General features: G+C 67.1%; 103 protein-coding genes, 4 tRNA genes and 2 pseudogenes. 47 read left to right on the top strand and 62 right to left on the bottom strand.

Going from position 1 to position 97,917, the window contains the following annotated elements; genetic code table 11:
* Nucleotides 1-972: 972 nt before the first annotated feature.
* Nucleotides 973-1,584, top strand: coding sequence for a TetR/AcrR family transcriptional regulator (locus BST15_RS08575; protein ID WP_234708188.1), 612 nt, complete (start codon nt 973-975; stop codon nt 1,582-1,584).
* A gap of 21 nt (nt 1,585-1,605) precedes the next feature.
* Here BST15_RS08575 and BST15_RS08570 read toward each other — a convergent pair whose 3' ends face one another.
* The 13 genes and pseudogenes from BST15_RS08570 to BST15_RS08510 all read right to left on the bottom strand — a co-directional run bounded on the left by BST15_RS08570 (nt 1,606) and on the right by BST15_RS08510 (nt 14,587).
* The gene (locus BST15_RS08570; protein WP_046187968.1) at nt 1,606-2,361 is read right to left on the bottom strand and encodes a YebC/PmpR family DNA-binding transcriptional regulator; all 756 of its coding nucleotides are present in this window, start codon (nt 2,359-2,361) and stop codon (nt 1,606-1,608) included.
* 61 nt (nt 2,362-2,422) lie between these two features.
* Nucleotides 2,423-3,775, bottom strand: a complete 1,353-nt coding sequence (locus BST15_RS08565; protein ID WP_046187967.1) for an ABC1 kinase family protein — start codon at nt 3,773-3,775, stop codon at nt 2,423-2,425.
* Nucleotides 3,776-3,842: 67 nt separating this feature from the next.
* The gene (pdxT, locus tag BST15_RS08560; RefSeq protein ID WP_046187966.1) at nt 3,843-4,439 is read right to left on the bottom strand and encodes a pyridoxal 5'-phosphate synthase glutaminase subunit PdxT; all 597 of its coding nucleotides are present in this window, start codon (nt 4,437-4,439) and stop codon (nt 3,843-3,845) included.
* Nucleotides 4,436-5,281, bottom strand: coding sequence for an acyl-CoA thioesterase II (tesB, locus tag BST15_RS08555; RefSeq protein ID WP_046187965.1), 846 nt, complete (start codon nt 5,279-5,281; stop codon nt 4,436-4,438). The genes pdxT and tesB overlap by 4 nt, the downstream gene beginning before the upstream one ends.
* Before the next feature lie 7 nt (nt 5,282-5,288).
* Nucleotides 5,289-6,206, bottom strand: a complete 918-nt coding sequence (gene pdxS, locus BST15_RS08550) for a pyridoxal 5'-phosphate synthase lyase subunit PdxS (protein ID WP_082104021.1) — start codon at nt 6,204-6,206, stop codon at nt 5,289-5,291.
* Nucleotides 6,207-6,389: 183 nt separating this feature from the next.
* A complete protein-coding gene (locus tag BST15_RS08545; RefSeq protein ID WP_046187963.1) occupies nt 6,390-7,403 on the bottom strand; it encodes an alcohol dehydrogenase catalytic domain-containing protein in 1,014 nt (337 codons plus the stop codon).
* A 62-nt stretch (nt 7,404-7,465) separates the two neighbouring features.
* Nucleotides 7,466-8,522, bottom strand: a pseudogene (locus tag BST15_RS08540) (NUDIX hydrolase).
* Nucleotides 8,522-9,646, bottom strand: coding sequence for a glycosyltransferase family 4 protein (locus tag BST15_RS08535; RefSeq protein WP_046187962.1), 1,125 nt, complete (start codon nt 9,644-9,646; stop codon nt 8,522-8,524). Before BST15_RS08535 ends, BST15_RS08540 begins: the two are co-directional and overlap by 1 nt.
* The gene (locus tag BST15_RS08530; protein ID WP_409366510.1) at nt 9,646-10,581 is read right to left on the bottom strand and encodes a phosphatidylinositol mannoside acyltransferase; all 936 of its coding nucleotides are present in this window, start codon (nt 10,579-10,581) and stop codon (nt 9,646-9,648) included. Before BST15_RS08530 ends, BST15_RS08535 begins: the two co-directional genes overlap by 1 nt.
* A 5-nt stretch (nt 10,582-10,586) precedes the next feature.
* The gene (gene pgsA, locus BST15_RS08525; RefSeq protein WP_046187960.1) at nt 10,587-11,252 is read right to left on the bottom strand and encodes a phosphatidylinositol phosphate synthase; all 666 of its coding nucleotides are present in this window, start codon (nt 11,250-11,252) and stop codon (nt 10,587-10,589) included.
* A complete protein-coding gene (locus BST15_RS08520; RefSeq protein WP_046187988.1) occupies nt 11,249-11,791 on the bottom strand; it encodes an ATP adenylyltransferase in 543 nt (180 codons plus the stop codon). Before BST15_RS08520 ends, pgsA begins: the two co-directional genes overlap by 4 nt.
* A gap of 32 nt (nt 11,792-11,823) precedes the next feature.
* Complete coding sequence (gene thrS / locus BST15_RS08515; RefSeq protein ID WP_046187959.1) at nt 11,824-13,890, bottom strand: threonine--tRNA ligase; 2,067 nt, start codon at nt 13,888-13,890, stop codon at nt 11,824-11,826.
* An 82-nt stretch (nt 13,891-13,972) separates the two neighbouring features.
* Entirely contained in the window at nt 13,973-14,587 is a 615-nt protein-coding gene (locus BST15_RS08510) for a PaaI family thioesterase (RefSeq protein ID WP_046187958.1), read from the bottom strand.
* A gap of 64 nt (nt 14,588-14,651) precedes the next feature.
* Here BST15_RS08510 and BST15_RS08505 point away from each other — a divergent pair, with 64 nt between their 5' ends.
* Nucleotides 14,652-15,155: a DUF1990 domain-containing protein gene (locus tag BST15_RS08505; RefSeq protein ID WP_046187957.1), complete on the top strand. Its 504-nt coding sequence runs from the start codon at nt 14,652-14,654 to the stop codon at nt 15,153-15,155.
* 1 nt (nt 15,156) lies between these two features.
* On the opposite strand, the gene BST15_RS08500 is transcribed toward BST15_RS08505, so the two are convergent.
* From BST15_RS08500 to fdxA, 4 genes are all read right to left on the bottom strand, one after another.
* A complete protein-coding gene (locus BST15_RS08500) occupies nt 15,157-16,047 on the bottom strand; it encodes an NAD(P)H-dependent flavin oxidoreductase (RefSeq protein WP_083070896.1) in 891 nt (296 codons plus the stop codon).
* 65 nt (nt 16,048-16,112) lie between these two features.
* Nucleotides 16,113-16,451 carry a cupin domain-containing protein gene (locus tag BST15_RS08495; RefSeq protein WP_046187955.1) on the bottom strand — a complete coding sequence of 113 codons (339 nt, stop codon included), beginning with the start codon at nt 16,449-16,451 and terminating at the stop codon, nt 16,113-16,115.
* A gap of 38 nt (nt 16,452-16,489) precedes the next feature.
* Nucleotides 16,490-17,224, bottom strand: coding sequence for a helix-turn-helix transcriptional regulator (locus tag BST15_RS08490; protein ID WP_046187954.1), 735 nt, complete (start codon nt 17,222-17,224; stop codon nt 16,490-16,492).
* Complete coding sequence (fdxA, locus tag BST15_RS08485) at nt 17,221-17,565, bottom strand: ferredoxin (RefSeq protein ID WP_046187953.1); 345 nt, start codon at nt 17,563-17,565, stop codon at nt 17,221-17,223. Before fdxA ends, BST15_RS08490 begins: the two co-directional genes overlap by 4 nt.
* Nucleotides 17,566-17,796: 231 nt before the next feature.
* On the opposite strand from fdxA, the gene BST15_RS08480 reads away from it, so the two are divergent.
* A complete protein-coding gene (locus tag BST15_RS08480) occupies nt 17,797-18,603 on the top strand; it encodes an enoyl-CoA hydratase/isomerase family protein (protein WP_046187987.1) in 807 nt (268 codons plus the stop codon).
* Nucleotides 18,604-18,620: 17 nt separating this feature from the next.
* Here the strand turns inward: BST15_RS08480 and BST15_RS08475 are convergent, their stop codons facing one another.
* Complete coding sequence (locus BST15_RS08475) at nt 18,621-20,288, bottom strand: acyl-CoA synthetase (RefSeq protein WP_046187952.1); 1,668 nt, start codon at nt 20,286-20,288, stop codon at nt 18,621-18,623.
* Between the two features lie 124 nt (nt 20,289-20,412).
* Here BST15_RS08475 and BST15_RS08470 point away from each other — a divergent pair, with 124 nt between their 5' ends.
* Both BST15_RS08470 and BST15_RS08465 read left to right on the top strand, forming a co-directional pair.
* Nucleotides 20,413-21,069 (top strand): DedA family protein, encoded by a 657-nt coding sequence (locus tag BST15_RS08470; RefSeq protein ID WP_046187951.1) that lies wholly within the window; start codon nt 20,413-20,415, stop codon nt 21,067-21,069.
* Nucleotides 21,070-21,185: 116 nt separating this feature from the next.
* Nucleotides 21,186-21,806 (top strand): hypothetical protein, encoded by a 621-nt coding sequence (locus BST15_RS08465; protein ID WP_046187950.1) that lies wholly within the window; start codon nt 21,186-21,188, stop codon nt 21,804-21,806.
* 25 nt (nt 21,807-21,831) lie between these two features.
* Here the strand turns inward: BST15_RS08465 and BST15_RS08460 are convergent, their stop codons facing one another.
* The 4 genes from BST15_RS08460 to BST15_RS08445 form a co-directional block, all read right to left on the bottom strand.
* On the bottom strand, nt 21,832-23,343 hold the full coding sequence (locus tag BST15_RS08460; protein WP_046187949.1) for a carotenoid oxygenase family protein: 1,512 nt from the start codon (nt 23,341-23,343) through the stop codon (nt 21,832-21,834).
* Nucleotides 23,344-23,480: 137 nt separating this feature from the next.
* Complete coding sequence (locus BST15_RS08455) at nt 23,481-25,562, bottom strand: helix-turn-helix transcriptional regulator (RefSeq protein ID WP_052751353.1); 2,082 nt, start codon at nt 25,560-25,562, stop codon at nt 23,481-23,483.
* A 35-nt stretch (nt 25,563-25,597) separates the two neighbouring features.
* The gene (locus tag BST15_RS08450) at nt 25,598-26,137 is read right to left on the bottom strand and encodes an ATP-binding protein (RefSeq protein WP_131701168.1); all 540 of its coding nucleotides are present in this window, start codon (nt 26,135-26,137) and stop codon (nt 25,598-25,600) included.
* Between the two features lie 81 nt (nt 26,138-26,218).
* Nucleotides 26,219-26,290, bottom strand: a tRNA-Val gene (locus BST15_RS08445).
* 158 nt (nt 26,291-26,448) lie between these two features.
* Here BST15_RS08445 and BST15_RS08440 point away from each other — a divergent pair.
* The 3 genes from BST15_RS08440 (at nt 26,449) to BST15_RS08430 (ending at nt 26,714) form a co-directional block, all read left to right on the top strand.
* Nucleotides 26,449-26,521, top strand: a tRNA-Gly gene (locus tag BST15_RS08440).
* A gap of 30 nt (nt 26,522-26,551) precedes the next feature.
* Nucleotides 26,552-26,622: transfer RNA gene (locus BST15_RS08435), tRNA-Cys, on the top strand.
* A 17-nt stretch (nt 26,623-26,639) separates the two neighbouring features.
* A tRNA-Val gene (locus BST15_RS08430) sits at nt 26,640-26,714 on the top strand.
* A 61-nt stretch (nt 26,715-26,775) separates the two neighbouring features.
* Here BST15_RS08430 and BST15_RS08425 read toward each other — a convergent pair.
* A complete protein-coding gene (locus tag BST15_RS08425) occupies nt 26,776-27,057 on the bottom strand; it encodes a hypothetical protein (protein ID WP_046187948.1) in 282 nt (93 codons plus the stop codon).
* 164 nt (nt 27,058-27,221) lie between these two features.
* Between BST15_RS08425 and BST15_RS08420 the strand changes: the two genes are divergently transcribed.
* On the top strand, nt 27,222-27,968 hold the full coding sequence (locus BST15_RS08420; protein WP_046187947.1) for a Clp protease N-terminal domain-containing protein: 747 nt from the start codon (nt 27,222-27,224) through the stop codon (nt 27,966-27,968).
* Between the two features lie 97 nt (nt 27,969-28,065).
* Nucleotides 28,066-28,602 (top strand): hypothetical protein, encoded by a 537-nt coding sequence (locus BST15_RS08415; RefSeq protein ID WP_046187946.1) that lies wholly within the window; start codon nt 28,066-28,068, stop codon nt 28,600-28,602.
* A gap of 43 nt (nt 28,603-28,645) precedes the next feature.
* Here BST15_RS08415 and zapE read toward each other — a convergent pair whose 3' ends face one another.
* A complete protein-coding gene (gene zapE / locus BST15_RS08410) occupies nt 28,646-29,725 on the bottom strand; it encodes a cell division protein ZapE (RefSeq protein WP_046187945.1) in 1,080 nt (359 codons plus the stop codon).
* Between zapE and BST15_RS08405 the strand changes: the two genes are divergently transcribed.
* The 4 genes from BST15_RS08405 to msrB all read left to right on the top strand — a co-directional run bounded on the left by BST15_RS08405 (nt 29,724) and on the right by msrB (nt 33,851).
* On the top strand, nt 29,724-30,506 hold the full coding sequence (locus BST15_RS08405) for a pyrimidine reductase family protein (protein ID WP_046187944.1): 783 nt from the start codon (nt 29,724-29,726) through the stop codon (nt 30,504-30,506). The genes zapE and BST15_RS08405 overlap by 2 nt on opposite strands.
* Nucleotides 30,507-30,516: 10 nt before the next feature.
* Nucleotides 30,517-32,103, top strand: a complete 1,587-nt coding sequence (locus tag BST15_RS08400) for an alpha/beta hydrolase (protein ID WP_083070894.1) — start codon at nt 30,517-30,519, stop codon at nt 32,101-32,103.
* A gap of 69 nt (nt 32,104-32,172) precedes the next feature.
* Nucleotides 32,173-33,447 (top strand): arabinofuranan 3-O-arabinosyltransferase, encoded by a 1,275-nt coding sequence (gene aftC, locus BST15_RS08395; RefSeq protein ID WP_046187985.1) that lies wholly within the window; start codon nt 32,173-32,175, stop codon nt 33,445-33,447.
* Nucleotides 33,444-33,851, top strand: coding sequence for a peptide-methionine (R)-S-oxide reductase MsrB (gene msrB / locus BST15_RS08390; protein ID WP_046187943.1), 408 nt, complete (start codon nt 33,444-33,446; stop codon nt 33,849-33,851). The genes aftC and msrB overlap by 4 nt, the downstream gene beginning before the upstream one ends.
* A gap of 98 nt (nt 33,852-33,949) precedes the next feature.
* On the opposite strand, the gene hemQ is transcribed toward msrB, so the two are convergent.
* The 3 genes from hemQ to hemE are packed head-to-tail and all read right to left on the bottom strand — an operon-like array spanning nt 33,950 to nt 37,105.
* Complete coding sequence (gene hemQ, locus BST15_RS08385) at nt 33,950-34,651, bottom strand: hydrogen peroxide-dependent heme synthase (RefSeq protein WP_046187942.1); 702 nt, start codon at nt 34,649-34,651, stop codon at nt 33,950-33,952.
* Between the two features lie 34 nt (nt 34,652-34,685).
* Nucleotides 34,686-36,050 (bottom strand): protoporphyrinogen oxidase, encoded by a 1,365-nt coding sequence (locus BST15_RS08380; protein ID WP_046187984.1) that lies wholly within the window; start codon nt 36,048-36,050, stop codon nt 34,686-34,688.
* Nucleotides 36,044-37,105 (bottom strand): uroporphyrinogen decarboxylase, encoded by a 1,062-nt coding sequence (gene hemE, locus BST15_RS08375; protein ID WP_046187941.1) that lies wholly within the window; start codon nt 37,103-37,105, stop codon nt 36,044-36,046. The genes BST15_RS08380 and hemE overlap by 7 nt, the downstream gene beginning before the upstream one ends.
* A gap of 231 nt (nt 37,106-37,336) precedes the next feature.
* Here hemE and BST15_RS08370 point away from each other — a divergent pair, with 231 nt between their 5' ends.
* The 3 genes from BST15_RS08370 (at nt 37,337) to BST15_RS08360 (ending at nt 39,745) form a co-directional block, all read left to right on the top strand.
* Nucleotides 37,337-37,918, top strand: a complete 582-nt coding sequence (locus BST15_RS08370; protein ID WP_046187940.1) for a DUF3000 domain-containing protein — start codon at nt 37,337-37,339, stop codon at nt 37,916-37,918.
* Between the two features lies 1 nt (nt 37,919).
* Complete coding sequence (locus BST15_RS08365; protein WP_046187939.1) at nt 37,920-39,170, top strand: HRDC domain-containing protein; 1,251 nt, start codon at nt 37,920-37,922, stop codon at nt 39,168-39,170.
* A gap of 158 nt (nt 39,171-39,328) precedes the next feature.
* Complete coding sequence (locus BST15_RS08360; RefSeq protein ID WP_046187983.1) at nt 39,329-39,745, top strand: PACE efflux transporter; 417 nt, start codon at nt 39,329-39,331, stop codon at nt 39,743-39,745.
* Here BST15_RS08360 and dxs read toward each other — a convergent pair.
* On the bottom strand, nt 39,742-41,655 hold the full coding sequence (gene dxs, locus BST15_RS08355; RefSeq protein ID WP_046187938.1) for a 1-deoxy-D-xylulose-5-phosphate synthase: 1,914 nt from the start codon (nt 41,653-41,655) through the stop codon (nt 39,742-39,744). The two genes, BST15_RS08360 and dxs, sit on opposite strands and share 4 nt — an antisense overlap.
* Nucleotides 41,656-41,702: 47 nt before the next feature.
* On the opposite strand from dxs, the gene BST15_RS08350 reads away from it, so the two are divergent.
* Together BST15_RS08350 and BST15_RS08345 are read left to right on the top strand one after the other, a co-directional pair.
* Nucleotides 41,703-42,146, top strand: coding sequence for a CBS domain-containing protein (locus BST15_RS08350; protein ID WP_046187937.1), 444 nt, complete (start codon nt 41,703-41,705; stop codon nt 42,144-42,146).
* A gap of 8 nt (nt 42,147-42,154) precedes the next feature.
* On the top strand, nt 42,155-43,444 hold the full coding sequence (locus BST15_RS08345; RefSeq protein ID WP_046187936.1) for an ArsB/NhaD family transporter: 1,290 nt from the start codon (nt 42,155-42,157) through the stop codon (nt 43,442-43,444).
* A gap of 12 nt (nt 43,445-43,456) precedes the next feature.
* On the opposite strand, the gene BST15_RS08340 is transcribed toward BST15_RS08345, so the two are convergent.
* Together BST15_RS08340 and BST15_RS08335 are read right to left on the bottom strand one after the other, a co-directional pair.
* Nucleotides 43,457-44,635 carry a class I SAM-dependent RNA methyltransferase gene (locus tag BST15_RS08340; RefSeq protein ID WP_234708187.1) on the bottom strand — a complete coding sequence of 393 codons (1,179 nt, stop codon included), beginning with the start codon at nt 44,633-44,635 and terminating at the stop codon, nt 43,457-43,459.
* A 4-nt stretch (nt 44,636-44,639) separates the two neighbouring features.
* Complete coding sequence (locus BST15_RS08335; RefSeq protein ID WP_046187934.1) at nt 44,640-46,631, bottom strand: APC family permease; 1,992 nt, start codon at nt 46,629-46,631, stop codon at nt 44,640-44,642.
* Nucleotides 46,632-46,734: 103 nt separating this feature from the next.
* Between BST15_RS08335 and BST15_RS08330 the strand changes: the two genes are divergently transcribed.
* A complete protein-coding gene (locus BST15_RS08330) occupies nt 46,735-47,406 on the top strand; it encodes a potassium channel family protein (RefSeq protein WP_188108939.1) in 672 nt (223 codons plus the stop codon).
* Nucleotides 47,403-48,065 (top strand): potassium channel family protein, encoded by a 663-nt coding sequence (locus tag BST15_RS08325; protein ID WP_046187932.1) that lies wholly within the window; start codon nt 47,403-47,405, stop codon nt 48,063-48,065. The genes BST15_RS08330 and BST15_RS08325 overlap by 4 nt, the downstream gene beginning before the upstream one ends.
* On the opposite strand, the gene BST15_RS08320 is transcribed toward BST15_RS08325, so the two are convergent.
* Together BST15_RS08320 and BST15_RS08315 are read right to left on the bottom strand one after the other, a co-directional pair.
* Nucleotides 48,051-48,725: a DUF3159 domain-containing protein gene (locus tag BST15_RS08320; protein ID WP_046187931.1), complete on the bottom strand. Its 675-nt coding sequence runs from the start codon at nt 48,723-48,725 to the stop codon at nt 48,051-48,053. The two genes, BST15_RS08325 and BST15_RS08320, sit on opposite strands and share 15 nt — an antisense overlap.
* 28 nt (nt 48,726-48,753) lie before the next feature.
* Nucleotides 48,754-49,125, bottom strand: a complete 372-nt coding sequence (locus tag BST15_RS08315) for an OB-fold nucleic acid binding domain-containing protein (RefSeq protein ID WP_046187930.1) — start codon at nt 49,123-49,125, stop codon at nt 48,754-48,756.
* Between the two features lie 110 nt (nt 49,126-49,235).
* Between BST15_RS08315 and BST15_RS08310 the strand changes: the two genes are divergently transcribed.
* A complete protein-coding gene (locus tag BST15_RS08310) occupies nt 49,236-49,937 on the top strand; it encodes an alpha/beta fold hydrolase (protein ID WP_046187929.1) in 702 nt (233 codons plus the stop codon).
* 296 nt (nt 49,938-50,233) lie between these two features.
* Here BST15_RS08310 and BST15_RS08305 read toward each other — a convergent pair whose 3' ends face one another.
* Together BST15_RS08305 and dut are read right to left on the bottom strand one after the other, a co-directional pair.
* Nucleotides 50,234-51,061 carry a DUF3710 domain-containing protein gene (locus tag BST15_RS08305; protein ID WP_046187928.1) on the bottom strand — a complete coding sequence of 276 codons (828 nt, stop codon included), beginning with the start codon at nt 51,059-51,061 and terminating at the stop codon, nt 50,234-50,236.
* A gap of 36 nt (nt 51,062-51,097) precedes the next feature.
* Nucleotides 51,098-51,562, bottom strand: coding sequence for a dUTP diphosphatase (dut, locus tag BST15_RS08300; protein ID WP_046187927.1), 465 nt, complete (start codon nt 51,560-51,562; stop codon nt 51,098-51,100).
* A 25-nt stretch (nt 51,563-51,587) separates the two neighbouring features.
* On the opposite strand from dut, the gene BST15_RS08295 reads away from it, so the two are divergent.
* A complete protein-coding gene (locus tag BST15_RS08295) occupies nt 51,588-52,073 on the top strand; it encodes a DUF3093 domain-containing protein (RefSeq protein WP_046187926.1) in 486 nt (161 codons plus the stop codon).
* 19 nt (nt 52,074-52,092) lie between these two features.
* On the opposite strand, the gene BST15_RS08290 is transcribed toward BST15_RS08295, so the two are convergent.
* Nucleotides 52,093-52,395, bottom strand: a complete 303-nt coding sequence (locus tag BST15_RS08290; protein ID WP_013829371.1) for a DUF4193 domain-containing protein — start codon at nt 52,393-52,395, stop codon at nt 52,093-52,095.
* 179 nt (nt 52,396-52,574) lie between these two features.
* Here BST15_RS08290 and cei point away from each other — a divergent pair, with 179 nt between their 5' ends.
* The 5 genes from cei to BST15_RS08265 all read left to right on the top strand — a co-directional run bounded on the left by cei (nt 52,575) and on the right by BST15_RS08265 (nt 57,182).
* A complete protein-coding gene (cei, locus tag BST15_RS08285) occupies nt 52,575-53,225 on the top strand; it encodes an envelope integrity protein Cei (protein ID WP_046187925.1) in 651 nt (216 codons plus the stop codon).
* Nucleotides 53,226-53,251: 26 nt separating this feature from the next.
* Nucleotides 53,252-54,061 (top strand): polyphosphate--glucose phosphotransferase, encoded by an 810-nt coding sequence (ppgK, locus tag BST15_RS08280; RefSeq protein WP_046187924.1) that lies wholly within the window; start codon nt 53,252-53,254, stop codon nt 54,059-54,061.
* A 186-nt stretch (nt 54,062-54,247) separates the two neighbouring features.
* Nucleotides 54,248-55,762, top strand: a complete 1,515-nt coding sequence (locus tag BST15_RS08275; protein ID WP_046187923.1) for an RNA polymerase sigma factor — start codon at nt 54,248-54,250, stop codon at nt 55,760-55,762.
* An 11-nt stretch (nt 55,763-55,773) separates the two neighbouring features.
* Nucleotides 55,774-56,856 carry a methyltransferase gene (locus BST15_RS08270; protein WP_046187922.1) on the top strand — a complete coding sequence of 361 codons (1,083 nt, stop codon included), beginning with the start codon at nt 55,774-55,776 and terminating at the stop codon, nt 56,854-56,856.
* Nucleotides 56,857-56,894: 38 nt separating this feature from the next.
* Complete coding sequence (locus BST15_RS08265; RefSeq protein WP_046187921.1) at nt 56,895-57,182, top strand: hypothetical protein; 288 nt, start codon at nt 56,895-56,897, stop codon at nt 57,180-57,182.
* Here BST15_RS08265 and BST15_RS08260 read toward each other — a convergent pair.
* Nucleotides 57,133-57,486: a DUF952 domain-containing protein gene (locus tag BST15_RS08260; protein WP_052751351.1), complete on the bottom strand. Its 354-nt coding sequence runs from the start codon at nt 57,484-57,486 to the stop codon at nt 57,133-57,135. The genes BST15_RS08265 and BST15_RS08260 overlap by 50 nt on opposite strands.
* A gap of 119 nt (nt 57,487-57,605) precedes the next feature.
* Between BST15_RS08260 and BST15_RS08255 the strand changes: the two genes are divergently transcribed.
* Together BST15_RS08255 and BST15_RS08250 are read left to right on the top strand one after the other, a co-directional pair.
* Nucleotides 57,606-57,800, top strand: a complete 195-nt coding sequence (locus tag BST15_RS08255; RefSeq protein WP_046187920.1) for a DUF7455 domain-containing protein — start codon at nt 57,606-57,608, stop codon at nt 57,798-57,800.
* 75 nt (nt 57,801-57,875) lie between these two features.
* A complete protein-coding gene (locus BST15_RS08250; RefSeq protein WP_046187919.1) occupies nt 57,876-58,823 on the top strand; it encodes a YihY/virulence factor BrkB family protein in 948 nt (315 codons plus the stop codon).
* Here the strand turns inward: BST15_RS08250 and BST15_RS08245 are convergent.
* Nucleotides 58,810-59,055 carry a DUF3039 domain-containing protein gene (locus tag BST15_RS08245; RefSeq protein WP_046187981.1) on the bottom strand — a complete coding sequence of 82 codons (246 nt, stop codon included), beginning with the start codon at nt 59,053-59,055 and terminating at the stop codon, nt 58,810-58,812. The genes BST15_RS08250 and BST15_RS08245 overlap by 14 nt on opposite strands.
* 60 nt (nt 59,056-59,115) lie before the next feature.
* Between BST15_RS08245 and BST15_RS08240 the strand changes: the two genes are divergently transcribed.
* The 3 genes from BST15_RS08240 to BST15_RS08230 all read left to right on the top strand — a co-directional run bounded on the left by BST15_RS08240 (nt 59,116) and on the right by BST15_RS08230 (nt 61,472).
* Complete coding sequence (locus BST15_RS08240) at nt 59,116-59,550, top strand: DUF3099 domain-containing protein (protein ID WP_082104019.1); 435 nt, start codon at nt 59,116-59,118, stop codon at nt 59,548-59,550.
* Nucleotides 59,551-59,679: 129 nt separating this feature from the next.
* Nucleotides 59,680-60,645: a sigma-70 family RNA polymerase sigma factor gene (locus tag BST15_RS08235; RefSeq protein WP_046187917.1), complete on the top strand. Its 966-nt coding sequence runs from the start codon at nt 59,680-59,682 to the stop codon at nt 60,643-60,645.
* 134 nt (nt 60,646-60,779) lie between these two features.
* Nucleotides 60,780-61,472 carry an iron-dependent transcriptional repressor DtxR gene (locus tag BST15_RS08230; protein WP_046187916.1) on the top strand — a complete coding sequence of 231 codons (693 nt, stop codon included), beginning with the start codon at nt 60,780-60,782 and terminating at the stop codon, nt 61,470-61,472.
* 10 nt (nt 61,473-61,482) lie between these two features.
* Here BST15_RS08230 and BST15_RS08225 read toward each other — a convergent pair whose 3' ends face one another.
* The 3 genes from BST15_RS08225 to BST15_RS08215 form a co-directional block, all read right to left on the bottom strand.
* Nucleotides 61,483-62,544 (bottom strand): DUF4192 domain-containing protein, encoded by a 1,062-nt coding sequence (locus BST15_RS08225; RefSeq protein ID WP_046187980.1) that lies wholly within the window; start codon nt 62,542-62,544, stop codon nt 61,483-61,485.
* Between the two features lie 105 nt (nt 62,545-62,649).
* Nucleotides 62,650-64,413: an MOSC and FAD-binding oxidoreductase domain-containing protein gene (locus tag BST15_RS08220; RefSeq protein WP_046187915.1), complete on the bottom strand. Its 1,764-nt coding sequence runs from the start codon at nt 64,411-64,413 to the stop codon at nt 62,650-62,652.
* Between the two features lie 79 nt (nt 64,414-64,492).
* Nucleotides 64,493-65,128, bottom strand: a complete 636-nt coding sequence (locus BST15_RS08215; protein ID WP_046187914.1) for a pyridoxamine 5'-phosphate oxidase family protein — start codon at nt 65,126-65,128, stop codon at nt 64,493-64,495.
* 186 nt (nt 65,129-65,314) lie between these two features.
* Here BST15_RS08215 and sthA point away from each other — a divergent pair, with 186 nt between their 5' ends.
* From sthA to BST15_RS08200, 4 genes and pseudogenes are all read left to right on the top strand, one after another.
* The gene (gene sthA / locus BST15_RS08210) at nt 65,315-66,727 is read left to right on the top strand and encodes a Si-specific NAD(P)(+) transhydrogenase (RefSeq protein ID WP_046187913.1); all 1,413 of its coding nucleotides are present in this window, start codon (nt 65,315-65,317) and stop codon (nt 66,725-66,727) included.
* Nucleotides 66,728-66,902: 175 nt separating this feature from the next.
* A pseudogene (locus tag BST15_RS21255) lies at nt 66,903-67,070 on the top strand (PAC2 family protein); the annotation flags it as partial.
* Between the two features lie 80 nt (nt 67,071-67,150).
* A protein-coding gene (locus BST15_RS08205; RefSeq protein ID WP_109370681.1) for an IS3 family transposase occupies nt 67,151-68,289 on the top strand; the annotation gives its coding sequence in 2 pieces (ribosomal slippage) (nt 67,151-67,421 and nt 67,421-68,289; 1,140 coding nt in all).
* Nucleotides 68,181-69,131 (top strand): PAC2 family protein, encoded by a 951-nt coding sequence (locus BST15_RS08200; RefSeq protein WP_083070895.1) that lies wholly within the window; start codon nt 68,181-68,183, stop codon nt 69,129-69,131. The genes BST15_RS08205 and BST15_RS08200 overlap by 109 nt, the downstream gene beginning before the upstream one ends.
* 19 nt (nt 69,132-69,150) lie before the next feature.
* Here BST15_RS08200 and BST15_RS08195 read toward each other — a convergent pair whose 3' ends face one another.
* The 3 genes from BST15_RS08195 to BST15_RS08185 all read right to left on the bottom strand — a co-directional run bounded on the left by BST15_RS08195 (nt 69,151) and on the right by BST15_RS08185 (nt 70,783).
* Nucleotides 69,151-69,636 carry a peroxynitrite isomerase gene (locus BST15_RS08195; RefSeq protein WP_046187910.1) on the bottom strand — a complete coding sequence of 162 codons (486 nt, stop codon included), beginning with the start codon at nt 69,634-69,636 and terminating at the stop codon, nt 69,151-69,153.
* Nucleotides 69,637-69,672: 36 nt separating this feature from the next.
* Nucleotides 69,673-70,137, bottom strand: a complete 465-nt coding sequence (gene nrdR / locus BST15_RS08190; protein ID WP_046187909.1) for a transcriptional regulator NrdR — start codon at nt 70,135-70,137, stop codon at nt 69,673-69,675.
* Nucleotides 70,138-70,282: 145 nt separating this feature from the next.
* Complete coding sequence (locus BST15_RS08185) at nt 70,283-70,783, bottom strand: LysM peptidoglycan-binding domain-containing protein (RefSeq protein ID WP_046187908.1); 501 nt, start codon at nt 70,781-70,783, stop codon at nt 70,283-70,285.
* A 213-nt stretch (nt 70,784-70,996) separates the two neighbouring features.
* Between BST15_RS08185 and lexA the strand changes: the two genes are divergently transcribed.
* Nucleotides 70,997-71,683 carry a transcriptional repressor LexA gene (gene lexA / locus BST15_RS08180; RefSeq protein ID WP_046187907.1) on the top strand — a complete coding sequence of 229 codons (687 nt, stop codon included), beginning with the start codon at nt 70,997-70,999 and terminating at the stop codon, nt 71,681-71,683.
* Nucleotides 71,684-71,714: 31 nt separating this feature from the next.
* Here lexA and BST15_RS08175 read toward each other — a convergent pair whose 3' ends face one another.
* From BST15_RS08175 to BST15_RS08135, 9 genes are all read right to left on the bottom strand, one after another.
* The gene (locus BST15_RS08175; RefSeq protein ID WP_234708186.1) at nt 71,715-73,679 is read right to left on the bottom strand and encodes an LGFP repeat-containing protein; all 1,965 of its coding nucleotides are present in this window, start codon (nt 73,677-73,679) and stop codon (nt 71,715-71,717) included.
* A 229-nt stretch (nt 73,680-73,908) separates the two neighbouring features.
* Complete coding sequence (locus BST15_RS08170) at nt 73,909-75,069, bottom strand: acyl-CoA dehydrogenase family protein (RefSeq protein ID WP_046187905.1); 1,161 nt, start codon at nt 75,067-75,069, stop codon at nt 73,909-73,911.
* A gap of 81 nt (nt 75,070-75,150) precedes the next feature.
* Nucleotides 75,151-76,503 carry a DEAD/DEAH box helicase gene (locus tag BST15_RS08165; protein WP_046187904.1) on the bottom strand — a complete coding sequence of 451 codons (1,353 nt, stop codon included), beginning with the start codon at nt 76,501-76,503 and terminating at the stop codon, nt 75,151-75,153.
* Nucleotides 76,504-76,718: 215 nt separating this feature from the next.
* On the bottom strand, nt 76,719-78,140 hold the full coding sequence (gene hflX / locus BST15_RS08160; protein ID WP_046187978.1) for a GTPase HflX: 1,422 nt from the start codon (nt 78,138-78,140) through the stop codon (nt 76,719-76,721).
* The gene (dapF, locus tag BST15_RS08155) at nt 78,137-79,015 is read right to left on the bottom strand and encodes a diaminopimelate epimerase (RefSeq protein WP_046187903.1); all 879 of its coding nucleotides are present in this window, start codon (nt 79,013-79,015) and stop codon (nt 78,137-78,139) included. The genes hflX and dapF overlap by 4 nt, the downstream gene beginning before the upstream one ends.
* A gap of 4 nt (nt 79,016-79,019) precedes the next feature.
* Nucleotides 79,020-79,925: a tRNA (adenosine(37)-N6)-dimethylallyltransferase MiaA gene (miaA, locus tag BST15_RS08150; protein WP_046187902.1), complete on the bottom strand. Its 906-nt coding sequence runs from the start codon at nt 79,923-79,925 to the stop codon at nt 79,020-79,022.
* Nucleotides 79,922-80,593 (bottom strand): class III extradiol ring-cleavage dioxygenase family protein, encoded by a 672-nt coding sequence (locus BST15_RS08145; RefSeq protein ID WP_046187901.1) that lies wholly within the window; start codon nt 80,591-80,593, stop codon nt 79,922-79,924. The genes miaA and BST15_RS08145 overlap by 4 nt, the downstream gene beginning before the upstream one ends.
* Nucleotides 80,594-80,603: 10 nt before the next feature.
* Nucleotides 80,604-81,521, bottom strand: a complete 918-nt coding sequence (locus tag BST15_RS08140; protein ID WP_046187900.1) for a DMT family transporter — start codon at nt 81,519-81,521, stop codon at nt 80,604-80,606.
* 76 nt (nt 81,522-81,597) lie between these two features.
* The gene (locus BST15_RS08135) at nt 81,598-82,482 is read right to left on the bottom strand and encodes a DMT family transporter (protein ID WP_046187977.1); all 885 of its coding nucleotides are present in this window, start codon (nt 82,480-82,482) and stop codon (nt 81,598-81,600) included.
* 251 nt (nt 82,483-82,733) lie between these two features.
* On the opposite strand from BST15_RS08135, the gene BST15_RS08130 reads away from it, so the two are divergent.
* Nucleotides 82,734-84,065, top strand: a complete 1,332-nt coding sequence (locus tag BST15_RS08130) for a DUF349 domain-containing protein (protein WP_082104020.1) — start codon at nt 82,734-82,736, stop codon at nt 84,063-84,065.
* Nucleotides 84,066-84,080: 15 nt separating this feature from the next.
* Here the strand turns inward: BST15_RS08130 and BST15_RS08125 are convergent, their stop codons facing one another.
* Together BST15_RS08125 and miaB are read right to left on the bottom strand one after the other, a co-directional pair.
* Complete coding sequence (locus tag BST15_RS08125; RefSeq protein ID WP_046187899.1) at nt 84,081-84,677, bottom strand: Rv2732c family membrane protein; 597 nt, start codon at nt 84,675-84,677, stop codon at nt 84,081-84,083.
* Nucleotides 84,674-86,113, bottom strand: coding sequence for a tRNA (N6-isopentenyl adenosine(37)-C2)-methylthiotransferase MiaB (miaB, locus tag BST15_RS08120; RefSeq protein WP_046187975.1), 1,440 nt, complete (start codon nt 86,111-86,113; stop codon nt 84,674-84,676). Before miaB ends, BST15_RS08125 begins: the two co-directional genes overlap by 4 nt.
* Before the next feature lie 146 nt (nt 86,114-86,259).
* Here miaB and BST15_RS08115 point away from each other — a divergent pair, with 146 nt between their 5' ends.
* The 5 genes from BST15_RS08115 to BST15_RS08095 all read left to right on the top strand — a co-directional run bounded on the left by BST15_RS08115 (nt 86,260) and on the right by BST15_RS08095 (nt 89,658).
* The gene (locus tag BST15_RS08115) at nt 86,260-86,988 is read left to right on the top strand and encodes an amino acid ABC transporter ATP-binding protein (protein WP_165757108.1); all 729 of its coding nucleotides are present in this window, start codon (nt 86,260-86,262) and stop codon (nt 86,986-86,988) included.
* Nucleotides 86,988-87,809 (top strand): glutamate ABC transporter substrate-binding protein, encoded by an 822-nt coding sequence (locus tag BST15_RS08110; RefSeq protein WP_046187897.1) that lies wholly within the window; start codon nt 86,988-86,990, stop codon nt 87,807-87,809. Before BST15_RS08115 ends, BST15_RS08110 begins: the two co-directional genes overlap by 1 nt.
* Nucleotides 87,806-88,483 carry an amino acid ABC transporter permease gene (locus BST15_RS08105; RefSeq protein ID WP_046187896.1) on the top strand — a complete coding sequence of 226 codons (678 nt, stop codon included), beginning with the start codon at nt 87,806-87,808 and terminating at the stop codon, nt 88,481-88,483. Before BST15_RS08110 ends, BST15_RS08105 begins: the two co-directional genes overlap by 4 nt.
* A gap of 68 nt (nt 88,484-88,551) precedes the next feature.
* Nucleotides 88,552-89,364, top strand: coding sequence for an amino acid ABC transporter permease (locus BST15_RS08100; protein ID WP_046187974.1), 813 nt, complete (start codon nt 88,552-88,554; stop codon nt 89,362-89,364).
* 63 nt (nt 89,365-89,427) lie between these two features.
* A complete protein-coding gene (locus BST15_RS08095; protein WP_046187895.1) occupies nt 89,428-89,658 on the top strand; it encodes an Rv1893 family protein in 231 nt (76 codons plus the stop codon).
* A 9-nt stretch (nt 89,659-89,667) separates the two neighbouring features.
* Here the strand turns inward: BST15_RS08095 and recX are convergent, their stop codons facing one another.
* The 3 genes from recX to BST15_RS08080 all read right to left on the bottom strand — a co-directional run bounded on the left by recX (nt 89,668) and on the right by BST15_RS08080 (nt 92,651).
* Complete coding sequence (recX, locus tag BST15_RS08090) at nt 89,668-90,204, bottom strand: recombination regulator RecX (RefSeq protein WP_046187894.1); 537 nt, start codon at nt 90,202-90,204, stop codon at nt 89,668-89,670.
* Nucleotides 90,173-91,225: a recombinase RecA gene (recA, locus tag BST15_RS08085; RefSeq protein ID WP_174549742.1), complete on the bottom strand. Its 1,053-nt coding sequence runs from the start codon at nt 91,223-91,225 to the stop codon at nt 90,173-90,175. The genes recX and recA overlap by 32 nt, the downstream gene beginning before the upstream one ends.
* 199 nt (nt 91,226-91,424) lie before the next feature.
* On the bottom strand, nt 91,425-92,651 hold the full coding sequence (locus BST15_RS08080; RefSeq protein ID WP_046187892.1) for an oxygenase MpaB family protein: 1,227 nt from the start codon (nt 92,649-92,651) through the stop codon (nt 91,425-91,427).
* 71 nt (nt 92,652-92,722) lie between these two features.
* On the opposite strand from BST15_RS08080, the gene BST15_RS08075 reads away from it, so the two are divergent.
* A complete protein-coding gene (locus BST15_RS08075) occupies nt 92,723-93,373 on the top strand; it encodes a TetR/AcrR family transcriptional regulator (RefSeq protein WP_046187891.1) in 651 nt (216 codons plus the stop codon).
* Here the strand turns inward: BST15_RS08075 and BST15_RS08070 are convergent.
* Complete coding sequence (locus BST15_RS08070) at nt 93,364-93,558, bottom strand: DUF3046 domain-containing protein (RefSeq protein ID WP_046187890.1); 195 nt, start codon at nt 93,556-93,558, stop codon at nt 93,364-93,366. The genes BST15_RS08075 and BST15_RS08070 overlap by 10 nt on opposite strands.
* Before the next feature lie 9 nt (nt 93,559-93,567).
* A complete protein-coding gene (locus tag BST15_RS08065; protein ID WP_046295129.1) occupies nt 93,568-94,740 on the bottom strand; it encodes a glycosyltransferase in 1,173 nt (390 codons plus the stop codon).
* Nucleotides 94,741-94,782: 42 nt separating this feature from the next.
* Between BST15_RS08065 and BST15_RS08060 the strand changes: the two genes are divergently transcribed.
* Together BST15_RS08060 and BST15_RS08055 are read left to right on the top strand one after the other, a co-directional pair.
* Complete coding sequence (locus tag BST15_RS08060) at nt 94,783-95,229, top strand: limonene-1,2-epoxide hydrolase family protein (RefSeq protein ID WP_046191512.1); 447 nt, start codon at nt 94,783-94,785, stop codon at nt 95,227-95,229.
* Nucleotides 95,230-95,239: 10 nt separating this feature from the next.
* Nucleotides 95,240-95,662 carry a DUF5313 domain-containing protein gene (locus tag BST15_RS08055; protein ID WP_046191510.1) on the top strand — a complete coding sequence of 141 codons (423 nt, stop codon included), beginning with the start codon at nt 95,240-95,242 and terminating at the stop codon, nt 95,660-95,662.
* Here the strand turns inward: BST15_RS08055 and pspM are convergent.
* From pspM to clgR, 3 genes are all read right to left on the bottom strand, one after another.
* Nucleotides 95,659-96,495: a phage shock envelope stress response protein PspM gene (gene pspM / locus BST15_RS08050; protein WP_083070893.1), complete on the bottom strand. Its 837-nt coding sequence runs from the start codon at nt 96,493-96,495 to the stop codon at nt 95,659-95,661. The two genes, BST15_RS08055 and pspM, sit on opposite strands and share 4 nt — an antisense overlap.
* Before the next feature lie 4 nt (nt 96,496-96,499).
* Entirely contained in the window at nt 96,500-97,324 is an 825-nt protein-coding gene (gene pspA, locus BST15_RS08045) for a phage shock protein PspA (protein WP_046191533.1), read from the bottom strand.
* A gap of 105 nt (nt 97,325-97,429) precedes the next feature.
* On the bottom strand, nt 97,430-97,771 hold the full coding sequence (clgR, locus tag BST15_RS08040; RefSeq protein WP_046191532.1) for a transcriptional regulator ClgR: 342 nt from the start codon (nt 97,769-97,771) through the stop codon (nt 97,430-97,432).
* Nucleotides 97,772-97,917 lie beyond the last annotated feature (146 nt).

Raw genomic sequence — 97,917 nt, 5'->3', positions numbered from 1 at the left:
AACAACGCCGAATGCACCTCCGGCGGCAACCCCATAAACGCAGGCGCAGTCACACCAACCACCCCAACGCGGATTTGCGGTGAAGCCCTGCGGGAGGCAGGCAGCTGGCGGTCAGCCCCTTGGGGAAGACGGATAGCGGCATGTCCAATCTCCTTCCGAACCGGGAATCACAGCCTCGGGTGACTTCCACCTGGGAGTCATGGCACCACCAGACCTAGACGCTGTCGACCTCCTAGGCGAAAGTCCTCCATGCCGGACATCGGCCGATGCAATCGTAAGAATGCGGACGCTGCACTGAATAGTTTTGTGCGCCAGATCATCTAGTCCACATACCTGCCACCGACCTACCGGAGGAGCATCATGGGCTGACTTTCAATCATCCAAAACCGAAAGCTACACCGGCACTGGGAAATCGAAACTGCTCGCCGGGTTCTCGCGGCATTCAACCCGTCAAGCGCACGGATCTTCACGAGAAGAGACAGAGTGCAGAGATTAGGGGAATGATCTCCACTTGCATTGCACAACAACGCAATAGATCCACACAAGTTCATCGGGCAAAGGTCGACCAGCGGTGTCTGCATCGGTCGACGAGGAGTCGCCATCTGCGGGCAGGCGAATACGCACCGGTTGCCGGATCTGACCAGGAACCAAGAACAAGAACATCGGTCGAGCGGTTGTGGCGGGCGATCAGTCCGGCACCGTCCATGACGACATCCTCGACATGGACGTCGGCTCGGCGCCGCGGCCGGTGTCAGGATCGTGCGAAGTAGCGGCAACAACATCGGCTTCGCGCGTTGAGCCGTCGGGACCGCGGTCCCGAACAGCCCCACGCGTCGCGGCCCGCTGTAGGCCTCGGAGACGCCATGGTGACCTCCATGAATCGGCGGATCGGCGTCGACCCCTTTGCTCCCGCTACGACCCGCGCAGCTTAGTCAATCGACTACCCCGATGTAGTGCGGCTAGCGTAGTCACGTGGCTAACAAGAAGGCAACAGATGCCCACAGCGACGAGGGCGCGACGTCGGCGCGCGAGGCGACCATTGCCGCGGTGCTGACACACGCGGCCGAACTGTTTGCCGAACGCGGGCCGGCGGCCACCTCGATCCGTGACATCGGCACCAGATCGGGAGTCAACCACGGTCTGCTGTTCCGATACCTTGGCACGAAAGATCAACTGGTCAAGGCGGTCTTGAATCATCTCGCCGATGACGTGGCCGCGGCTGCGCGAGCCGGTGCCCCAGTGACCGTGATCGCGGCTAAGACGGAGCTGCAGTTGCGCGTGGTTGCCCGGGCCACTCTCGACGGCTTTGCGGTCGGCCGACTGCAGGACCGATTCCCCATCGCCGCAAATCTCATCAGTCAAGCCCTGTCCAGCCACGAAGATGAGCGCACCGGACGAATGTCTGCCGCGAATGTCATTGCACTACAACTGGCTTGGCAGTTGTTCGAACCGCTGCTCCGAGCGGCAACCGGGACTGAGGACATCCCGTCGGACGAACTTCAGGAACGCCTCAACACGGAAATCGGCCGGATGCTCAGAGCCGATCCCCGAGAGCTGTATCAGATTGCATTCCCGGTGAACTAAAAGACGTGCGGCCGAGACCGCTTACTCGGCTTCCAGGGCGGCCAAGACCTCGTCGGACATGTCGACGTTGGTCCATACGTTCTGAACATCATCGTTGTCTTCAAGGGCCTCGACCAGCTTGATCACCTTGCGAGCACCCTCGACATCAACGGCCACACTCACCGACGCCACAAAGCTGGCCTCGGCCGAGTCGTAGTCGATACCGGCTTCCACCAGTGCCGAACGTACCGCTACCAGGTCACCCGGCTCCGAAATCACTTCGAAGCTCTCGCCCAGGTCGTTGACGTCCTCGGCACCGGCGTCCAACACCGCCGCCAAGACGTCGTCCTCGGTCAGATCATTCTTGTCCAAGGTGACTGTCCCCTTGCGGCTGAACAGATAGGCCACCGACCCCGGATCGGCCATCGTCCCGCCGTTACGGGTCATCGCGACCCGTACCTCGCTGGCTGCGCGGTTGCGGTTGTCGGTCAGACACTCGATCAGCACCGCGACGCCGTTGGGTCCGTATCCCTCGTAGGTGATGGTCTGGTAATCGGCGCCACCGGCCTCTTCACCAGCACCGCGCTTTCGCGCCCGCTCGATGTTGTCGTTGGGGACCGAACTCTTCTTGGCCTTCTGAATCGCGTCATACAACGTCGGATTGCCCGACGGATCGCCGCCGCCAACGCGTGCTGCAACCTCGATGTTCTTGATCAAGCGCGCAAAATTCTTCCCACGACGCGCGTCAATGACGGCCTTCTTGTGCTTCGTGGTAGCCCACTTGGAATGGCCGCTCATGCGATTGCCTACCTCACTGTTGCGTCAGAACTTTGCGCGACGAGTCTACGTGTCAGCCCGGTCAGCGCGCCGGGGGCTGCCCCGGCGGGAAGAAGCCGGGCGCCCATCGCTCGATCAGCGCGGCGTAGTCGACGTGCGCGTCCAACTGCACCGCGACCCCCAACAGGCCGCCCAGCGTGCGCAGCAACATGACATAACCAGCCGGGAGGGTCATCTGGCGGGCCATCCGGAATCGGTCGCCGAAGCCTTCGGCCAACGGATCGGTGGTCACCAGCGCGGACTTCTGGAACCACTTTCGGGTGAAGTGGAACTCCCCCGAGCGCAGCGGGTCGATGTAGGGCCACAGCGGCTGGATGTATTCGACCAGCTGCTCGGCCGTCAGGTCGTAGTCGTCCGGCATGAATCCGAGCTGCTTGAGCAGGCGGATCGATTCTTCCCACTGTTCGTCACGCGCCCAGCACAGCAGTTCGGCGAACCCGGGGGGGATGCCCTCGGGATGTTCGGCCACCGCACCGAAATCGATGACGCCCAGCCGGCCGTCGGGCAACAGCATGAAGTTGCCCGGGTGCGGGTCGGCATGGACCATCCCGACGCGCGCCGGTGAGCTCAGGGTGAATTCCAGTAGCAATGCGCAGGCGGAGTCTCGCTCCTCTTTGGTGCCGCTGCTGATGATGGCCGACAGTCGCCGGCCCTCGATCCACTCCGAGACGATCACCTTGGGCGCGCTGGCGATCACGGCCGGAACGAAGAACTTGGGGTCGTCGGCGTAGGCCTTGGCGAAGGCCCGCTGATTGTCGGCTTCCTGGCGGTATTCGAGTTCGGCTTCGAGGGTGTCGTTGATCTCCGAGACAAGCCGGTCCACGTCAGCGCCGGGCACCACTTGCTTGGCTATCCAGTTGAACCGCTGAATCAGTTTGAGGTCGGCGCGCAGCGCCTCGTCGGCGCCGGGGTATTGGATCTTGACCGCGACGTCCCGACCGTCCTTCCAGACGGCGCGGTGCACCTGCCCGATGCTCGCCGAGGCGGCGGGGGTGTCATCGAAGGAGGCGAAGCGCTCACGCCACTTGGTGCCCAGCTGGGCGTCGAGCACCCGGTGCACCTTGGCGGCAGGTAAGGGTGGGGCCTCACTCTGCAGCTTGACCAAGGCCTCGCGGAATGGTTCGGCGAACTGCGGTGGAATCGCCGCTTCCATCACCGAAAGGGCCTGCCCGACCTTCATCGCGCCGCCCTTGAGCTCGCCGAGCACTTTGAACATCTCATCGGCGGCCTTCTCCAGGAGTTCGGCGCTGACCTCGTCCTTGGACTTGCCGGTCATCCTTTTGCCCACACCCAGCGCTGCGCGACCTGCGACTCCGGCCGGGAGGCTCGCCAGCTTTACTGCGCGGCGGAATCCGCCCCGCGCGAGATCTGCCATGCCGACATCATGCCTGGCCCATGGCGGCGACGGTATTCCCGGTCGGCCGAATGGCGGCCAGCGCTGGTCAGGCCTGCCCCGCAACGATGTCGACGAAAAGGCGGTGTATCCGGCGATCGCCGGTCACCTCCGGATGAAATGAGGTGGCCAGTACGCGGCCCTGACGCACTGCCACGGGATGCCCGGCGGCCTGCGCCAGCACCTGGACGTTGGGACCGATCCGTTCCACCCAGGGCGCGCGGATGAACACCGCGTGCACGGGCTCGTCCAGACCTTCGAAGTCGATATCGCCTTCGAAGGAATCGACCTGCCGCCCGAAGGCGTTGCGCCGCACAGCCATATCGATTCCGCCGAGCGCAGTGGCCGCACGTCCCCGCGCACCGGCATCCAGGATCTCGCTGGCCAACAGGATCATCCCCGCGCACGATCCATAGGCCGGCATTCCGTCAGCCAGCCGATCCCGCAGCGGCTCGGTGAGCTCCAGCTCGCGCAGCAGAAGACTGATCGTGGTCGACTCCCCTCCGGGAATCAGGAGCGCGTCCACAGCGTCGAGTTCGCTGCGGCGGCGCACCGGAATCGGATCCGCGCCGACAGCGCTCAACGCGGCCAGGTGTTCGCGGACGTCGCCCTGCAGGGCGAGCACACCGATCTGAGGTGCGCTCACTGGGCGTTCGGCTGATATCCGGACGGGAAGCGGGTCAGCCCTTCCTGCATGACGGCGGCCACCATGTCCCCGGACCGGTTGTAGATCTTGCCCTGGGTCAGTGCCCGCCCCGCCCCCGCCGACGGAGAGGACTGGTCGTAGAGCAGCCATTCATCGGCCCGGAAGGGCCGCATGAACCACATCGCATGGTCCAACGACGCCACTTGGAGGTGATCCCGCACCTCCGGGTGAATGGCCCACGAGGTACCCAGCAGGGTCAGGTCACTCATGTAGGCGAGCGCGCAGATATGCAGCACCTGATCATCGGGCAGCGGATCGCGGTGGCGGAACCAGACCTGCTGCTCGGCCACCTTGCCGGGCCTGTTCGGCAGCTGCTCACGCGGGACCCGGCGCAGATCCCATTCGGCGAAGGCCTTCAGGCCCTCGTCATCGAAGGCCTTCATCGCGCTGATGTCCGGCAGGTCCCCGGGTTCGGGCGCACCGGCCATCACATCCTGATGCGCTATGCCACGCTGCTCGGTCTGGAACGAGGCCGACATATTGAAGATGGTCTCGCCGTGCTGGACGGCGTTGACCCGCCGGGTGCAGAACGAACCCCCGTCACGCACCCGCTCCACCAGAAACACCGTGGGAGCCCTGGCGTCCCCGGGACGCAGGAAATAGCCGTGCAACGAGTGGACGCGGTAGCGCGGCTCCACGGTGCGTACCGCCGACACCAGCGCCTGACCGGCAACGTGGCCACCGAAGGTGCGCTGGGTCTCCGCGGAGTTCGGGCTGAACACGCTCCCGCGATAGATGTTGACCTCCAGTTGCTCGAGGTCAAGGATCTCTTCGATCGCCACGAGTGGGTTACCAGCCGCGTTCGGCGAGCCGGTGCGGCGCAGCGATGTCCTCCACGTTGATGCCGACCATCGCCTCACCCAGACCACGTGAGACGCGGGCCAGCACATCGGGGTCGTCATAGAAGGTGGTGGCCTTGACAATGGCGGCCGCACGGGCTGCCGGGTCACCGGACTTGAAGATGCCCGAGCCGACGAACACGCCCTCGGCGCCGAGCTGCATCATCATCGCCGCATCCGCAGGGGTGGCGATACCACCGGCGGTGAACAGCGTCACCGGCAGCTTCCCGGCCCTCGCCACTTCGGCAACCAGATCATAGGGCGCCTGTAGTTCCTTTGCGGCAACGAACAATTCGTCCTCGGAAAGCGACGTGAGCCGGCGGATCTCACCACCGATCGACCGCATATGCGTGGTGGCGTTGGAGACGTCGCCGGTGCCGGCTTCGCCCTTGGAGCGGATCATGGCCGCCCCCTCGGTGATCCGGCGTAACGCCTCGCCCAGGTTGGTAGCCCCGCACACGAACGGCACGGTGTACTTCCATTTGTCGATGTGGTGGGTGTAGTCGGCCGGGGTCAGCACCTCGGACTCGTCGATGTAGTCCACCCCGAGGCTCTGCAGAATCTGCGCCTCGACGAAGTGTCCGATACGCACCTTGGCCATCACCGGGATGGTGACCGCGGCGATGATCCCCTCGATCATGTCCGGGTCACTCATTCGTGAAACGCCGCCCTGGGCACGAATGTCGGCGGGCACCCGCTCCAGCGCCATCACCGCCACGGCACCGGCAGCTTCAGCGATGCGGGCCTGATCCGGGGTGACGACGTCCATGATGACGCCGCCCTTGAGCATCTCGGCCATGCCGCGCTTTACTCGCGCAGTACCCGTTTGTCCATCGGGTGCCGAACCGTTCTGCGCCGCGCTGTCCACTGAATGCTTCTCCTTGCTGGCCACTGATACCCGATCAGTGTAGTGGGCCGCCGCCAGCCGTTTTCCGGCTCGTTGCCCGCGCGCGTTCCAGCAAGGGTCCACCGGCGAGAACCCGGCCCTCGATGCGGCCGACACACCGGCCTGCAGACAGCTACGGGCCAGCTCAGGGTCGTCGGCGGTCGCTCACATCGTCAGGACCATTCGGTAGTGCGCCCGCCCCTCCACCATGGCGGCGTAGGCCTGGGCGGCCTCGGCCAACGGTCGTTCTTCGATCCGCGCCCGAACGCCCGACAGCACCGCAAAGCGCATGGTCTCCTCGATATCGCGGGCAGTGCCCGAGGGATGGCCGGTGACGCTCAGTCCGGGGCTGATCAACTGCATGGGCGTGATCGGCAGTGGGTCGGCGGTGACACCGATGATCACCAGCTCCCCCCGCGGCGACAACCCGTCGAGGGTGTCGGCCATGGCCCGCGAGTTAGCGGCGGTGGCCAACACCACCGATGCTCCCCCGAGCGCGGCCATCGCCTGCGCGACGTCCGTGGCGGTCGAGTCGATGTAGTGGTGGGCACCGAGCGCGCGAGCGTCAGCCTCCTTGGCGGCCCCGCGTGCGATCGAGATGGTCTCGAATCCCATGGCCCGGGCGAACTGGACGCCCAGATGACCCAAACCGCCGAGGCCGAGCACTGCGACCCGGTCTCCCGGGCGCGCCTTGGTGGACCGCAGCGCGTGGTAGGTGGTGACCCCGGCGCAGCCCATGGGTGCGGCCTCGACGAACGACAGTTCGTCAGGGATTCGGGCCAGCGCGCTGGCGGGAACGGTGACCGACTCGGCGTAGCCACCGGGGTAGTGCAGGCTGGGAACCTGAGCGTTGACGCAGTGGATGAAATCGCCCTTGCGGCAAGGAATGCAGTGGTTGCAGTTGCCTCCGAACCAACCCACGGCGACGCGCTCGCCCACCTGCCAGTCAGTTACTCCAGAGCCCAGCTCGACTACGGTTCCGGCGATTTCGTGGCCCAGCGTCACCGGCCAGGTCATTCCTGGAAAGCCACCGTGGACGAAGGCGTGGTCGGTGCCGCAGACGCCGCAGGCGGCCACCTCGATACGGACCTGGCCCGGGCCCGGCCGGGCAGTGTCGACGTCGACCAGCGCCAGCGGGGCATCGACGGCAGCTACCTGAACAGCGCGGTGTGAGGGCATGGGGGCTCCCTTGGTGACGAGGATGATTCGCCCGAAGACGTGTTCAGCCTAGGCCGCCTGGCTCAGGAAATCCGGCGAAGAGCCACTTCGTATCCCGGGCCGCGTTCCGCCGCGCGGGCCGCTTCGGCCAGGCGCTCACCCAGCTGCAACGGATACACCGTCTCACCCGCGGCAGCCAACGCGACGATCGCTGCGGTATCGCACCATCGATGGCCCTGCAGGTAACGACGTTCGAGGCTGGTCCGGCCGCGATCAGACGGCTCAAACCGTTCAGTGCGGTGGGTGAAGAAGAACTCCCGGCTCTCCACGCGCTCGCCGTTGAACGCGAACACCGCGTCGCGGCGCCAGATCGGCCCCACGAGCTGATGGGCGCCAACGCTCAGTCCGGTCTCCTCCACCAGCTCCCGGGCCGCCGTATCGGCGAGGGACTCCTCGGACTGGACCTGTCCACCGACGGTGAACCACCAGCGCGGGGCCGGATCCGACGCGTCATCGGGCAGTGCCGGATCGCGACCGCGCAGCAGCAGCACCGATCCGGCCTGATCGAGGAGTACTACCCGCGCCGATACGCGGGGGGCGACGATGCCGGCCTCATCGATCATCACGTGGAGTCATGCCCGCGCGCTCGACGATCTCGAAATAGGTGGGCATCGGGGCGGTTCCACCCAAGTGCAGGGCTCGAACCAGTGGACGCTCGCGCAGCGCCACGGTGTCACGCACGGCGTCGTTGTGGAATCGGCGCGCCAACAGCACCCGGGCCTCGGCGTCGGCCAGCTCGGCGACCATCACGTGAGGCAGCGCTCCGGGATCGACCAGCGCCAGCTCCGCCGACAGCGTGTTCTCGGCAGCCTCCCGCGCGTCGCGCGGTGCCCGCTCTGCCGCGTCGGCCAGGCTCGCGAGTTGCCTTCCTGCCGCCGCGTCCCCGTAGGCGTCGATCGCGACGGCGCGGGCCACCACCGCTCGGCGGGCCAGCGCCCCGTCCAACGCCTGCCACGACAGATCGCAGCGCACATGCAGCCGGTTGAGCCGGTTGGCGGTCTGATAGGCCCAGGCCCCGGCGACTGCCAGAACCACCACCCCGATCAGTACCAAGACGGTCGCCATGATGGTCATCTCCATCAGTCGCCCACCGTCACCTTGCTGCCGACGCCGGCCACGGTCTCGTAGACCCGAATGATCTGGTCTGCCACCACGGGCCAGTCGAACCGGCGTACCGCCTCGGAACCGGCCGCCACGTAGGAGGCCCGCAGCGCGTCGTCATCGAGTAGGTCGATCAGGGCGGCTGCCAGCGCGTCGTGATCGCCGACCGGTACCAGCCGGCCGGCCGTCCCGTCACTGAGCACCCGGCGAAAGGCGTCCAAGTCGCTGGCAACCACCGCGGTGCCGGCGGCCATCGCCTCGGCCAACACGATCCCGAAACTCTCTCCACCGGTGTTAGGCGCGCAGTACACGTCGGCACTGCGCAGCGCCGAGGCCTTCTCTGCATCGTCGACCTGTCCGAGAAAACGAAGGTGGCTTGCCAATTCTCCTGCACTGCTGCGCAGTTCGTCCTCATCTCCTCGGCCAACGATCAGCACCTCAACGTCGCTGTGTCGTTCGACGAGCGCGGGAAGCGCTCCCAGAAGCACCGCCATCCCCTTGCGGGATTCGTCGTAGCGGCCCAGAAAAAGCACCGTGCGCCCCTGACGCGGATAACCCGGCAGGGGCGGCGCGGTGGCGAACGCGGCCACATCGACACCGTTGGGAATCTCCACCGCGTCGGATCCCAGGGCCTCCATCTGCCAGCGCCGGGCCAGGTCCGAGACAGCGATTCGGCCGATGATCTTCTCGTGCATGGGCCGCAAGAGGCCCTGAACCACGCTCAGCGTCAGCGACTTGGTGGTCGAGGTGTGAAAAGTTGCCACGATCGGGCCCTCGGCCACGTTCAGCGCCAGCATGGACAGGCTGGGCGCGTTCGGCTCGTGCAGGTGCAGCACGTCAAAGTCGCCCTCCATGACCCACCTTTTGACCTTGCGGTGCGCAGCCGGGCTGAACTGCAGCCGGGCAACCGAGCCGTTGTAGGGGATCGCGACAGACTTGCCCGCCGACACGACATAGTCGGGCAGCTTGACATCCGGTGAGGCAGGCGCCAGCACGCTGACCTCATGCCCGCGGGCGCGCAGCACCTCCGCCAACTGCAACACGTGGGCCTGCACCCCGCCCGGTACGTCGAACGAGTAGGGGCAGACCACGCCGATTCGCATCAGGTCTCCCCCAAGCGCGCCCGTCGCGATTCGGGAAGGTCGGCAATCCACTGCGGCTGCATCATGTGCCAGTCCTGCGGGTACGCCGCGATATTCTTCGCGAACTTGTCGGCCAGCGCCTGGGTGATCACCCCGACATCCCCGCTGCTGCAGTCCAGCGGAGCACCGAGGTCGACTCCCCAGCCTGGGCCGTCGAACCAGCAGAATGCCGGGAGCAGTGCTGCGCCGGTCTCGAGAGCGAGCCTGGCAGGGCCGGCCGGCAGCCGGGTGGGCTCGCCGAAGAAGTCGACCGTCACCCCGTTTCGGCTCAGGTCGCGGTCGGCCATCAGACATACCAATCCGTTGCCCGACAGCCTCTCGACGAGGATCTCGAACGGCGGTCGAGCCCCACCCGAGGTGGGCAGCACCTCGAAGCCGAGGCTCTCCCGGAAGGCGAGGAACCGCCGGTAGAGCGACTCAGGTTTGAGCCGCTCGGCGACGGTGGTGAATCCGCCGTGGGTCTGGGCCATCCATACCCCGGCCATGTCCCAGTTGCCACTGTGCGGCAACGCCAGCACCACCCCGCGGCCGGCCGCCAGCGCCGCGGTCACGTTGTCGCGTCCCCGCACCGAGTCGTGCAGCTGCGCCGCCAGTGCCGCGTGGTCCATGGTGGGCAGCCGGAATGCTTCCCGCCAATACCGGGCATAGGACGCCAGCGAAGCCCGCATCAACTCCGGCGACACGTCCTGCGGATCCACACCCACAACGCGCGCCAGGTTCTTGCGCAGTTGCTCGGGGCCGCCGCCGCGAGCCGCGTACAGGGCGCCCGCGTCGAAGGCGCCCCGGGCGAAGAACTCCGGCATCGCACGCACCAGCATCCAGCCCGCCGCGTAACCGGCGTCGGTAGCCCACGCGTCCAGCTGGCTGAGCCCCGGAAGGCGTAAGGCGCTCGGGATGAAGGTCACAGTCCCCCGGCTTCCTCGCCCTCGGTCGCCCGTGGCAACGGCTCCACGGCCCCCGGCGAGGTCCGCACGGTGTGCAGTCGCTGGGCGCAGGTGATCAGGCTCGCCACCGCCAGCAGCCACATCGCCACGGGCAGCGCCCACGGCAGCGGGAATACCGGCAGACCGGACAGGCCGGCGCCTACCAGCACGATGATCAACCGCTCGGGTCGTTCGATATAGCCGCCGTCACCGCGCAGGCCACTGGCCTCGGCCCGGGCCTTGATATAGGAAATCACCTGCGAGGTGACCAGGCAGATCAAGGTCGCCACCACCAGCGGGGGGTTGTCCAGTCCGAACGCCGCCCACCAGGCCAGCCCGCAGAACACCGCACCGTCACTGATCCGGTCGCAGGTGGCGTCCAGGACGGCGCCGAATGCGCTGCCGCCGCCGCTTTGCCGGGCCATGGCCCCATCGACCATGTCGAAGTGCACGAAGAACCAGACGATCAGAGTGCCGGCAAACAGCTGGCCCGTGGGGAACAGTGTCAGGGCCGCCAACACCGCGCCGGCGGTGCCCACCATGGTGACGATGTCGGCGGTGAGCCCGGCTCGCAGCAGGAACCGCGCCACCGGCGTGGTGATCCCGGCGAACGTCGCCCGCGACAGAAACGGCAGCCGGCTCATTGCTGTCGGGCCCACTCGTCGGCGAGCAGCCGGCGGGTGTCGCGCAGCAGCTGCGGGATCACCTTGGAACCGCCGACGATGGTGATGAAGTTCGCATCACCACCCCAGCGCGGCACAACGTGAACGTGCAGATGCTCGGCCAGCGATCCGCCGGCGGACTCGCCGAGATTCATTCCGACGTTGAATCCGTGCGGGCGCGACACCGCTTTGATCACGCGGATCGCCTTCTGGATGAACGCCATCAGCTCAGCGCCCTCACCCTCGGTGAGGTCTTCGAACTCCGAGAACCGTCGGTAGGGCACCACCATCAGGTGCCCGGGGTTATACGGGTACAGGTTGAGCACCGCGTAGACGTGCTCGCCGCGCGCCACCACCAGACCGTCCTCATCGGACATGGTGGGGATGTCGGTGAACGGTTGGGTGGAGCGAGCCGACCCGGACTCCGAACGCTTGAGGGGGGCCTCGGCCAGATACGTCATCCGGTAGGGCGTCCACAGTCGCTCCAACCGGTCGGGTTCACCGGCGCCGGTGTCGATCATGGCCGCCTGCTCATCGCCCGTCCGGTCCCCGCTCACCGCGCCGCGCCCCCCGTGAGGCCCGCCTGGAAGGTCTCTGCGGTCGGCACGGTGTTAGTGCGTGCGGCGATCCAGCCGGTGATGGCCGCCACCGCCTCATCGCGCGGCACCCCGTTGATCTGGGTGCGATCGGCGAAGCGGAAGCTGACGGCGCCCGCTTCGACGTCGCGGTCGCCGGCCAGCAGCATGAACGGGACCTTCTGGTTGGTGTGGTTGACGATCTTCTTGGGCATCCGATCGTCGCTGGCGTCCACCTCGACCCGCACCCCGTGGCGGCGCAGCTCGGCAGCCAAGTCGTCCAGGTAGTCGACGTGCTGGTCGGCGACGGGAATGCCGACCACCTGAATCGGGGACAGCCAGGCCGGGAAGGCGCCGGCGTAGTGCTCGGTCAGGACCCCGAAGAAACGCTCGATCGACCCGAACAGTGCTCGGTGGATGAGCACCGGCCGCTGGCGGGTCCCGTCCGAAGCGGTGTACTCCAGCTCAAAACGGTCCGGCATGTTGAAGTCGAGCTGGATGGTCGACATCTGCCAGCTGCGGCCGAGGGCATCTTTGACCTGGACCGAGATTTTCGGTCCGTAGAACGCGGCACCACCCGGGTCGGGCACCAGGGTCAGCCCAGAGGCCTCGGCGACTTCGCGCAGCGTCTCGGTGGCCTCCTCCCACACCTCGTCGGAGCCCACGTACTTCTCCGGGTCCTTGGTGGACAGTTCCAGGAAGTAGTCGTCCAGGCCGTAGTCGGCGAGCAGGTCGAGCACGAAGCGCAGCAGCGAGGCCAACTCGTCGCGCATGCTCTCGCGGGTGCAGTAGATGTGTGCGTCGTCCTGGGTCATGCCGCGGACCCGGGTCAGGCCGTGCACAACACCGGAACGCTCATAGCGGTAGACGCTGCCGAACTCGAAGAGCCGCAGGGGAAGTTCCCGGTAGGAGCGGCCACGCGACCGGAAGATCAGGTGGTGCATCGGGCAGTTCATCGGCTTGAGGTAGTAGTCCTGGCCGGGTTTGCGCAGCGCGCCGTCCTCACCGAACTCGGCGTCGATGTGCATCGCGGGATACATGCCCTCGCGGTACCACTCCAGGTGTCCGGAGGTCTCGTACAGTTCGGACTTGGTGATGTGTGGGGTGTTGACGAACTGGTAGCCGGCCTCGATGTGCTTACGCCGCGAGTATTCCTCCAGCTCCCGCCGGATGATTCCGCCCTTGGGGTGGAAGACCGGCAGTCCCGAACCGATTTCGTCGGGGAAGCTGAACAGGTCCAACTCGACACCGAGCTTGCGGTGATCGCGCCTCAGCGCCTCCTCGATCAGTTCGAGGTGCTTGTCCAACGCCTCCTGCGATTCCCAGGCGGTGCCGTAGACCCGCTGCAGGCTGGCGTTGTTCTGGTCGCCGCGCCAGTAGGCGGCCGACGAGCGGGTGAGCTTGAACGCCGGAATGAACCGGGTGGTCGGGATGTGCGGGCCTCGGCACAGGTCACCCCAAACACGTTCCCGGGTGCGGGGATTGAGGTTGTCGTAAGCGGTGAGTTCATCACCGCCCACCTCCATGATGTCGCTGTCACCGGACTTGTCGTCCACCAGCTCGAGTTTGTAAGGCTCGCCGGCCAGCTCGGCGCGAGCGACGTCCTTGGACTCATAGACGCGCCGGGAGAAGAGCTGACCGTCCTTGATGATGGCGCGCATCCGCTTCTCCAGCTTGGCCAGGTCTTCGGGAGTGAACGCCTCGGGCACATCGAAGTCGTAGTAAAACCCGTCGGTGATCGGCGGGCCGATCCCGAGTTTGGCGTCCGGGAAAAGATCCTGAACGGCCTGAGCCAGCACGTGGGCGCAGGAGTGCCGGATCACGCTGCGGCCATCGTCGGTGTCGGCGGCAACCGGGGTCACCTCGACGTCGGCCTCGGGACTCCAGCTCAGGTCGCGCAGTCGGCCCTGGGAGTCACGGACTACCACCACGGCATCCGGTGCACCGCGGTCAGGCAGACCCGCCGCGCGTACTGCCGCGGCCGCGGTGGTCCCGGCGGGCACCCGGATCGGGCTGGCCGGGGCGGGGAGGGCGGGCGCGCTCATGACGTGGTCTCCAAGGGGGTGCTAGGGGCTAGAAACGTCCGCGACCATGCTATCGGGGCACCCGAAGCCGGCCGTCCGCGAGTCATGGCTGGCCGGGTTTGAGCACCACGAACAACGCCTCACCGTCGGTCAGCACGGTGTCACCGTCGCAGAGCCGGGTCTCGACGAAGATCTTGCGGCCCTCCGTTCTGCTGACCCAGGCCTCGACCTGCAGCTCCTTGTCGATCGGGACGATCTGGCGATAGTTGAGATGCAGGTAGGCCGTGCGCTGATAGGGGCCGCCGGTGAGCACCCACGAGGCCGTTCCCAGTACCGAGTCGAACAGCAGCCCGATCGCCCCGCCGTGCGCCGCCCCGTTACGTCCCAGATGAAACCGCCGAAACCGGGCCCAGCCGCGCAGCCGTCCGTCTTCACACTTCTTGAGCTTCATCGGAATCGGCAGCAGGTTGCCGCGCATCGGCAGGTCCAGCCGGCGACCCGACGGTGAGGACCACTCGTCGGCGTCGAAGGGAGCCAGCATGTCGCAGACGTCTTGCAGGGCGTCTGCGGCGCGGGTGATCACCTCGGCTGGGGCGTCGACGGCGCGCGCATGGTCCTGCAACGCCCGCATGGTCTCCAGGAACCGGCCGTAGTCCGGCCCGCCCTTCTCGGTGGGTTCCGGCGGATTGAACCCGCCGCCGGCATGTGGGTGACTCACCCCCCTATTTAACGTTCAGGCGATTACCGGGCGAACGGCACGCCCGCGATGGCAAGGTGGGGCCGTGGATGTGACGACGCTGCGTGACTTGCCGCTCACCTACGCCGAGGTGGGTGCCACCGCAGGAACGCTGCCCGCCGGATATCACCATCTGGAGCTGAGCGCGCCGATCGGCACAGGCCGCGCGCGTTTCGAGCAGGCCGCCGACGCGGTCCTGCACTGGGGCATGCACCGTGGCGCCGGGGTCGGGGTGCGGGTGGACGCCGACAGCGACGTCGCCGAGGTCGACTCGGTGGCGTTGGTGCGGCTCGGTCTCCTGCGCGCGCCGTGCCGGGTGGTTTATGTCATCAATGAACCGGATCGACGTGGGTTCGCCTATGGCACGCTGGCCGGACATCCCGAGTCAGGCGAGGAGCTGTTCTCGGTGCGCTACGACCCCGCCGACGAGACGGTGTACACCCACATCCGGGCGTTCTCGCGGCCCGCAACCTGGTGGACGAAGCTCGGCGGCCCGTTCGGGCGCATGACGCAGCGGGTGATCGCCAAACGCTATCTTCGCGCGGTGTGAGTCACGCCCACCGTGCCAACAGCGCCTGCGCCCCGGCGCACAATTCCTCGATAAGCACTGCGGCGGGCCGGCTGTCGATCAGCATGCCCACACCTTGGCCCGCATCGACCGGGGCGGTGCGTTGATCGCCCGCGGCGATCGCGGCGGCCAATTCCGCACCGGCATGCCGATCCTCAGCCAGCGCGTCCTCGTGACCAGCCCAACGGCCGGTGAACGCGTTGCGCAACACCCGGGACGGGAATCTCGCCGGCCAGTCCAGTCGCTGGCCGATGTCGAACACCCGGGTGGTGATCGTGTCTGTGCCGGCCGCCTTGAGCAGAGCTTGGCGCGCGCGCTCGCCGGTCAACGCCTCCGGGCACGTCGACAGGCAGGTTCCCAGCCACGCTCCGGCGGCGCCGGCGGCCAGCACCGCCGCCAGGCTGCGTGGCGAGCCGATCCCACCGGCGGCCAGCACCGGCCCCGGCACCGCGTCCAGCACCACGTCGAGCAGTGGCAACGTGGCCAGCCGGGTCTCGCCGTGGCCGCCACCCTCGGCTCCGCGCGCCACGAGGAGATCCACCCCGGCGTCGTGTGCTCGTCGCGCGGTATCGGCGTCATAGACCTGGGTGACGGCGAGTATTCCGGCTGCATGGGCGCGATCGACCCAGGACAGGTCGGTGCCGAAGCTGACCGACAGCAGCGTCGGCCGGGCGGCCAGCGCCGTCTCTAACAGATCTGGCTGATCGCGAATCACCCAGTCCACCAAGCCGATCCCGAAGCGCGGTACGGTCCCGAGTGCAGTCAGCTCGGCGGCCAGCGATGCCGCCGTGGCGGTGCTACCCATCCCGACCATGCCCAGCCCGCCCGCAGCGGTGACGGCCGCGGCGAGCCGGCCACCGGCCACCCCTCCCATCGGGGCATTGAGGATGGGCACCCGCAGGCCTGCTCCGTGCGACCAGACGGTGCACAGCGCCACGGTCAGTGCGAGGCGCTCTTTGCGACGGTCAGCAGCACTGCCGAGTCTTCCAACGCCTCCAGGGCGTGGCGGGTGCGCGGCAGGGTGACGAGGTCGCCGGCCGCCCCCTCCCAGGCCTCATCACCGGCAGTGACCCGCACCCGGCCACGCAACACCTGCAGGGTCGACTCGCCCGGGCTGTCGTGTTCGGCCAGCGATTGGCCGGCCTGTAGCGCAACCAGCGTCTGGCGCAGGTGATGCGTCGAACCGCCGTAGACGGTGTGGGCCGCTCGCCCACTGTGGTGTTGGTTGGCCTCGGCCAGCTTCTCATCGGCCAGCGAGTTCAACGAGGTCGATTCCATGGGCAGTCCTTCGGCTCAGTGGGTGGATGGGGAGGCGCTCACCCGACGGGTTCTTCCGCATGCACGACGGTCCGGGGCGAGAACCCGTGCGGTACTGCGTCGAGATTCACCGGTTTCAGGTGCGCCACGCACAGGTCAGGCCTGGCAAACGGGTCGAGTCGCTCGACGGTCACCGGCGAGTCCCAGGCCTCCAACGCGCCCTGCATGAGTCCCAGGTGGATCGGGCAGACCACGTGCGTAGAGGTTTCGGCGAGCTCCAGAAAGGGACAATGCCGCAAACCCAGCTGGTCTTCGCCGCTGGAATCGGCGGCGAGGCGTTCGGATTCAAAACCCAACTCATCAAGCATTTCCCGCAGGTAGCCGGTGGAGTCCTCGGCGTCCACGGGCCCGGCCGCGTGCCCCAGGGGCCGCAGGCGTTGGCCCCACGCCCTGCCGGCAGCCAGTGCTTTGCCGCTGGGATCGGAGTCGGCGGCCAGTCCGATGGCAAGAATTTCGGCGAGCAGCCGGAACCTGTGGGTTCCGCCCCGGTCCATCTGCCGGACGGCACGGAACATCAGCGCCGGGCGACCCCGCCCTTTGTGATCGGGTTCGGTGTGCTCGACGCGGCCTTCCTCAACGAGGGTGTCCAGGTGAAAGCGCACCGTGTTGGGGTGCACACCCAACTCGTCCGCGATCTGCGCAATACTCAGCGGCTCGTCCGCGGCCTGTAGCAACCGAAGCACGTCGAGGCGACGTCCTCCAGAAGACACAGGCGTCTTGGCGATGTCGGTCACTCCCCCTGGGGAGGATAACCGGCCACCAGCGGGGTATCGATCCCCAGCGGACCGACCTTGGCGGCGCCGCCCGGAGAGCCGAGCGGTTCGTCACGACCCGGCAGAGCGTCAGCGAAGAAGGCCGCGTTGTCGGCCTGGTGGGGCTGAAGCTCATCCGGGAGGTCATCTTCGTAGTAGATGGCCTCGACTGGGCAGACCGGCTCGCAAGCTCCACAGTCCACACACTCATCCGGGTGGATATAGAGGGCTCGTCCGCCTTCGTAGATGCAGTCAACCGGGCACTCCTCCACGCAGGCCCGGTCCATCACGTCAACGCACGGCTTCCCGATCACATATGCCATGGGCAGAGAGTTTACACAAGAGATTTTGTAGAAACGAGAAAGGCAGACCTAATTCTCAATGGCCGAATCCCGCGACTCGCCGGACCACCGCCACGAGCCCTTCCACATGGCTAAATTGGTTGCACGCGTTGCCGATTCGCCGCCGCGAACCGTGGCTCACAGGACCGTCGTCACACCGTCGCGGGCGACGCCGGAATGCCGCGACGGTGGGCCGTCGAGTAGAAACTAATGATGACTGACGCGCCCCGCTATCGTGCCTCCTCCGACTTCCCCAGCCTGCGCTTCGAGCTCGGCGACAACGGCGTGCTCGAGCTGGTGCTCGACGCACCCGGGCTCAACGCGGTGGGCCCACAGATGCACCGCGATCTCGCGGATGTGTGGCCGGTGATCGACCGTGACGACGAGGTCCGGGCGGTCCTGGTGCGCGGCGAGGGCAAGGCCTTCTCCGCCGGCGGCAGCTTCGACCTGATCGAGAAGATCGTCGGCGATTACGCCGGGCGGATGCAGGTGCTGCGGGAGGCCCGCGATCTGGTGCTCAACATGGTGAACTTCTCCAAGCCGGTGATCTCGGCAATCAACGGACCCGCCGTCGGAGCGGGCCTGGTGGTGGCGCTGCTGTCGGATATCTCGGTTGCGGGGCGCACCGCACGGCTGATCGACGGCCATACCAAGCTCGGGGTGGCCGCCGGGGACCACGCGGCGATCTGCTGGCCGCTGCTGGTGGGCATGGCCAAGGCCAAGTACTACCTGCTGACCTGCGAGACCCTGCACGGCGAAGAGGCCGAACGGATCGGACTGGTCTCCACATGCGTCGACGATGACCAGGTACTGACCACCGCCCTGCGAATCGCCGACGACCTGGCGCACGGCTCCCAGGATGCGATCCGCTTCACCAAACACAGCCTCAACTACTGGTACCGCCAGTTCGCGCCGGCGTTCGAGACCGCGCTGGGATTGGAGTTCCTCGGGTTCTCCGGCCCCGACGTGCACGAGGGCCTGGCCGCCATCCGGGAGAAGCGCAAGCCGCAGTTCGGCTGAGTCGCCGCCCCGACCGTTCAGACCCGCTGCGCGGCCACCGCCTGCTCCTTAGCCCAGCGGTAGTCGGCCTTGCCCGACGGCGAGCGCTGCACCTGCGCGCAGAACACCACGTCCTTGGGCAACTTGTACCGCGCGATGTGGTTCGCAGCCTCGGCCACGATGTCGTCGGCTCCGGCCTCGGCGTCCGCAGACAGCTGAACCACTGCCACCACCTCGCTGCCCCACCGCTGGCTGGGCCGACCCACCACCACCACGTCGTAGACCGCGGGATGGCGCGAGACCGCGGCCTCGACCTCCTCGGCGAAGATCTTCTCGCCGCCGGAATTGATGGTCACCGAGTCGCGGCCCAGCAGATCGATGCCACCGTCGGCATCCCAGCGGGCCCGATCCCCGGGCACCGAATGACGGATGCCCTCGATGATCGGAAAGGTCCGTGCCGATTTCTCCGGATCCCCGAGGTAGCCCAGCGGCACCTGCCCCTGCTGCGCCAACCAGCCGATCTCGTCGTCACCGGGCGAGAGAATGCGGGTCATGTCCTCGCTGACCACGACGGCACCCGGGTTCGGGGTGAACCGGCCCGTGGAGGCCTGTGCGTGGCTGGTGGTCTGTCCCATCTGCGCGCCGGTCTCCGACGAACCGCCGGCGTCGAGGATCGACAGGTGCGGCAGTAGCTCGACGATCCGTTGTTTGATCGGCGCGGTGAATGGGGCACCGCCGCTGGCCAGCACGAACAGACCCGACAAGCCTTCGGCAAGGGCCGGGCCACCTGCCTCCAGTGCGTCGGCGAGCGGGCGAGCGAAGGCATCGCCGACGATCGACAGCGAGATCACCCGCTCCTTGGCCGCCAGGTCCCAGGTTCCGACCGGATCGAACCGATCGGTGGTTGCCGACATGACAAACGGACGCCCACCCAGCAACGTAATAAAGGCGGCCCACTGCGCGGCGCCGTGCATCAGCGGTGCCACCGTCATCGAGCCCGCCGGCCCGGCCTTCCGGGCGCGCTCGACGATCTCGTCCAAGGTTGACGGGATCGCCCCGGTGCCGAACTCACGGCCACCCATCGCATTGATGAAGATGTCGTGCTGGCGCCACAAAACGCCCTTGGGCATGCCGGTGGTGCCGCCGGTGTAGAGCACGTAGAGGTCGTCCGGGGACGGTGCGAGGTCCAACGGGTCAGCGGAGGTCTGCGCCAGTAATTCCTCGTAACGCACCGCACCGGGCAGCGGTTCGTTGCCGGAGTCGTCATCGACGTGGATCAGCGGCATCGCGGGCAACCGGTCACCGGCCTGCCGCAGCGCGTCGGCCAGCGTGGGGGCGAACTTGGCGTGGTACATGATCGCCTCGGTGGAGGCGTTGGTCAGCAGATAGACCAGTTCGTCCGCGACGTAGCGGTAGTTGACGTTGAACGGCGCGACGCGGGCGTGGTAGGCGCCGAGCATGCCCTCGAGATATTCGTTGCCGTTGGCCAGGTAGAGCGCAAGGTGACTCTGGCCGGATTCGTCGGGAGACAGTTCGCTGCGCTCGCGGCGTACGCCGAGGCCGCGCTCGTGCAATGCCCGCGCCAGCCGGCGCGCCCGGTCCTCGATCTGCTGATAGCTGAACCGCCGGTCGCCGAATACGACGCAGTCACGTTCCGGGATGGCCTCCGCCACCGCCGAGAACACTTGGGCGAGGTTGAATTCCACTGCGCTCCTCGATTCGATCACCGGCACCTGAGCATCCGCGGGGTAACGCTACAAGGTGGCGCCGTCCCCACTCGGTGACGGTGTCGTTGGCCGGAACACGCCGAAGTCAGGCATGCTTGGCCGCATGTCGGTGGATGTCCTGCTCTATGCGATCCCGCCCGTGCTGGTCTATCTGCTCGTCGGCGGTGTGATCGGGCTCGAGAGCCTGGGCATCCCGCTACCGGGCGAGCTGATGCTCGTGGGTGCCGCATTGATGTCGTCACGCCACGAGCTGTCGATCGACCCGGCCGGTGTTGCCGTGGCCGCGGTGGTGGGGGCGGTGATCGGTGACTCGATCGGTTACTCGATCGGGCGGCGCTTCGGTATGCCGCTCTTCGACCGCCTGGGCCGGCGGTTCCCCAACCACTTCGGTCCCGGGCACGTCGCGCTGGCCGAACGGTCCTTCCACCGCTGGGGGACCAGCGCCGTGTTCTTCGGCCGGTTCATCGCACTGCTGCGCATTCTGGCAGGTCCGTTGGCCGGGGCCTTGAAGATGAGATATCAGCATTTCCTCGCCGCAAATGTGCTCGGCGCGATCTGTTGGGCAGGTGGCACCACCGCACTGGTCTACTACGCAGGGGTCGCGGCCGAGCACTGGCTGTCCCGGTTCTCCTGGGTTGCTTTGCTGGTGGCGGTATTGGCCGGCGTCATCGGCACCCTCGCGCTGCGCGGCCGGGTGGGTGCCCAGATCGCGGAGCTGGAAGCTCAGCATCGGGCCGAACCGGACGCTGTCATCGACTAATCGACTCATCAGCGAATTGACGGCGAATGGGGCTTGTCCCCGCAGCGCCGCCGGAGCATGGTGGAAGGGACCGGCGGCGCCGCCGCGGCGTCGCCCCCGTCGAACCGGAGGCCGACATGTTCGCGCGCGCAACCTCGATTCACGCCCACCCTTCCTTTCTCGATGAGGGCATCACCCACGTCCGCGGTGTGGTGATGCCGGCGCTGGCCGACACCGAGGGCTGCGCGGGAATGTCCATGCTCGTCGACCGCGACGCGGGACGGTGCATCATCACCTCGTCATGGCTCGACGATGACACCCTGCGTGCCAGCGAGGGCAGCGCCCAGCAGCTGCGCGACCGCGCCACGGAGATCTTCCACGCCACCGCCGAAGTCAGCCGGTGGGAGATCGCCGCGGTGCGCCGCGATCACCGGGCGCGGCGCCATGCCGGCGTCCGGGTCACCTGGCTGCGCACCGATCCGGACTACCTGGAACGGCTCGTCGACACCTACAAGTTGGCGCTGATGCCCGAGATGGCGGACCTTGACGGGTTCTGCAGCACCACCTTGATGGTGGACCGGCCGTCGGGCCGGGCGGTGTCGTCGATCGGGTTCGACGACCGCGCGGCGATGGTCGCCAGCCGTGGCCACGAACAGGCGATCTGGGCCAAGGCCGTCAACGATGCCGCCGCGCAGGTACTCGAGGTCGCCGAATTCGACTTGGCGATAGCGCATCTGAACGCACCGGAGATGGCCTGAGTCCGCTCCTCCCCCGCTCCGATGATCAGCCTGCACCGCTCGGGCTGAAACTGCCGTGGAACCCCTGGGGCAGATGATGCTTCAACGTGGCGGTGGCCACCGGCCCAGAGCCGACATCACGGGCATCGAAGATCACCAAACGGGACGCGTGCTCAGCTGCCTGGTATTCGACCGTGAGAAGCCATCCGTCGTCCTCCGCGGTGGCATCGGGCCGCGGCGTGAAGACGGGCTCGCAGAAACTGTTCCCGGCCGCCTGAGCGGTGTAGGTGGTCTCATTCCGGTCGATCAGGTCAAGCTTGGTGATCGAGTCGTAGAACGAGCCCAGGCGACGGCGACTGCTGACGTAGGCGTAGCGATACGCCTCTCCCTGGTGGCCGCCGTGATGGCGGGGAAACTCACACGGCGTGTCACTCAACCGCTCACGGCTGACGCGTCCTGAGGCGGTGATCCGGTAACGGCAGAATTCCGAGGGCGCATCACGCAGGGTGCTGGTGTGGAACCGCGCGATGCGCTCGAGCAGTCGGCCATCGGCGTAGGTGATCGCATCCACGACCACATCACCGCGGTCGTCGAAGGCGTTGCTCAGGTGAAACTGCAAGACCGCGTCGCACTCCACCCGTCGAATGGGACCGCCGTCACGCGGAACCAGGATGAACACGCTGCCGCGCTCGGGCCGGTAGTGCATGGCGTCGCCGAGCGAGGAGACCCCCAGTGCGACGGGTACCGCGTCGGGAATGATCGGCGACACCAGAAAGACCAGGTACCGCTGCGTCAGCGCGAAATCGTGCACCATCGCGACATAGGGCAGCCGCGCCGAACGAAAGTGCTTGAGCCGTCCGCGTCTATCGGTACGGTAGGTGCGCAGATGCGGACGCGGAATGAACTCGACGCCGAAGTTGAACATCTCGCCGCTGCGAGGGCAGAAGCTGGGATGCGCTGAGTACGAACCCATCCACCGCAACCTCCCTCCGAACCGACGTACCCCACGGGTCTCGAGGGTGACCGGGTCGATCTCGTGCGGCGGGCCGCCCTCCCACAACCCGTAGAGATGCCCGGCGTGTTCAACAATGTTGGTATTGGCCAGGTTTGGCGGCATTCTTCCGAAATTCGCCGGCCAGCCACCGGCAGCGGCGGTACCCAGGTGTCGGGTTCCGGACTTGCCGCGATAGTGCCGGGTGCGGACATAGCGGTTGCGGTAGTGCACCCCGCCGCGCCCGATGGTGAACGCCGAGATCATGCCGTCACCGTCGAAGAGATGGTGCAGCGGTCGCCCAGTGTGGTCCTCCCACCTGCCCGGGCCGTTGCGATACAGCGTGCCGGTCAAACCAGGGGGAAGCGAACCCTCGATCTGCTCGACCCGGTAGTCGTATTCGACCGGTTGCGGCTCGCTGACCCCGAAGCTGCGCCAGTCGGCGTCGTCGAGTCCGGCAAGTCGCTCGCTCGCGCGATGACGTTCGTCGGGCGACAACGACTCCAGATACCGCTGTAGACCCGGGAACGCGGGGGCGGTGGACTTCGACTCCGAACTGTGGGTCACGGGCACTCCTCACGCGGGGCACGGGCGCCGGCCGAAAGACGAAGCGCGGTTGCCAGGCAGATTAGTCTGAACCGCCTATTGCCCGTTGCACTACTTCGCCATTGGCAAGGAAAACGCCCGTAAAGCGGACGCTGAACTCAGCGGTCATCCGCACCAACTCCCTCGCCATACCCTTCGCCGCTCAAGGCCGCGGACAGCATGACCCGAGAGCGGATACCGAGCTTGCGATACACACTCGACAGGGTGCTCTCGACGGTCTTTTCGGCGAGAAAGAGCTCGCCGGCAATCTCACGGTTAGTCAGCCCCTGCGACGCCAAAGCCGCCGTGCGCCCTTCGGCGCGAGTAAGCCGACGGCTAGCACTACCGAGTCGATCCAATTCCGATTGGGCCCGGTCCGCCCAGATCGGCGTACCCAGCTCCTGAAAAGCCTTCAGCGCGGCACCGAGAGCCGCTGTCGCACTCGCCCGTTGCCGCCGGCGTCGGTGCAGTTGCCCCAGCAGCAACTCCGCGCGGGCCTGCTCGAAGGGCATCCGAAGCCGTTGATGCTGCGTCAGCGCACGCCCCAGCGCCCGCTGCGCACCGGCCAGGTCACCGCGAGCCACAAGCACCATGGCACGCCCGCGCGCCCCGACAGCCATCATCCAGGGCCGGTCGCGCGCAGCTCCGTGTGTCTCGAGCGCATGGACCAGCGTTTCGGCCTCGTCGATGCGCTCGACCGCGACCAGCGCTTCGATGGCGTCGGGTAGGTGTTCGCCTCCTTCGATCTCCAGTTCGTGGGGCGGGTCGAATTGGTCCAGCAGGGGCCGCAGAACGGTAAGCGCGGAGGCGTAATCGCCAAGGGAAACTTCGACGAAGGCCAAGACTCTGGTCGGTTCCTTGACCTGACGAGCCGCGCCGGCGACCACAGCCGCTTCGATCGCCGCGTGGGCGTCAGCGCGAGCCTCCGCGGTACGCCCTTGGAATGCAGCAACGGCAGCCCGCTTGGTCCACGCCGTCGCACAGGACAAACGCCCGCCGAATTGCTCGGCACGCAACACGGCCGCATGCGCGGCGCGGCCGGCCTCGTCGTACCGGCCCGCCCAAATCGCCACGGCAGCAATGCGATTGTCAACCCAGACGAGATCGACTTCGCTGCCGTCGGCCGTCATGCCGTCGCGAACCGCACGAATCTGAGCATTGGCGGTCTCGAGGTCACCCACGTATGCCGAGATCACAGCTTCCACTGCTCGTGCACGCAGAAAGGTGGTGGCACCGCTGTGGGGATCCTCGAGTTGCACGGCCAGCCGCAACGCACCGCCGTCGACACCGTGTCCCCAGATGAACGTGGCGGTCACCCAGATCGCCAGTGCCTGACTGAGCAGCCCAGGCGCATCAAGCTCCTCGGCCAGCGAGATGGCACCCTGCGCATGTTCGATCGTCGCGCTCATCTGGTCGGCGATGGCAAGTGCCAAGGCCAACCGAAGCAGGCACACCAGCCTGAGCATGGGGACGTCGACAGCGTCGGCCGCTGCCCCCGATAGCGCTTCGATGGCCCCCGGTAGGTCGTCGTCATACGCCTGTACCGCGCCCAAGTGAGCCAGCGCCAAGGCGCGCAACAAAGCGGGTGGCCGTCCGTCGAGCACTGCTTGCAGATGCCTGCGCGCCGGCAGTATCGATCCCGACCGAAAATGCATTTCTGCACAACGGATTCGCCGCTGCGGGCTGTCGCCGCCGCGGTCGAGCACAGCATCGATCAACTCGGCTGCGGCGGCCTTCGCGCCACTCGCGGCCAGGGTCTCGGCAGCCGCGTCAATCTCGGCCAGGTCAGCCGCGCCAACGGTCGTCGCCGACAGCACGAGATGTCGCGCTCGGAGCCCGGGATCGGTGACCACGGCGGCCAGTGATCGGTGCACGGCGCGACGGCGGGCCGGAGCTGCGTTGGCAGCAACTCCACTGGCATACAACGGATGAGTGAATCGGATGTGGTGGCCGTCGAGGGCGATCATGCCCAGTTTCTCGCATACCTCGACGGCTGCGATGACCCGCGCAGCCGACAACCGCGTGACCGCGGCCAACTCTTCCGCAGTGGGCGAATCCAGTTGGGCACGGGCCAGTTCGAGCGCAAACATCGGATTGCCGCCCGACAAGCGGTGAACACGGAGCAGTGACGGACGCGCCAGCCCGCGGCCCCAACGGTGTGCGATCAGGTTGTGGGTGCCTTCCAGATCCCATGGCCCCACACGGAGACGTGCGATGGCCGAGGGATCCCGAAGGGTCAGCCAACGTGCGGCGTCAGCGCCATGAGGTTCGCCGAGCCTGACCGTGACCAGCAAGCCACCGCCCCCGACAGGCGTCTGGCGGTGGACCCGATCACCGCGCGACTGGAAGGCTCCAGCCACTGTGCGTCGTCGAGGGCCAGCAATACAGGCGATGTCGCACTCAGGTTCTCGATGGCCGCGCAGAATGCGGCAGCGATCGTCCGTTCGTCGATGTCGGGCGCACCCGCGGTCAGCGCGTCTTGCGCCCGGTCCAGCGCGCGACGCTGCTGGCTGGTCAGCTTCGCCAGAACCGCTTGGTCGATACCGCCAATCGAGTCGGCGACGGCTGCGTAGGCGTATTCGACCTCGGCCACCGATCCGTGCGCTGAGAGAACCGAAAACCCTTGATTCCTTGCGACCTCTAAGGCATGCAGAACCAAGGTGGTCTTGCCGATACCGGCTTCGCCTTCGACCATCAACGCCGCGGGACCCGGCCGGGCACGCGCCAGCAGATCCGCCACCGCCCGCATCTCCGGGCGAGGCACCGTCGTCGACACAGCCTCATCCTCGCACCGCAGCGGACTCCCACGAACCCCTTGCAGACAAGAAAAGCCACCCGAGTACGGGTGGCTTTTTTGTGGTCCCGGCTGGGATCGAACCAGCGACCTTCCGCGTGTGAGGCGGACGCTCTCCCCCTGAGCTACGAGACCGGGCGAACGAGGAGGAACAGTAGCACGCCCTCCGCGCTAAGCATCAATGCGCAGGCCGCTTTTCAGGCGAATCGCCGCGCTGACATGCAGAGTTGTGCTGTCTCACATGTCTCCGCTAATGTTCTGCAGGCACCGGGCGACGATCTCGCCCGAGGCACGCGGATGTAGCGCAGTTGGTAGCGCATCACCTTGCCAAGGTGAGGGTCGCGGGTTCGAATCCCGTCATCCGCTCGAGGGTGTCAAGTGGCATCAACCCCTTGCGGTGGAGTGGCCGAGTGGTGAGGCAACGGCCTGCAAAGCCGTGCACACGGGTTCGATTCCCGTCTCCACCTCCGTCCCAAGGCTCTAAGCGCGGTTAGCTCAGCGGGAGAGCGCTTCCCTGACACGGAAGAGGTCGCTGGTTCAATCCCAGTACCGCGCACCAGGCTCAACAGCGAAAACCCCTGCCGCCACGGTGTGACGACAGGGGTTTTTCCGTTCTGCGGCTAGCCCTTCTGGTTGGCCTTGAGCACCAGACCGACCAGCGCGGTGACGACGGTACCCAGCACTCCCCCGCCGACCAGACTGCCGGCCGCGTTCGCGAGGTCGAATCCACCAGCACTGCCGCTGGCGAGGATGCTGTTCAGGAGTCCGCCGCCAGCGAGGCCACCGAGCCCGCCGCTGATCAGACTTCCCAGCCCTCCCGGACTGGGAATCTTTGCCGAAGCATCGGCCGCCTTGCCCCCAAGTGCGCCCCCAAGAGCCCCTGCGATCAGCGATTCGAGCATGGTTTGCTCCTATTCCGACGGTGCGCCGCATTATTAGCTACGCCTGTAGCTCAGTTATAACGAAGATCACATTTGGCGACGCGGCGAATTCCCAGATCACTCGAACCACCGTGCGTCAACTAGGGGTTGACGCACGGTGAATCGTCAACCTAGAGTTGACGGTTATGGCCGATGCAACGCCCATACACCCAACCGTCCGCCTCGACGACCTGATCAATGCCATCACCGGCGTGCACGACAACCCCCTGGAGCGCCTGACAGACGCCGTGCTGGCCGCCGAACATCTCGGAGAGGTCGCCGACCACCTGATCGGCCATTTCGTCGACCAGGCTCGGCGCTCAGGCGCGTCCTGGACCGATATCGGCAAGTGCATGGGTGTCACCAAGCAGGCAGCCCAGAAGCGGTTCGTGCCGCGGCCCGAGACCGCCGCTCTCGATCCCTCCCAGGGTTTCGCGCGCTTCACCCCGCGAGCACGTAACGCGGTCGTGGCGGCTCAGAACGCCGCCCATCGTGCCCACCACACCGAGATCACCCCCGAGCATCTGATCCTGGGGCTCCTCAACGATCAGGACGCGCTGGCCACCGCACTGCTCAACGCGCAGCAGATCGACACGACGGATCTCGCAGCCGCCGTCACCGCGCCGGCGGGCGGCGCCGAATCACCGGCGCTGATCCCGTTCAGCGGCCCAGCACGCAAGGCTCTGGAGTTGACCTTTCGCACCGCGCTTCGCCTCGGCCACAACTACATCGGCACCGAGCACCTTCTGCTGGCGCTCCTGGAGGCAGAGGACGGCGACGGCCCGCTGCATCGCGCCGGCGTCGACCGGGACCGGGCAGAGGCCGACCTGAGCCACGCCTTGGCGGCGCTCACCGCAGACCGAGCTGCCCCCGACGCTGAAACCCCGCGCTGAGCGCGATTCCCGCCGCTCGGCGAACCCACCGACCCAAGGCTGCTGCACCCGCGATCCCGATGTGCCATCATGCCCAGAGGCAAACGAAGAGGACACGATGCAACGCTGGATTCTGGCCCTGGTCACCTCAGTCATCACCGCGCTGGCCGCGTTGATGACGCCGGCCGCGGGGTACGCCACGCCGACCACCACCCCGGAGGCTCCGATCGGGCGTCTGGGCGACACCCTGCGCATCTCCTACCACGACGAGGCATTCGGCCCCATCGTCGCCGACGTCACCGTGCATGACGTAGTGCCCAGCGAGATCCCGCCGGGCTGGGGTGCCAACGGTTCGCCGCGCTGGCGCAACCAGGGCGGGCCGTGGCGCGCCAACGTCACCGTTCACCCGATCTCGGTGCCCAACCCCTACATCATGGCTGCCTCGGTGACCTTCGACGGCATCACTCCCGGCGGCGACGCCTACGTGTCCAAGCACACCGATGACCCGACCACGCTGGACGCGGTGCTGACCAACGCGCCCGCGGGCTCCACCGTGGACGGCGGGGTCTACTGGGATGTCTACCGCGGCTTGGTCACCCACGTGGTGATGCTGTCGCGCAACACCGGCCTGCGCCTGGCGCAGTGGAATCTGTGAGTCAGTCGGCGGTCCAGCTTCGGCTCTCCTTCGTCGAGCCTCGCTAACCCCCGCTGCTCAACGCCAACAGTCGTGACGTGGCCCGCAGATACTTCTTGCGGTAGCCGCCGGCCAGCATCTCCGCGCTGAAAATGCCGTCCAGCTTGGTCCCGGATGCCACCACCGGGATACCCGCGTCGTACAGCCGGTCGGTGAGCGCCACAAGCCGCAGCGCCACGTTCTGATCCTCTATGGGGTGCGCCCCGGTGAGAAACACCGCGCTGACGCCCTCGATCAGGGTCAGATACCGCGACGGGTGCATGGTGGCCAGATGCGCGCAGAGCCCATCGAAGTCGTCCAGCGTGGCACCGGGCTGAGCCGCCGCGCGCTCAGCGATCTGCTGAGCCGACGGCGGCTCGGGTGCCGGCGGGAGATCCCGATGCCGATAGTCGGGTCCGTCGACCCGTACCGGAGTGAAGATGCTTGCCAGGGCACTGATCTCGCGCAAGAAATCCTGGACCGCAAAACGCCCCTCGCCAAGCTGGTCGGGCAGAGTGTTCGAGGTCGCGGCAATCGACACGCCACGCGCCACCAGTTCGGACAGCAGCCGCGACACCAACGTGGTGTTCCCGGGATCATCGAGCTCGAACTCATCGATACAGACCACGGTGTAGCCACCGAGCAACTCGATGCACTCGGTGAAGCCGAAGACCCCAGCCAGCTGAGTCAGCTCCATGAACGTCGCAAACGCCGTCTGGTGCGGCTGCGCCCCAGGAGCATCGGTGATCTCGCGATAGACCGAGGCCAACAGGTGAGTCTTGCCGACACCGAAACCACCGTCGAGGTAGATGCCCACACCCGGAAGGACCTCGCGGCGCCCCAACAGCCTGCGCCGCCCGGCACGCCGAGCCAGAGCCTGCGTGCAGAACGTGGTGCACGCGGCGACCGCGGCCGCCTGACTCGGTTGCGCCGGATCCGGCCGGTAGCTGCCGAAGCGGGCGCCGGCGAACGTCGGCGGGGGCTTGAGCTGCGCTATCAACCGTTCCGGGGAGACCGCCGGATGCCGGTCCACCAGGTGGGGAATCGACTCGGAGGCGGGATTAGACACGCACGAACTGTAGCCACATGATGCAATCGAGGTCATGTCCGACCTCAGCGCAGACCCCGGATTCACCCTGCTGGGCTCGACGTCCCCCGTCGATGACGTCGAGCTGGGCCGGCTTTACGCCTACCCCGAGGCGGCCGAAGCACGAGTGTGGCTGCGGGCCAATTTCATCGGCAGCATCGACGGCGGCGCGACTGTCGCCGGTACCTCCGGCGGGCTGGCCGGCCCCGGCGATCGGACCCTGTTCATGCTGCTGCGTGCACTGGCCGACGTCGTCGTGGTCGGCGCCGGAACAGTCCGGGTCGAGAACTACGGCGGCGCACGACTGAGCGTGGCGCAACGCCAGGGCCGCCGCGACCGTGGACAGTCCGAGGTGCCGCGATTGGCCATCGTGACGCAGTCCGGCCGATTGGACCGGGACATGCGCGTCTTCACCGACACCGAGACGACGCCGCTGGTGCTGACCTGCGCTGCGGCCGCCGAGGACACCCGCCGGCGACTGACCGGGCGGGCGGACGTGGTGGATTGCTCCGCAGATGACCCCGGTCGCGTCGATGCGGCGGTGCTGCTGAACGCCTTGGCCCATCGGGGCCACTACCGGGTGCTCACCGAAGGCGGGCCCACCCTGATGGGGTCCTTCATCGAACGCGAACTGCTTGACGAACTGTGCCTGACGATGGCGCCTTTCCTGGTCGGTGGGCTCGCCCGCCGCATCGCCACGGGTACGGGCGAGCTCAGGACCCCGCTGCGCTGCGCGCATCTGCTCGCCGACGAATCCGGCTACCTCTACGGCCGCTACGTCGCGGCCGGGCGCCTATAAGGTGACAGGCATGACCAGCTCTTCGAGGCTCGCCCGGATCGCGGCGGTGACGGCAGCGGCCGCCGTACTGACCGGGTCCGTGCCCCTGCTGGCCGGTTGCGCACCGGGGCTGGCCGCCAATCCGCGTTTCGCGACCAATTCCGGGGCCGGGGCCCAGGGGCAACCCGAATCCACCCCGGATCAGGCCGGTCCACCCCCGGTCGAGGTGCCCAAGAACGACCTGCCCTGGCACGAGTGCACGGCTCGGGTATTCGGAGACGCCGCCTTGCCGGCCACGCCCGGTGTTCGGCTGGACTGCGCGAGCTACGACGCCGACATCGACCCACTGGGCGGTGGCTCCAGCCCGATCAGCATCGGGGTGGTGCGGGCCCGATCGGTGCAGACCCCAGCAGATGCGGGCCCGGTGGTGTTCACCACCGGCTGGGACCTGCCGTCGTCACTGCAGCTGCCGATCTGGCTGTCGCGTGCCGGAGCGGACGTTCTCGCCAGCCACCCGATCGTCGCGGTGGACCGGCGGGGCCTCGGGATGTCCAGCCCGGTGGACTGCCGTGACCGCAGCCAGCGCGACACCATGTGGAACCAGGCGCAGTTCTCCCCCGGCGACGACCCGGTGGCCAGCCTGGCCACCGTCACGATGGAGGCCACCACCGACTGCACCGACTCCATCTCGCCCGGAGAATCCTCCTACGACAACACCCACGCCGCCACCGACCTCGAACGGCTGCGCAGCATCTGGGACATTCCGGCCCTGTCGCTGATCGGTATCGGCAACGGTGCACAGGTCGCGCTGGCGTACGCCGCGTCGCATCCGGGCAAGGTGGCCCGGCTGGCACTGGACTCCCCCATCCCCCTGGGCGCGGCCGCAGAATCCGCCGCCGAGGAGCGGGTTAAAGGCCAAGAGGCTGCGTTCGAAGCGTTCGCCGCCCAGTGCCTCGCGGTCAGCTGTGCACTTGGCCCCGACCCGAAGGCCGCCGTCGACGCGCTGCTGGGCGCGGCGCGCGCTGGGCATGGCCCCGGCGGCGCGTCGGTCGCCGCGGTCACCAACGCGATCGTCACTGCCCTGGGTTATCCCACCGGCGACCGCGTGAACACCACCAACGAATTGGCCAAGGCGCTGGCCTCGGCCAATTCCGGCGATACCAACCTGCTCAACAATCTGATCAACCGGGCCCAGGGCACGTCCGGAAGCGACGGCCGCTTCATCAATTACTGCGCCGATGCCCTCAACCGCGCCACCCCGGACCGAATCCGGGAACTGGTGGTCGCCTGGGGCAAGGAGTACCCGCAGTTCGGCGCCGTCGGAGCCCTCGACATGACGCAGTGTCTGAGCTGGCCCAGCAGCAGCACCCCCGAACCGCCGAAGGAACTCAAGATCGACGTCCTGCTGCTGGGGGTGCAAAACGATCCGATCGTCGGCGAGGAGGGCGTGGCCGCCACCGCGGCAGCCGTCATCAACGCGGGGGCGACCAGCAAGCGCGTGATGTGGCAGGGCATCGGCCACGGCGCTGCGGTGTACTCGTCGTGCACCCTGCCGCCGCTGATCGGCTACCTCGACAGCGGCAAACTGCCCGAGACCGACGTCTACTGCCCCGCCTGACACAGCCTGATCCGGACCACCGATCCCGGTCCGGGGTACGGTTCGCTGGTGACGGCAGCCGACTCCTTGATGCACCGGGCGAGCACCGCCCTGCTGGCCGCGTTCCGGCCACCCACGTCCCCGCCCAGCACCGCGACGGTCCTGCGTTCGGTGCTGTGGCCGGTGGCCATCATGTCGTTGATCCACCGCGCCATCGTGTTGCCGCTGAACGGCAACATCACCGATGACTTCAAGCCGGTGTACCGGGCGGTGCTGAACTTCCGTCAGGGCCTGGACATCTACAACGAGCACTTCGACTACGTCGACCCCCACTATCTGTATTCCCCCGGCGGCACCCTGCTGATGTCGCCGTTCGGGTATCTGCCCGAGACCCTGTCGCGGTACACGTTCATCGCCACCAACACGATCGCGATCGTGCTCGCCGCCTATCTGCTGCTGAGGATGTTCGGATTCGGACTGAGCTCGGTTGCGGCGCCCGCCCTGCTTGCAGCGATGTTCCTCACCGAAAGCGTGAGCAGCACACTGGTGTTCACCAACATCAACGGCGTGATCCTGCTGGCCGAAGTGTTGTTCCTACGCTGGGTGCTCGACGGCCGGGCCAGCCGCCAATGGTGGGCCGGTATCGCGATCGGCCTGACCGTGGTGGTCAAACCCGTCCTGATTCCGCTGCTGCTGCTGCCGCTGCTGAACCGGCAGTGGCGCCCGTTGGTGGGGGCGGTGGCCATGCCGGTGCTGTTCAACGTGGTCGCGTTCCCGCTGGCCAGCGACCCGACCAGCTACTTCACCCACACCGTTCCCTACATCATGGGAACGCGCGACTACTTCAACTCCTCGATCCTGGGCAACGGCGTGTTCTTCGGGCTGCCGTCGGGTCTCATCCTGTTCCTCCGGGTGCTGTTCACCGCACTGGCCGCCGTCAGCTTGTGGCTGCTCTACCGCTACTACCGCACCCGCGACGCGCGGTTCTGGCTGCTGACGTCCTCCGGTGTGCTGCTGACCGCGTCGTTTCTGGTCCTGTCGCTGGGCCAGGGCTACTACTCGATCGTGTTGTTCCCGTTCCTGATGACCGTGGTGCTGCCCAATTCGGTGCTGCGCAACTGGCCGGCGTGGCTGGGTGTCTACGGGTTCATGACCCTAGACAAGTGGCTGATCTTCCGCTGGATGAATGTCGGGCGGCCCCTGGACTACCTCAAGATCACCTACGGCTGGTCATTGCTGCTGATCGTGGTGTGCACGGTGTTGTGCTATCGCTACCTGGACGCCAAGGAGCAGGGCCGTCTGGACGAAGGCATCGATCCGGCGTGGCTGACGTCAGAACCGCCGAAAGCTACCGTGGAGGCATGACGTCTCCCAAGGTGTCCCTCACCGACGACCAGTGGCGCGCGAAGCTGACCCCGCAAGAGTTCGCGGTGCTGCGCCGCGCCGGTACCGAACCGCCCAATACCGGCGAATACACCGACACCACCACCGAGGGTGTCTACGAGTGCCGGGCGTGCGGCGCCGAATTGTTCCGCAGCACCGAGAAGTTCCACTCGCACTGCGGCTGGCCGTCGTTTTTCGACCCGGCCGACTCCGACGCGGTGATCCTGCGCACGGACAACTCACTGGGTATGGCTCGCACCGAGGTGCTGTGCGCGTCCTGCCACAGCCATCTCGGGCACGTGTTCACCGGCGAGGGCTACCCCACCCCAACCGACCAGCGCTACTGCATCAACTCGATTTGTCTGCGGCTGGTGCCGTCGACCTGACGACGCCGATCGTCTCGTCTGCCGGCGAGCAGGAATCTGACGACGGGACACGCCGATAGCGCGTTGCGGTTTTCCGGGTGGAGCGGCGCGTCGCCGTACTACGGCAGGGACGCCACCAGCTGCTCAACCTCGACCCGGGGGCCGGTGAAGAACGGCGTCTCCTCTCGGGCGTGCAGGCGGGCCTCGGTGTTACGCAGGTCGCGCATCAGGTCGACGATCCGGTCGAGTTCGGGCGCCTCGAACGCCAGGATCCACTCGTAGTCACCCAGCGCGAACGCAGGCACGGTGTTGGCCCGCACATCCTTGTACTCCCGGGCCGCCATCCCGTGCTCGGCCAGCATGCGGCGGCGGTCCTCTTCGGGAAGGACGTACCACTCCAGCGATCGCACGAACGGGTAAACGCAGACGTAGGCGCCTGCCGGCTCACCGGCGATGAATGCCGGGACGTGACTCCGGTTGAACTCGGCCGGCCGGTGCAGCGCAACGTTGCTCCACACCGGCTTACAGGCCCGGCCCAGCGCGGTACGCCGGAACCCGGCATAGGTGGCCTGCAGGTCCTCGATGCGCTCGGCGTGGGTCCAGATCATGAAGTCGGCATCGGCGCGCAGGCCGGCGACGTCGTACACCCCGCGGACCACGACGCCACGCTCTTCCTGCTGTTTCAGGTAGGTGGCGGCTTGGTCGGCGACCGCCTCACGAGTCTCGGTCCCCTCGTCGAGCACTCCGGGACGAACCGAGAACACAGAGAACATCACGTAACGGAGGGTTGAGTTCAGCTTGTCGTAGTCGAGGTGCGCCATGGCCCCTATGCTGCCACGACGCGTCCGGCGTTCTCTACGGCGCCGGGGTGGCGCGGATCACGGCTGCGGCGGCCCGATCGGCCGCGGCGATGCAGGCCGGAACTCCGATGCCGTCGAGATAGTTTCCGGCCACGGCGATGGTCGGCGGCAGCGCGGCGCGCAGCCCGCTGACCAGCCCCGCGTGGCCGGACCGATATTGGGGCATCGCCGCAGGCCAGCGCTGCACACGCACATCGATTGGGTCCACCGTGACCCCGAAGACGGCCTCCAGGTCCCGCACCGACCACGCCACCAGCTCGGCGTCGGAGGCACTGGTGCGCGAGTCACCGAACCGGCCGAAGGACAATCGCAGCACCTCTACCCGCCCGCCGTAACCCCGATCGCCCCACTTGCGCGACGTCAGGGTGATCGCCTTGGTGTGCAGCCGTTCCCCGGTGGCGACCAGAACCCCGGAGTTGGCCGGGAAGGCTGCGCCCGCCGGCACGGCCATCGCCACCACCACCGACGAGGCGTTGCCGATCCGGCTGGCCGCCGCCGCGGCACGCGGCGCGAAGCCGGTGGCGAGCCGGGCCAGCACGGGGGCGGGTACGGCCACCACCACCCGGTCGGCGCGGTGGTGTCCGCCTCCGGCGTCCCGGAGCAGCCAGCCGTCACCGAGGGGATCGATCTGGGTTACCGCCGACTGCACCCAGCGCAGCCCGGCACTGCGCACCAGCGCGTTGACCAACACCTGATATCCCCCGGTGATGGCGCCGAACACCGGCGCCCCGGTAGAGGTGGGCAATGCCCGTCGTACCGCTTCGGTCAGGCTGGCGGCGCCCTCATCGAGCAGGGCTGCCAGGCCCGGGACAGCCGAACGCAGTCCAACGGTCGCCGCCGACCCGGCGTACACGCCGCCGATGAGGGGGTCCACCGAGCAGGCGACCACCTGTTCACCGAACCGGTCGGCCACCAATGCACCCAGCGCCGGATCACTACCCGGCTCGAATACCAGCGGGCGGTTGGGTTCACCGGCGATGCGGGCAAGGGTCGTGGCGTCGACCAGCCCGGTCATCGATTCGGCTGACGAGGGAATCCCGCTCAGGGTGTCCGGCGGGAGCGGGTGCAGCAACCGACGGCTGTACAGCAGTGGCCGCACCCCGGTGGTACTGCGCTGCCGATCGGCCAGCCCGAGTTCAGCAAGTAGGGCGGGAACCTCGGGCCGGCGGGCGATGAATGCCTCGGCGCCCACGTCCACGCTCATGCCACCGAGGGCCTCGGTGCGCAGCAGGCCGCCCAGGCGGTCGGCAGGATCGAAGACCGTGATGTCGGCGGAGTCGCCGAGTGTCGCACGCAGTCGGTGGGCGGCGGCAAGACCGGAGATGCCGCCCCCGACAACGCAGTACGACGTGGTCACAATGAATGGACCAGCGATACCAGGTCGGTCAGCAGTTCGGGATCCGACTGCGGCAGCACGCCGTGTCCGAGGTTGAACACGTGCCCCGCCGCTCCGGCGTCGACGGCGGCGCGGCCGTCTTCGACCACGGCGCGGGCCGCCCGCTCGACCACCGGCCAGCCCGCCAGCAGCACCGCCGGATCCAGGTTGCCCTGGAGGGCGGTTCCGGCGCCGACGCGGGCGGCGGCATCCGTCAGGGACGTGCGCCAGTCCACACCGACCATCGTCGCCGGGGCGGGGCGCATGACGTCGGCCATGGCGCCCAGCAACTCGCCGGTCTGCACCCCGAAGTGCGTCATGGGCACCTGCCGGTCGGCGAGGGTGGCAAACACCCGAGCGCTGTGCGGCGCCACGAAACGCCGGTAATCGGCCAGACACAACGCGCCGGCCCAGGAGTCGAACAATTGGATGGCGTCCACGCCGTGGTCAAGCTGCACGGTCAGAAAGGCGATGGTCAGGTCGGTGAGGCGGGTCATCAGCTCATGCCAGCTGTCCGGATCCGCCCGCATCATGGCCTTGGTGCGGGCATGAGTCCGGCTGGGCCCGCCCTCGACCAGATAAGAGGCCAGCGTGAACGGCGCACCGGCGAAGCCGATCAATGGCACCTCGCCCAGCGCGCCAACCAGCAACGACACCGCCTCGGCGACGGCCGTCACCGCCTGGGGGTCCAGCGGCCGCAGCGCAGCGACGTCGGCCGAGGTGCGTACCGGTTCAGCGATCACCGGCCCCACGTCGGGAACGATGTCCAGGTCCACCCCGGCGCCGCGCAGCGGTACCACGATGTCGGAGAACAGGATCGCGGCGTCGACACGATGGCGCCGTACCGGCTGCAGGGTGATCTCACAGACCAGTTCGGGTTCGAAGCAGGCCGCCAGCATGCTGTGCTGTGCCCGCAACGCGCGGTATTCGGGCAAAGAGCGGCCGGCCTGGCGCATGAACCAGACCGGGACCCGGCTGGGTTTCCGGCCGGCAATCGCGGTCAGGTACGGGGAATCAGGCAGTTCACGACGCGCACTCATCGCGGTCAATGCTGCCACGCCGCGCGGCCTCAGGACGAACCGTGCCGTTTCCTGCGGCGGTCCGGCTTGCCCAACTCCGAACGGTGCCCGGTTCGGCGCGCCTGTCTGCGCCGGCCGGCGCTGGGGGTTAGCGTGAGATTCGGTGACCCGCGTCGCGGCGGTGCGCAACATCAACCTGGGTGTCGGCCGTTGAAGACGCGGCGCACAGCTAGCAGTTAAGGAGCGGCACCCGTGACATCAGCCGAGCCTGCCCCCTTCCGGGAAGCGGTGGCAACGATGCACGCCGCGACGGTGCGGTCCGAGATCGAACTGGGCCCGATCCGCCCTCCCCAGCGCCTGGCTCCGTACAGCTATGCGCTCGGCGCCGAAGTCAAGCATCCCGAGACCGAGATCATTCCGGAAGATTCCGACGGCGATGCGTTCGGACGGCTGATCCTGCTGTACGACCCGGAAGGCACCGACGCCTGGGACGGCACCATGCGCATGGTGGCCTTCATCCAGGCAGATCTGGATCCGCACGAGGCGATCGACCCCCTGCTGCCGGAGGTGGCCTGGAGTTGGCTGGTCGAGGCGCTCGGTGCCCGCACTGAGCACGTCACCGCGCTGGGCGGGACAGTCACCGCCACCACCTCGGTGCGCTACGGCGACATCTCCGGCCCGCCGCGGGGGCACCAGTTGGAGCTTCGCGCATCGTGGACGGCGACCACACCGGAGCTGGGCAGCCATGTCCAGGCATTCTGCGAAGTCCTCGAACACGCCGCGGGCCTCCCGCCGGTCGGGATCACGGACCTGAGTTCGCGAACCCGCGTCTGAGATGTCCGAGCACCACACCGAACCGGCCACCGACGAGCCCGCGCCGACACCGCTGTCCCATCCTGCCGAGGGAGTGCCGGACGTGTCGGTCACCCGCTCGCAGATCGCCGCCGCCGCCGACCTACTGGCCGGTGGCCGCGGCCCATTCGCGGTGGACGCCGAGCGTGCCTCGGGCTTCCGCTACTCCAATCGGGCCTACCTGATCCAGATCCGGCGTGCCGGCGCCGGCACGGTGCTGATCGATCCGGTGGGAGCGGGAGAGGATCCGGCGGCCCTGCTGCGCCCAGTCGCCGAAGTCCTCGACGACGACGAGTGGATTCTGCACGCCGCCGACCAAGACCTGGCCTGCCTGGCCGAGGTCGGGATGTGGCCCAAGGCGTTGTACGACACCGAACTTGCCGGGCGACTGGCCGGCTACGAGCGGGTCAACCTGGCCGCCATGGTGCAACGACTGTTGGGGCTGGGACTGGACAAAGGACACGGGGCCGCCGACTGGTCCAAGCGGCCGCTGCCCGCCGACTGGTTGAACTATGCGGCACTGGACGTCGAGGTGCTCATCGAACTCCGTCACGCGATCGCCGACGTGCTGGCCGAGCAGGGCAAAACCGACTGGGCAGCACAGGAATTCAACCACCTTCGGGTCACCGACTACGCGACGACCACGCGTCGAGACCGCTGGCGGCGCACATCGGGCATCCACAAGGTCCGCGATCAGCGCGGCCTGGCCGCGGTTCGAGAGCTGTGGACCGTTCGTGACCAGATCGCGGCGCGACGTGACATCGCGCCCGGACGCATCCTGCCCGACTCGGCGATCATCGCCGCGGCCGTCGCCAACCCCAGCACCGCCGAGGAATTGCTCGCCCTGCCGGTCTTCGGCGGGCCCAGGCAACGTCGAAGCGCGGCCACCTGGCTGGCGGCGCTGGCCGCGGCCCGCGATAACCCCGAGCCGCTCGACGCAGCAGAATCCAGCAGCGGCCCACCGCCCCCGTCGCGCTGGGCGCGACGTAAACCCGAAGCGGCGGCCCGGCTGGAAGCGGCGCGCGCCGCACTGGGCGCGGTGTCTGAGCAGGTGCAGGTGCCGACCGAGAATCTGCTCATCCCCGACCTGGTGCGCAGGCTGTGCTGGGACTGGAAACCCCCGACATCGGACACCGCGGTGGCGATCGAGGAGTTCTTGGCCGCCGGTGGTGCCCGGCCATGGCAACGCCAGCTGACCGTGCCGGTGCTGGCACAGGCCCTCGGCAACGCCTGACCGGGGCGTTCTCGCGCACCGACGCTTCGCGCCGCTGTTGCTAGACTGCCCGGGGAGCAGCCGCCTGCCGAAGGGCCGGCCCGTGCTTCTGACGTCACTCACACCGTGGACGCGAACCGTCAAGGACTTTCCCATGGTCGATTTCCTTGGAGGACTTCGTGTCACCAGCTTTTCGCCGGGTCGTCTACGTCATCAGCTACGAGCTCGTTGCCATCATGCTGACCACCGTGGGTCTGGCCGTCCTGGGCTTCGGCGGCACCAGTTCAGGTGCCGTGGCGGTGGCGGCATCGACAGTGGCGGTGGTGTGGAACTACCTCTGGACCACCGCATTCGAGGCATGGGAGCGCCGGCAACAATCCCAGACCCGCACCGTGGCGCGCCGGGTCACCCACGCAGTCGGGTTCGAAGGCGGCCTGGTGGTGCTGCTGCTGCCGATTGTGGCCGCGATTCTCAAGGTGTCCCTGCTGCAGGCGTTGAGTCTCGAACTGGGACTGCTGGCGTTCTTCCTGGTCTACACGTTCGCGTTCGCGTGGGTGTTCGACATGATCTGGCCGCCCATTCGAACGCGACGCTAGTCAAGCCGCTCGGTGACCTCGTCGACGCAAGATGAGGCGCCCATCGCCGCCACCCAACCGGTGATCTGGCGGGCCACATCCTGTGCGGTCAGGCCGATCTCGGCGAGCAATTCCCCACGTGAGGCGTGGTCGTAGAAACGTTGCGGCACGCCGACGTCGCGGCAGGGCAGGTCTACCTCGGCGCGCCGCAACGCCGCCGAGACAGCCGAGCCGATCCCCCCGGCGACACCGTTGTCCTCGCAGGTGACCACCAACTTGTGCGCGGTGGCCATCTCAACGAGCACGTCGGGCACGGGCAACACCCAGCGCGGGTCTATCACCGTCACCCCGATGCCCTGGTTGTGCAGCCGGTCAGCCACCGCCAGCGCCATCGGCGCGAACGCCCCGACCGCGACCAGCAGAACATCTTGGGGCAGGCCATCTGCCGGGACCGCGAGCACGTCCACGCCCGACCGGCGTTCGATGGCCGGAATGTCTTCGCCCACATCGCCCTTCGGGAAACGCAACGCCGTCGGCCCGTCCCCCACGTCGAGCGCTTCACCGAGCTCTTCGCACAGCCGGACGCCATCGCGGGGCGCCGCAACCCGGATGCCGGGCACGATCCCCAGGATGGACAGGTCCCACATGCCGTTGTGACTCGCACCGTCGGGCCCGGTGATCCCGGACCGGTCCAACACCAGCGTGACCGGCAGCTGGTGCAGCGCGACATCCATCACGAGTTGGTCGAAGGCACGGTTGAGGAATGTCGAGTAGACGGCCACCACCGGGTGCAGGCCGCCCATCGCCAATCCCGCCGCCGAGGTGAGCGCATGCTGCTCGGCGATCCCGACGTCAAACATCCGATCCGGGAAACGCTGCCCGAACGCCGCAAGGCCGGTGGGGCCGGGCATCGCGGCGGTGATCGCCACGACATCCCGGCGTTTGATGCCGAATTCGATGAGCGCATCGGAGAACACCGCGGTCCAGCCACGGCCGGAGGTCTCGGTGGCATAACCGGTCAGCGGGTCGATCACGCCGCACGCGTGCATCTGCTCGGCCTCGTCGTTCTCCGCCGGCGCGTAGCCTTTGCCCTTGCGGGTGACCACGTGCACGATCACCGGGCCACCGAAGCCACGCGCGCGGCGCAGCGCCGATTCCACCGCGGCCTCATCATGGCCGTCGATCGGCCCGAGGTACTTCAGGCCCAGGTCGGTGAAGAGCGCCTGCGGCGCCAACGCGTCCTTGAGGCCCGCCTTGAAGCTGTGGATCACCTGGTAGCCGATCTCGCCGACGACCGGCACGCCCCGCACGGCGGCGCGGCCCTTCTCCAGGAGCCGCTCATAGGCGGGCTGCAGCCGCAGCGCGGCCAGATGGTCGGCGAAACCGCCGATGGTGGGCGCGTAGCTGCGGCCGTTGTCGTTGACCACGATCACCACCGGGCGATTGCCCGCGGCAATGTTGTTCAGGGCCTCCCAGCACATACCTCCGGTCAGTGCGCCGTCGCCCACAACGGCCACCACGTGCCGGTTGCGGTGCCCGGTCAACTCGAAGGCTTTGGCCAACCCGTCGGCATAGGACAGTGCCGAACTGGCGTGACTGGACTCCACCCAGTCGTGCTCACTCTCGGCTCGCGAGGGGTAGCCCGACAGCCCGCCCTTCTTGCGCAGGGTGTCGAAGTCGGGAGCACGCCCGGTCAACATCTTGTGCACGTAGGCCTGATGCCCGGTGTCGAAGATGATCGGGTCGTGTGGCGAGTCGAACACCCGGTGCAGCGCCAGGGTCAGCTCCACCACACCCAGATTGGGCCCCAAATGCCCACCGGTCGCGGCGACTTTGTGGATCAGGAACTCACGGATCTCCGCCGCAAGATCGGTCAGCTGCGCCTGCGAGAGGTGCTGCAGATCGGCGGGGCCGCGGATCCCTTCAAGCATCCGGCCAGTCTACGCATCGCGGCGGGCAGCCACCGTATGGTCGTCCTATGCATGCCGCAGATATCGCCGAGGAATTCCCCGTGGTGTCGATCGACTCTGATGCTTTGGACGCGGCCCGGCTGCTGGCCGAGCATCGACTGCCGGGGCTGGTGGTGACCGATACCGCAGGCAAGCCCTATGCGGTGTTGCCCGCATCACAGGTGGTGCGTTTCATCGTGCCGAGCTACGTCCAGGACGACCCGGCACTGGCCGGCGTGCTCAGCGAAACGATGGCAGACCGTGCCGCCGAGAAGCTCGGCGGCAAAGCTGTGCGCGACGTGTTGCCCGAGCACCTGCAGGACGTTCCGGCCGCCGATGCCAATGAGACCATCATCGAGGTGGCCGCTACCATGGCCAGAATGCGTAGCCCCCTTATCGCCGTGGTCAAAGACGGTGAACTGCATGGAGTCATCACCGCGTCGCGGTTGCTGGCTGCCGCATTGAAGGTCTGATACCGCGGATGGCGTATATCGCGGTCACGGTGTTCCTGATCGCGTATGCGTTTATCGCCGCCGATCGCATCAACAAGACCCTAGTAGCGCTCACCGGCGCCGCAGCTGTGGTGATACTGCCGGTGATCTCCTCGGACGACATCTTCTACTCCCGCGAGACCGGGATCGACTGGGATGTCATCTTCCTGCTGCTGGGCATGATGATCATCGTCAGCGTGCTGCGCCAGACCGGTGTCTTCGAATACATCGCGATCTGGGCCGCCAAGCGCGCCAAAGGCTCGCCGCTGCGGATCATGATCCTGCTGGTTCTGGTAACCGCGGTGGCGTCGGCGCTGCTGGACAACGTCACCACGGTGTTGTTGATCGCCCCAGTCACGCTGCTGGTCTGCGACCGTCTTGAGATCAGCGCCGCGCCGTTTCTCATGGCAGAGGTGTTCGCCTCCAACATCGGTGGCGCCGCGACCCTGGTCGGCGACCCGCCCAACATCATCATCGCCAGCCGGGCGGGCTTGTCGTTCAACTCCTTTCTGCTGCATCTGGCCCCGATCGTCGCCATCGTCATCGTCGTGTTCGTCGCGATGCTGCCCCGGCTGTTTCCCGGGTCGTTCACGGTCGAGCCCGAGCGGGTCGCGGATGTGATGGCGTTGGAAGAGGGTGAGGCGATCCGGGACCGCGGCCTGCTGATCAAGTGCGGTCTGGTCCTCGCCGCGGTGTTCGCGGCGTTCATCGGACACTCGGCGCTGCACCTGGAGCCCTCGGTGGTGGCGCTGCTGGGTGCCGGCGTGCTGATCGTGATCTCGCGCCTGGAACGGTCGGACTACCTGTCAGGCGTCGAGTGGGAGACGCTGCTGTTCTTCGCTGGGTTGTTCGTGATGGTCGGCGCCCTGGTGGATACCGGTGCGATCGCCGCCCTGGCCAGGACCGCCACCGAGCTGACCGGAGGCAATGCGCTGCTGACCACGCTGGGGATCCTGGGGGTGTCCGCGCCGGTGTCGGGGATCATCGACAATATCCCCTACGTCGCGACCATGACGCCCATCGTGGCCGAGCTGAGCACCACCATCCCCAGCGACGTGCATCCCGATTCCCTGTGGTGGGCGCTGGCGCTGGGCGCTGACTTCGGAGGCAACCTGACCGCGGTCGGCGCCAGCGCCAATGTGGTGATGCTGGGAATCGCTCGCCGGTCAGGCAATCCCATCTCGTTCTGGGAGTTCACCCGCAAGGGCATTGTGGTCACCGTTGTTTCGGTGGCGCTGTCTGCGGTGTACCTGTGGCTGCGCTACTTCGTGTTCGGCTGACCACCGCCCCAGTCAGCCGCGCGTCAGCAGCGCCACACACTCCACGTGATGGGTGAGCGGAAACGCGTCGAACACCCGGATCTGCTCAACGCTGTAGCCGTGTCCGCGATACAGGCCGATATCACGGGCAAAAGCCGCTGCCTCACAACCGATGTGCACCACCCGCGGTACCCCGGCACCGGCCAGCAGGTCGATCACCTCGCGGCCGGCACCGGCGCGCGGCGGGTCGAGCACGGCAACGTCGGCCACGGTGCGCTCCCCGCCCAACGCGCGGCGCACCGAGTCGGTACGCACCGTGACCTGAGGCAGGTCGGCCAGCGCTACCCGGGCGGCACCGGTGGCCGCTCGGGAGGTGTCCACACTGAGCACGCGGCCGGACTCGCCCACCGGTTCGGCCAGCGCCGCGGCGAAGATCCCGGCCCCGCCGTACAGATCCCAGGCCGTACCGCCGGGGGCGGGCTGCGCCCACTGCGCGATCAGCGCGCTGTAGAGCGCCGCTGCGCGCCGGTGCGCCTGCCAGAAGGAGGTCACCGGGATCTGCCAGCGGCGCCGGCCCACCCACTGCGTCGCGTGGTAATCCCCCTCGATCACCTCTGGGCGGTGCTCACGGCCGGTGCTCACCACGTGGCGGACGCCGTCGTCGTCGGCGACCACGTGCACGTGGTCGCCGGGCCGCCAGGTCCGCTCGGCCAGTCCCTTGGTCATTCCCGCCGGCAGCTGCCCACAATGCAGGTCGGTGACCAACTCCTCGCTGTGATAGCGATGAAATCCGGCCCGGCCGTCGGCGCCCACCTCCAGGCGCACTCGGCTGCGCCAGCCCGTCGGGCCTTCATCGCTGAGCGCCTCGGCCTCGCCCCGCCAGTCGTGACCACCGAGCCGGGCCAGCTGATTGGCGACCACATCGCCCTTGAGTGCCCGCGCCGTGGCCGGGTCGACGAAGGCCAGGTCGCAGCAGCCTGCACCGTCGACTCCGGCAATCGGGCACAACGAGTCGATCCGGCCCGGTGCCGGTTCGAGCACCTCGACGCATTCGCCGTGCCAGTAGGACCCTCGCTCGGCAGTGATGCGTACCCGCACGCGTTCACCCGGCAGGGAGTACCGCACGAAGACGACCCGCCCATCGTGCCGGGCCACGCAGCTGCCGCCGTTGGCCGGCGCCTCGGTGACCAGCGTCAGCTCTTGATCGATCACTGCTTTAGAAGCCTCTCCGGGTATCGCCGGGTGCATGGTGTGGTTCCAGGACCTTGCGCCGCTCCGAGGAGTTCAGCTGCCAGGGCACCGAGGTGACCATGACCTGCGGCATGAACAAGAGCCGGGTCTTGAGCCGCAGCGCACTCTGGTTGTGCAGCAGCTGTTCCCACCAGTGACCCACGACGTATTCGGGAATGTAGACAGTCACCACCGTCCGCGGCGACTCCTTACTGATGCGTTTGACGTACTCGAGTACCGGTCGGGTGACTTCCCGGTACGGCGAGGCGATCACCTTGAGTGGAACGGTGACGTCGCTATCCTCCCACTCACGGACCAACGCTCGAGTCTCGGTGTCATCGACGCTGACGGTGATGGCCTCCAGAGAGTCTGGGCGGGTTGCGCGCGCGTAGGCCAGCGCGCGGCGGGTCGGCAGGTGGAGCTTGGAGACCAGGACCAGGGCGTGGGTACGGCTGGGCAGTACCGCCTGGTCCTCTTGAGCGGCCGTCTGCGCCGCCAGCTCCAGATTGACTGCGTCGTAGTGCCGACGAATCAGCTTCATCAGCCCGAACAACACCGCCATCGCCATGATCGCGATCCATGCGCCCGCCACGAACTTGGTGGCGATCACCACGATCAACACCGCCCCGGTAGCGACGAATCCGATGGTGTTGACCACCCGGGACCGCATCATCTGGACACGTTTCGCACGGTCGGTTTCAGTGCGCAGCAACCGATTCCAGTGTCGCACCATGCCGATCTGGCTCAGCGTGAAGGAGACGAACACACCGACGATGTAGAGCTGGATCAGCGCGGTGACCTCAGCGCCGAACGCCACGATGAACGCGATGGCCACCACCGCCAGGAACACGATGCCGTTGGAGAACGCCAGCCGGTCACCTCGGGTGTGCAGCTGGCGCGGCAGGTAGGAGTCCTGCGCCAGGATCGACCCCAGCACCGGAAAACCGTTGAACGCGGTGTTGGCGGCCAGGGCCAAGATCAGCGCGGTCACCCCGGCGATAATCCACAGCCCGGGCGGAAAGCCCCGGAAGACCGTTTCGGCCAGCTGCGCCAGCAACGTCTTCTGGTCGTAGTCCGCTGGAGCCCCGATCAGCTGCTCGTGCGGGCGCGCGGCGATCTTCACGCCGGTCTCGCTGGCCAGCACGATGATGCCCATCATCATGGTCACCGCGATCGCACCCAACATCAGCAAGGTGGTGGCGGCGTTACGCGACTTCGGCTTGCGAAAAGCTGGGACACCATTGCTGATCGCCTCGACCCCGGTCAGCGCCGCGCAGCCCGAGGAGAACGACTTGGCCACCAGGAACACCAGTGCGACCCCCACAAACTCGCCCTCGGTGGAGTCGATTTTGTAGGCGGCCGACTCCGCCTGCAATGGGTGACCCATCACGAAGATCTGGAACAGCCCCCACCCGAGCATGCCGAAGATCCCGATCATAAACGCATACGTGGGGAAAGCGAAGGCAGTGCCGGACTCGCGGATACCCCGCAGGTTGGCCGCCGCCACCACGATCACGGTCCCCACCGCGAACACAACCTTGTGCTCGGCGATGAACGGGATGGCCGAGCCGATGTTGGCAATCCCCGACGAGATCGAGACCGCAACGGTCAGAACATAATCCACCATCAGGGCGCTGGCCACGGTCAGGCCCGCAGTGGGACCCAAGTTGGTGGTGACCACCTCATAGTCACCACCGCCGGAGGGGTAGGCGTGCACGTTCTGGCGGTAGGAGGCCACCACCGTGATGAACACGAACGCCACCGCCAGACCTACCCACGGCGTCAACCGGTAGGCAGCAAGGCCCGCAACCGACAACACGAGAAAGATCTCTTCGGGCCCGTAGGCAACCGAGGACAGCGCGTCGGAGGCGAACACCGGCAGCGCGATGCGCTTGGGCAGCAGCGTGTGGCTGAGCCGATCGCTGCGAAATGGGCGGCCCAGAAGGAGTCGCCGAGCAGCGGTGGAAATCTTCGACACGAGAGCCAAGGGTAAGCCAGCCGGGGCTTGGCGGTAGCGTTCACCGCATACGGGCACTACTCCAGTCGAAAGCCAGCCGGAACCGGCCGAAAGGACCTTGCACGTGCGGGTAGTTGTGATGGGATGCGGCCGGGTGGGCGCCTCGGTCGCCGATGGACTGTCCCGGATCGGCCACGAGGTTGCGATCATCGACCGAGACAGCTCCGCGTTCAACCGGCTCAGTCCGGAATTCAACGGTGAGCGAATCCTCGGCATGGGCTTTGACCGCGATGTCCTGCTGCGCGCGGGCATCGAGGAGGCCGCCGCATTCGCTGCCGTGTCCTCCGGTGACAACTCCAACATCATCGCGGCGCGTCTGGCCCGTGAGACGTTCGGCGTGTCACGGGTGGTGGCCCGCATCTATGACGCCAAGCGGGCCGCGGTCTACGAGCGCTTGGGCATTCCGACCATCGCCACGGTGCCCTGGACCACCGACCGGCTGCTCGACGCGCTGACTCGGGAGAGCGAGACCACCAAGTGGCGTGACCCGACCGGAACCGTGGCCGTCGCCGAGGTCGTGCTGCATGAGGACTGGATCGGGCGTCCCGTCACCGATCTGGAGGCGGCGACCAATGCCCGGGTGGCGTTCCTGATCCGCTTCGGGATCGGTGTACTGCCCGAGCCCAAGACGGTGATCCAAGCCAGCGACCAGGTGTATGTCGTCGCGGTCTCGGGCCGAGTGGCCGAGGCCATCGCGATCGCAGCCCTGCCGCCCAGCGAAGACCTGGACAAATGAAGGTCGCGATAGCCGGGGCGGGCGCCGTAGGCCGTTCGATCGCACGTGAACTGATCGACAGCGAGCACCAGGTGACGCTGATCGAGCGCAATCCCGAGCACGTCGTCATCGAAGACATCGCCGACGCGGACTGGCATCTGGGCGATGCCTGCGAGCTGAGCCTGCTGGAGGCAGTGCACCTGGAGTCCTTCGACGTGGTGATCGCCGCGACCGGCGACGACAAGGCCAACGTGGTGCTGTCGCTGCTGGCCAAGACCGAATTCGCGGTACCTCGGGTGGTGGCCCGCGTGAATGACCCCCGCAACGAGTGGTTGTTCACCGACGCCTGGGGCGTGGATGTCGCGGTGTCTACCCCACGCATGCTGGCCTCCTTGGTCGAGGAAGCCGTCGCGGTCGGAGACCTGGTACGGCTCATGGAGTTCCGCAAAGGACAGGCGAATCTGCTGGAGATCACGCTGCCGGACGACACGCCGTGGGGCGGCAAGCCGGTGCGCAAGCTGACCTTGCCCCGCGACGCCGCGCTGGTCACCATCCTGCGCGGGACGCGCGTGATCGTGCCGCACGACGACGAGCCACTCGAAGGTGGCGACGAGTTGCTGTTCGTGGCCTCCGACGGCGTCGAGGCCGAGCTGCGCGCGCTGCTGTTACCGGCCCACTGACCGAGGTTCGGCCTGCGGCTGCTCCGCGGCAGGCTCGGCATCCAGGGCGCGCTGGACATATTTGACCGCCAGATAGGTGGCCACTGCGGCCACCGCCGTCAACGGCCAGCCCATAGCGATGCGGGCCACTCCCAGCCAGCCGGTCTGATCGGCGTCATAGAGCAGCCGCTGCACCACGAAGCGGGCGCCGAACACCACAACCCACGTGAGCGTCGCGAGATCGTAGGCATAGACCGCCGAGCGCAACGCGCGCCAGGACTGAGGCTGGCCGCTGGCCCACGACCAGATGTAACCGACCACTGGCCGGCGGATCACGATCGATGTAGCGAACACCACCGCCCACACCAGCGACGTCCAGATCCCCAGCAGGAAGTACGCCTTGGAATCGCCCATCCGATAGGCGATGACGGCGCAGACCGCGACCCCGAAGAATCCGGATACCGCTGGCTGGGTGGACTGCCGGCGGAACAGCCGCCACGCCAGCACCGCCGCCGCCACACCCAAGGCCGCCAGGACCGCGACGCGCAGTCCGAAAAAATTGGAGGTTGGGACGAACACCACGATCGGCAAAGAGGAGTAGACCAAGCCGGAGACCCCGCCGATCTGCTCCAGGAGGCGCTGCGGGCCCTGGGCCCCCTCGGCGCTGTAGTCCTCACTCATCGCCGCACGGGCCCGACAACAGGTCCCGTCACTGCTGAATTTCGTAGTGGGGGTTATAGATGGCCTTGCTGCCGCTTTCGAGCTTGCCCATTCGGCCGTGCACCCGCAGGGTGCGGCCAGAGTCGATACCGGGAATACGGCGCTGGCCCAGCCAGACCAGCGTCACCGTGTCGGTGCCGTCGAACAGCTCGGCGCGGACACCTCCCACGCAGCCCTTGGCGTTGGCTTCGACACTGCGCAACACCCCGACCATGGTGACCTCTTGGCCACGCTGGCAGTCGATCGCTCGTTGCGCGCCGGTACTGAGCGCCTCGTCGGACAACTCCTCGCAGTCACGCAGCTCGGGATCTTCCGTCAATCGCCGAGTCAGCCGCCGCAGGTACCCTTCCGGAGCAGCCATGCCCTCTCCCTTAATCGTGTGCGCACGCTACGGTAGACCTGTTGTTTACCTAATGCCACACGACCGGCCTGTCGCGTGGCGGACAACACCAAACACGATCAAGAGGTGGCATGGTGCTGCGCGGTGTGACGGCCGTTGTTCTGCCGGGCACCGGGTCCGACGACGACTACATCCGCCGGGCATTCCTGCTCCCGTTGCAGCAGGTGGGTGCCGAATTGGTCACGCACCGCCCGCAGCCTGGCCGGCTCATTCAGGGTTATCTGGACGCTCTGGACGCCGCGGCGACGCGGTCGGGACCGATCCTTGTCGGCGGCGTTTCGATCGGCGCCGCGGTGGCCGCCGCGTGGGCGCTGCAGCGTCCCGAGCGAGTGGTCGGAGTACTGGCCGCGTTGCCGGCGTGGACCGGAATCCCTGACGACGCACCGGCCGCTCAGGCTGCGCATTATAGCGCCGGGCAGTTGCGCAACGACGGCTTGGCCGCGGTGGTGACGCAGATGCGGGCGTCGAGCCCGGCGTGGCTCGGCGACGAATTGACCCGATCCTGGACCGCGCAGTGGCCACAACTGCCCGACGCGCTCGAAGAAGCGGCCGGCTACGTCGCACCGACACACGCCGAGTTGGCCTCGCTACCGGTGCCGATGGGCGTCACCGCAGCGGTCGACGATGCGGTCCATCCACTGCAGACCGCCTCCGACTGGGCGGCCACGGCCCCTCATGCAGCGCTGTGCACGGTGACCCTGGAGCAGATCGGCGCCGATCCGACTGCGTTGGGCAACGCCTGCGTGAAAGCGTTGATGATCGCCGCTGGCTGAGCTCTCCTGCGTCGAGCCTCGCTAACCGCCGGGTCCAAACGGCGGCCCAGCTTCGGCTCTCCTCCGTCGAGCCTCGCTAACCGCCGGGTCCAAACGGCGGCCCAGCTTCGGCTCTCCTCCGTCGAGCCTCGCTAACCGCCGGGTCCAAACGGCGGCCCAGCTTCGGCTCTCCTCCGTCGAGCCTCGCTAACCGCCGGGTCCAAACGGCGGCCCAGCTTCGGCTCTCCTCCGTCGAGCCTCGCTAACCGCCGGGTCCAAACGGCGGCCCAGCTTCGGCTCTCCTCCGTCGAGCCTCGCTAACCGCCGGTGATAGTGCGCAGCTGCTGCATCGCCGATCCCTCGACGCTGCGGCGAGCCGCCGGTGCCGTAGGCGGCGCGGGCGGTGCGTCTCCCCCGCCGCCGAGCATGGCAGCGTCCTGCAGCGCGGCAGCCTGCTGGACCGCGGCCTGCTCGGCAGCGGCCTGCTGGGCCGCGGCCTGTTGTTCCGCAGCCGCCCGCAACTGCTGAGCCATCGGCTCGGGCAGTCGAACAGGCAAGGGGGTACGCACCGGCAACGGAGTGTCGCCGCGCCGGACGACGGTATCTGCCAACACCTGCCGCGCCATCTGCGACAGCGCCTCCATGCTCTCGGGTCGCCCATTGATGACGCAGCGGACCATCCAGCGGTAGCCGTCGATCCCGATGAACCGCACCGCACCGGCGGCCACGCCGAGCACCTCGCGGCCCCAAGGTCCGTCGATGATGCCGACGTTCGCATTGTCCCTGCGCAGCGCATCGGCCAGCTCCGAAGCCACCTCCCGCCACAGCCCTGCCGACTTGGGAGCCGCGTAGGCGGCGATGTTGAACCGGCCATGCGGCGTGACGAGCCACACCGCACTGGGCACCCCCGCCTCGCTCAGCTCGACCTGAACCTGCGCTCCGGCCGGCATCGGCACCAGCACCGAGCCCAAGTCGAGGCGGGCCGTCGCCGCAGCCTCGGGGTCGTCGAAATCCTCGATATCGAAGGGACCCTCGAGCTCCTCTGTCACTTCCGAGTCGAATTCCTCCGACTGGCCCGAGGCTTCCGGCGCTGCGCTCGTCGGCTCGTCGGCCGCGCGCTTGCCTTTACCCCTACCGAATGCCATCCCTGCCGCCTACCTTCATCACGTCGTCACAAGCCATCACAAACTTGCGTGTCCACCCGAGGACCCGTGTCCGCCGGAGCCACGCGTCGTCGGCTCCAGTCCGGCCTCGTCGAACGAAGCCACCTCTACCAGCTCCGGAAGCTCGACCCGCTGCACCAGCAACTGCGCGATCCGGTCCCCCCGGTTGATCTCGATCGGGGTTGCCGGGTCGAGATTGATTAATGAGACCTTGATCTCACCACGATAGCCCGCGTCCACGGTTCCGGGACTGTTGACAATCGAAAGCCCCACCCGCGCAGCCAGACCCGATCGCGGATGAATCAAGCCGACCATGCCGAACGGGATTGCCACGGCAATGCCGGTGGGCACCAAGGCACGCTGACCGGGGTCCAGCACGACATCTACCGAGCTGTAGAGGTCGACACCGGCATCGCCGGCATGCGCCCGGCTCGGCAGGGGCAGATCCGGATCCAGGCGAACAACCGCGAGACTGGGCGACACGAGGCGCAAGACTACTCTTAGCCGGATGTCGGGATCGCGCCTGAACCATCGAGCATCGCAAACTGTGCAGTACAGCGAGCAGCTATGGGTGCCGTGGTGGTGGTGGCCCTTGGGATTCGCCGGCAACGGACTGATGGCGTACGAAGTCCGGCTCGGCTTGCGCACCTTGCCTGACTGGCTGCCTTTCGCGGTGTTCTTCGCGATCACCGTCGGCGCATTGCTCTGGCTGGGGCGAATTCGGGTGCGGGTCGTCGACAACGGCGGAGAGAAGCAGCTGTGGGTCGGCGACGCGCACCTGCCCACCAGTGCGATCGCACGCTGCGCCGAAGTCCCCCGGTCGGCCAAATCCGCGGCGTTGGGCCGCCAACTCGATCCGGCGGCGTACGTCGTGCACCGCGCCTGGGTGGGACCCATGCTCCTGGTCGTGCTCGACGACCCCGACGACCCGACACCGTACTGGCTGGTGAGTTGCCGCCAGCCCCAACGGATGCTGGCGGCACTGCAGAACTGACGAAGCGGGAAGGGGCGCGTCAGGCCGCGCAGTCGGTGCAGATCATCACACCGTTCTTTTCACTGGCCAGACGGCTGCGGTGCTGCACCAGGAAGCAGCTCGAGCAGGTGAATTCATCGGCCTGCTTGGGAACGACCCGTACCGAGAGTTCTTCGCCCGAGAGGTCAGCGCCCGGCAACTCGAACGACTCGGCCGACTCGGACTCATCCACGTCGACCACGGCGGATTGCGCCTCGTTACGCCGCGCCTTGAGCTCCTCCAACGAATCCTCGGAAACGTCGTCGGTCTCGGTGCGCCGCGGGGCGTCGTAATCGGTAGCCATGGTTTCTCCCCTCAAGTCCCCTCGAGTCCCCTCGAAAGCCTGCGCGAGCTTTGTACCAGCGTCGAACGCATCCACCAAATGATTCGTGCCCGGATTTCACCCCGATCAAGTGTGATTTGCGTCACATTGTATTCCTGACCACGGTCATCGCTCGCGCCGGCGCCCTCTAGAGTGCGTACGTGGTCGCGCAAATCACTTCCGGTACCGAGTTCGACAAGCACGGTCGGCCGTTCCGGCGACGCAACAATCGTCCGGCCGCCTACGGCCTGGCGTCCCTGGTGCTGTTGACCGCCGTGGCATGGGCGGTGGCCCTCACGCGTCCGGCCGATGTCCACGAGGTCGCCGCGTGCAACGCCCCGCCGGTCCCTGCCGAGCCGGACCAACCCAGACTGGGCACCCAGGTCCCGCGAAGCGCGATGATCAGCACCACACCGGCCAAGCTCGCCGACGTCAAGGCGCGCGTCCTCAACGCCAGCGGCAGGGCGGGTCAAGCCGCCGACGTCGCCGATGCGCTGCGCGACGACGGCTTCCCCCAGCCGACGGCCGCCAACGACCCGATCTACGCCGACGACCGGCTCGACTGTCAGGGCCAGATCCGGTTCGGGCCGGCAGGGCAAGCCGCGGCGGCAGCACTCTGGCTGGTGGCGCCGTGCACGGAGCTGTTTCGCGACGACCGCGCCGACGACTCGGTGGATCTGGCGGTCGGTGGCGATTTCGTCAGCCTGTCCCACAGCGACGACATCGAATCCGCGTTGGCCGGTCTTCGCCCCGACGCCACCGGCCTGCCCGATCCTGCGCTGCTGACAAAAATCCATTCCGGCACCTGCTGACCACCGATCCGCCAGAAGGAGATCCGATGACCGGCACCGACCCCGCTCAGTCCCCGAGTGAGCCCCCGGTGGTGAGCGCAGGGCGTCAGCGACGCGGCTTCGGCATCGACGTCGGCGGCAGCGGCATCAAGGGCGGTGTCGTGGATCTCGACACCGGCGCCCTGATCGGTGAACGGTTCAAGCTGCCCACACCGAGCCCTGCAACACCGGTGCTGGTGGCTCAAACCGTCGCGGCCGTGGTTCACGATTTCGGCTGGACGGGCCCGCTGGGCGTCACTTACCCGGGCGTGGTGGTCGACGGGGTCGTACGCACGGCGGCCAATGTCGACAAATCCTGGATCGGGCTGAACGCCCAGGAGGCGATCGCCGCCGAACTCCCCGGCCAGGCCATCACCATCCTCAACGACGCCGATGCGGCAGGGCTCGCCGAGGCACGTTTCGGCGCCGGCAAGAACATGCCAGGCGTGGTGGTGTTGTTGACCTTCGGCACCGGGATCGGCTCGGCAGTGATCCACAACGGCAAGCTCTTGCCCAACACCGAACTCGGGCATATCGAAGTGGGCGGCAAAGAGGCCGAACATCGAGCTGCGGCGTCGGTCAAGGAACGCAAGAACTGGTCCATGGAGAAGTGGGCCACGCAGGTGACCATGGTGCTGATGGCGGTCGAAGACGCGCTGTGCCCGGATCTGATCATCGTCGGCGGTGGCATCAGCCGTAAAGCCGAGCGGTGGGTGCCGCTACTGGGCAACCGCACGCCGGTGGTCGCCGCGACTTTGCAGAACAGCGCGGGGATCGTCGGGGCTGCGATGGCATCCTCGGGCGACATGACCCGCTGAATAACGCCCGCTCGACGATCGCCGCCCTCCCCTGTCGTTACAATGGTCGACGGCGGCCGCCTAACCGATAGCGGCGACTATCCCAGTTGATCACCAACTGAAATAGAGCCGACATTCGACATACCCGATACTTTCGGTTGCGCACGACGCTGCAACCGAAAGTTCAGTCCGACCGAAGGGCGTGACGTGGCAGCGAGCAAGGCAGCACAAACGGCGACTGAGGAGCCCGCAAAGGGCAGCGCCGCGAAGGCACCCGCCAAAGCCGCCGCGAAGGCACCCGCCAAGGCCCCCGCGAAGGCCGCTGCTGCGGCACCGGCCAAGCGGGCCGCAGCCAAGGCAACCAAGGCAGCACCCGCCAAGAAGGCGACCAAGTCGACGGCACGGACCGCCACCCGCGGGGCCGCCGATGGCGACGCCAAGCCCACGGCCCGATCGACGCGGGCTCCGGCGAAGAAGGCCGCCAAGGCCACCAAGGCGAGCGCCAAGAACGCCGATGGCGACTTGGCACCCGAGGACCTCGAGACCGACGTCGAACTGGACGGTGAGCCCGGCGCCGAGGACATCGACGAGGCCGATCTGAGCCTGGACGACCTCGATGACGACGACGCCGAGTCCAGCGACGACACCGCATCGACTCCAGCGGCGGACTCTGCCGAGGAATCCGGCGACGACGACGAAATCACCGAGCCCAGCGAGAAGGACAAGGCCTCCGGCGACTTCGTCTGGGACGAAGAGGAGTCCGAGGCTCTGCGGCAAGCCCGCAAGGACGCCGAGCTCACCGCCTCAGCCGACTCGGTGCGCGCGTACCTCAAACAGATCGGCAAGGTGGCACTGCTCAACGCCGAAGAGGAAGTCGAGCTGGCCAAGCGCATCGAAGCCGGACTGTTCGCCACCCAGAAAATGGCCGAGCACGCCGAGAAGGGCGAGAAGCTGGCCGTCGCGTATCGCCGCGACATGGCGTGGATCTGCCGTGACGGCGACCGGGCCAAGAATCACCTGCTGGAGGCCAACCTGCGTCTGGTGGTGTCGCTGGCCAAGCGCTACACCGGCCGCGGGATGGCGTTCCTGGACCTGATCCAGGAGGGCAACCTGGGTCTGATCCGCGCGGTGGAGAAGTTCGACTACACCAAGGGCTACAAGTTCTCCACCTATGCCACCTGGTGGATCCGCCAGGCCATCACCCGCGCCATGGCAGACCAGGCTCGGACCATCCGTATCCCGGTCCACATGGTCGAAGTGATCAACAAGCTCGGCCGCATTCAGCGCGAGCTGCTCCAAGACCTGGGCCGCGAGCCCACACCCGAGGAATTGGCCCGGGAGATGGACATCACCCCGGAGAAGGTGCTGGAGATCCAGCAGTACGCCCGGGAGCCGATCTCGCTGGACCAGACCATCGGCGACGAAGGCGACTCTCAGCTCGGCGACTTCATCGAAGACAGCGAAGCTGTGGTCGCCGTCGACGCCGTGTCGTTCACGCTGCTCCAAGACCAGCTGCAGTCGGTGCTGGAGACGCTGTCCGAGCGTGAAGCCGGCGTGGTGCGACTGCGGTTCGGCCTCACGGACGGGCAGCCCCGCACTCTGGACGAGATCGGCCAGGTATACGGCGTCACCCGCGAGCGCATCCGCCAGATCGAGTCCAAGACGATGTCGAAACTTCGGCATCCCAGCCGGTCTCAGGTCTTGCGGGACTACCTCGACTAGCCCCCACGGACATGGCCCCAACTCCTCCGGCAGCGGTGCTCAACGCGGTCAACGCGTTTCGCGGCGGCCTGCAGCGTCTCCGCCAGGCCACGGTCCCCGCTTCGGTCGCCGTCCTGGAACTGGCGTTCGGCCCCTGGGTGGGACAGGCGCTGGCTGCCGCGGTACGGCTGGGCATCGCCGACGCGCTCCGCGACGGACCCCTGACCGCCGAACAGGTCGCCCAGCGGGTGAACACCCACCCGGGCGCCACCTATCGCCTGATGCGCGCTCTGGCCAGCCAGTCGGTGTTCACCCTTGGCCGTGACGGCCGCTTCGGCCTGACCCGGCTGGGACGGACGCTGCTCTCGGACAATCCGGGCAGCGTGGCACCGATGATCGCGTTCATCGGTGACCCAGCCCACCGGGAACACTGGTCACATCTGGAGCACTCCGTGCGGACCGGCGAGACCGCCGTCGGCAAAGTTCGCGGCATGCCCATCTTTGACTACCTGGACACCGACCCGGAATTGGCTCAGGTCTTCAACCGTGCCATGACCGGGGCTTCTGCGGTTGCCATCGAAAGCGCCGTCCCGGCATACGATTTCAGCCGCAGCAAGCTGATCGTGGACGTGGGCGGCGGCCACGGCGCGCTGCTTGCGGAGGTGCTGCGTGCGGCCCCTCAGGCCCGCGGCGTGCTGTTCGACCTGCCCCAAGTGGTGGCCGGCTCCGGTGCGGCCATGGCCGCAGCCGGGGTGACAGCGCGCTGCGAGGTCCGCGGTGGATCGTTTTTCGAGTCCGTCCCCGCCGGCGGCGACACCTATCTGCTCAAGACGGTCATCCATGACTGGGACGACGAACAGTCTCTGGAGATCCTGCGCAATGTCCGCACCGCCATCGCGCCCGGCGGCAAGGTACTGCTGTTCGAGATGGTGCTGCCCGAAGGAGCGCCCCCGCATCTTGGCCTGGTACTCGACCTCGAGATGTTGGTTGCCGCGGGCGGGCAGGAGCGGACCCGGCGCCAGTACGCAGAGCTGCTGTCCAAAGCTGGATTCGAACTGGTGCGGGTGGTCCCCACCACCAGCCCGCTGGCGATCGTCGAAGCCCGGGCTGTCTGAAAGCCGGTCCCGGCATGCTCGGCGTAGGATCGCCGAGCATGCCGCCGGATGACGCGTCGCCTCAGACTTTCGCCGCGCTGCTCAAGCGTGCCGCCACCCATGGCCACCGGGTTCCGCCCGAGGCCGACCTCAATCCCGCTGTCCTCGAAGCGATCAACGCCGTGGCCGGCGCCTGGCCGAAGGTGCCCGCAGTGCTGATCAACAGGGCGCAGACGACGTTCGCCCGTAGCGAACTGACCCGGGCATCGGCGGCCAAGCCGACCACCCCGATCAACCTCAATCGGGCGAGCCGAAATCACCGTCCGGGCCAGGCCGATACTCGCTGACACCGACCACCGCTTCGACGGGCAAGGGCCCGTACAGATGGGGAAACAGCATCGCCTCCGGATCGCCGGGGACACCCGGCTCCCAACGCACCGGCGCGCCGACTCTGACCGGATCGACCTGCAGCAACACCAGATCCGTACGCCCTCGATAGAGACGATTTGCGGGCAGGTGAACCTGCTGCGGAGTCGACAGATGAACGAACCCGACACTGTCCAACGACTCCGGACGCAGCGCGCCAGACGCCTGCGCCTGGGCCCAGTCGCCGACGCTACAGAGGTGCACGAAGATCTCGGCGGGCTTCATGGCACCGATCCTGCCGCACGGGTTTCCGGGGTGAGACACGACACAGCCGAAGCGGGGAACAACGCCGAACTCCCCAGCGTCTGACACACTTGACGACAACCGCGAGAACGGAGGAGCCCATGAACGCGACTCTGACCAGTCCTGAACTCACTCGGGCTGATCGATGCGACCGGTGCGGCGCAGCCGCTCGGGTACGCGCCACACTGCCCTCCGGAGCCGAACTTCTCTTCTGCCAGCACCACGCCAACGAACACGAGGCCAAGCTGATCGAGCTGGCCGCCGTGATTCAGGTCAGTGCGTCGACTGAGGCGTAACCGGGAACCAGACGCAACACGCCCGGCTGCGCCGATTGTGCGATAGCAGCGCTTGTCAGGAATGCTGGGTTGGTCATGAGTGACCAGATCCCCAAAGCCTCCCGTCATCACCTGCTGCGTATTGCACGGCGGACCTTGACGAAGAGCTGGGACGACTCGATCTTCGCCGAGTCGGCGCAGGCGGGCTTCTGGTCGGTGTTGTCGCTGCCGCCGTTGCTGCTGGGAATGTTGGGCAGTCTGTCCTACGTGGCGCCACTATTCGGACCGGACACTCTGGCGACCATCCAGGACCGGCTGATCGGCATGGCCAGCAGCTTCTTCTCCAAGAACGTCGTGGTGGAGATCATCGAGCCGACCGTGCGCGACATCGTGGCCAACGCCAGAGGCGAGGTGGTCTCGCTGGGTTTTGTGATCTCGCTGTGGGCCGGGTCTTCGGCAATCTCGGCCTTTGTCGATTCGGTGGTCGAGGCCCACGATCAGACCCCACTGCGGCATCCGGTGCGACAACGCTTCTTCGCCCTGGGTCTGTATGTCGCGATGCTGATGATCGCGGTGGCGACTGCGCCTCTGGCGGCGCTGGGACCGCATGCGGTGGCCGAGCGCCTCCCGGCGCAGTGGACAGATGTATTGCGGTTCGGCTATTACCCGGCCCTCGTGCTGGGCCTGTGGCTGGCCGTGACCGTCCTCTACCGGGTGTCGCTGCCCAAGCCACTGCCGTCACACCGCCTGGTGTTCGGCGCCCTGCTGGCCACCACGGTGTTCGTGGTGGCGACTATGGGGCTGCGGATCTACCTGCGCTACATCACCAGTACCGGCTACACCTACGGTGCGTTGGCAACGCCGATCGCTTTCCTACTGTTCGCGTTCCTGCTCGGATTCGCCATCATGCTGGGTGCTGAGCTGAATGCCGCCGTCCAAGAGGAATGGCCGGCGCAGTCCACGCATCTGCACCAGTTGCGGACCTGGGTGGTCTCGCGGGCCGGTCAGGCCGGCGATAACACCGATACGGTCAAGCCTGTTTGAGGGTCGCGTAGATCCGCTTGCAGTCCGGGCAGACCGGCGAGCCCGGCTTGGCCGACTTGGTGACGGGAAAGACCTCCCCGCACAGCGCCACCACGTGCGTACCCATGACCGCGCTCTCGGCGATCTTGTCCTTCTTGACGTAGTGGAAGTGCTTCGGGGTGTCGCCATCGTTCCCGTCGTCGACGCGTTCCTCGGAATCGGTGCGCTCAAGGGTGTCGGTCTCTGTGCCCATGGTCACCATTGTGCCCAGAACCGGAGGTGATCCAAAACCCCTCGTGCCATCGAAGCAGGCATGTGGGACAGTGGAGTGATGAGGCACGGCCCGGAGCTGGGGTTCGACGACGAGGGTCGGCCGGTCTTGATCACCGCGGCCGCTCCGTCCTTCGAACAACAGCACCGCGAGCGGGTACGCAAGTATCTGACACTGATGGCGTTTCGGGTGCCTGCGCTGATTCTTGCTGCGATCGCCTACGGGATGTGGCACAACGGTCTGATCTCGGTCCTGATCCTGGTCGCCTCGATACCGCTGCCATGGATGGCGGTGCTGATCGCCAACGATCGGCCGCCGCGTAGCGCCGAGGAACCCCGCCGTTACGAAGCGGCCCCCACTCGCACTCCCCTGTTCCCCACCGGCACCAGGCCCGCCCTGGAAAGGCCGAAGCACCCGGAATCCCCCAAATCGGGCGGTGAGACCGGCGGCGAAGCGCCGTACGGTACAGGTTCTTAGCACATTCTCAAAGTCATCGCCGTATTTCCGCACGTCAGGTGGTGTGGAAATGCGATCGGCCGGGAACTCTGCACCCGTGTTCCGCGTTAACACGTGTGACAGCTGAAGCCGATCAACGGGAGGCCCGCAATGGCAAAGGCAGACGCCACCACCAGCCGGATCGACGGTGACCTGGACTCACAGAGCCCAGCCGCCGACTTGGTGCGTGTGTACCTCAACGGTATCGGCAAGACGGCCTTGCTCAACGCCGCCGACGAGGTGGAGCTCGCCAAGCGGATCGAAGCCGGCTTGTACGCTCAGCACCTACTCGACACCCGCAAGCGCTTCGGCGAGAAGCGCAAACGTGAATTGGCGGAGGTGGTACGCGACGGTGAAGCCGCCCGCCGGCACCTGCTCGAGGCAAACCTTCGCCTGGTGGTTTCACTGGCCAAGCGCTACACCGGCCGCGGCATGCCCTTGCTGGATCTGATTCAGGAGGGCAATCTCGGACTGATCCGCGCCATGGAGAAGTTCGACTATGCCAAGGGCTTCAAATTCTCCACCTACGCAACCTGGTGGATTCGCCAGGCGATCACTCGCGGCATGGCAGACCAGAGCCGCACCATCAGGCTTCCTGTCCACCTGGTCGAGCAGGTCAACAAGCTGGCACGGATCAAGCGTGAGATGCACCAGCAGCTGGGGCGCGAAGCCACTGATGAAGAGTTGGCCGCAGAGTCAGGTATCCCAGCGGAGAAGATCAGCGATCTGTTGGAGCACAGCCGTGACCCGGTCAGCCTCGACATGCCGGTCGGCTCCGACGAGGAGGCGCCCTTGGGCGACTTCATCGAGGACTCTGAGGCGATGTCCGCGGAGAACGCGGTGATCTCCGAGCTGCTGCACACCGATATCCGCAGTGTGTTGGCAACCCTGGACGAGCGTGAGCACCAGGTGATCCGCCTGCGATTCGGCCTGGATGACGGCCAGCCGCGCACGTTGGACCAGATCGGCAAGCTGTTCGGCCTGTCCCGGGAGCGGGTCCGCCAGATCGAACGCGAGGTCATGGCCAAGCTGCGCCACGGCGAGCGCGCCGATCGGCTGCGCTCCTACGCCAGCTGACCCGGCCCAGGGCCGCCAGTTCCGCTCCGGCGGGCCGCCGATCTCGGTGGCCCGCCGGAGTTGCGTCGTCCGTACGTCGCTCTCACCGTGTCCTTGGCTTGCGAAGTAGACTCAGCTGCGACGGAAGGTGCCGAATGAATGACTTGGTTGATACCACCGAGATGTACCTCAGGACGATCTACGACCTTGAGGAAGAGGGTGTCACCCCGCTGCGGGCGCGGATAGCCGAGCGGCTGGAACAAAGTGGCCCAACTGTCAGCCAGACGGTATCTCGGATGGAGCGCGACGGCCTGTTGAAGGTGGCCGGCGACCGGCACCTGGAACTCACCGAAAAGGGACGCACGCTGGCGGTCTCGGTGATGCGCAAGCATCGGCTGGCCGAGCGCCTGCTGGTCGACGTTATCGGCCTGCCCCTCGAAGAAGTGCACGCTGAGGCCTGCCGCTGGGAACACGTGATGAGCGAAGACGTCGAACGGCGCCTGGTTCAGGTTCTCGACAACCCGACGACGTCGCCTTTCGGCAACCCCATTCCTGGTCTGCCCGACCTCGGCTTCGGCGCGGACGCCGGCGGCTGGGATTCCGATCTGGTACGGCTGACGGAGTTGCCGGCCGGCTCCCCCGTCGCGGTCGTCGTTCGCCAGCTGACCGAACACGTCCAGGGCGACATCGACCTGATCACCCGGCTCAAGGAGGCCGGTGTGGTGCCCAACGCCCGGGTGACCGTGCAGGCCGACGGTGATGACGGCGTAACCATCGTGATTCCCGGACACGCTGACGTGAGCCTGCCCTACGAAATGGCGCACGCGGTGAAGGTCCAGAAGGTGTGAACACGCCGCCTCACCCGGCCCGTCGCCCCAGCCCCTGACTCTGCCGCCCAGGTAGTCGAACCCCCATCTGCTGCGCCAGCCGATACCCGGTGTCGGCCAGCCCACGGATCCGTTCGGGCCGCAGCCCCGACTGCAACGCGGTGTCGAGTAGGCCGGCCATCCGATGCTCCGGCCTGCCGCGCAATGCGGCCTCCAGCGCTACGCCGGCCAGCGGACCGTCGCCACGCGCGTAGGCGCTGAACGCCAGCAGGACGAGCGCCTCTTCCCGCCACGGCGGTGGCAGGGCCCGGGCAAGTTCCGACCAGAGCATTTCAGCTGCCACAGCATGTTCTCCTATCGCTAACGCGCACAACGTGTCCCGGACGTATACGTCGGTCAACGAGCATCCGATCCAGGCCAGCTCGATGTCCGTCGGTTCGCGTCCGTCGACAAGCGCGCCGACGGCGGCCAGCGCCTGCTCAACGTCGCGGCGGGCCCGATCGCGGGTGTCCGTGCCCTCAGACCGGCGATGCGCCACGGCATCGTCGATCACCGCGGCCACCGCGGCGCAACGCGCGGCTTCGCCCGGGGCGATCACCGCCTGCAGATCCGCCCGGCGGGCATAGAGTCGCCTGCCCTCCAGCACTGCGGCGGCCGCCAGCGGTGACGCGTCCGGGTCATCGACCCGACCGCCCGCACCGCACCCGTCTGCGCATTGCCACCGTCCTCCGGCGGCGATCCGGTCAACCACGTGGGCGCTCAGCAGCATGATGTCGCGCGCTGACAACTCCTCGCACAGTGCGGCGACCAGCCGACGGTGTTGGTCGTTGCAGACCGGACAGCGCGCACCCTGGGCGTCGACGATCACCGCGATGGCCGCTGCCGGGGCGGCGGCCGCAGCCACCTCGGCAAGGCGCCCGGCGATGTCGACAAGCGCATCGGCAAGGTCGACCCGCAGTACCGAGCCCAGTTCACCGCCGTCGACCGCCACCAGGATCAGCGATTTCTCCGGGACGAAGCCCAAGATGGCCGGGAGTGCCGCGATGAGGGATCCTGGCCGATTGAGAGTGAATTCCGGTTGCGTGGTTGTCATGGCCACCACGTTGACCATCACCCCCGTCACCGAGAGCGCGCCTGGGCGTCCCCGACTGCCCGGCTGGGGATGAACCGGTGATTGTGAATAGACGGGCCTAGACCGTCAGAGGTCAATCACGACTGGTCCTCGGGGCCGTGAGCAACAGATCAAGATGTTGCCCTCGGCGGGCGGTTCCAGGGGCTGCGGATCGTATTCGACTGCCCCCGACAGCAAGGCCGTCTCGCAGTTATGGCACACCCCGGTACGGCACGACCACCGGGTGGAGATATCGCAGGCTTCGGCGAACTCGAGCAGGGTGGTGCTGGGTGGCCCCCAAGGCGCCGAGAGCCCACTGCGGGCGAAATGAATGTCGGGACCGGGACCGGGGACCCCCGCAGGAAGGTGTGGGGCGATCGGCGTCGCTGCGATGCCAGGTGTGAGAGATGCTGCAGCGCCGAAGATTTCGTAGTGCACCCGTGCGGGATCCAGCCCGGAAGCCACCAGGCCCGCTGTGACGTCGTTCATGAAACCCGCAGGTCCGCATAGATAGACGTCCGCGTCGCGTGGCAGACCAAGTCCGCTGATCGCTGAGACAGATAGCCGGCCCTGCTCGGTGAAGTCGACGCCATGTCGGTCTTGCGAAGTTGGACGACTGTAGAAGATGTGCGAATGACTGACCGGTAATTGCTCCAGCAGACGGCGACTCTCCGCGGCGAACGGGTGCTCGCGCCCATTGCGGGCGCCATACAACCACCAGGTCTCCCGCTTGGAGCCCGTCGCGACGAGCCGGTGCAGCATCGAAAGCACCGGAGTCGCCCCCACTCCGGCCGAGACCAAGATCAGTGGTGACGCCGCTTCGCCCAGGAAGAAGACGCCTCGGGGTGCAGCCACCTCGATGAGGTCGCCGGGGTGAGCGTGAGCGTGCAGGTGACTGCTGGCCAATCCATGCGGCTCAAGCTTGACGCTGATCCGGTAGTCCGCCGACCCGGGCCGGTTCGACAGCGAGTAGTTGCGGACCAGCACAGCATCGCTGCCCTGGATATGCAGCCGTACAGTGATCGACTGACCCGGAAGCCATTCCGGCAAGCGCGCGCCATCCGGGTCGGCCAACGAGATCGATCGAACGTGCCGGCTTTCGTCGTGGACCGCACTGACGCGTAGCCGCCGAAACCCAGCCCACGCCGGCGGCGGGGCAGCCGCAGTCGCCGTCAGACCGACGTTGCCTGCCGAACCCTTCTGCTGCTGAGGCCGATTCGACAGCGCCTGCAGGGACTGCTTCCAGCCGGGGCTGAGCGCCGGGATGCGCAGCGCCCGCCGCAGCACGTCACGGGGATGTCCGGGCAGGTAGAGCAATGCGTCGATCTCGGCCACTGAAATCTGCTCCGGCCCAGCGCTGACCTTGATGACTTCCTGGCCGGACTCCACTTCACCTTCCTCGATCACCCGGCAGTAGAACCCAGGCCGGCCATGTTCCACCATCAAGGCCGCCATCCGCGGTTCGCCGATGCGCATCCCGGCGCGATAGCAGGTGACCCGAGGCTGGGTCACTTCCAAGACTGCCTGCCCGATCTGGAATCGGTCACCGATGCATACCTGGTCATCGGGCAGTCCGTCGACGGTGAGGTTCTCCCCCAACAGTCCCGGCGCCAGATCCTGTCGATCAAGAACCCGAGCCCAGTGCTGATAGGAATCGACCTGGTACACCAGAACCGCACGGTTCTCCCCGCCGTGTCCGGCGAGGTCACCCTGGCCGTCGCCATCCACGTTGAGCCGACGAACCATCCGGGGTCCGGAAACCGGTTGCTTCCATGCGCCGGTATAGACGGTACGGCGGTTCCACGTGACATCACGCGGCATTCCGACGTTGACCGATGCCAGTATGGCCATCGCCCATCCTTTCGCCTGTCAACGACCTGCCGCGCGACCTCCGGCTACACCTGGTGAATGACGTTGGGCCACAATCTATCTACTCGGCCTGGTGCAGCATGCTGCGCAGCTCGGCGTTCTCGGCCTGCAGCTCGGCGAGCTGTTCGCGCAACGGAGCCAGATGTGCCTCCAGTTCCGCCACGGTGAACCGCGCCGGGATGTGTTGCGGGCAGTTCCAGTCATATGCCTCGACGGCGATCACGACTGCCCGCTCGATCACTGCGTCATAGGCGGGGTCGGACAGACTTGCTACCAGAGTCGGGTCCTGCTCCGCGGTGATGATGCGGGCGTGACCGTAGATCTTCAACCGCCGATGATGGGGATAGTCCATGACGATGAGAGCGACCCGACTCTCGCCGGTGGCGTTGCCGGTACTGATGTATTGGAGATTGCCGCGGAAATCCGCCCACCCGATGGTGTGATCGTCGATAACGCGGAGGAATCCGGTTAGTCCGCCACGAAATTGCACATACGGCCAGCCCGTTTCGCTGACCGTTGCCAGGTAGAAGCTGTCCCGCTCAGCAAGATAGGCCTTCTCCACGTCGGTGAGCGGGTCACTACCGGGTACGGCCGCACCCTGCACGCGCTTGCGCTCGTAGAAGGCGTTGCTGCCCTGGACACGCTGGACGCCGCGGACTGCCTCAGTGAAGGCGATGGTGCCGTAGTGCTTGCTCACCGGGGTACTCCTTCAGTCGCTACCGAAGTTATCCGCCGACCGGACGCTGCGTGAGAGAAAGCCGGTAGTCCGCATCCACGAACCAGATCACCTCAGCCCCAGGGTAGCTGCGGAAAGCGACCAGGAACTGTTAACAGTGTGTGTTCAAGATGCACAACCCCGCGAAGGGGCGTAATTGTCTGTGTCATGGATTCGAAGCGGGAATACGACATCATCGTGATCGGCTCAGGTCCAGGTGGCCAGAAGGCCGCAATCGCATCGGCCAAATTGGGTAAGTCGGTGGCGGTAGTCGAACGCGGCCGGATGATCGGCGGAGTCTGCGTCAACACCGGCACCATTCCCTCCAAGACGCTGCGCGAGGCGGTGATCTACCTCACCGGAATGAACCAGCGCGACCTCTACGGCGCCAGTTATCGGGTCAAAGACAAGATCACTCCGGCCGACCTGCTCGCACGCACCCAACATGTCATCGGAAAGGAGATCGAGGTGGTGCGCAGCCAGTTGATGCGCAACCGCGTCGACCTCCTCCTCGGCCACGGCCGATTCGTCAACCCGCACACGATCGTGGTCGACGGACACGGCGCCGAGACCACCACCCTCACGAGCGATTACATCGTTATCGCCACCGGAACCAAACCCGTCCGTCCCGCCGGTGTCACCTTCGATGAAGAAAGGGTGCTGGACTCCGACGGGATCCTCGACCTGCGCTTCATCCCGGCCTCGATGGTGGTCGTCGGCGCCGGCGTGATCGGGATCGAGTACGCCTCGATGTTCGCGGCCCTGGGCACCCGGGTAACAGTGGTGGAGAAGCGCGACTCGATGCTGGAGTTCTGCGATCCGGAAGTCGTTGAGGCGCTGCGCTTTCACCTGCGCGACCTTGCCGTCACCTTCCGGTTCGGCGAGGAGGTGACCGCCGTGGATGTCAGCCCGAACGGCACCGTGACCACCTTGGCCAGTGGCAAACAGATTCCGGCCGAGACAGTGATGTATTCGGCTGGGCGCCAAGGCCACACCGACCACCTCGATCTTGCCAAGGCCGGGCTGGCAACCGACCAGCGAGGACGCATTGTGGTTGACGAGACGTTTCAGACGTCGGTCAAGCACATCTACGCCGTCGGCGACGTGATCGGCTTTCCAGCGCTGGCGGCCACCTCGATGGAGCAGGGCCGACTGGCTGCCTACCACGCCTTCGGCGAGCCCACCGAGGGGATCACTGAGCTTCAGCCGATCGGGATCTACTCGATCCCCGAGGTGTCCTACGTCGGAGCTACCGAACTGGAATTGACCCGTAACGCCATCCCCTACGAGGTCGGAGTGGCCCGCTATCGGGAGTTGGCCCGCGGCCAGATCGCCGGCGACTCCTACGGGATGCTCAAGCTGTTGGTGTCAACGACCGACCTCAAGCTGCTCGGCGTGCATATCTTCGGAACCAACGCCACCGAGATGGTGCACATCGGCCAGGCCGTGATGGGGTGCGGCGGCAGCGTGGAATACCTGGTAGACGCGGTATTCAACTACCCGACCTTCTCCGAGGCCTATAAGAACGCCGCATTGGACGTGATGAATAAAATGCGCGCGCTGCAGCAATTCCGCAGCTGAGGTAGCCGCGGCGCCCTGTTCATCGCAGGGCGAACACGGCGGTGGCCGAGGAATGCGCGTACGAGCAGCTACGTTGTCCCACACATGCGCGCACCGCTTTTCGGTGCGGGCCCCAGTGGGGGAAACTAGACGATGCGATCTGCACTGCGATCTGCATGACGAGGAGGCGAACGCGATGGCCGACCACCCGGACAACGGACCCGATCGGGGCCGGCACTACCAGCCCGAGAAGAGCGGCATGTACGAGCTGGAGGTACCGGCGCCACAGCTGATGTCGGCGGACGGCGAGGGTCCGGTCTTGATCCACGCCCTGGAAGGTTTCTCCGATGCCGGTCACGCGATTCTGAGGTGAGCCCGCCGTAATGGTCCAGTCGTTGTGCGACTCTGATACCCGGTGTTCGGACAGGAAGAATCGGCAACGACATGGCAGCCAAGAAGCGCCGGCGGCATACGCCGGATCAGATCATCCGCAAGCTCGCCGAGGGCAACAAGCTCCTCGGGGCCGGCCAGGAGCTGGCCGAGGTGTGTCGGCACCTGGAGATCACCGAGTCGACGTGGCATCGCTGGGTGGCCCAGTACGGCGGCATGAAGGCCAGCGACGCCAAACGCCTCAAGGAACTCGAGGCCGAGAACGCCCGCCTGAAGAAGCTGGTCGCCAACCAGGCCCTCGACATCGACATGCTCAAGGAGATCTCGTCGGGAAACTTCTAGGCCCGAACCGCAAGCGCAGTGCCGTGGCGATGCTGCGTGAGCGGTTCGGGGTCTCTGAGCGTCGAGCCTGCACGGTGGTCGGCATCCACCGCTCCACGATGCGGTTGCAGCCGACACCGACCAGCGATGCCGAAGCCGAGCTGCGGGCCTGGCTGCGGACATTCTCCACCGACCGGCCCCGATGGGGCTGGCGACGCGCAGCCATCGCGGCACGGCGAGCAGGCTGGGCGGTCAACAACAAGCGCATCCGTCGCCTGTGGCGCGAGGAGGGCCTGCGGGTTCCGCAGCGCCGCAGGAAGAAACGGCTGACCGGCATCGGGACCGCGGTCGGGGCGATGTGCCCGATCCGGCCGAACGCGATCTGGGCGATGGACTTTCAGTTCGATACCACCGCCGATGGGCGCACACTCAAGATGCTCAACGTCATCGACGAGTTCACCCGCGAAGCCTTGGCGACCCACGTCGATCGGGCCATCAACGCCGACGGCGTGGTCGACGTTCTCGACCGCCTGGCCGCACAGCACGGGGCACCGCACTACGTGCGGTTCGACAACGGACCCGAGTTCGTCGCCCACGCCGTCAACGACTGGTGCCGGTTCAACGGCACCGGCTCATTGTTCATCGACCCCGGATCACCCTGGCAGAACGCCTGGATCGAATCCTTCAACGGCCGCCTGCGCGACGAACTGCTCAACTCGTGGCGCTTCGACTCGCTCCTGGAAGCCCAGGTGCTCATCGAAGACTGGAGGATCGACTACAACGCCAACCGGCCCCATTCGGCCCACCACGGACTCACCCCGACCGAGTTCGCCCTACAGTGGACCACGACCCACCAACCCCAAGCCGCATAGCGACTGGACCAGAAACCGGGTCCCCCTCAATTCGACTGGCGGCGGGGCACCTCAAGAGCACGCTGGACAGCGAACTGGTGGCATCGTTTGCGATCGACGATCTGCTGGATTATCGGTCACGGCGCCCGCTGATGACCTTCAAGGCCGACCACTTCACCCACTACGCCGAGCCGGAACTCAGTCTGCACGCTTTGCGCGACAGTGCCGGTACCCCGTTTCTGCTGCTCGCGGGGATGGAACCCGACCTGAAGTGGGAACGATTCATCACGGCGGTCCGGCTGTTGGCCGAGCAGCTTGGTGTGCGCCGCACCATTGGGTTGGGCACCATCCCGATGGCTGTTCCGCACACGCGGCCGGCGACACTCACCGCCCATTCCAACAATCGCGAGCTGATCAGCGAATTCACCCCGTGGATCACCGAAGTCCAGGTTCCGGGCAGCGCGTCCAACCTGCTGGAGTACCGGATGGCGCAACACGGGCACGAGGTGCTCGGGTTCACGGTGCATGTGCCGCATTACGTCGCCCAGACGGACTACCCGGAGGCCGCCGAGGCACTACTGAAGCAGGCCGCCCGGTCTGGTGCGTTGGAGTTCCCGTTGACCGAGCTCAGCGACGCCGCGGCCGAAGTTCGCGCAAAGATCGACCAGCAGGTTGAGGCAAGCGCCGAAGTCGCGCAGGTGGTGACGGCCCTGGAACATCAGTACGACGCGTTCGTGACTGCCCAGCAGAACCGTTCACTGCTGTCTCGCGACGAGGATCTGCCGAGCGCCGACGAGCTCGGGGCCGAGTTCGAGCGCTTCCTGGCCCAGGAGGCGAGAAAGAACCTCGACGGCGACGACTGACACCGCTCGCCCCAAGGCGTCATCCCGTCCGATATAGCGTGGCACTCAGGTGGTTCTGCGCAGGCTGGCCGACCGCCGCCATGTCCAGTGTGTAGGACAGTTCGTCGCCAACCAGGCGATAATGGCGGCTCAGCACGGTCACTTCTTTGGCCGTCGGCGTCAGGCCGATGGTGGGCGCCGACATCTGCAGTTCCACAGCGCCTCCGATCAACGCGTAGCTGCCGACTTCGATCTCGGTGATTCCGCTGGGGTGGGCGAGCACCCACTCGATCCGGCCTGGTGCAGGCACACGCAGGTAGCCGGCTTCGGCGTGCAGGGGAAGGCCATCGGTGGGCGACATGGTCTTCTGGCCGTACACCAGAAACGGCTTGCCGACGTGGGAGAAGACCACCTCTTCGAGGTAGTCAAATGACGGAATCGTGGGATACACCCCGGATCCCCGACCCGACCAGGTGCCCAGCAGCGGCGCCAGCTCCACCAGATTGGGATGCAACTCGGGTGCCATTCGGCCAGCGTAGTGCCCGATGTTGGCTCGGTCGGATCAGCCCGAGCTGGGCACCTGGCGATGCTCGCGCAGCGCCTCGATCTCACGCTCGAAATCGGCTGCCGACGAAAAGGACCGATAGACCGAAGCGAACCTCAGATAGGCGACCTCGTCGAGTTCGCGCAGCGGGCCCAGAATCGCCAGCCCGACCTCATGACTGGGGATCTCCGGCGAACCTGCGGACCGCACAGCGTCTTCCACCTGCTGCGCCAGCAGGTTCAGTGCGTCGTCGTCGACTTGGCGGCCCTGGCACGCCCGGCGCACCCCGCTGACGACCTTCTCACGGCTGAACGGCTCGGTGACGCCGCTGCGTTTGACCACCGCCAGTACCGCGGTCTCCACCGTGGAGAAACGACGGCCGCATTCGGGACACGATCGACGGCGGCGGATGGCCTGGCCCTCATCGGTCTCGCGGGAATCCACCACCCGGGAGTCCGGATGGCGACAAAACGGGCAGTGCATTGCCGCTCCTTCGCCGTGCCGGGAACCCGGGACCTCAGTCAGCTGAGGAACCGTGGCCCGCTGGGACATCTGCGAGCGTACCTGTGCGCGCACACGCCAGCGCCCCGCAGTGGCGGCAGACGGCGGTAGAGCCGACACCGCGCCCTCAGCCCAGCGGCGCGATCAGCGTCTGGCCGGCGTCCAGAGCGACCGACTCCAGGCCGTTGAGCTCACGAATGCGGTCGATCACCCGGGCCGTGGGAGCGTCCGGCGCGACCCGGGCCGCCAGGTGGGCCAGGCTCTCCCCGCTCTGGACACGCACCACGCCGAGTTGGTCGGGCACCGTGGCCGCGGCATCGGCCGCAGCTGCGCCGAACTGGGCGATCAGACCGAGCCACACGGTGATTGCGGCGGCGATCAAAGCGAGCACCACCGTCGTCGCTGGGGTGATCACCTGCACCGGTCGCGGACGGTGCGGCGCCCGCGACATGGCCACCGCGTACCCGCGGTGACGCAGCGGGGCGCCGCCGGGCCGCGGCCGGACCGGCCGTGCCGGACTCGTGCGGACAGGATGGGCGCGACCTGATGTCCGGGGACCACGGTGCACCCGCGGCTGGCCCTGCCCGGCCGGCTCGAACGTAGGAGCCATCGTGTCGATGAGCATCATGCGCGGTTCTCCCTCACTCGGCGTCGGCGACCCTGTTCGCTCGACTGTTCGAATACTAATCGATTGTATGTTCGATATCCGAACATGTGATCGATTCGTTGTCGAAAACATTAGCGAAGGGGTATGACAAGTCCCGGATCTCTTCGAACGCCCGCGCGACACGCCTCGAACACATGTTTGATTAATCGCAGATATGCGACTAGATTCGGGCGCATGAGTGACAGCACCAGTAATGCGGCGGGCCCGGATTCAGCACTGACTGCGCGGCAACGCACGATCCTGAACGTCATCCGTGCCTCGGTGAACGAGCGGGGATACCCGCCGAGCATCCGCGAGATCGGCGATGCTGTCGGATTGACCTCGACGTCGTCGGTGGCACACCAGCTACGGACGCTCGAGCGCAAAGGCTATCTACGCCGTGACCCCAACCGTCCCCGCGCTGTCGATGTTCGCAGCCAGGATGACGTGGCCGGCGCCACCGAAGCCGCGCAGCGGACAGAATTCGCCGGGTCGGACACCCTGCCAGAACCCACGTACGTTCCGGTTCTGGGCCGGATCGCCGCCGGTGGGCCGATCCTGGCCGAGGAGGCCGTCGAAGAGGTGTTTCCGCTCCCCCGTGAGCTGGTGGGCGAGGGTGAGCTGTTCCTGCTCAAGGTGGTCGGCGAATCCATGGTGGACGCCGCCATCTGCGACGGCGACTGGGTCGTGGTACGCCAGCAGAACGTCGCCGACAACGGCGACATCGTGGCCGCCATGATCGACGGCGAGGCCACCGTGAAGACCTTCAAGCGCACCGGCGGTCAGGTCTGGCTGATGCCGCACAACCCGATCTTCGACCCGATCCCCGGCAATGACGCAGTGGTGCTGGGCAAGGTTGTGACCGTCATCCGCAGGCTCTGACCGGTCGCGCCCCGCCCGCCCTCGGGCGGGCTCAGCCGGCCCGGGTGAATCCGTTGAGCCGCGCCGCATCCTCGGTGGCGAACCAGATCTCGGCGAGGGTGTCGTCATACAGCGCGTTCTGCGGGGTGTAGTAGAGGCCCGAGCCGATGTTCGCCTTGATCGGATAACCGGCCGGCTGTTGGTAGGGGTCATCCAGCGGCAGATGCATCACCGGGTGCACCGATTCGTCGAGACCGAACGTGCGGGTCTCCGTGCCGCCGCCGAATCTGCGCGGTGCAGCCACAGAGCCGAAGGAACGCGGATCCACCGCACCGCCGCCGTGCCCCACGGCGTGGCGTCCGGTACCGAAATCTTCCTCGGTGACCACCCGGGTGGGTGCGGTGTCGGTGTCGTCCTCGTCGTCGGCCTCAGCCTCGTTCTCGTGCTCGCCGTAGTGCAACCACGGCGCATCCGGAATCGAGGAGACCGGCAACTCGGGCTCGGGAACGTACTGCGGGGTGCCGTAGCGGCTCGGCAACCGGACGGTGCCCTCGTGCTCGCGACGCTCGTCTCTGCGATCGTGATGAGCCCACTGCTCCTCATCCTCGTCATAGTCGTCGGCAACCGGCGCGGGCACGGCCACCGGCGCGCCCTGCAGGACCGGCGCAGGACGACGGCGCTGCCACCACATCGCCGCGCCGGCAAGCGCACCCAGCACCGCCAGCACCACCACCGGGATCAGCACCCATGCCCAATTCCAGTGCGACTCTTTGGCCGTACCACCTGCGGTGGTCTTGCTGCCGTCCGGCAGGTTCTTGCCCGGAATCTGCAGTCCCGACAACGATTGCGCCAAGTCGGCCGGCTCCGTGCTGAACGTGTTCGTGGCTTGGTTCCAGGCGATCAAGCCGCCGGTGAACTTCTGCGACACGACGTCACCTTCGACAGTCTCGTCGCCCACCGGGGCGCCGAGCTTTCCGGTGGCCCCGTCCAGCTTGTCCCAGGCCTCCTTCATCGCGCCTCGCACCACGTAGGCACCGTTGTCGGGGCTGAAGAAGATCACCGGCTCGTCTTCGGCGGCAAACGCGTTGAACCTACTGCCGCTGAGCGCACCGTCGGCAGTACTGGTGATCGGGAATCCCAAATCGCTACCGGCGGGCCCACCCAGCGACTCGTACTTGGTCAGCACGTCACCGTCGACGATGTTGGCTCCGGTAACCGGGCTGAAGTAGACCTTGCCGTGGGCGAAGTCTTGACCCACGCCACCGTTCTCGCCGATCGCGTATTGGTCGCCCTGCTTGGCGCCCAGCGCTCCCGCCGGGCCGCCTGCGGTACGCCAAGCCTGATCGATCGCCGCGCTCGGGTCGACTTGGGCTGCCACGTCGGCCAGCTGGGCCGCCAACTCCGGCGGAATCGTGGTGAAGGTACGGGTGGCACTGTCGAACGACAGCACGCCACCGCTGAACTTCTGCGTGACCACGGCGCCGTCGTAGTTCTCGTCCTCAACCGGAACGCCCAGCGCACCAGTGGAACTGCCCAGCTTGTCCCAGCCGGCGTTGATAGGCCCGCGCACCACGTGGGCTCCGTGCTCAGGGGTCCAGAAGATCACCGGGTTGTCGGCGCCAGAAAGGATGGCCACGCGGCTGTCGGGGACAAGCCCGGGCACTTCGTCACTGCTGGGGAATCCGAGGCCGTTGTCTGCGGCGCCGCCCAGCGCCTCGTACTTGTCCAGGATTGCACCGTAGAGCGCCCTGGCGCCGGTCTCCGGGGTGAAAAAGACGGTGCCACCGGCGAAGTCCTGCGCGAATCCAGCACCGGCCGGGTGCACGTCGCCCTTGGGCGCGCCCAACGGCGACCCGTCACCGCCGGCAGCCTGCCACGCCGCGGTGATGGCGTCATGGGCATCGCTGTCCGGCGTCGCCGCGGCGGTCTGCACCGACAAGAGCACGGTGACCGTCGCCGCGAGGCCGAGCGCCATGCGCACCGCCGTCTTGCCGAACCGATCTTTCCGACTAGTCACCAGCCCTCCCAGGCATCGTTATCGACGCAAATGTTTCCGGCATAGACTTTCCCGCAATCGGCCCGCGTTTCGAAGCCAAGTCACCGATATTGCGGAAACAGATACCCACCCGATGCTGAAATGATGCCAAAGTCGCTGCGCAAATCAAAACAAGGGGCGCTACCAAACGTGCAGGTAGCGCCCCTTGCGGCACCCCGTGGGGTGGCCTGACTGTCCTCGATTGCCTCGACTACACGCCGAGGCTGCGGCCGATGATCTCTTTCATGATCTCGGTCGTGCCGCCGTAAATCGTCTGAACGCGGGCATCCAGATAAGCCCGCGCGACCGGGTATTCGCGCATGTAACCGTATCCGCCGTGCAGCTGAAGGCACCGGTCGATCAGGTGAACCTGCTTCTCGGTGGAATACCACTTGGCCATCGCGGCCTGCTCCACGGTCAGCTTCTTGTCCAGATGCAGCTTCACGAACTCGTCGACCATCATCCGCACCACCGTGGCCTCCGTGGCCAACTCGGCCAACAGGAACCGGCTGTTCTGGAAGCTGCCGATCGGCTTGCCGAAGGCCTTGCGCTCCTTGGTGTACTGGATCGTCTGCTCCAGCACTGCCTCCATCGCCCCGGCGGCCATGATCGCGATAGAGATTCGCTCCTGCGGCAGGTTCTGCATCAGGTAGATGAAGCCCTTGCCCTCCTCGCCGAGCAGGTTCTCCACCGGGACATGCACGTCGGTGAAGGACAGCTCCGCGGTGTCCTGGGCGTCCAGACCGATCTTGTCCAAGTGGCGGCCCCGCTCGAAGCCCTCCATCCCACGCTCCACGACCAGCAGGCTGAAGCCCTGCGCGCCCTTCTCCGGGTCGGTCTGGGCGACGACGATCACCAGGTCCGAGTGAATACCGTTGGTGATGAAGGTCTTAGCCCCATTGAGCACGTAGTGGTCGCCCTGCCTGACCGCACGGGTCTTGATGCCCTGCAGGTCGCTGCCGGTGCCCGGCTCGGTCATCGCAATCGCGGTGATCAACTCGCCGGTGCAGAACTTCGGCAGCCAGCGCTGCTTCTGCTCCTCGTTGCACAGTTCCAGCAGGTACGGCGCGCAGACGTCGTTGTGCAGGCTGAATCCCAACCCGCTGTATCGGCCCGCGGTGACTTCCTCGGTGATGATCGTGTTGTACCGGAAGTCGGGGTTGCCGCCGCCGCCGTACTCCTCGGGCACCGCCATGCCCAAGAAGCCCTGTTTGCCGGCCTCGAGCCACACGGCGCGGTCGACGATCTTGGCCTTGTCCCACTCCTCCTGGTACGGAGCGGCGTGGCGATCCAGGAATGCCCTGAAGGACTCCCGGAACAGCTCGTGCTCGGGCTCGAACAGGGTTCGCTGGTATTTGACTGCGGCACTCATTGCCTGGACCTCCGGTCGACGGATCTTTCCGACGAGAATAGACCAACCGGATGGTTGGGCGGCGCGGTGGTGCGCCTCGCCCTAGCGCGCAGCCTCCGCCTGGCGCCGAGGCCCGGAACCGCCACGCTGCCGACGTCGGGTGTCCCCGTGCGCGGCGGGCTGCTGGGCACCGCCGGCCCCACGACGCCGACGCGGGCGGCCGGGCTGGCCCTGCGCAGTCTTGACACGAGAAGGCGGGGCGGCCGCGGGAGCCACTGGGGCGGTCCGCAACGGCGCCACCTCCCCCACCAGCTCAAGCACCGAGGCAGAATCCGCGCCCACCTGCTGCGGGGCAACGGTGATCCCCGCGCGACGCAGCAACACCTGGGTCTCTCGGCGCTGCTCGGGCAGGACAACCGTGACGACGTCCCCCGCGCTGCCCGCCCGAGCGGTACGCCCGGACCGGTGCAAGTACGCCTTGTGCTCGGCCGGCGGGTCCACGTGCACCACAAGTTCCACCTCGTCGACGTGGACACCGCGCGCGGCGATATCGGTGGCTACCAGCACCCGGACATCCCCGCCGGAAAACGCGGCGAGGTTGCGCTCACGGGCCGGCTGCGAGAGATTGCCGTGCAGATCGACAGACGGAACGCCGGACTCGGTCAGCTGTCGTGCCAGCTTGCGCGCCTGATGCTTGGTGCGCAAGAACAGGATTCGGCGCCCGGTACCCGACGCCAACAGCTGCACCAAGTCCTTCTTGTCCTGAAGACCGGCCACGTGGAACACGTGGTGGGTCATCGCCGGAGGCGGGGCGTCGAGTTCATCCACGGAGTGCGACACGGGATTTCGGAGGAATCGCTTGACCAACTTGTCAACCCCGTTATCCAAGGTTGCCGAAAACAGAAGCCGCTGCCCGGTTTCTGCTGTTGCGGCCAGGATCCTCGTGACACCCGGGAGGAACCCGAGATCGGCCATGTGGTCCGCCTCGTCCAGCACGCTGATGCGCACCGCGTCCAGGGTGATCAGCCGCTGCTTCATCAGGTCCTCGAGCCGGCCCGGGCAGGCCACCACGATGTCGGCACCGGCATTGAGCGCCGCGACCTGACGGTTCTGCGACACCCCGCCGAAGATGGTGGTCACCTTCAGCCCGCTGGCCTGCGCCAGCGGCTCCAGTGTCGCAGCGATCTGGGTGGCCAGTTCCCGCGTAGGGGCCAAAACCAGGCCGGTCGGTCTTGCGGGACGGCGCTTTTCACCAGTCAGGCGAACCACCAGCGGCAGGGAGAAGGCCAGCGTCTTGCCACTGCCTGTCTTGCCTCGGCCGAGCACATCACGGCCGGCCAAACTATCCGGCAGTGTTGCGATCTGAATAGGAAATGCGCTGGCAATTCCTCGGTCTGCGAGCACGCTCACCAGAGCTGCGGGTACGCCGAGTTCGGCGAAAGAATCGGTAGTCATGACATGCCTTTCCGGCATCGGCTGTGCCACAGAGGGCCGTCACGACGGCACCGTTTCTGCCTGGGACACAGAGTTGGCGAGATTGCCTGTTGGCAATAGCGATCGCCGCGAGAAGAGCTTCACACGCCAGCTGAATCGGCACCAAGGGCCTCGACGGCGGTGAGTAAGCGTTCCACGACGCGTGACCCCAGCCTATAGCACCGGCGCGGTTCTACCTAAAACGCGCCGAATTCCCGCAGGCTGGCCGCCAGCGCCGCGGGAACCCGCGCGCGGATACGAGTGCCGCCCTCACCGTGTTCAGCCTGCTGCACACGCCCCTGCTCATGCACCCTGGCCACCAAATCGCCTCGACCATAAGGAATGACAACGTCCACGGCGGCATCCACCGGAGCCACCAGCTCACTCATGCGTTGACGCAACGCATCGATGCCCTCACCGGTGTGCGCGGAGACGAACACCGCGTCCGGCAGCGCGCGCCGCAACTGAGCCAACGCCAGATCCCCGGCGGCGTCAATCTTGTTGACCACCAAGAGTTCCGGAGCCCGACGGCCGCTCGGACCGGAATCATGCTCGGCGATGACTTGGGAGATCACTTCACGAACAGCACTGATCTGCGCAAGGGGGGCCGGGTCGGACCCGTCGACCACATGGACCAGCAAGTCGGCGTCGGCGACCTCTTCGAGCGTCGAACGGAAGGCCTCCACCAACTGGGTGGGCAGGTGTCGCACAAATCCGACTGTGTCGGTCAACACAAACGGCCTGTCATCGTCGAATTGCCCACGCCGCGTGGTGGGTTCCAATGTGGCGAACAGCGCGTCCTGCACCAGCACCCCGGCGCCGGTGAGCGCGTTGAGCAGGCTGGACTTGCCGGCATTGGTGTAGCCGACGATCGCCACGGCGGCGACATCGCTCTGCCGGCGTCGGCTGCGCTGAGTGTCGCGCACCTGCTTCATCGCCTTGATCTCACGACGCAGCTTGGACATCCGCTCACGGATGCGGCGCCGGTCCGTCTCGATCTTGGTCTCACCGGGACCGCGGGTGCCGACCCCGCCGCCGGCACCGCCGGCCCGTCCGCCGGCCTGGCGCGACATCGACTCTCCCCAGCCACGTAGGCGCGGCAGCATGTACTGCATCTGCGCGAGCGCGACCTGAGCCTTGCCTTCGGCGCTGGTGGCGTGCTGAGCGAAGATGTCGAGGATCAGCGCCGTGCGATCGATCACCTTGACCTTGACCGCTTTTTCCAGCGCATTGAGCTGCGCAGGCGACAGCTCGCCATCACAGATCACCGTGTCAGCACCGGTGGCCAGCACCATCTCCCGTAGCTCCTGGGCTTTCCCAGAGCCGATGTAGGTGGCGGGATCGGGCCGCTCACGGCGCTGAATCAGCCCCTCCAGCACCTCCGAACCGGCCGTTTCGGCCAGCGCCGCCAACTCCACCATGCTGGCGTCGGCCTCGGCGGCGGTGCCTTCGGTCCAGACGCCGACCAGCACCACCCGCTCCAGGCGCAGCTGGCGGTACTCGACTTCGGAGATGTCGGCGAGTTCGGTGGACAGCCCGACGACACGGCGCAGCGCGGCACGGTCATCGAGGTTCAGCTCACCGGTACTGGGCTGCTGCCTCGAATCGGGGTGGCTCACTGCGCCGCCCACCACCGCGGCGCGATATCGCCGCGAGCCACCAGCTCCGACGGGCCACGCAGGTAACTGCCTGCCTCGGTGACGGTGACGGAGACCTGCCCGCCGGGGATATTGACCCGCAGTGTGCCGGATGCAGCACCGCTGTGCGCCAATGCCGCCACGGCGGCCGCCACCGTGCCGGTGCCGCAGGAGCGGGTCTCCCCGACACCGCGCTCGTGGACCCGCATTGACACGGCGCCATGGTGGACAGCGGTCAGAATCTCCACGTTGACCCCGTTCGGGAACTGGTCGGTGTCGAACGACACGGGTGCACCGACGTCCAACGCGGCAAGCTCGGCCTCCGACATTCCCGGATCCACACAGGCTAGGTGCGGATTGCCGACATCGATCCCCAGACCGGCAAAGCGGCGCCCACCGACCAGGGCCTCGAAAGCCGGGCCGGAGCTGCCCAACAGGTTCGGTTTGCCCATGTCGACAGTGACCTCGGCGTGGACGTCGTCGGCATGGTGCACGATCACCGGTCGCGGCCCTGCCAGCGAACCCACGACGAACTCATCGGCCGACTCCAGGCCCGCGGCCCGCAGGTAGTGTGCGAACACCCGGACGCCGTTGCCGCACATCTCGGCCACCGAGCCGTCGGCGTTGCGGTAATCCATGAACCAGTCGCCGGACGCCACGCCTTCGGGCAACCGATCCAGCACGCCCGCCTGGACCGCCGCACCGGCGGTGGTCACCCGCAACAGACCGTCCGCACCCAGACCACGGCGGCGGTCGCACAGCGCAGCCACCGCAGCCGGCGTCAGATCCAGTGCCACGTCCAGGTCCGGCAACACGACGAAGTCGTTCTGGGTGCCGTGGCCCTTGGCAAAAAGCATGTGTTCAGGATACGTGCCGGAGCGCGGCCAGGGCCGCGTCGAGCACGCCGCCGGAGGCGGCATCGATCCAATGGGTGCGGTGGTCGCGGCGGAACCAGGACCGCTGACGACGCACGTAGCGGCGGGTACCGATGAATGTCGGCTCCCGGGCGCCGGCGCCGTCGCCTCCGGCGTCGAGGTCGGCGATCACCTGGGCGTAGCCCAGGGCACGGGCAGCGGTGACCCCGTCTCGTAGGCCCGCCTGCAGCAGCCGCTGCACCTCTGCGACCAGCCCCTGGGCGAACATGGCGTCGGTGCGAGCGGACAGTCTTTCGTCCAGAACAGCTGTATCGCAGTCCAGTCCGAGGATCACGGTGTCCCAGCGCGCCACTCCGATGGTCGGCGCAGAGGCAGCGAAGGGCTGGCCGGTCAGCTCGACCACTTCCAAGGCCCGCACGATCCTCCTGCCGTCGGTGGGCAGGATCGCCGCGGCAGCCGCGGGATCCGCGCCGGCCAGCTCGGCATGCAGGGCCCCTACCCCCACCTCGGCTAATCGCTGCTCGTAGCGGGCGCGGATCACCGGATCGGTGGCCGGAAACGTCCAGTCGTCGAGCAGTGCCTGCAGGTAGAGCATCGAACCGCCGACGATGATCGGTACCGCGCCACGGTCCATGATGGCCGCCACGTCCGCCGCCGCTGCCTGTTGATAGCGGGCCACCGTGGCCGTCTGGACCACCTCGAGCACGTCGAGTTGATGATGCGGGATACCGCACCGCTGCTCCGGCGAGAGTTTCGCGGTGCCGATGTCCATGCCGCGGTACAGCTGCATGGCATCGGCGTTGACGATCTCGCCGCCGAGGCGCGCAGCCAGATCCAGCGCCAATTGGGATTTACCGGTGCCGGTGGGCCCGACCACCGCGATCGGCCTCACAGCTGCCAGATCCCCACGAAATAGCCGACCCCGTACGGTGCGTCACGGTAGAGCTGGGTGACGTTGCGCGGGGCGGTTCCGGCCAGTCCGGCCAGGGCCGCGAAACCCGCACGCCCGACGACCTGAGCGGGCAGCTCGGCCAGCGCCGCAACGCGGCCGTCGGCCAGCGCGTCGTCCAGGGTGCGCTGGTGCTCAACGTCGGCAGGGCAATGCCCACCCGGCGCGGCCGGGGTCAAGGTGTTGGCACCGTCGGCGAGCACCAGCACGCCGATGGGCTCTGCGGCCTGGTCCAGCTCGGCGCGCAGACGCCTGCCCGAGGCCAGCGCCTCGCTCGGCTCCGCCCAGCAGTGAACGACCACCTCCGCGTCGGGGCGGACCTGCTCACGCACCCATCCGGCGATCAACGCGCACAACGGAAGCTCACCAGGTTCAGGACCGGCACCGGGCGACAGACGCACCGTGACGTCGGCGCCGAATCCCCCGAAACTGCCGACGCTGAGGGGCCCGTATACCGCAGTGGGTCCGGCGCCAAGGGCTATCCACCTGCGCGGAAGTGCCTGTGTGGCGGCCAGTGCCGCTGCCCGCAACTCGGCGGCGTCGGCGGCGGTGCCGGCCAGTTCAGGCACCAGCACCGGCGCCGACGGCATGATCGCTATCGGTCCCAGCACGGCACCTAAGTTAGCTGTTGGTCGGCGCGGCCACCGGCTCGGCCAGGTCGGCTCCGGCATCGGCGACGATGGTGGCGGCCTCGCCGCGGGCCAAGGCTGCCGTCGCGATCACGATCAGTACCACCCCGATGATGACGGCGACGTCTTCGAGTCCACCTGCCTGAATGGTCTCGTTGAGCAGCACCACGCCCAGCGCGCTGGCGACCAGCGGCTTGGCCACGGTCATCGTGGGCATCGACGCCGTCAGCGCGCCGGCCCGAAACGCCGACTGCTGGAAGATCATCCCTGCCAGGGTCGCCGCCAACCACGGCACGAGAGTCGGCGAGCGCAGCACCGCGGCGAAGCCGTCTGCTTTGAGCACCTCCACCAGAACCTTCGTCAGCAGGGCGAATACCGCCAGCGATGTGCCCGCCACCACGGCCAGCAATACCGCCGCCGCCGGCCGGCCCTTGTAGATCCGGGCGGCGAAAACACAGCCGAACAGCACCGCGGCCAGCACCACCGAAACGATGATCCAGGTGGCCGCCGGCGCGTGACGTTTGCCCTCGGTGGGATCTCCCACGACCACCACCACCGCGAGCGCCGAAGCCAGCAGAATGGCCCACATCCACTCCCAGTTGGTCACCCGGCGGCGGGTAATCCACGCATACATCGGCAGCGCGAACAAAAGTGCCGTCACCTGCAGCCCGGTCACCAGCATCACCGATCCGACCGCCAGCGCCACCGCTTGTAACGCGTAGTTGGCCACCGCTGCGGCCCCGCCGCCCCACCAACGCGGGTCCCGCAGTGACAACCAGAACAACTCCAGGTGACCGACCTGCTTGTCGGTGATCTCTTGGGCAGACCGCTGGCGGATAACGTCGCCGACAGCGGACGCCAAGGCTGCGCATAACGCAAGCAGCGCCGCGAGGATATTCCCTGTCGACATGGCCCCCTCCTCAGAGGGCAAACGATACCCGCTGTTCACCTTTTGGCTGGAGAGCAAGGCCGACGGGGCCGGCGGGCTACGCCGCGCTCGCGATCACCGGATTGCCCGCGGAGGCCGCCTGATCGCGCGACAGCGCCACAACGGCAGCGACGAGTGTGACCACCGCCAGCACCAGGATGAACACTCCCTCGCGGCCGGGGTTCAGCACCTCACCGAGCAGCACGATGCCCAGCGTCGCGGCCACCGTCGGTTCCAGAACGGTGAGCGTCGGTAGCGAGGCGGTCAGTGCGCCGGCGCGAAACGACGACTGCTGATACACCGCGCCGGTCAGGGCGACGGCCGCCCAGGCGTAGAGCTCCGGTGCGGCCAGCAGCGTGCGCGGGCCGTGGCTGACCAGGTCAACCACGCCCTTGGTCAGAACGGCGAAGATGCCCCACGAGATGGCCGACACCGCGGCCAGCAGCACCGCTGACAATGCGCGGCCGGCGTAGACCCGCGCACCGATGAGACAGAGCAACACCGTCGGGGCCAGCACCGCGATCACCCAGATCCAGGCCTCCAGTCCGGCGCGCGCATGCCCGGCGGTGGGATTGCCGACGGTGATGATGATCGTCTCGGCCGCCACCAACAGACCCGCCCACATCCAGACCCAGCTGCCCAGGCGATGGCCGGCCTGACGGGCCCCCAACGGCAGCGCAAACAGCAGTGAGGTGACCAGCAGCGACTCCACCAGCAGCACCGATCCGAGTCCGAGCGCCGTCGCCTGCAGGCCCAGGGCCACCAGCCCTGCAAGACTGCCCACCCACCAGCGCCGGTCGGTCAACAGACGCGCGAACAATGCTGCTGGCCCTATGCCCTGGTCCCCGACCCGGCGGGCGCTGTGCTGTTGGATCACATCGCTGATAGCGCCGAACAGAGCCGCGCCGAGCGCGAGCAGAACGACGACGGTCTCTTTCTCCATGCCGACCTCCTGCATCTGTGGGCGCCGCAGCTAACAAACAAGCGGAGGCTACCGCCCCACCATCTGGCGGCCCCAGCATCACCTCTCCTAACGTCGAGCCGCTACGTCGAGCCTCGCTGAACCGCCGAGTTAGCGGCGCGGTGTGGCGGGTAACTGCTTGAATACTCTTGAATGCTTCTTGGCAGAGCGAAGGCGCCGCGGTGCGCGGCAGATGCGCGGGTTATCCCGCGAAGGGTTAGGTGACGACAGCGATGACCACTGACAGCGGTTCGCCCGCCCCCACGCCACGCCCTGGCCCGCGCCCGGGTCCGCGCCCCGGGCCCAAACCGGGTGCCAGGCCGGCCCCGGTGATCGTCGGACCACCTGCCGCTGACCCACACCGCTTCGGGCGGGTCGACGACGACGGCACCGTGTGGTTGATCACCTCGACCGGGGAGCGACAGATCGGCTCCTGGCAGGCCGGCGACCCTGACGCCGCGTTCGCCCACTTCGGCCGCCGCTACGACGATCTGAGCACCGAAGTGACCCTGCTCGAGGAGCGGTTGACTTCCGGCACGGGTGACGCGCGCAAGATCAAAGCATCCGCAGCAGCGCTGGCCGAGCAGTTGCCGACGGCCAGCGTCCTCGGCGACATGGATGCGCTGGCCGCGCGCATCGCGGCGGTCAGCGATCACGCCGACTCTGTGGCCGCCGCAGGCCGGGCGCAGCGTGACGAGAAGCGGGCGGCAGCGGCTGCCCGCAAGGAGGCGCTGGCCGCGGAGGCCGAGGAACTGGCCGCGAACTCGACGCAGTGGAAGGCCACCGGTGACCGGTTTCGCGCCATTCTCGATGAATGGCGCACGATCACCGGCCTGGATCGCAAGGTCGATGACGCACTGTGGAAGCGGTATGCGGCAGCCCGGGACGCCTTCAACCGACGGCGCGGGTCGCACTTCGCCGACCTCGACCGTGGCCGAGCCGGGGCTCGGGAAGAGAAAGAACGGCTGTGCAAGCGCGCTGAGGAACTCTCCGGTTCCACCGACTGGGCGGCCACCAGCGCCACGTTCCGGCAACTGCTTGCCAGCTGGAAGGCCACCGGGCGGGCCTCGAAGGACGCCGACGAGGCACTGTGGCAGAGGTTCAAGGCCGCGCAGGACACGTTCTTCGCAGCGCGCAATGCCGCCAATGCCGAACGCGACGCCGAGCTGGAGGCCAACGCGAGCGCCAAAGAGGCTCTGCTCGCCGAGGCAGAACGGATCGACCCGGCCAACCAGAACGCCGCGCGCGCCGCACTGCGCTCGATCGTCAACAAATGGGATGCGCTGGGCAAAGCCCCGCGGGAGCGTTCCGCCGAGTTGGAGCGGCGTTTGCGGGCGGTCGAGAAAAAGGTGCGCGACGCCGGCGCCGCCGCGGAAGCAGCCGTAGTCGACCCGGAGGCCGAGGCGCGCGCTGCCCAGTTCCGCACTCGCGCCGAACAGTTCGAGCGGCAGGCGCAAAAGGCGCTGGCTGCGGGCCGCGAGAAGGAAGCCGCGGAGGCCACCGCCAACGCCGAGCAATGGCGGCAGTGGGCTCAGGCCGCGGAAAAGGCGCTCAACCGACGCTGACGTCGTGTTCGGGCGTCACTGGCCCGGTGGCTGATCCTCGGGGCGGCTGAGGTCTTCCAGCAGGTTTCTCGACTGCAGCTCCGCGGTGCTGCGTCGGCGCTCGGCCTCGGCGGCAAGTTGCACAGCCGTGCGTGACCACACCACACGCGCCCAGTGAAACGTCAGCACGATCAAGGTGATCCAGGCCAGGATCAGCCCGATGCCCGGGCCCGGATGGCCCTGCACGGCAGTCTGACGGGACCACACGGCCAACAGTCCGACGGCGCTGGCGATCGCCGAACCCGCCAGCGCCACCCAGGCCACGGTCCAGCGCCGGGTCACCAGCGCCAGCAGCGAGAAGCCGACGCCGAACACCAACGCCAACCACATGAACAGCCGCGAGGGCAGCGTCAACAGGGCCCTGTCGGTACCGCTGCCGGGGAACAGCACATCCCACCCGCGCACCGAACCGGTGTGCGGCAGCAGGAACGCCCCCAGCAACACAAACACGCAGATCGCAACGACCAGTCCCCTGCCACCGGGATCGATCTCGCCGGCAACGCGGCGCTCGGCGGCTTCGATGTCGGCGCGGTACGCCTCGAAGTCGTGCCGATGTTGCTTCTTGCCCTTCATCGCGCCGCCTCCGGCATCTTGGGCATGCCAAGTCCGACGCCGGGCGCCGGTTTCGCATGCAGGTCGCCCGCTCGGGTCCGCCGGTGACTCAGCAGCGCACCGTCGGCCAGCAGGTGATGCGGCGCCGCACCGGTGATGGTCGTGGTCACCACATCGCCGGGACGCACCTGCGCGGCTCCCGGGGCGAAGTGCACCAACCGGCCGTCACGCGCACGACCGCTCATCCGCGCTGTCTGTGCGTCTTTACGCCCCTCGCCGACCGCCACCAGCAGTTCCACGGTGCGCCCGATCTGTGCCCGGTTCTCATCCCACGAGATCTGCTCCTGCAGCTCGATCAGCCGGTCGTAACGTTGCTGGACGACTTCTTTGGGCACCTGGTCGGGAAGCTCGGCGGCCGGCGTTCCAGGCCGCTTGGAGTACTGGAAGGTGAACGCCGCCGAGAACCGAGACGCTGCCACCACCTCGAGTGTCTCGGCGAAATCCTGCTCGGTCTCACCCGGGAACCCGACGATGAGGTCGGTGGTGATGGCCGCGTCTGGGATGGCGGCCCGAACCCGGTCGAGAATGCCCAGGTAACGCTCCGCCCGGTACGAGCGGCGCATCGCCCGCAACACCGAGTCGGAACCGGACTGCAACGGCATGTGCAGTGTGGGACACACATTGGGGGTCTGCGCCATCGCCTCGATGACGTCGTCGGTGAATTCCGCCGGGTGCGGAGAGGTGAATCGAACCCGCTCCAGGCCGTCGATGTCGCCGCAGGCCCGTAACAGCGACGCGAATGCTCCGCGGTCGCGCGGCATGTCCGGGTCGGCGAAAGAGACACCGTAGGCATTGACGTTCTGGCCCAGCAGGGTCACCTCAAGAACACCTTCTGCGGCCAACGCCCGCACCTCGGCAAGGATGTCTTCCGGGCTGCGGTCCACTTCACGACCGCGCAAGGACGGCACGATGCAGAAGGTGCAGCTGTTGTTGCAGCCCACCGAGATCGACACCCAGGCCGAATAGGCCGAGTCCCGCGCGGCGGGCAGGGACGACGGGAACTCGCGCAGCGATTCGACGATCTCGACCTGCGCGCTGCGGTTGTGCCGGGCGCGCTCCAGCAGGGCGGGCAGAGAGCCCAGGTTGTGCGTGCCGAAGACGACGTCCACCCACGGCGCGCGACTCAGGACGCTGTCCTTGTCCTTCTGCGCCAGGCAGCCACCGACGGCGATCTGCATGTCGGGGTTGCTGCGCTTGTTGGGTGCCAGGTGGCTCAGATTGCCGTAGAGCTTGTTGTCGGCGTTCTCCCGGACCGCGCAGGTGTTGAACACCACCAAGTCGGCGTCGGCATCGCCGGACGCACGGCGATAGCCGGCTTGTTCGAGCATTCCGGCTATGCGTTCGGAATCGTGAACATTCATCTGGCAGCCGTAAGTGCGCACTTCATAGGTGCGCATCTGTTCGGAAATCACCGGCGAACTCACCCGCACTATGGTACGGCGGCCCAGTAGTTGGGAGTGACCCCGCCGATAGCTGCGCCCGCGCGGCGGCTTCCTGGGTAGGGTCATATGCCATGACCAGCGGCGAACCGGATTCGGTGCCGATGATCGCCTTCCGAGACGTCAACAAGTACTTCGGCGGGTTGCATGTCCTCAAAGACATCAGCCTGGAAGTCGCCCGTGGCGAGGTAGTGGCGATCCTCGGCCCCTCAGGGTCGGGTAAATCCACCCTGTGCCGCACCATCAACAGGCTCGAAGTCATCGACTCCGGTGTGATCACCGTCGACGGACAGCCGCTTCCGGCCGAAGGCGCGGCGCTTGCCCGGCTGCGCGCGCAAGTCGGCATGGTGTTCCAATCGTTCAACTTATTTCCACACAAGACCATCCTCGACAACGTCACACTGGCACCGATGAAGGTGCACAAGATGCCCCGCGCGCAGGCTCAACGTCAGGCAATGGCGCTGTTGGAGCGGGTCGGGGTGGCCGATCAGGCCGACAAGCACCCCGCGCAGTTGTCCGGCGGACAGCAGCAGCGGGTCGCGATCGCACGTTCGTTGGCCATGAGCCCCAAGGTGATGTTGTTCGATGAACCGACCAGCGCACTGGACCCGGAGATGATCAGCGAAGTGCTCGATGTGATGGCCACGCTGGCCGACGACGGGATGACCATGGTGGTGGTGACGCACGAGATGGGCTTCGCCCGCCGCGCCGCCGACCGGGTGATTTTCATGGCCGACGGCGCCATCGTCGAGGAAGCCGCGCCCGCCGAGTTCTTCGGCACGCCGAAGTCTGCACGAGCCCAGGATTTCCTCGCGAAGGTCCTCGATCACTGATGCGCACGGCCCGACCCCTGCACCTGCTCGCGCGCGTCTGTGCAGCTCTCACGGTGGCGTCGGCGCTGGCGATCTTCGCGGGGGGCTGTAGCCCTCACGACAGCGACAACATCACTATCGGCGTCAAGTTCGACCAGCCCGGGTTGAGCGTCAAGAGGCCTGACGGCTCGCTGGGCGGATTCGACGTCGAAGTGGCCCGCTACATCGCGGCGCGGCTGGGCTACCCGCCCGACCGCATCACCTGGATCGAAGCACCATCGGCTCAGCGCGAGATGCTGCTGCGCAACGGCCAGGTCGACTTCGTGGTGGCCACCTATTCGATCACCGATTCCCGTCGCCAGAAGGTCGATTTCGCCGGTCCCTACCTGCTTACGGGGCAGTCATTGCTGGTGCGCGCCGACAACACCGAGATCGACGGCACCGCGTCCCTGCACCGGAACAAGAAGTTGTGTTCGGTGTCGGGTTCCACCCCAGCCCAACGGATCAAGGACCGCTACCCGGGTGTGCAACTGCAGCGCTACGACACCTACTCGGCCTGTGTGGAGGCGCTGCGCAATGGCGCTATCGACGCGGTGACCACTGACGATGTCATTCTGGCCGGCTACGCGGCACAGAACCCCGGGATCTTTAAGCTGGTCGGTGACCGCTTCTCCCAAGAGCTCTACGGCATCGGGGTGCATAAGGGCAATGAGGGACTGCGACAGCGCATCAACGAGGCGCTCGAAGAGATGAAACGGGACGGCTCCTGGCAGGCCGCGTTCCAGGACAACTTCGGCCCCGCCGGGTTCCCGATGCCCGAGCCGCCCCAGATCAGTCGATGATGCTTACCGATTATCGCGGCCAGATTTTCCAATCATTCACCGTCACAGTGGAATTGGCAGTTCTTTCTGGGACGCTTGCGCTTCTCTTGGGCACTGGCTTGGCGGCGATGCGCCTGGCTCCGGTTCCGGTGCTCAGGTGGCTCGGTGGCAGCTACGTCCACCTGGTGCGCAACACTCCCCTGACCCTGTTGTTGCTGCTGTGCTCCTTCGGACTGGCGCAGACACTGGGAGTGTCGTTGAGCGACCCAAAGTCTCCGACGTCGGTCGATGACAGCAACTTCCGTCTGGCGGTGCTGGGGCTGGGCGTGTATACGGCGTCCTTCGTCTGCGAGGCGGTGCGCTCCGGCGTCAACACCGTGGGGATCGGCCAGGCCGAGGCCGCCCGATCGTTGGGCCTGAGCTTCACCCAGAATCTTCGGATCATCCTGCTTCCCCAAGCGTTTCGAGCGGTGATCATCCCGCTCGGGTCGGTGTTCATCGCGCTGACGAAGAACACGACGCTGGCCTCGGCGATCGGCGTCGCTGAGGCTGCCCTACTGATGAAATCGATGACGGAGAACACCGCAGCCCTGCTCGGGGTGGGCGCGGTTTTCGCGACGGGTTTTGTCCTGCTGACGTTGCCCCTAGGCCTGGTATTCGGGTACCTGGACCGACGCTGGGCGGTGTCGCGGTGAGGTCCGCGCCGCGGGCGACGGTGCTGTTCGACACCCCGGGTCCGCGGGCCCGCGTCCGTTATCACGCCATGTCGGCAGCAACGGTAGTGGCGGCGGGACTGCTGGGGTGGCTCGTGTACTCGCGGCTGTCCGCCAAAGGCCAACTGACCGCCCAGAAATGGACGCCGTTTCTCACCACGGATCTGTGGCGGACTTATGTCTTGCCGGGGGTGGCAGGCACCCTGACCGCAGCGGCCTGGTCTATCGGGCTCGCGCTGATCCTGGGGGTCGCGCTCGGAATCGGCCGCCTGTCACCGAGCAGGACGGTGCGCTGGGCCTGTGCGGCGACAGTGGAGTTCTTTCGCGCTATTCCGGTGCTGATCATGATGATCTTCGCCTATTTCGTCTATGGCCTGCTCAATGTCTTTCCGCCGCAACAGATCGCATTGGCCGGCGTGGTCACCGGCCTCACCCTCTACAACGGCGCCGTCATAGCCGAGATCGTGCGGGCTGGAGTCAACGCCCTGCCCCGCGGGCAGGGCGAGGCGGCCGCCGCGCTGGGTTTGGGCTGGGGCAAGTCGATGTGGCTGGTACTGCTGCCGCAGGCCGTCACCGCGATGTTGCCGGTGTTGGTGTCACAACTGGTGGTGGTGCTCAAAGACACCGCGATCGGTTACCAGATCACATTTGTGGAGATGGTGCGCCAAGGCACCGTCGTTGGCTCCCAATACAGCAACTACCTTCCTGCGCTGCTGGTGATTGCGGCGCTGATGATCAGCGGAAATCTGGTGCTGTCTGCGGGCGCCTTCGGTCTGGAGCGGCGATTGCGCCGAGCACGCCACTCCACCCTGGAGCCGGCCCCGATCGAGCCGGAGGGCACCCCCGGAACCCGAGTCGTTTAGGCACTGCGCGCTCGATGCCCGGCGTCTAGAGTCGGACTCGACAGCCAGCGACAGGAGATCCCCATGGCCATCACCCCCAAGGACGCATTCAACGCTGCACGCGACATCGCCACACACGCCGTCGAGAAGGCCTCTGACATCGTCGAGGACGCCAGCGACATCATCCGCGGCGACATCTCTGGTGGAGTCAGCGCGATCGTTCAGGACTCGATGGAGATCGCCACACACGCCGTGGAACGGACCAAGGAAGTCTTCACCAGCAAGGACGAGGACGTAGAACCCGAAGAGGCCTGAGCGGCGCAGTCACACCCGGCGGCGCTCCCGCTCGACGGCCAGTTCAGCGCTGACCACCTCGTAGGACATCGACGGGCTGTAGCCGCGTCGGGCGAGCATCGCCACCAGCCGGCGGGTGATCTTGACGTCGTCGTCGCCAAGCGTCTCTCGGCGGAGCTTGGCCTGGACCAACTGTTCGGCGCGGTCCCGCTCGGCGTCGGCGTCGATTCCCTCCAACGCCCCAGCGATCACGTCCTCGTCGACGCCCTTGGTGCGCAGTTCGGCAGCCAATGCCTTGCGGCCCTTGCCCGCATGTTCACGTCGGGATCGCACCCACTGCTCGGCGAAATCGGCGTCATCGATCAATCCGGCGGTGGCCAGCCGGCCCAGCACCCGATCACTGACCTCATCGGGGTAGCCCCGTTTGGCCAACTGGCCCGCAAGCTCAGCTCGGGTGCGGGCTCGGGCGGTGAGCAGGCGCAGGCACAGTGCCTTCGCCTGCTCTTCACGTTTGGCCGGATCGGCCTCGACCGCCTCAGAAGTCGACAGGGGCGGGCAGGACGTCATCGGCCAGCTCATCGGTCAGGACGGCGCCGATACCGAGCTTCTCCTTGATCTTCTTCTCGATCTCGTTAGCCACGTCAACGTTGGTCAGCAGGTAGTTTCGGGCATTCTCCTTGCCCTGCCCCAGCTGTTCGCCGTCGTAGGTGAACCAGGAGCCGGACTTGCGGATGAAGCCCTGGTCCACACCCATGTCGATCAGCGAGCCCTCCCGGCTGATTCCGCGGCCGTAGAGGATGTCGAACTCGGCCTGCTTGAACGGCGGCGACACCTTGTTCTTGACGACTTTGACCCGGGTGCGGTTACCGACCGCGTCGGTGCCGTCCTTGAGGGTCTCAATCCGCCGCACGTCCAGGCGCACTGATGCGTAGAACTTCAAAGCCTTTCCACCCGTGGTGGTTTCGGGACTGCCGAACATCACCCCGATCTTCTCCCGCAATTGGTTGATGAAGATGGCGGTGGTACCCGAATTGTTCAGCGCGCCGGTCATCTTCCGCAGCGCCTGGCTCATCAGCCGGGCCTGCAGGCCGACGTGGCTATCGCCCATCTCCCCCTCGATCTCCGCACGCGGCACCAGGGCGGCCACCGAGTCGATGACCAGGATGTCCAGCGCGCCGGAACGGATCAGCGTGTCGGCGATCTCCAGCGCCTGCTCGCCGGTGTCTGGCTGGGATACCAGCAGCGAATCGGTGTCCACGCCGAGCTTCTTGGCGTACTCCGGGTCCAGCGCGTGCTCGGCGTCGATGAACGCCGCGATCCCACCGGCGGCCTGGGCATTGGCCACCGCGTGCAATGCCACGGTGGTCTTGCCGGAGGACTCCGGGCCGTAGATCTCGACGACGCGGCCCCGGGGCAGGCCGCCGATACCCAGCGCCACATCCAGGGCGATCGATCCTGTCGGGATGACCGAGATCGGCTGACGCACCTCGTCGCCGAGGCGCATCACTGAGCCTTTGCCGAAGTTCTTGTCGATCTGGGCCATCGCCAGTTCGAGTGCTTTTTCGCGATCGGGCGCTTGCGCCATGATGCCTCTCCTGTGGTTCGGTGTTCGGTTGACCGGTTGTCGGTCGGTTGGCCGTGACGCTAGCGACGGGGTCCGACAAACTCCGTCAGGCCGAACGAACTGCCTCCACAGTAGGCGAACGAATGTTCGAATCAAATCAGCGGCGCGGCGTGTCGCGCGTGGCTGATCATCTCCGCGCGACTGCGCCCGTGAGGGGGATGCGCTATGCCACGTGCATGACGTGCGCGGAAGCCCCGATAGTGGTGTCCCCGGCGCCCATCATGGTGCGCATGAACGCCTCTTGCTCGCGCCTTCCCCGCCGCGCCGCGCGGTCCTGCCCGCCGGGCAGCGTCAGCGCCGCAGCGCTGCGCGCCAGGTTCAACGGGATCCGCACCAGCGGGTACCACGGCAGCACGAATGCCGGCAGACCCAGCTTCCGCATCGTGCGCGGTCCGAGAAAGCTGCTGGTCAGAGATAGATGCTGGGAACGTGCGATGCGCCGCCGCAGACCGGCCAGGACTGGGTAGTGCCATTCCAGCGGGTCGTCGGCCATCGGTCCTGCAAGCTGTTTGGTGCTCTCATCGGGCGCCGACAGCGCACCGAGAGTCTGGTAAAGGATGCGGATGCCGTCACGAAAACTGCCGGGCAGCCAGTCGTCTCGGACACCCATCAGCCAGCCGACATAGCGCGTCAGGTGGGCGATGTCCTCCAACTCGGACGGGGACATCACGATTCCCAGCGCCAGCCCACCCGCCGGCGGTGCGATCAACGCTCCCACCAGGGTGGCCGCCATGTCGGTCTGATTGACCGGCAAGCCCCATTCGTCACTGCGCCAGTCCGGCAACGCAGCCACATGGCGCCGAACGAACTCATGGATCAGCCGGACCCGGATGGTGGCCTGATATCCGATGCCGAGCGGCTCCAGACCACCCTCGGCGCTGACATCCAGGGCCCACTGCAACGTCTCGGCGAAGCGCTTGTTCGATCCCTTTTCCAGCACTCCGGTGCGCAGCAGCGTCTTGTTGAACGAGGAGAACTGATAACCGCCCAGGAACGACACGTCTCGGGCGATGTAGGTGCCGTCGGAACCACCGCGGCGCAGGGCTCGTTGCCCCCGTCGCACCCGGGCCATGTCGACCCAGTCCGGGATGGGCTCGAATTCGCCGAAGAACTCCCGCAATGGTGTGGGCGCATTCGGCACGCTGGCCAGGCCATGAGTCAGCATCTGGTTGAAGATCGACCGTGCATCACCGGCCCCGGCGCTCGACATCCAGTCGACCAGCCTCGCCATCGGTTCGTCTCCGACGGTCAGGTCCTCACCGATCTTGCGCCACCGCTGCGGTGTGGGCTTGGCGATCGCCAACGCTGTCGCGAGCACCCGAATACTGGCCGGAACGGTTCCGGGGCCGGCCGGGTGGCGGGCGGGGACGGTCAGCGCGGGCGCGTTCATCGGGCAGCCTCCAGCGATATTTTGGATAACATCCGTGTTCCGAATCTACGGGCGCCAGTAAGGTGATGTCAATGAAGCGCCCTGAGGTCGTGCGGGACTACGGCGGAATCAGCGCGGTCGACCGCCGTGCGGAGCGTCGCAGCAAGCTGCTGGCCGCCGGACGCCAGATCTGGGGCGAGTCGGGCATCGGCGAAGTCACCGTTCGAGGCGTGTGCACTGCCGCGGGGCTCACCCCGCGCTACTTCTACGAGCAGTTTCCCACGCGCGACGCGCTGTTCTTCGCGGTCTCCGACGACGTCCGCGACCAACTGCTCGAAGCGATGGTCACCGCCGGCATCGGCGACCCCGGCACACTCGCGGACAAACTCCGGTCGGCACTGACGGCATTTCTGGACCTGATCGCCGCCGATCCCTGTATCCACCGCATCGCGACCAGCGACCTGTCGGCGATCCCGGGACTCAACGAACACCGCGCGGGCATCCTCGACATGATCACCGATGCGATCGTCGAACACGCCCCCGGCGTGCTCGACGGTCAGGTTCTGGCGCCCGCGGAATTACGCCGCGGAGCGCTCTTCATCGTCGGTGGGGTGAACCAGATCATCGAAACCTGGCTGGCCAACCCGGTCGAGACCACCACCGAACTGGCCGCCATCTGTTCAGACCTGTCCGTCGCCCTGGTCCGCAGCATCGTGGCGCACGGCGATCAGCCTCACCACTGATCGCGGGGCACGTCGAAGTCGGTGCACAGCGCCCACCACACGTCCCGTGGTTCCACCCCGTCCTCAATGGCCTGCGCTGCGGTGCGTCCGCCCACGGCCGCCAGCACATGGTCAGCCAGCACTGTGGTGCCGTAGGCGGCACCAAAACGCATCGTGACCCGTTCGTGGAATTCGGTCAGGCGCACACCGCCAACCTACCCACTGCCCGACAGCGCTTCGTGGCACACCCGTACCGGATCGGCTACTTCTGAGGCGGTGCCTGCGGCCCGCCGAGCGGCCTCGCGGTAGCTCGGCGTCGCCAAGACGTCGCCGACCGCCTCGGCCAGCGCAGGCCCGCTCAACGGCCGGATCAGCCGACCACTGCCGTGGCGCACCACCCGGTTGGCGAGCTCCCACTGGTCCCCGCCACCGGGCACGACCACCAGCGGCACCCCGGCCAGCAGCGTCTTGGCCACCATGCCGTGCCCCCCACCGCAGACGACGACGTCGGCGTGGGTCAGCAGTTCATCCTGGCGTCCCAGTCCGGCGACCGCCCACGGCGGCAGCGCCAGGGCAGGGCCTCCCAGGCGCGACACCGCCACCCGGGCGCCAGCGGGCAGCCCGGTACCGGGCACCAGGTGCTCCACGGCGAGTTCGGCGAGCCCCGCGGCTCCGGTCGAGGCGGTGGACGGCGCCACCACCACCAGCGGACCGCGGCCGGGCGGAACGGACAGCACCTGCTCGGTGGGCTCGAAATGCAGCGGCCCCACCACCACAGCCTCGGCTGGCCAGTCGGGTCGGGGCACCTCAAGTGCGGGCAGCGTCGCGATCAACCGCCGCAGTGGTCCCGGGTCGAGCCCGGGCAGGCCGATACTCACCCGCGCCTCGGCCCGCTGACGCATGCCGCCGCGCACCGACCTCGCCGTCAGTGACCGCATCACCGCATCCCGCAGCCGGCCGCCCACACCGGTCCCTGGCGCCAGCCCGCTGCCGATCGGCGGCAATCCCTTCGACGGCAGGTACAGCGGGTGGGGGCTGAGCTCGACCCACCCGATCCCGAGCAGTTCAGCGGCCATGCCCCCGCATGCCGTGATGACGTCGGAGACCACCAGGTCCGGCGCAAGAGCCCGCAGCTGTTCGCGGTTCTGCACCGCCATCCGCGCCGCCCGCCGATGGAGCTTGGCCCCGTCGTCCGCGTCGTCGTCAGCGTCGGTGGGATCGAGTCCGAGCAGCTCCGCGGCGTCGATCCCGGCGCCGCGCGCGGTGTCCAGCCACCGCACCCCGGTCAGCAACGTCGGCGAGTCTCCGGCCTCCGCGAAGCGCCTGCACAGCGCTATGGCCGGGAACGCGTGACCGGGATCAGGTCCGGCAACCACCACCACTCGCATCGGCCTACCGTGCCACAGCCCCTCAGGCTTAGGGTGGCAGGCATGACCGAACCGACCGGGCAGCAGAGCACCGTAGAGGCCGCCGAGATCATCCGCATCGTGGAGACGTTCCTGGAGGCCCTCCGCGACGACGACCTCGAGACCGCGTCAGCGCTGCTCGCTGAGGATGTCGTGTATCAGAACGTCGGACTGCCGACCATCTACGGCCGTAGCGCCACTGTCGGCGTGTTCCGGCGGCTGGCGGGGCGGGGGACGTTCGATGTGCGGACCCATCGCATCGCCGCCGACGGCGCGTCCGTGCTCACCGAGCGCACCGATGCGCTGATCTTCGGACCGCTGCGGCTGCAGTTCTGGGTGTGCGGGGTCTTCGAGGTGCACCACGGCCGTATCACGTTGTGGCGCGACTACTTCGACTTCTTCGACATGTTCAAGGCGACGCTGCGGGCGGTGGCGGCAACCGTGTTCCCGGCGCTGCGGCCGACGTTCTAGAGTCACCGCTGTGCGCCCAAGTCCCAAGCCTGACCGCCCTAGCCCGATTCAATACATCCGGTACTGCTACGGACGTCCGTTGCCCCGAGAACTGCAGGACTGGGTCCGCAACGACCTGGCCGGCCCGGGTGCCACCGTCCGGATGATCCTGCGCGCCGCCATTCCGACGACGCTGATCCTGATCCCGTTCTGGCTGTTCCCGACGGACTTCATGACGCGGTTCAGCATGACGTTTCCGATCTGGTTCATGGTGATTCTGTTCGCACACGCGCTGAACAAGGTGTGGCGCACGCACATGCTGCGAATGCACGGCCTGGACCCGGAGCTCGCCAACGCGCGAAAGCGGGAGCGCGACGCCCACATTCACCGGTCCTACGAGGAGCGCTACGGTCCCCGGCCGGAAACGGTCGATCAGCGCAGCGACGACATCTAGACGACCCGGGGCAACTCGGCCAGTTCGTCGAACGCCTGCGCCCAGCCCAGCATTCGGTCGGTGGCGCCGGCCAGTTCCTCGCGGTAGCGCCGCTGCGACATCGGGGAGTTCGCCGGCTCAGCTGCAGATGTCGGCGTGCCGTCGTTGGCCGAGGCAACCAGCTGTGCTGCGGCGGTGACCATCTCGTTGTACTGGCGGACACCGGCGCTGAGCTGTGCGGTGAACGCATTGATGGTCGGAACCAGGTACTGACGTGATTGTGCGCTGTGCTGCACGGCGCGTTCCATAGACACCACCTCTGCCGCCGTGGCCGCCATGGTCGATGAGGCGCGGTTCACGGCCTCAGTCAGTTCGGTGATCTCATCGGCGGGCAGTAGTCCGCCCCGCTCGAGCACGCCCAGCAGCGAGACCATTCCACGCTCGGAGGCACCTAGGGCGTACATCGCCGGCCGGGCCGCCGAGCCGGGCGGCGGCAGCCGGCGGGAGGCGGGTGCGCGCACAGCCGGCAGCGGAGCCGCCCGCAGCCAGCGGTAGCGCAGCAACAGCAGCGTCGCCGGGGCGGCCGCCCCGGCGGCGATCAGCCCGGTGATCAGCAATACCCACACCGGTGTGGCCCACGACGCCAGCACGGCCGTGACCAGCGCCCAGAATCCGCACGAGGCGCTGAAAAACAACCCCAGCCGCAGAGCCCAGCGCCGTTTGCGGAGCATTCTGGCCCGGGGATCGGCCAGCGCCCCCAGTTTGTCGGCGAGGACGTCGGCGGCCTCGCTCGCACGGTCCACGGCGCGCTGCAGCAGCGAGTGACGGGTGGTGCCTCCGAGCGTCGCGGCCACGTGACTACCTTCCCAGCGGATTCTCGGGGGTGGGATGGGCGCCAGACTGCGGCGTCGCCGGAGTGGCCTGGCCCGGAGCGGTCGCGGCCCCACCCGCAGGTAACGACTCGCCCCGCATGGAAGCCCGAATCTGCTCAAGCCGCGAATGGCCGGCCATCTGGATACCGGCCTGCTCGACCTCGATCATGCGGCCCTGCACCGACCCCTGCGCCAACTCGGCAGCTCCGATGGCGTTCGCATAGCGCCGCTCGATCTTGTCGCGCACCTCGTCGAGGCTCGGAGTGGTTCCGGGAGCGGCGATCTCGCTCATCGAGCGCAGCGAGGCACTGACCTGCTCCTGCATCTTGGCCTGCTCGAGCTGGCTGAGCAGCTTGGTGCGCTCAGCGATCTTCTGCTGCAGCACCATGGCGTTCTGCTCGACGGCTTTCTTGGCCTGCACGGCCGCGGACAAAGCCTGATCATGCAGGGCCTTGAGGTCTTCGACGCTCTGCTCGGCGGTGACCAGCTGAGCGGCGAACGCCTCGGCAGCGTTGTTGTACTCGGTTGCCTTCGCCGCGTCTCCGGCGGCTACGGCCTGGTCGGCGAGGGTCAGGGCCTGACGCACATTGACCTGGAGTTTCTCGATGTCGGCCAGCTGACGGTTGAGCCGCATCTCCAATTGCCGCTGGTTACCGATCACCTGGGCGGCCTGCTGAGTCAGCGCCTGGTGCTGGCGCTGCGCCTCTTCGATCGCCTGCTGGATCTGCACCTTGGGATCAGCGTGCTCGTCGATCTTCGAGTTGAACAGCGCCATCAAGTACTTCCACGCCTTGACGAACGGGTTGGCCATCAGTCAGCTCCGTCTGCTTGTTTCCAGTGTTGTCGCGCTCCCCCTGCTACCGCTGACCAATTTATCGGGTCGGCGGTGCTCGGGTGGGTGTTCAGGCCGGGCGCGTCACGCCGAGGCCGCCGATGCCAGTGTCCGAATAGGCGGAATCACCACCTTGGTGCCGGCATCGATGCGCGTCACTCCGGAGTGCAGCACCGCTGCCTGGGCCCGCTCGGCCCGGGCCAACCGCGTACCGGCGTCGAACAGCACCGTCGACAGCGGGATCTGCAGCGCCGCGCAGATCGCGTTGAGCAGCTCGCTGGACGCTTCCTTGCGGCCCCGCTCCACCTCCGAGAGGTAGCCGAGACTGACCCGCGCCGAGTCCGACACCTCACGCAACGTGCGGCCCTGAGCCGTCCGCGCCTGACGCAGCACCTCACCGACCGACTCCCGCAGCAATGTCGTCATCGTGCTCTCCCCCTCACGGGTCACCCCTGGAAACCGACAGTCACCAAGCTCAACGCACGCGATGCCCGTCAAGGTTCCCGACCGCCGGGCCAATTCGGCGGGCCCAGCATCGGCTCTCCTACGTCGAGCCTCGTGACCCGCCGGGC

The organism is Mycolicibacter arupensis (assembly GCF_002086515.1).
GTDB classification, from domain to species: domain Bacteria; phylum Actinomycetota; class Actinomycetes; order Mycobacteriales; family Mycobacteriaceae; genus Mycobacterium; species Mycobacterium arupense.
This window is presented reverse-complemented; position numbering and strand designations above follow the sequence as displayed.

Coding starts and splice junctions, on each gene's coding strand:
- BST15_RS08570 (WP_046187968.1), bottom strand. CDS start 2,361: ATGAGCGGCCATTCCAAGTGGGCTACCACGAAGCACAAGAAGGCCGTC.
- BST15_RS08565 (WP_046187967.1), bottom strand. CDS start 3,775: ATGGCAGATCTCGCGCGGGGCGGATTCCGCCGCGCAGTAAAGCTGGCG.
- BST15_RS08545 (WP_046187963.1), bottom strand. CDS start 7,403: ATGCCCTCACACCGCGCTGTTCAGGTAGCTGCCGTCGATGCCCCGCTG.
- BST15_RS08535 (WP_046187962.1), bottom strand. CDS start 9,646: ATGCGAATCGGCGTGGTCTGCCCCTACTCGTTCGACGTACCGGGCGGG.
- pgsA (WP_046187960.1), bottom strand. CDS start 11,252: ATGAGCCGGCTGCCGTTTCTGTCGCGGGCGACGTTCGCCGGGATCACC.
- BST15_RS08520 (WP_046187988.1), bottom strand. CDS start 11,791: ATGATCGACACCGGCGCCGGTGAACCCGACCGGTTGGAGCGACTGTGG.
- thrS (WP_046187959.1), bottom strand. CDS start 13,890: ATGAGCGCGCCCGCCCTCCCCGCCCCGGCCAGCCCGATCCGGGTGCCC.
- BST15_RS08500 (WP_083070896.1), bottom strand. CDS start 16,047: ATGGGAGGGGTGGCCGGTGGCCGGCTCGCCGCGGCCGTCACCGCTGCG.
- BST15_RS08495 (WP_046187955.1), bottom strand. CDS start 16,451: ATGGAATCGACCTCGTTGAACTCGCTGGCCGATGAGAAGCTGGCCGAG.
- fdxA (WP_046187953.1), bottom strand. CDS start 17,565: ATGGCATATGTGATCGGGAAGCCGTGCGTTGACGTGATGGACCGGGCC.
- BST15_RS08480 (WP_046187987.1), top strand. CDS start 17,797: ATGACTGACGCGCCCCGCTATCGTGCCTCCTCCGACTTCCCCAGCCTG.
- BST15_RS08470 (WP_046187951.1), top strand. CDS start 20,413: ATGTCGGTGGATGTCCTGCTCTATGCGATCCCGCCCGTGCTGGTCTAT.
- BST15_RS08465 (WP_046187950.1), top strand. CDS start 21,186: ATGTTCGCGCGCGCAACCTCGATTCACGCCCACCCTTCCTTTCTCGAT.
- BST15_RS08425 (WP_046187948.1), bottom strand. CDS start 27,057: ATGCTCGAATCGCTGATCGCAGGGGCTCTTGGGGGCGCACTTGGGGGC.
- BST15_RS08420 (WP_046187947.1), top strand. CDS start 27,222: ATGGCCGATGCAACGCCCATACACCCAACCGTCCGCCTCGACGACCTG.
- BST15_RS08415 (WP_046187946.1), top strand. CDS start 28,066: ATGCAACGCTGGATTCTGGCCCTGGTCACCTCAGTCATCACCGCGCTG.
- BST15_RS08405 (WP_046187944.1), top strand. CDS start 29,724: ATGTCCGACCTCAGCGCAGACCCCGGATTCACCCTGCTGGGCTCGACG.
- zapE (WP_046187945.1), bottom strand. CDS start 29,725: ATGACCTCGATTGCATCATGTGGCTACAGTTCGTGCGTGTCTAATCCC.
- BST15_RS08400 (WP_083070894.1), top strand. CDS start 30,517: ATGACCAGCTCTTCGAGGCTCGCCCGGATCGCGGCGGTGACGGCAGCG.
- aftC (WP_046187985.1), top strand. CDS start 32,173: ATGCACCGGGCGAGCACCGCCCTGCTGGCCGCGTTCCGGCCACCCACG.
- msrB (WP_046187943.1), top strand. CDS start 33,444: ATGACGTCTCCCAAGGTGTCCCTCACCGACGACCAGTGGCGCGCGAAG.
- hemQ (WP_046187942.1), bottom strand. CDS start 34,651: ATGGCGCACCTCGACTACGACAAGCTGAACTCAACCCTCCGTTACGTG.
- hemE (WP_046187941.1), bottom strand. CDS start 37,105: ATGAGTGCGCGTCGTGAACTGCCTGATTCCCCGTACCTGACCGCGATT.
- BST15_RS08365 (WP_046187939.1), top strand. CDS start 37,920: ATGTCCGAGCACCACACCGAACCGGCCACCGACGAGCCCGCGCCGACA.
- dxs (WP_046187938.1), bottom strand. CDS start 41,655: ATGCTTGAAGGGATCCGCGGCCCCGCCGATCTGCAGCACCTCTCGCAG.
- BST15_RS08350 (WP_046187937.1), top strand. CDS start 41,703: ATGCATGCCGCAGATATCGCCGAGGAATTCCCCGTGGTGTCGATCGAC.
- BST15_RS08345 (WP_046187936.1), top strand. CDS start 42,155: ATGGCGTATATCGCGGTCACGGTGTTCCTGATCGCGTATGCGTTTATC.
- BST15_RS08325 (WP_046187932.1), top strand. CDS start 47,403: ATGAAGGTCGCGATAGCCGGGGCGGGCGCCGTAGGCCGTTCGATCGCA.
- BST15_RS08320 (WP_046187931.1), bottom strand. CDS start 48,725: ATGAGTGAGGACTACAGCGCCGAGGGGGCCCAGGGCCCGCAGCGCCTC.
- BST15_RS08315 (WP_046187930.1), bottom strand. CDS start 49,125: ATGGCTGCTCCGGAAGGGTACCTGCGGCGGCTGACTCGGCGATTGACG.
- BST15_RS08310 (WP_046187929.1), top strand. CDS start 49,236: ATGGTGCTGCGCGGTGTGACGGCCGTTGTTCTGCCGGGCACCGGGTCC.
- BST15_RS08305 (WP_046187928.1), bottom strand. CDS start 51,061: ATGGCATTCGGTAGGGGTAAAGGCAAGCGCGCGGCCGACGAGCCGACG.
- BST15_RS08295 (WP_046187926.1), top strand. CDS start 51,588: ATGTCGGGATCGCGCCTGAACCATCGAGCATCGCAAACTGTGCAGTAC.
- BST15_RS08290 (WP_013829371.1), bottom strand. CDS start 52,395: ATGGCTACCGATTACGACGCCCCGCGGCGCACCGAGACCGACGACGTT.
- ppgK (WP_046187924.1), top strand. CDS start 53,252: ATGACCGGCACCGACCCCGCTCAGTCCCCGAGTGAGCCCCCGGTGGTG.
- BST15_RS08270 (WP_046187922.1), top strand. CDS start 55,774: ATGGCCCCAACTCCTCCGGCAGCGGTGCTCAACGCGGTCAACGCGTTT.
- BST15_RS08265 (WP_046187921.1), top strand. CDS start 56,895: ATGCCGCCGGATGACGCGTCGCCTCAGACTTTCGCCGCGCTGCTCAAG.
- BST15_RS08260 (WP_052751351.1), bottom strand. CDS start 57,486: ATGAAGCCCGCCGAGATCTTCGTGCACCTCTGTAGCGTCGGCGACTGG.
- BST15_RS08255 (WP_046187920.1), top strand. CDS start 57,606: ATGAACGCGACTCTGACCAGTCCTGAACTCACTCGGGCTGATCGATGC.
- BST15_RS08250 (WP_046187919.1), top strand. CDS start 57,876: ATGAGTGACCAGATCCCCAAAGCCTCCCGTCATCACCTGCTGCGTATT.
- BST15_RS08245 (WP_046187981.1), bottom strand. CDS start 59,055: ATGGGCACAGAGACCGACACCCTTGAGCGCACCGATTCCGAGGAACGC.
- BST15_RS08240 (WP_082104019.1), top strand. CDS start 59,116: ATGTGGGACAGTGGAGTGATGAGGCACGGCCCGGAGCTGGGGTTCGAC.
- BST15_RS08235 (WP_046187917.1), top strand. CDS start 59,680: ATGGCAAAGGCAGACGCCACCACCAGCCGGATCGACGGTGACCTGGAC.
- BST15_RS08230 (WP_046187916.1), top strand. CDS start 60,780: ATGAATGACTTGGTTGATACCACCGAGATGTACCTCAGGACGATCTAC.
- BST15_RS08225 (WP_046187980.1), bottom strand. CDS start 62,544: ATGACAACCACGCAACCGGAATTCACTCTCAATCGGCCAGGATCCCTC.
- BST15_RS08220 (WP_046187915.1), bottom strand. CDS start 64,413: ATGGCCATACTGGCATCGGTCAACGTCGGAATGCCGCGTGATGTCACG.
- sthA (WP_046187913.1), top strand. CDS start 65,315: ATGGATTCGAAGCGGGAATACGACATCATCGTGATCGGCTCAGGTCCA.
- BST15_RS08195 (WP_046187910.1), bottom strand. CDS start 69,636: ATGGCACCCGAGTTGCATCCCAATCTGGTGGAGCTGGCGCCGCTGCTG.
- nrdR (WP_046187909.1), bottom strand. CDS start 70,137: ATGCACTGCCCGTTTTGTCGCCATCCGGACTCCCGGGTGGTGGATTCC.
- BST15_RS08185 (WP_046187908.1), bottom strand. CDS start 70,783: ATGATGCTCATCGACACGATGGCTCCTACGTTCGAGCCGGCCGGGCAG.
- lexA (WP_046187907.1), top strand. CDS start 70,997: ATGAGTGACAGCACCAGTAATGCGGCGGGCCCGGATTCAGCACTGACT.
- BST15_RS08170 (WP_046187905.1), bottom strand. CDS start 75,069: ATGAGTGCCGCAGTCAAATACCAGCGAACCCTGTTCGAGCCCGAGCAC.
- BST15_RS08165 (WP_046187904.1), bottom strand. CDS start 76,503: ATGACTACCGATTCTTTCGCCGAACTCGGCGTACCCGCAGCTCTGGTG.
- dapF (WP_046187903.1), bottom strand. CDS start 79,015: ATGCTTTTTGCCAAGGGCCACGGCACCCAGAACGACTTCGTCGTGTTG.
- BST15_RS08140 (WP_046187900.1), bottom strand. CDS start 81,521: ATGTCGACAGGGAATATCCTCGCGGCGCTGCTTGCGTTATGCGCAGCC.
- BST15_RS08135 (WP_046187977.1), bottom strand. CDS start 82,482: ATGGAGAAAGAGACCGTCGTCGTTCTGCTCGCGCTCGGCGCGGCTCTG.
- BST15_RS08130 (WP_082104020.1), top strand. CDS start 82,734: ATGACCACTGACAGCGGTTCGCCCGCCCCCACGCCACGCCCTGGCCCG.
- BST15_RS08125 (WP_046187899.1), bottom strand. CDS start 84,677: ATGAAGGGCAAGAAGCAACATCGGCACGACTTCGAGGCGTACCGCGCC.
- miaB (WP_046187975.1), bottom strand. CDS start 86,113: ATGCGCACCTATGAAGTGCGCACTTACGGCTGCCAGATGAATGTTCAC.
- BST15_RS08115 (WP_165757108.1), top strand. CDS start 86,260: ATGATCGCCTTCCGAGACGTCAACAAGTACTTCGGCGGGTTGCATGTC.
- BST15_RS08110 (WP_046187897.1), top strand. CDS start 86,988: ATGCGCACGGCCCGACCCCTGCACCTGCTCGCGCGCGTCTGTGCAGCT.
- BST15_RS08105 (WP_046187896.1), top strand. CDS start 87,806: ATGATGCTTACCGATTATCGCGGCCAGATTTTCCAATCATTCACCGTC.
- BST15_RS08100 (WP_046187974.1), top strand. CDS start 88,552: ATGTCGGCAGCAACGGTAGTGGCGGCGGGACTGCTGGGGTGGCTCGTG.
- BST15_RS08095 (WP_046187895.1), top strand. CDS start 89,428: ATGGCCATCACCCCCAAGGACGCATTCAACGCTGCACGCGACATCGCC.
- recX (WP_046187894.1), bottom strand. CDS start 90,204: ATGACGTCCTGCCCGCCCCTGTCGACTTCTGAGGCGGTCGAGGCCGAT.
- BST15_RS08080 (WP_046187892.1), bottom strand. CDS start 92,651: ATGAACGCGCCCGCGCTGACCGTCCCCGCCCGCCACCCGGCCGGCCCC.
- BST15_RS08075 (WP_046187891.1), top strand. CDS start 92,723: ATGAAGCGCCCTGAGGTCGTGCGGGACTACGGCGGAATCAGCGCGGTC.
- BST15_RS08065 (WP_046295129.1), bottom strand. CDS start 94,740: ATGCGAGTGGTGGTGGTTGCCGGACCTGATCCCGGTCACGCGTTCCCG.
- BST15_RS08060 (WP_046191512.1), top strand. CDS start 94,783: ATGACCGAACCGACCGGGCAGCAGAGCACCGTAGAGGCCGCCGAGATC.
- pspA (WP_046191533.1), bottom strand. CDS start 97,324: ATGGCCAACCCGTTCGTCAAGGCGTGGAAGTACTTGATGGCGCTGTTC.
- clgR (WP_046191532.1), bottom strand. CDS start 97,771: ATGACGACATTGCTGCGGGAGTCGGTCGGTGAGGTGCTGCGTCAGGCG.